Origin of the sequence: Nocardia sp. NPDC051756 (assembly GCF_040681495.1) — a bacterium.
Classification (GTDB): domain Bacteria; phylum Actinomycetota; class Actinomycetes; order Mycobacteriales; family Mycobacteriaceae; genus Nocardia.
On sequence record NZ_JBFAYV010000011.1, the window covers coordinates 115,344 to 230,686 of the forward strand.

Here is a 115,343-nt window from a genome sequence, read left to right on the forward strand (position 1 = left end):
GTCGTCGTGCTGCACCGCGTCGACCCCGAAGAACGTTCTACCGACCCAACCGGTGACAGGATCCGTCAGGGACATATCCCACGGACTGACGTATCTGCGGATCCAACGGCCGAGGATGCCCAGCAGCGTGAACGGGATATAGGTGAGGAGCAGGCACCAGAGGCCGAGATAGACAAAGCAGAATCGGAACGCGCTCTGCGCCGATGGATTCCAGACAGTAGGCGTGGTGGCGGTTTCTGCGGCGGGCGTATCCGTGATCACTGCTGCATCCTCGGGTCCTGGGTCGGGTCGGCATACCGGGGCGGGCAACCGCGATCGTTGGCCTCGGGACGTAGTTCGTAGTGCCAGGGTTCGTTGGCATAGATCTGGCACAACCCGTATTCGGCACCGTGCCTGGATAACCAAGCCGCCGCCTCGGTGGGCCCGATATCGACCGCCTCCCCCGACACGTGCGCGGAGGTGTTCGGCGTGGCCACCCATCGCGCGGCCTCCCGCTCCGAGCCGTACTTCGAGACCGCCGCGCGCAGTAGTTGCTGCTGGTACTCCGGCGAACGCCACCCACTGTTGACGACGAACTCGAGCCCGTCGTCCGCGGCATCGGTCGCCGCTCGACGCAGGGCACCGAGCAGATCGGGATCGAGATTGGCCACGGACGGCACCCCGTCGTCGAAGACCGTCACGCCGGCCGGGACCGCGCCGTCATCGACCAGTGGGCCGAGTTCGTCCCCGAACCGCGCGACCCAGGACGACAGGGACGGCGAGGACTGGTAGACAAAGACACCGACGAGCGCCGAGCTGACAACAACGACGGCAACCAGGACACTCGACCGGAAACGGCGAGTCGCGTTTTCGCTGTGATTCATGCATTCAGTGAAGGCAGCGCGGCGTTGCCAGCCTGTATGCGATTTTCGATACGCCGACGATATGCCCCGACTGGGAGAATCGAGGCCCTATGCGCGTGCTGATCGTCGAGGACGAACCCTATCTGGCCGAGGCCATCCGCGATGGCCTGCGTTTGGACGCGATCGCGGCCGACATCGCCGGTGACGGCGACACCGCTCTGGAACTGCTGAGCGTCAACGCCTACGACATCGCCGTGCTCGACCGGGACATCCCCGGGCCGTCCGGCGACGAGATCGCCGAACACATCGTCGCCTCCGGCAGCGGCATACCGATCCTGATGCTCACCGCCGCTGACCGGTTCGACGACAAGGCGACCGGGTTCGGGCTCGGCGCCGACGACTACCTCACGAAACCGTTCGACCTCCGTGAACTGGTGCTCCGGCTCAGAGCACTCGACAGAAGGCGCGCCAACAATCGGCCACCGGTACGGGAGATCGCCGGCGTGCGGCTGGATCCGTTCCGCCGCGAGGTCTATCGCGACGGCCGTTACGTCGCGCTCACCCGGAAGCAGTTCGCCGTGCTCGAAGTCCTCGTCGCGGCCGAGGGCGGGGTGATCAGCGCCGAAGATCTGCTGGAGCGAGCGTGGGACGAGAACGCGGATCCGTTCACCAACGCGGTGCGCATCACCGTCTCGGCGCTGCGCAAACGACTCGGCGAACCCTGGATCATCGCGACCGTGCCCGGCGCCGGGTACCGCATCGATACCGGACGTGCGGGAGGAGACGATGAATAGACTGCCCGGGTTGAGCGTTCGGCTCAAACTCACCCTCAGCTACGCCGGCTTCATCACGCTCGTCGGTGGCATGTTGTCGATCGCCGTGTGCGTCTTCTATCTGTGGTATCTGCCCGAGGGCTGGATCAACACCGACGGCAACTTCTGGATCGACCGCTCCGTCCTGCTCCGTGCCTTCGGACCGTTCGTGGCCACCGTGCTGGCCTTTCTGCTGGTGATCGGCCTGGTCGGCGGGTGGCTGCTGGCCGGCTGGATGCTCGCCCCGCTGACCCGCATCACGGCCGCTACCCGCATGGCGGCGAATGGCTCACTCTCCCACCGGATCCGGCTCCCTGGCCGCAGCGACGAGTTCCGCGAACTCGCCGACGCCTTCGACACCATGCTCACCCGGCTCGAGGCACACGTCACCGAGCAGCAGCGATTCGCCGCCAACGCCTCGCACGAGCTGCGCACTCCGCTGGCGATCACGCAGACGCTGCTCGACGTGGCCCGCAACGATCCGACCCACGATCCCGAGGAACTCGCCGCCCGCCTGCACGCGGTCAACACCAGGGCGATCGACCTCACCGAAGCGTTGCTGCTGCTCAGCCGCGCCGACCGACGGGCGTTCACGCCAGAACCTGTCGACCTGTCCCTCATCGCCGAAGAAGCCACCGAAACCCTGCTCCCCCTTGCGGAACGGCACGGCGTCACGCTCGAGACCTCCGGCGACATCGCTCGCGCTCTCGGCTCCCACGCCCTGCTGTTGCAGCTGACGATGAACCTGGTGCACAACGCGATCGTCCACAACCTGCCGGAGCGGGGCATCGCGTGGATCATGACCAGCGCTTCCCCCGAGGCGGCGGTGCTGACCGTCGAGAACACCGGCGATTACCTTGCCCCGCAGTTGGTTTCCACGCTGATCGAGCCGTTTCAGCGCGGCACCGAACGCATCCGCACCCACCACTCGGGTGTTGGGTTGGGCCTGGCCATCGTCGACAGCATCACCCGAGCCCACGGCGGCACCCTCACCCTCACGGCCCGCCCCACCGGCGGGCTCCGGGTCACGGTCTGGCTACCAGCGCGATGATCGCCACCGTGGCCGAAACCGAACGGCTGCGGGTGTTTTCGTGCGGCGCTAGGCGACTTTCCAAGCGGCCTCGATCATTTCGAAGATCTCGTCCACCGCGGTGTCGGGGTTGGGAGACTCGCGGGCCAGTGCGTAGGCGTCGATGACGAATCTTGCGATTGCCCGGCAGGCCGTGGCGGGTGCGGGTTGGTTGCGGTCGGCGGCGATGGCCGTTGCCAGTGAGTCTGCGTAGCGCTGTCGCATCGACTGCTCGTACTGGCGAAGGGCGGGGGAATTGTTGATCATGCGCCAGAGGGGGGCGGCTTCGGCGGATGCGCAGTGGCGCACGATCGAGTGGATTTCGCGGCGCAGGGCGGGGATGAGTGGCTCGTCGGGTGAGCGGTCGGTGACCGCTTGGGTCAGACGCCGGTCGAAGTTCTCCTCTTGCTCGAAGACCAACGCCTCTTTCGAGGCGAAGTGGGAGAAGAGCGTGGTGACTGCCACGTCGGCTTCGGCGGCCACGTCACGGATGCCCACCTCGTCGTAGCCGCGTTCCAGGAACAGCCGCAGGGCGGTATCGGCGATCTTCTGGCGGGTCGCGGCCTTCTTTCGCTCGCGACGTCCGACGGTCGGCGCTGTCATGAGGTGATGCTATCAGGTAGGAATCAGTATCAGGTCCAAAGAGCTAACCGTTGCAAAACACTAACCGTTAGGTTTATGTTCGTGGCATGAAAGCAGTGCGCTTCGCCGAGTACGGCGGCCCGGAGGTCCTGGAACTGGTAGACGTGGCCGAGCCCCATCCGGGCCCTGGCAAGATACGAATCGCCGTGCGCGCGGCGGGAGTGAATCCACACGATTGGCGGGTACGCGAGGGGCAGTTCCAGCGGATCAACCCGATCCAGCTGCCCGCCGGCGTCGGACAGGACGCGGCCGGAGTGGTGGACGAGGTCGGCATCGGGGTCAGCGGCATCGCGGTCGGCGAGTACGTGCTCGGCCGCGGCTCTAGCACGTACGCCGAGTTCGCCGTCCTCTCCTCTTGGACCCGCCTGCCCGACGGATTGACCTTCGCCGAGGCGGCCGGGTACCCGTCGGTGGTCGAGACCGCGCTGCGGATCATCCGCCTCGTCGGCGTCCATCCCGGACAGACGCTGCTGGTCAGCGGCGCGGCCGGCGGGGTCGGGTCCGCGGTGTTGCAGATCGCTCGCGACCGCGGAATCCCGGTGATCGGCACCGCCGGACCGGCGAGCCAGGACTACGTGCGCAGCCTCGGCGCCCGCGCCACCACCTACGGTCCGGGCTGGGTCGAGCGGGTCCGCGCGCTCGGCCGGGTCGACGCCGCGCTAGACCTGAACGGCGCGGGCGTGCTCCGCGGCCTCCTCGACCTGACCGGGGACCCGGACAAGGTGATCACCATCGCCGACCTCGAGGCCCCGATGCTCGGCATCCGCTTCGCCGGCGTCGGCGGCAACATGCCCGCGGCACTCGCCGAAGCCGTCGACCTCATCGCCCGCGAGAAGCTCCATATCCCAGTCGCCCAGTCCTATTCGCTCGCCGAGGCAGCCGCGGCACACGCGGACAGCCAGGCCGGACACACCCGCGGCCGCCGAGTTCTGCTCGTCTGATCCGAATCATGCTGTAGCGCAGCTGGATTCGACAACACAAGGGATAACTCCGGTTCACGATCGACTTCCCAGGAGATCCACCATGTACCAACCTCGCATAGACGCCGCGGTCCAGATGACCACCCGCGACGGCATCACCCTTACCGGCGACCTCTACCGCCCGGCCGACGACGGCCGATGGCCGGTCCTGTTGCACCGAACTCCCTACGACCGCAAGGACTCCTACCGAGTTTCCGGGATCGTCGCCGACCCCCTGTGGCTCGCCCGCCAGGGCTTCGCGGTTCTCGTCCAAGACACCCGCGGCCGGTTCGATTCCGGCGGCGAGTTCGACTTCATCACCCAGGAAGCCAACGACTCCGCCGACGCGATCGACTGGGCCGCAACGCAATCCTGGAGCGACGGCAACGTCGGCATCTACGGCTCCTCCTACCTCGGCATGGCCGCCCTCCAGGCCGTCGCAGCCCGCAGTCCACACCTCAAAGCCGCGGTCGCCATGGTCGCCACCGCCGACATGCGCCACACCGCTCGACCCGGTGGCGTGTTCGACCTCGGCTTCCTCACCACCTACGGCCTCGCCCTGTGCCGCGAAGGCCTCGACCACACGTCCCTGAATCCGGTTGAGCAGGAACATGTTCGAAAGCTGCTCGGCGAGGCCTTCGCCGACCCGCGCGCCACCGTGAGCCGGCTGCCGCTGACCGAGATCAGCCCGCTGGACGACGAGCGGGTCGCGCCGTTCTGGACCGACTGGCTGCGCTCGCCCCACGATCCGCTCTGGGACCGGCCCACCCTGCTCACCGAACCCGAACGGATAGACATTCCGTTCTTGCAGGTCGCCGGCTACCTGGACTTCACCAGCCCCACGCAGTTCCGGCTGGCCACCCGCCTCGCCGACAACGACAACGCCCGCCTCATCGCCGGCCCGTGGAACCACTTCGGCGCGTACTCTCCGGCCGGCCAGATCGGCGCCCGCGTGCTCCCCGACGCCACCGCCGGCGTGCCCACCTGGAATCCGGTGCTCGCCGCCTTTTTCGACCGCCACCTGCGCGGCGGCGACGGCTCGGCCTACCCCACCGCCGACCGATATCTGTCCGGACCCGGCCGCGTCACCTACTTCGTCGGCGGCTCGGACACCTGGGCGCACGCACCCGCCTGGCCACCCGCGACGGCAGTCGAAGAATGGATCCTCGGCTCCGGCGGCGACGCACGCACCGCCACCGGCGACGGCAGACTCAATTCACCGGGCGCGGAACATGATTCAGGTATCGCCAGCTCCGACATGTTCACCGCCGACCCGCACGACCCGTTCCCCACCCACGGCGGAGCGATCACGGTCGAAGGCGACCCCGCGACGGCACCGCAAGGCATCCAGGACCAGCGGGCCGTCGACGGACGCGCCGACCTGCTCGTCTACACCAGCGATCCGCTGACCGAGGACCTGACCATCGCCGGTCAACCCGAACTGGTCACCTTCCTCACCAGCAGCGCTCCGGACGCCGACGTGTGCGTCACCCTGGTCGACGTCGAACCCGACGGCTTCGCCCGCAACGTCGCCGAAGGCGCTCAGCGGGCCCGGTACCGCAACGGCGGGGACACCGATTGGCTCGACGCCGAGGAACCCAGCCGGGTGACCGTCACCCTCAACGATGTCGCCCATCGATTCCGCTCCGGCCACCGGATCCGCGTCCAGATCGCCGGGTTCAGTTTCCCGCGCTTCAGCCGAAATCTGCACACCCGCACCATTCCCGAGTTCGGCACTCTCGACGAGGCCGTCACCGCACAGCACACCGTGCACTACAACCCAACGACCCGGTCCGTCCTGCGCCTGCCGGTGCTCGGCGGATGACAGTCGACCACCAGCAGAAGGAGCCCACCTTGTCCGAAATCGTCGTCATCGCCAGTCTCCAGGCCAAACCGGAGCGCGGCGCCGACCTTCTCGCGCTGCTCGCCGAACTGATTCCCCCGGTGTTGCACAGCGAACCCGGCCTACAGCGTTACGCCTTCTACGTCGAACCCGGCACAGATCCGCTGCGCGTCACCGTGATCGAGAAATACGCTGCCGACACCGATTTGGAAGCACACAACAGTGGCGTGCTGGTCGACTATCTGCCTCGGCTGCTCGATCTGGTCGACCCCGCTCCGCACATTGTCGAACTACGCCCGGCACCGCTGGCGGTCACGGTCGGCGAGACCGACGCCGCGCGGCTGACCATTTAGGCACCGCACCGCGCACTCCGACTGCGTAGCCGGTGACATCGCCTGCGTAACCGACCCGCCGGTCGGCGGTACTGCACCCGCCGACCGGCGGGACTGTGCCGCGCGCGCGAGGTTTTCGCGACTCACGATGGGACTGTGGTGAGCGTTGATGCGGCTCGACGCCGCATAGCGTTGCGTGGATCTCCCACCGGCTTATGCCCGGCCGGGACAGACAGGAGAGAAACTATGTCCGGTACGAACCCGAGCGGCGACTTTCGTTCAACCATTGTGGATCGACGGCGGCTGCTCCTCGGTGTCGTCCCGGCCGCCGTCTTGCTGGCCGCCGGCTGTGGCGAGTCGAATGCCGACAAGCAGAGCGCACCAAGGCGACTCGCGCTCGTCTACAACGGGCCGCAGGGTTGCCCTGGATGCGCGCCCGCGATCGCCGACGTGCTGCGGCAGGCCCCACACCCGTTCGAGGTGAAGTATGTCGGTCCCGGCACCGGGACACCCCTGACCGCAGCAGCCCTGGCCGACGCGCAGCTGTACGTCCAGCCCGGCGGCGGCGCCGATCTCGACGGAACCTGGCGTTCCCTACGCGACTCCGCCGAGCTGATCCGCGACTGGGTTCGCAACGGCGGCAGCTACCTCGGCTTGTGCTTCGGCGGCTACCTGGCCGGCCGGGACCCGGGCTTCGACCTGCTCCCCGGCGACACCAACGGCTACGCCGGCTCCCCCGGCGCCACCGTCCCCGATGACCGCGACACCGTGGTGGCCGTGAACTGGCAAGGCAAACCCCGGCACATGTACTTCCAAGACGGACCGGCCTTCTTCCTCGACGACGGCGCCGACGCGAAAATCCTGGCGACCTACACCAACGGAATGGCCGCCGTCGTCGTCGCGCCCTACGGCAAGGGCCGAGTCGGTGTCAGCGGCCCACACCCCGAGGCCGACGAATCCTGGTATGCGGACAAAGGATTGACCAATCCAGACGGCATCCACCTCGACCTGGCCTACGAATTGATCGAAGCAACCACCACGCGAACCTGAATCCGCTCGGGTCAGGGACCGTACTTTCTGGGGATTGGTGCGCGGGAATCCGCCGCATACGCTTAACCCACCACTCATTCGAATCCTTTCCTGCACAACAGGAGTCATGCGATGATCGAATTCCCCCGGACTTCCGAACACCGGTCCACCATGCCCAGAAATCGGATCGCCCAACTGGCTATCGCCGCGGCCGCAGCCTTCTCCGGCACCGCGATACTCGCGGGACCGGCGCTCGCCGACCCGCCGCCGCCGGTTCTCACCGTCGAAGACAACCAGCACCTCAACGCCGACGGCACGGTGGATGTCGTCGGCACCTATACCTGTAGCGGCGGTCCGAACAACATTCTGCTGGGCGACTCGGTCTTGGACCAGAAGAACAACAGCGTCACCTCACCGTCCACCACGATCCCGGGCACCTGCGACGGCGCCGCGCACCCCTACACCATCCACTTCCCGGCCGGAAGCTTCTTTTCCTTCCAGCCGGGTCCCGCCACCTTCACCAGCATCTGGCTCTTCTACGACGCGGACGGGAACCCCACCCAGGCCGAACTCGTCAATACGCCGATCACCTTGCGGCGCTGACCTTCCGCGGCACCTACCGCGTGGCCGCCTCGTTGATCGCCTCGGCGATCACCGGGGCGTGCGGTGGTCGCACGATCCCGTAATGTGTGGTGTCCAGCCGATGCCAGCGGGGTTCCGCACCCAGGTGCTCAGGCCAATCCTGCTGCTGTGCAGCCGAAGTCGGCCCATCGGCCCCTGACTGCTCGGCGAGCCAGAGTTCGCTCGGGGTGTGCGCCAGGCGCGGAAGCCGGTGCTCGACCATGCTGTTCAGGTTGGCGCGACAGCACCGAGCCAGTCGTTCGGCATAGGCGGTCGCCGCCGCAGCCCCCGCGTGGTCAAGCTCCTGGGCGAAGACGTCGTCGAGCCGAGCCTGGTCGTACGCGCGTACCAACGCACTCGCTCCAGGCGGTGGCGGGTCGATCAGGTGCAGCCCTTGCGCGGGCCCCCCGGCTGCCTCCGCTTCGGCGGCCATCCCGATCGCCACCCAGGCACCGAAGGACCAGCCGGCCAACTGCCACCGCCATTCCTCGGCCGGAAAACGGGTACGCAGCGCGTCGTAATAGTGGTGGGCACGCTCGCTCAGCGTCCAACTCGGCGCGGTGGCCTGCCGCAGCGCCGGATCGGCGATGAGGCACACGGTCAGCTGCGGGGCCAATGCCGAGACGAGCGCCCGATAGGCCTGGATGTCGCCGCCGACCGGATGCACCAGACACACCACGTCCGATCCGGTGCCCTCCTGCCAGACGTCCAGCACGACGTCCTCCGGCCCGGCCGTTCCCGCCGCTTCGATGAGCCGGGACAGGACCTCGTCGAGACTCACCCGATGGCTGAGCCGGGCCAGGTCCAGCTCGACGTGGAAATGCTGTTTGATCGTGTCCAGCAGATCGAGCATGGTGAGCGAGTCGGCGCCCAGGTCGTAGAGCGATGCGTGCAGGTCGAGATCGTCCAGGCCCAGGGCGTCACACAGCTCCGCGCGGAGCAGCCGTTCCGCCGATTCGACCGCCACACCACTCCCCGCCGGTGTTGTGTCGGACGCCGGAGCGGCATAGAAGGAGCGGGCGTCGTCCAGATCGGTGGTGCAGACCAGCAGTTGCGGCAGCTGCACGCCGACGGCGCGCGCGAACACCCGCTGCCCCTCCTGATCGGTGAGGCCGACGGCCAGATGCGCGCGATGCCGGGCGTCAGTCGGCAAGGCGCGCACCGCCATTCCCGTCTCCCGCCACACATCCCAGCCGATGCTCACCCGCTGCGTGGTGTCGTCGGCTCCGACCCGATAGCTGGCGAAACCGTCCAGCAGCGCGTTCGCGGCGGCGTAGTCGAGCTGGCCGATTCCGCCGAACCGTGCCGCCATCGACGAGCAGTACACCGCGAGGGCGGGTCGATGCTGCTGAATCAGGCGCTCCATCAGCAGAACTCCCCGCAGCTTGGCCGCGCTCCCCTGCCGCGCCGCGGCGGGGTCTCGGCGCGCGATCAGCCCGCCCGCCGCGACACCGGCCGCATGAATGATGCCGTCGAGCCGGTCCACTCGTTCGCCGATGCGCCGCATCAGCACGTCGAGGTCGCTCTCGGCCAGATCCGCATCGATCGTCTCGACCCGATCTGCCCAGCGCGCCAACACTTCTGGAATGCGTGCGTGCCGCGCCAGCAAGAGGACTCGGCCCGCGCCGTTGTCCAGCAGCCAGTCCGCCACACTCGCGCCGATGCCGCCGGTCCCGCCGAGAATCAGATATGTGCCTTCCGTGACAGATACGGTATCTGTCGCGTCCACGGCGACGGGCGACACCAACTGCTGCCACCAGTACCCTTGCCGCAGAGCGAGATTCTTCGGCGCCTCGGCGCCACTGTCGAATCCGCTCGTCAATTCAGCCAGCGCTGCGGCCCATTCGCTCGGAGCCGTCCTGGGCAGGTCGATCCAGGACCCGGGCACACCCGTCTCCTGCGTCCCCACCTCGCACACCCCGGCCAAGAGATTCAGCTCCGGCCGCCGCACCGCACCATCCACCGAGCGAGCCTCCACCGACAACCACCACACTCGAACACGTTGTGCTACAGCGTGGTCCGACACTGCCCGGAGCAACGCGGCCGAGGTATCGACACACGCCCAACTCGCTCGTTCGACGCTGTCCGGCCCGACTGGCCCGGCGACGCTCAAGGGCAGCGCGTGCACCCAGTCGATGCCGTCGCACTCGGTCTCGGCAAGCACGTCGAGCACCTGCCGAAGCGAGCCCGAATCCGCGGGGTCGACCTCGAAAAGGTCATCTCCCGCATGCCGATACGCGTCTTCGGCGACGACTTGCACTACGCGGAGATGTGCTTGCTCGAGGGCCGCAACCAACGTGGGGTCTGCTGGACCCTCTGTCATCAGGACCAGCAGTCGATTCCGTGGCGACACCGGCGGACGACCTGCGCGACGCAGCCGCACCCAGTGCGGCTGATGCAGCCAGTCAGCCTCAGGCAGTCGACGCGGCCCGGTCTCGTCTACCGACTCCGGCTGTTGCACAACCTGCTTCGCGCGCGGGAAATCGAAGTCGGCGAGATCGAAGGCCGGCGGCGGGAAGTTCCACGGCGACTGCGCCGGCCCACTCGGCCACGCGACGTACCGGCCCGACAACCAAGCCGCGACCAGTTCGGCCGACGGCAACGACGCCGACACCGACTCAGCGACCGGGTCCGCAGCGACGACCTCTCCGGCCCGCAACCACCGCACCGCATCGGCCGCATCCACACAGACCGCGGCCATTCGCCAACGCCGATCGGGTCGACCCGCTTGCAAGTGCCGCAGCACCTGTTCATAGGCCTGCGGGTACTCCGCCAGATACTCGGCGACCCGCGCCGCATCGGTCCGCAGTGCCACTTCGCTGCTGCTCGAAAGCATCAGGCAGGCAAGCGGCTTGGGTGCGGCTGCGGCATCCGGACCGGCCTCGAGCACGACGTGCGCGTTGACACCACCGATACCGAAACTACTGACCGCCGCCACCCGCGGCCGGTTGGCCGGCCATGGTCGCGGTTCCGTGGGAACGTAGAACGGCGCGAGGTCGGCGACGAGCTGCGGGTTGGGCGCCCGGAAATCCACTGTCGGCGGGATCACTTCATGATGGAGCGCGAGGGTGGCGCGGATCAGTCCGATCACGCCCGCCGCCGCACCGAAATGGCCGAGCTGGCTCTTCACCGACGACAGCGCACAACCGCCCGCCTCGTTCGACTCCAGGGCCTGACGCAGCGCCCCGACCTCCACCGGATCACCGAGCCGGGTGCCCGTTCCGTGCGCCTCGACGTAGGCGACCTCGTCACCACGACGGCCGCTGCGGCGCAACGCGGTACGAATCACCGCACGCTGCCCGGCCAGCCCCGGAGCGCTGTATCCGAGTTTGGCCGAGCCGTCGTTGTTGACGGCGGAGCCGGTGATCACCCCGTAGACGGTGTGGCCGTTGCGCCGCGCCGCCGACAGCCGCTCGAGCACCACCACACCCACGCCGCTGCCCCCGATCGTGCCGCCGGCATCGTCGCTGAACGGTCGGCAATGCCCGTCGGGCGAGAAGATGTGCTGCGGCCGGTATCGATACCCGTCGGCGAGCGTCGGATCGACGAGCACCCCACCGGCGAGCATCACCTCCGCTTCGCCGTTGCGCAGCATGCCCGCCGCAAGGTGCACGGCGACAAGCGAACTCGCGCACGCGGCCTGCGCGGTGAACACCGGACCGGTCAGCCCCAAATGGTAGGCGACCTTGGTGGTGAGGAAGTCCTTGTCGTGGTGCTGCGCGAGCTGGAATTCGTCGGGCAGCAGCGCCGGATCGGCCTCACGCAGCATCGTTTGAAAATAGGTGTTCTCCCCACACCCGGCGATCAGACCCACGAGCCCGTCGGACGGATCGGCGATGCCCGCATGCGCAAGCGCCTGTACGCAATTCATCAGCAGGTGACGCTGCTGCGGATCCATCAGCGCCGCATCGCGCCGATTGATGCCGAAATGGGCGGGATCGAAGGCCAGCAGACCGGCCAGCTGACTGCGCGCACCCACCACACCGGTTGGGGCGTCGAAGAATTCGATCCCCCGCCCGGCGGTTTGCACCATGCTCCAGAACGCGGCCACATCGTCCGCACCGGGCAGCCGGACCGCCATGCCGATGACCGCTATCGGTTCATCGACCGCCGCCACCTCGCGCGGAATCTGCGCCGCAGGCACATTCGATCCATCCACGAACCGTGCCAGCGCGCCGATGGTGACGTGCTCGAACAGGTCGGCGACCGTGAACCGGAGTCCCAGCTCGGCACTGCAATGCAGATGGAATCGCATCAACGCCAAACTCGTTGCGCCCGCGCCGAAGAAGGTCTGATCGGGACCGATCGGCACCCCGGTCGACGCCTCGAACGCCGCCGCCAGTTCTGCTTCGCGGGTCGACCACGCCGTTGTCGCGACGGTCCGGATCAAGTCCTCGCCCGGCGTGCCCGCGGCGGCCCGCCGATCCAGCTTGCCGCTCGGGGTCCGCGGCAGCTCCGCCACCACCCGGAACCGATCGATGCTGACCGGACCGGGCAGCAACCGCGCCAGATGCGCCGTCAACTCGGACACTTCCGGGACCGTGCCCCGACACTGTAGGCAGGCCACCAGCGCGCCGCCATCGCGCACCACCACGGCCTGCACGACTCCCGGATAACGCAACAGCGCCACCTCGAGCTGCCCCAACTCGACCCGATGCCCGCTCACCTTGATCTGCTCGTCATCCCGACCGACGAAGTGCACCAGGCCTTCTCGATCGACGAATGCTCGATCACCACTCCGATAGCACAGCCCTACCCCAGGCACCTCCACGAACCGGTCGGCGCCCGAATCACCCAGATAACATCGCGTCGCCATCGGACCACCGATCAGCAACTCCCCCACCGCCCCCGGTGGCACCACCAGACCGGCTTCGTCCACCACCCGCAGCACCGCATTGTCGATCGGCCGCCCGACCGACGGCCGCTCCGGCCACCGCATCGGATCCGCATCCAGGCACAGGGTGCTCACCACGTGGGTTTCCGTCGGCCCGTAATGATTGAACAGCCGCGCCGCAGGCAGCCCCGCGAACCACCGCCGAATCGCGTCGGTGGACACCAATTGCTCCCCGGCCGTGATCACCTCACGCAGCCGCGCCGGATATCGCCCCGACTGGACGCCGTGCTCGGCCAACAGCTGTAATGCCACGTAAGGCAAGAAGATTCGCTCGGCTCCGGCCGACTCCAGCTGATCCAACAGCGCAGGCATGTCGTGTCGCCACTGCGGCTGCGCCAGATGCAGGCAGCCCCCACCGCACAGCGTGGAAAAGATCTCTTGAAACGACACGTCGAACGACAGCGCGGAGAACTGCTGAGTCACCGCCGCGGCGCCCAGCTGACCCGAATCTGTCTGCCACCGAAGCAAATTGCACAGTGTGCGATCGGGCACCTGCACGCCCTTCGGCGTCCCGGTGGAGCCGGAGGTGAACAGTATGTACAGCGGCTGCGTGCCGCTCGCCGCGTTTTCGGTTACACCGCCGGGCAATTCGTGCTGTGGCTTGGTATCCGGAGACAGTGTGACGGGGTGGCGGGCGATGACGCCGTCGATCGCATCCCACGCCGCGACCGAGTTCGGCGACAGCAGCACGAATAGCGGTTGAGCCTGCTCGAGCATCTGATGCAGGAGCGCGGGCGGGTACGCCGGGTCCAGCGGTAGCGCGGTCAGGTGCAGGCGAGCCAAGGCCAGCAGGGACACCACATGTTCGATCGACGGCTCGAAGAACAGCGCGACACAGCGAAGCCCGTCACCATCTGCCGAAAGCGCTTGGCGTACAGAGATTTCTCCTGCCAACACAGCGGCGAACGCGTCGAGTTCGGCATAGCTCACCGTGCGCCCGCCGAAGCACAGGGCAGGCGCGTCCGGCGTCAGCGCGACCTGCCGGGCGAATCCCCCGGCCACCGTCGTGAACGACAACGGCACCGACGCGCCGCGCCCGTTCTCCGGCAATGCATTGCGGTAGGCGGCCGCGAGGTCGGACGGCTTTTCGGTGCCGTGGTCGAGCAGCACATCCAGGCCACGCTCGAACACCTCGGCCAGCGCCTTCGCCTCGGCCTCGTCGAAATGATCCTCGGCGTACTCCCACAGCAGGTCCATCCCGTCGCCGCGGTCGACCACCGACAGCGTCAGCGGGCATTTGGCCTCGGGTGCGGCGACCCACTGCGGACGCGTCGTGCAGCCAGGCAGGATCAGCGCACCGAAATCGGTGTTCTCCAAGACGAAGAGCGTGTCGAACGGCGCACTGCCGCTCGCGAATTCGGTATCGGCGAGGACATCGGCCAACGCCACGTCCTGCCGGTCCAGCACCTCCCTGATGCACTCGCCCAGCCGCCGCAGCTCATCGCTCGCCTCGGCGCTCGGCCGGACCGTCAACGGCAGCAGCACCGTGTTGGCGAACATGCCTACGCTGGTTTCGAATTCCGACAGTGCCCGATTGGCGACGGGCGCGGCGATCCGCAACCTGGTCCGCCCGGTCACCGCGTACAAGCTCCACGCGAAGACACCGAGCAACACCTGAAAACGCGTGAGCCCCAAATCGGCGCACAACCGGTCCACCCGGCCGTGGCGATCGGCTTCGAGCGAGGTATGCCTCAACCGCGCGGCCGAGCCGGATCGTTCCCGCACCGGCCGCAATGGATCGTTCGCCGGCTCCACATTCGCGTAGTAGCGGGCCAATTCGCTCCGTTGCGCTTGGTATGCCTTGGCGGCGAACCATTCTTGCTGCCAGACGGCGAAGTCGAGCGGAGTCGGTGCGGTGCCACGGGTTTCGGGCAACTCGCCCGCATAGCCCGCTGACAGGTCGGCGAACAGCACACCGAGCGACCAGCCGTCGACCGCGATGTGATGCAACCGCAGCAGCAGGGTGCCGCCACCGTCGTGCGCGAGCCAGCACGCGGCCAGCATGCGCGGCTGCGCGAGATCGAAAGCGACACCGAAGAATCGATCGACGAAGTCGCGTCGCGTACGTTCGTCGCGAGCGGCCCCGGCATCCGGTTCCACCCACGGGTCGTACGGGTCACCCACCACCTGCCGCAGCCCCTCGGGCGCGGCCGTGAACCCGGTCCGCATGGCCGGATGCCGGACCACCAGTGCGCGCAGGGATCTACGCAGCGCCTCGGCATCCACCGCACCGTCCACCTGGAACACCAACGGCACATGGTAGGCCCGCGATCGCGGTGATCGCTGCTGCAACAACCACATTCGCTGCTGTTCGCTGGTAGCCGGTGCGGTACCCGCCTCGGCGGGGCTCGGCAGCGCCGCATACGACGAACTACCGCGTGCGGCATCGACGGCGGCGGCCAACTCCGCGAAATCCGCCTGCAACACCAGCCCCTGCGGGATATCGCACCCCCAGCGCCGCTGCACGAGGTGTCGAAACCGCAACGCCGCCAGCGAATCACCGCCACACGCGATCCACCGATCACCGGGACGCGGATCCGGCAGCCCCAACACCTGCCCGATCACGTCCAGCACCGCCCGCTGCCAGGGCGCGACCTCCGCTGCCGCGGTGTCCGCCCGCCACGGTTGATCGGCGCGGCTCAGCAACGCGGCCTGATCGACCTTGCCGTTAGCCGTCAACGGCAGAGCGTCGACCCGGTAGAGGCGATGCGGTCGCATGTAGGTCGGCACAGTTGTCGCCAGGTGCCGATCCACCCCCGAGAACGTCAGTTCCGGCTCGGTTACCAAGTAGGCGAGCAACTCCATGGGCCCGTGCTCGCCGGTGCGCCGGGTGCACGCGTACGCCTGCCGGATTCCCGGGTGCGCCATGAGCTGCCGCTCCACCTCCCCGGGCTCGATCCGGAAACCACGCACCTTGACCTGCCGGTCGACGCGGCCGACGTATTCGATGTCCCCCTCCGCGTTACGGGACACCAGATCGCCGGTGCGATAGAACCGTTCCCGACCGCCGTCGTGCCACGGCAATCGCACGAAACGCCGGTCGGTCTCCTCGGGCAGATTGCGGTATCCCACCGCGACTCCCGCACCGGACAGATACAGCTCGCCGACCTCGCCCGCGACGGCGGCCCGTTCGGTATCGGGCACGACCACCAGCGCTCCGGTGTCCGGCAGCGGTCGCCCGATCGGCACCCGATCCGCCGAATACTCCCGCGGAATCGGGTAGCACAGCGCGAAAGTCGTTGTCTCCGTCGGCCCGTACACGTTGTGCAGCTGAGTGCTCGCATCGGCGTTGTCCCGATACCACCGGCGCATCAGGGTGACGTTGAGTTGCTCGCCACCGACCAGCACCTGGTCGACCGTGGCGAAGCACTCGGGGACGGCGTCGACCACCGCGTTGAACAGGGCCGTCGTCGTGAATACGGTGTCGACGCGTTCGCGGCGCAAGGTGGCGGCCAGCCGGTCCGGCGTCTGCGCGGTCGCGTCATCGATGATCACGCAGCACCCACCGGTCACCAGGGGCACCCAGACCTCGAAGCTCAGCGCGTCGAACGCCGGATTGGACAGGCACGCATAGCGTCTGCCCGGCGCGATCGGAATGTAGCCGGGCCGCGCCAGCCGCAGGATTCCCGCGTCGCGCACCACGACGCCCTTGGGCAGCCCGGTCGTGCCCGACGTGTAGAAGAGAAACGACGCCGCGGCCGGTTCGCCCGGCACTCCGGCCACGACTCGATCGCCGGTCAGCAGCGTCGAGACCGGCAGCGACAGCAGCGATTCCGACAGCTCGGCCCCGTCGTCGTGCACGACCGCCACCGCACCCGAGTCACGGAGAATGTGACCTCGTCGATCCGGCGGACTCTGCCGATCCAGCGGCACCACCTGGGCACCCAACCGCAGCAGGCCGAGCATGACGCAGACCAGCTGCCATCCGCGCGGCAGCGCCACCGCGACGGCATCACCGGGCCGAATACCGTTGTCGGCCAACGCCTGCGCGGCCGTCGCGCCGAGCGCGTCGAGAGTCGAGTAATCCAGGGTTCGGTCCCCGTCGCGCAGAGCTACCGCGTCCGGCGCGCGCCGGGCCTGATCGTGCACTGCGACAGCCACACCAGCAGCAGACGGATCAGCACCCATCACGACTCCATCACGGAAGCTGAAAGCTCAACCAGTTCAGCGACAATCAGCTCGGCCACCCGAGGCAGCTGATCACCTTCCAGCATCTCCCAGTGCCCACACTCCACCGGCACCACGGACAACCCGCCCTCGGCCCGCTCACGCCAGAACTCTGCCGCCGCCGCATATTCCGGCGTATCGGCCGATCCGGTCACGGCTTGCATGAAGACCACTCGCGCCGCCGACACCGGCGGCCGATAGCTGCACCCGGTCATCCGGTTGTGGTTGTAGATCCGCAGATACCGCTCGATCTGCGCATCATCGATGCCCGGGTACATGCCGTTGAACCGGACCAGCTTTTCCCGAAACTCTTCGGCCCCAACGGGTTCGATCGCCGCCGGATCTTCGGTGCCGTTCGTGTCGAGCAGAACCACGCTCACCTTGGCATGCCCCTGCGCCGTCAGCTGACGGCCCATCTCGTAGGCCACCAACCCGCCGTAGGACAGCCCGCACAGCACCACCGACTCCGCCGGATCCGGATCGATCAGCTTCAGATACCGCTCAGCCATCGCTTCCACGCTGGGCAGCGGCGTCTGTCCAGGATCGATCCCAGGCGACTGCATCCCCTGCACGGTCGTCGTCTCCGGCAGTGCCGCGGCAAGCGGCAGATAGCAGAAGGCGGTGCCGCCGGCCGGATGCACGCACACCACCCGCTGCCGTCCGGTGCCCAGGCGCAGATCGATGGCGGTGCTGTCCGGCGTGACGTCGACGTCCGCGCGCAGATGTGCCGCGAACGCCTCGATCGTCGGATACCGCAGGAGATCCGGCACCGGCACGGGCCGGCCGAACTCCGCGGCGATGGCGTCGGCCACCCGGATCGCCGAGATGGAGGTGCCGCCGACGTCGAAGAAGTTGTCGGTGATCCCGATGGTGGGATGCACCAGCACGCGCCGCCAGATCCGATACAGCGCCATCTCCACGTGTTCGCGCGGGCTGCTGGTATTCACCCGCGCCGCGTGCTCGGCACGGATCCGCTCCAGCAGCGCGGGCCGGTCCAGCTTTCCACTGCGGTTCAACGGAAACGGGTCGATCTCGGCGACGACGGCGGGAATCATGTAGTCCGGCAACAGCTCCGACAGCGCGGTTCGCCAGTCGTGCGCGGATCGCCCCGCGCCGCCCCCGGCGACGGCGGCGACCAGGCGCGGTTCCCCGTTCGGCGCGCGGTCGAGCAGCATCATCGCCTCGCGTCCGCCCGACACCGCGAGCAGCGCCGTCTCCACCTCCCGCGGCTCGATCCGGAACCCGCGAACCTTGACCTGATCGTCACTGCGACCGACGAATTCGCCGGTGCCGTCGTGCCGCCAGCGGGCCAGGTCGCCGGTGCGGTACATGCGCTCGCCGACCACCGTCGGATCGGCGACGAATCGTTCGGCGGTCAGATCGGGACGGTTCAGGTATCCGCGGGTCACGCCGGCCCCGGCGACGTAGACCTCGCCCACCACCCCGGCGGGCACCGGCCGCAGCCGCTGATCGAACACATACATGCGGGTGCCGGGCAGCGGGCGACCGATCGGACACGGTCGTTGCCGCGGTTCCGGATCGATGTGGGCCGAGCTGTAGACCGTGGTCTCGGTCGCCCCGTAGCCGTAGAGCACGCGCAGTCCGGGCAGCACCTCCCGCAGCCGCGCCAACGCGATCTCCGAGAGCGCCTCGACCCCGGACTTCACCTGCCGCAACGCCGATCCGGCCAACCGCTGATGCGGATCCTCATCGATCCATCGAACGAAGGCAGGGGGCAGAAAGGCCTGTTCGACCCGGTGCACCCGCAGCCAATCCAGCAGCTCCGCCGGATCACCCCGCAACTGCTCGGGCACCACGTGCAGAATCGCGCCGGTGGTCAACGGCAGCAACATCTCCTGCAGCGAGGCGTCGAAGCCGATGCTCGACCAGGCCGACGCCGGTGCGCCGGGCAGCGCACCGAAGCGCTGCAACCACTGGTCGAGCAGGTTGACCAGGCCGCGATGCGGCACCGCGATGCCTTTCGGCCTGCCCGTGGACCCCGAGGTGTACACGACATAGGCCAGGTTCGCCGCCGCGACCTCGACGCCGGGGAAGTCGTCGCGATCGGACTCCTGCTCGACCGCGGTCAGTTCAAGCCACCACGGCGGCCGGGTCTCGACGTCACTGAGCACCAGGGCCGGACCGGCGTCGGCGACCATGGCGGACAGCCGATCGGTCGGCTGGGCGGGGTCCAGCGGCAGATACGCCGCGCCCGCCTCGAAGATGGCGAGCATGCCGACCACGAGCGCCGACGACCGGCGCACATGCAGGCCGACCACCTGCTCGCGGCCGACGCCGCGGGCGATCAGGGCGTGCGCGAGCCGGTGCACCCGCCGCTGCAACGTGGCGTAGTCGAGCTGCTCCGTGCCGCACACGAGCGCGAGCTGATCCGGCCGTTCCCGCGCCTGTTCCTCGAATCTGCGGATGACGCCACCAGGAGCGAAGGGGATCGTCGGCTCACCGATGCTCCACTGCCCCAATACAGTTCGCCGCTCTTCGGGATCGAGCAGGGCCAGGTCCGCAACCGCGCGGCCCGGGTCCTCGACCATCTGTTCCAGTGCACGCAGCAGATAGCGGCCGTAGCGTTCGATGGTCGCCCGTTCGAACAGTGCTGTGGCGTATTCCAGCTCGACGACGAGACTGTCGTCCTCGTCTACCAATCCGAGCGCCAGATCGAATTTGACTGGCGCGTCGTCGATGTCGAGCGATTCGACCTCGACGCCGGACAGCTGCAGCCTCCCGCGCAGCGGGGGAAACTGCGCACACGCGGTCTGAAACACCGGCGTGTGCGCCGGGCTGCGGGGCGGATTGATCAGCTCCACCACCTGCTCGAACGGCAGGTCGACATGCTTGAGCGCACCCCGCAGCGCGCGATGCACCTGGCCGAGAAGCGTTGTCGTATTAGGTGATTCGGTCAAGGTGACCCGCACCGCGACAGTGTTGACGAAGAATCCGATCGCCTCGGACAGCTGCCCGCGCCCGCGGTTGGCCGTCGGCACCCCGACGACCAGGTCTGCCTGGCCACTCAGCCGGGACAGCAACACCGACCAAGCGGTCAGCACGGTGGCGTACAGGGTGGTGCCGTGGGCGTGGGCGAGCGCGCGCAGGCCGGTGGCGAGACGCTCGTCGAGCGCGCACCGGACCCGATCACCGCGATGGTCCTGTTCGGGCGGACGCGGTCGATCGGTCGGCAGCTCGAGCAGCGGCGGGGCGCCGGCCAGGGTACGCGCCCAGTAGGCGGCTTGGGCGGCGGGCTCGTCGCCGTCCAGCCATTGCCGCTGCCACCGGGCATGATCCGCGTATTGCTGGGGCAACGGCGGCAGGTCGGCTTCGACGCCGCGCAGCATCGCCGCGTACAACGTGCCGAGGTCGCGCAGCAGGATCGTCCTGGACGTGCCGTCGTAGACGATGTGGTGCACCGTGATCAGCAGTACCCGCCGATCCGGGGCCAGGACCGCCAGGTGGGCCCGGCCCAGCGGACCGCGCACCGGATCGAACGGTGCGCCGGCGTTGTGCAGGCGGAGTTCGGCCAGACGCGCTGCGGCGTCGGAAGATTCGGTCAGATCCACGATCTCCAGCGCGAAGCCGGTCTCGGGCGGATCGATCACCTGATGGATCGTGGCGTCGATCGGAACCAGGCGGGTGCGCAATGCGGCATGGCGGGCGGCCAGCGCGTCGAAGGCGCGGCGGAGGGCCTCGTGATCGACCGCGCCGCGTAGCTCGAACGCCACCGCCTCGTTGTAGGCCACGCTGGCCTGACCGTTCTCGGTGCGGATCCACAGTCGCTGCTGTCCGAAGGAAAGGGGGGCCTGCTCCAGGTTCATACGATCTACCAAACTCTTTCCAGCCGAGCCCAATTCGGGCCTGATCGACCGCCCACCAGCATCCGGCGGTGACCGTGTCCTGGATGCTCTCACGCCGAAAATCATTCGGGCATCACATAAAAATCAGTGACGATGTAAGACAGGGTTATTGCCTTGTTTTAGAGCAGTTTCCAATTATCAACTAGTGCACGGAGTTCGGATTCGATGGCTAGCATGGCCGTCCAGCACCACGTTCGACGACGGCGAGGCTTCGATGACCGAAACAACCGGGATGACCGCGGGCGCGCGAGTCGTGAATCCCTATCAGTCGCTGCCGGTGCGCGCATTCTGGCGTCCCGCCGTCGCCGAGCCCGACATATCCGCCATCACGGCGGTGTGGTCACCGAAATTCCCGCTCGGCCAGGATGATCCGATCATCACCGCGGGCTCCTGCTTCGCGGCCCAGCTCGGCCGGGCCCTGATCGACCACGGAATGCATTGGTTCGACGCCGAACCCGCCCCCGCGGGACTGACCCCCGACCAGCGCCGGCGCGCCCACTACGGCGAATTCTCCTTCCGCACCGGCACCATCTATACCGCTGCCGTGCTGCGGCAATGGCTGTCCTGGGCGTTCGGGTACTCGGTGCCGCCCGGGGATGCCTGGCAGGCGGACGGCCGGTTCTACGATCCGTACCGGCCCGCCGTCCAACCCGACGGATACGCCTCGGCGCAGGAAATGCTCGACGCCAGGGCGGTCACGCTCGCCGCGATCCGCGACGCGGTCACGTCAGCCAGTTGCTTCATCATCACCCTGGGACTGACCGAGACCTGGCGCGACAGTGTCCACGACACCACCTACCCGGCCTGTCCGGGGACCGTGCGCGGCACCTTCGATCCCCAGCGACATATATTCCGCAACAACACCTTTGCCGAGGTCTATACCGACCTGACCGAGGCGATCGCGCTGGCCCGCACGGCCAATCCGGGGCTGCGGATACTGCTCACCGTGTCCCCGCAGCCGATCACCGCCACCGCGACCGGCCAGCACGTGCTCGTCGCCAACGCGGACACCAAATCCCTGCTGCGCGCGGTCGCCGGGCAGGCCGCACGGGAATGCGACTACATCGACTATTTCCCGTCCTACGAACTGATCACCAGCCCGCCCTTCCGCAGCGTGTTCTACGCCCCGAACCTGCGCGCGGTGACACCGGAGGGTGTCGACTTCGTCATGGGCCATCTGCTGTCCGCCCTCGCAGGCCAAACCGTGAAACCGCAGCTCACCCGCACCGGCGCGCAGCTGACGGGAGGAGATGTCTGTGACGACGCCGTCCTCGACTACTACGCCCCCCGCTAGGTTTCTGCTGCTCGGGGATTCCCATGCCGGACCGATCGGCAAGGCCGCCGAGGCAGCCCGAATTCCGTTCCGGGGCGGGCCGATCGGTGCCGGGCGCGAATTCACGGACGACTTCTTCGAGCCCCGTGCCGACGATGTCGTCTTCGGCAAGCCGGAGGCCGAGCAGTACTACCGAAAGTTCGTCGGCGAGTTGGGCATTGCCGCGCTAGGCGAGCTGACCGTGCCGCTGGTGACGACGTTCGGCTTCGCCGCGCATTTCGTCGCCACCACCGAGAACTGGACGCTGTATCGGTTGCGCGACAATGCGTTCGAGCCGGGGTTCCTGGGCAGTGCGCTGTTCGACGCCATCGTCATGACCGTGGTACGCGACGCACTCGCCTTCTACCGGCACACTCGCGCCCTCGGCTTGCGGGTGCTGGCGGTGCTGCCGCCGCAGCGCGTGCCGCCGTTGTCGGATCCGGAGGTGTTCCTGGCCGCGCAGGAAAGCATCCGCCGCGCGGTCGACGCCCTCGACATCGAGGTGATCGATCTCCGCGCCCGCATCACCGACGCGAGCGGCTTCCAGCGCCGCGAACTGTGCCAGGCCGACGACGAAGTCCACGGCAATACCGCCTGGGGCCGGATCGTGCTGCGCGAGTTGCTCGACCGCGGGCTCTAGACCCAACCATCGCAATCAGGAGGATTTGTGCAGCGCTATGAACTAGAGGCCATCGAACGCATCACCACCCGAGCGCCGCGGACCTACCGCACCATCGAGGTCGAAACGCTGACCCCGATCATCGGCGCGCAGATCTCCGGCGTGGATCTGTCCCAGGAGTTGTCGGAAGAACAGCTCGGGGAGGTCAAGACCGCGTTCCTGGATCATCACGTGCTGGTTTTTCGCGATCAGGTCATCTCGGCCACGGATCACAAGCGCTTCGCGGGATACTTCGGCGAGCTGCGCCCGGTGAATCCGCCTCCGCCCGAGGGCGATCCGTACATCCTGGAGATCGCCACCTCGGCCGAGGCGGCGAATGTGGCGGGCAACGGCTGGCATGCCGACGGCACCGACAATCCCGAGCCCGCGCTCGGCTCGATGCTCTATCTGACGCAGGTCCCGGAGACGGTCAGCGGCGGCGACACGATGTTCGCGAACATGCATCTGGCCTACGAGATGCTCTCGCCGGCCATGCGGGAGTTCCTCGATGGACTCACGGCGATTCACGACGGCCACGTCGCGTTGAAGGATTTCGTCGCACCGCCGGGATATGTCATTCCGCGCAACGAACATCCGCTGGTGGTGCGCCATCCGGAGACCGACCGCAAGCTCCTCTACGTGAACCAGGGCTACACCGAATCCATCCCGCAACTCTCCGCCGACGAGAGCCGGGCGGTGCTCGACATGCTGTTCCGGATGGTGCCGGACCGGGCCCTGCTGAGTTGCCGTGTCCGCTGGTACCCGAACACCCTGGTGTTCTGGGACAACCGGTGCGTCCAGCACCACGCGACGTATGACTACTACCCGCATACCCGTTACGGCCAGCGGGTGGCGATCAATGGTGGTCCGTTGAAGGGGTGAGCGGCTCGGTACCCAGCCGGTCCCAGATCGACTGCAACCGTGCCGCATCGCCGCCGGCGCAGGCCAGTACCGCGGCGCGAAGACGGGCGGACGGGTAGGTCGCGGCGTAGGCGTGCAGGTCTCCGGTCGCGAAGGCGGCCGCCGTTGCCGCGGCATTGGCGACCGCGTTCGCCTCGGCGTGCACGCGGGCATTGGCGTCGGTGTTCATCTCGGCATAGCTGTCGCCGAATTGCCTGGCCTCCGTTGCGGAGTAGCCGTGCGCCGAGGCGTAGGCACTCGCGTCTGCCGACGCGGCGGCGTACGCCTGGGCATACGGGTAGGCATGCCGATAGATCTGCCGCAACGCAGGCTCCAGTGCCGCAGCCCAGTCTGTTTCGGCGATCGGTGCACCGGACGCAGCGCGAGTGTGCAACGCGCGCAGCGCTTCCTGGGCCTGTGCGGGCTCTCCCCATCGCGCACACGCCTCGATCAACAGCGGACCGAGTGTCTCGGCGTACAGCTTGTGCACCTCGAAAAGCGTTATCGTCCTGATGGACTCGCCAGTTGTCATGACCGACCTCCTCTGTACGAGCCGATGATCATAGTTCTCGATACCGATTCTCGACGTCGTCGCCGGAACCGACACCGGCGGCGCTCCAAGTTCGGCTGCCCCGGCAATCACAAGAACATCACATACACATCACTTTTATTGGCGGACATAACATTTGCCCAGCGTAGAGCCACCGGTGCAGGATTCGGATCCAGCAGCCGAATCCCGCGTGGTCACATAGCATGGGCCGACCAGCTGATCATCCAGGCGTAGCCGCAACCGGACGGCGCCACACTCCTCGAATTCACCGACCTGACCACCGAATTCGTCTACCGAGTCGGCAAGGAATCCTCGGTCCGTTCAGCCAGGAGCCAGCGCCGCGCTGACCTCCGCACCACTGCAAGGAGATACGTAATGGACGACACGTTGCCAGCGGCCCTGACCGGGCTGGCGGTAAACCATGTCGAATTCTATGTGGACGATCTCACCGCGCATACCGCGGAACTGGTTGACGGCTATGGCTTTACCGTCGCGGGCGTGACCGATCCGGCCCGCACGAGCGTGGACAGCGGTTCGGTGGCGCTGCGGCAGCGCGATATCACCGTCGTGCTGACCGAGGGCTACACCGGTGATCATCCGGCCACCGAGTACGTCGCCGTGCACGGGGCCGGTGTCGCCGATATCGCGCTGGTCACCGCCGACGCCCGAGCCGCCTTCGATGCCGCCGTCGCGCGCGGTGCTCGCCCGGTGCAGGAGCCGGTCGTGCGACCGGACACCGGCGCGGTGACCGCGACCATCGGCGCGTTCGGCGATGTGGTGCACACCTTCGTGCAGCACGGCCCGGACTCCGAACATCGCCTGCCCCCGGGCCTTCGAACCGTTCCGCCCCTCGAGCACTTCGACGCGGACTCCAGGCTGTCGACCCTGGACCATGTCGCCGTCTGCGTGGAAGCCGGTCGACTCGACTCGACCGTCGAGTTCTACCGGCAGGTGCTGGGCTTCCGCGCGATCTACGAGGAGCGCGTCGTCATCGGAGAGCAAGCGATGCTGTCGACGGTGGTGCAAAACGACTCCGGCACCGTCACTCTGGTGTTCGTCGCACCCGAGGGCGCGGACGCACCGGGGCAGGTCAACACCTTCCTGAGCGACCACGGCGGACCCGGCGTCCAGCATCTCGCCTTCAGCACCGACAACATCCTGACTTCCGTTGCCGCACTGCGCGATCGTGGCGTCGCCTGCCTCGAAACACCGGCCACGTACTACACGCTCTTGGTCGACCGTCTGGAGCCGGACGCCTACACCGTGCCCGAATTGCAAGCCTTGGACATCCTCGTCGACGAGGATCACGACGGGCAGCTCTTCCAGATCTTCACCCGTTCCACCCACCCGCGCGGCACCTACTTCGCCGAGATCATCCAGCGCCGGGGCGCACGAACCTTCGGTAGCGGCAACATCAAAGCGTTGTACACCGCCGTCGAACTCGACCACGCGAACCACCGCGCATCGACCCGATGACCGACGTAGCCTCGGCACACTCGATCGCCGGCCTCCGGCGCCTCGCCGAACAGCAACTGCCGACCCCGGTGTGGGACTTCATCGACGGCGGCAGCGGCGACGAGGTGACCCTCGCGGCCAACCGGACCGCCTTCGACGCAGTGCGGCTGGTCCCCCGCGTCCTGGTCGACGTGACCCAACCGGACTGTCGCACAACACTGTTCGAGCGCGATGTGTCCATGCCGGTCGCCGTGGCGCCGATGGCCTACCAGCGACTGCTGCATCCCGACGGCGAGCTGGCCGCCGCGCGGGCCGCCGCGACGGCCGGAATCCCGTTCACCGCAACCATGCTCAGCACCGTCGCGGTCGAGGAGATCGCCGAGACCGGCGCCGACACCTGGTTCCAGCTCTATTGGCTGCGCGATCGCGGTCTGATGCTCGACCTGCTGCATCGCGCCGAATACGCCGGATGTTCGGCGCTGATCCTCACGGTCGACGTCCCCGAGATGGGCCGCCGGCTCCGGGACATCCGCAACGGCTTCGCACTGCCCGACGACATCCGAGCGGTCCAGCTGCCCGAGGCGAGCACCCGGCTGGCGCACGCCGGATCGGCTGACAACTCCGCGGTGGCGGCGCACACCAGTGAACTCTTCGATCCCGGCCTGGACTGGGCGGGCCTGGAATGGCTGCGCTCGAACACCCGGTTGCCGATCATGCTCAAAGGGGTGCTCGACCCGCGCGATGCCGCGTTGGCGGTGGAGCACGGCGTCGATTCGATCGTCGTGTCCAATCACGGCGGCCGCCAGCTCGACGGCGCGATCCCGAGCATCGACGCGCTGCCCGACATCTGCGCGGCGGTCGGTGACCGGTGCAATGTGCTGCTGGACAGCGGGATTCGCAGCGGCACGGATGTACTCCGGGCGCTGGCGCTCGGCGCCCGCGCGGTCCTGATCGGCCGGCCGGTGCTGTGGGGGCTGGCCGTCGCCGGGGAGATCGGGGTCAGCGCGACGTTGTCGATACTGCGGGCGGAGTTGCACACCGCGCTGCGGCTCACCGGATGTCCCGATCTCGCCGCGGCGGCCGGGCTGCGTCATACCAAACCCGAGGTGTTGCCCCGATGACCGAACTCCGTCTCGACGACCTGCACCCGGTGTTGACCGACCCCGCGCTGGAAACGATGAACTTCCTCAACGAGGTGGTCAACCGGTTCCCCGATGCCGTGTCGTTCGCGCCCGGGCGGCCCTTCGAGGGGTTGTTCGAGATCGACGCGGTGCCACGCTATCTCGACACCTACTGCCGATATCTGCGAGAGCGGCGCGGCTTTTCCGAGGAACAGATCCGGCGAACGTTGTTCCAGTACGGGCGCACCAAAGGCATTGTGCACGAACTGATTACCGAACAGCTGCGGATCGACGAGAGTATCGACATCGATCCGGAGTCGATCGTCGTCACGGTCGGCTGTCAGGAAGCCATGGTTCTGGTGCTGCGCGCGCTGCGCGGCGACGAGCGGGATGTGGCGCTGGCGGTCGCGCCCACCTATGTCGGATTCACCGGGGCGGCCCGGCTGGTCGATATGCCGGTGCTGCCGGTGGCCAGTGGTGAGCACGGAGTCGATCTCGCCGATCTGCGCGCCCAGGTGCAGGCGGCAAAGTCGGCCGGGCAGCGACCGAGGGCGCTGTACCTGGTTCCCGATTTCTCCAATCCGACCGGGATCAGCCTCGATCTGGAGACCCGCCAGGAGCTGCTGAATGTAGCCGAGCAGCTTGATCTGCTTGTGCTGGAAGATAATCCGTACGGGCTGTTCCACGCGACCGACGCTGCGCACGTGCCCACGCTGAAGGCGCTGGATACGCGGAACCAGGTGGTCTATCTCGGATCGTTTGCCAAGACCGGTCTGCCCGGCGCTCGAGTGGGGTTCGTTGTCGCCGACCAACCGGTCACCGTGGGTGGGCAAGCTGCGGGGTTGTTCGCCGATCAGCTCGCCAAGATCAAGAGCATGCTGACGGTGAACACCTCGCCGATCGCGCAGGCGATCATCGGCGGCAAGCTGCTCGAAAACGACGGCAGCATGATTCGAGCGAATGCGGCGGAGATCCAGTTGTACCGCCGCAACCTGCACCACCTGCTGGACGGATTGACCGCGCGGTTCGCCGATTCCCCAGTGCGCTGGAATATCCCGCAGGGCGGCTTCTTCGTGGTCGTCGACGTCGGTTTTCCGGTCGACGACGAACTACTCGAACGGTCCGCCGAGCACTACGGGGTGCTGTGGACGCCCATGTGCCACTTCTACGCGCGCGACGTGGCGCTGAACCAGTTGCGGTTGTCCTGTAGCTCGCTCACCACCCAGCAGATCGATATCGGCCTGGACCGGCTCGCCGCCATGGTGCACGACCAGACCTCGAACATCGCTGTCTCCGATCGAAAGGATCCCCCTATGTCTTCGCCGAATGATCTGGCTGCGGAAAGCCGCGTGCGGAAGATATTTTCCGAGGTCCTGGAGATTGCCGATACGCAGATCGACGAGGGTGCGGACCTGTACGACGATCTGGCCGCGAATTCGCTCGACAAGGCGGAGATCCTGGCTCGGCTGGAGAAGGAGTTCGACATCCAGCTCGATCCCGAGCAGTCGGCCGCGATCATGAGCCTCGGTGCGGCGACCCGCGTGGTGCGTTCGTTCGAGGGGAATCGGTCGTGATGTCGGGGTCGGAGACAGTAGATCTGGTCGAATCCTTCGTCGGTAAGCATGTGGTCGCCGGCCACGGGGATCGAATTTCCTACCTCGACCCGGATCTCGGGAAGGTGACGTACCAGCAGCTCTATCACGCGGCCGGGCTGTTCGCCGGTCGGCTGACGGCGCGGGGAATCCGTTCCGGGTCGCGGTGTCTCGTGGTCGCCGATGATTCCGCGACCGCGGTCACCGCGATCATCGGATTGTGGTGGTACGGCTGCATTCCCGTGCCGGTCAGCCCGTATCTGACCGAGAAGGAAATCGGGTTCATCGCCGAGGACAGTGCCGCGGCGTTTGTCTACCTGGATGTGCCGTCGGGAAAGCGAGCGGGTCTCGCGGCCTTGCTGTCCGGGCTCGAACAGTTCGACAGCGCGCTGGTGGTGGATGACCTCGCGAAAGCGGCCGAGGGTCAGGTCGGTGAACTGCCGGCCTGTGCGCGGTCGTCGTTCAGCCAAGAAGCGTTGGTCCAATACACCTCGGGGAGCACTGGTCTCGCGAAGGGCGTTCTGCATTCCGCGGCGGCGCTGTTGGAGGTGTCGGCCGGGTTCGGGCAGATTCTCGCCCTCGGTCCGGCGGATACTGTTTTGTCCACGGCCAAGCTGTCATTCGGGTACGGCTTCGGAAATTCCATACTGCTGCCGTTGACCGCGGGTGCGTGCACGGTCCTTTTGCGCGGCGGTATCGACGCCTACGTCGTCGCGAGCGCCATCCGCACCCACCAGCCCACCGTCCTGTGTTCGGTGCCGCGAATCTATGCGGCGCTCCCCCGCATCTTCGGCAATGGCGAGACGAGCAATCACGCTCTGCGGCTTGCTATTACGGCCGGCGAACGCTGTCCTGCGGAGCTGATCGAATCCACCGAACGACTGCTCGGAGTCCCCGTGCTCAATGGGCTCGGCGCGACCGAAGCCCTGCACATCGTGGTCGCCACCTCCGAACACTCCGAACCCGGAGCAACGGGCTGCGCGGTTCCGGGTGCGATCGCCACGGTCCGTGGCGATGACGGACAGGTCCTCGCGCACGGCACCGAGGGCAGACTGCACATCGCAGGCCCCACCGTCGCCATCGGCTACCTGAATCGACCGGACGCCGAACAACGAACCTTCGCCGACGGCGGCATCTACACCGGCGACATCGCCCAGATATCCAGCACAGGCTCGGTCCACTACCTCGCCCGCACCGACGACATGCTGAACCTCGGCGGCCACAAGGTAGCCCCCGGCGAAATAGAAACCGTCATCCAAACCATCCCCGGCGTAGCCGACTGCGCCGTAGTCGCCGGCCGCAACGCAGACGGACTAGACGAAGCAATCGCCTACATAGTCCCCGCCGACCCCGACTCCACCGACCTACGCAGCGCCATAACAACCGCCCTACGCACCAACCTGGCCCCCTTCAAGCGCCCCAACCGAATAGAAATAGTAGACGCCTTCCCTACCACCTCCACCGGCAAACTAGCCCGCTTCCAACTCCGAACAAATGCCGCCCTCTGATTTCCCCATGCTCGACCGAGCGGGAATCAACTACCCGGGACAACAATGAGCAGAGAAAGGACTCGCTCAGGGTCGCTGAGATATACATAACCTTCACGGTGACCGAACATCGCCATCAACTCGGCCAAGCTGTCCCGCTCGGCCGGGCTGATCGCGATCTGCCGCTTAACCAAGTTCGCACACAGACCGTCGACCAGTTCCCCCATTCCCCGACATCACTGTATGTCCGGTACTGGGCAAGCGTCTCCGGCTCAAGCCGATCCGCCAACTGGTCCTCGACTCGTCGCAGAATCCAAGGCAGCTCGTAGCGCCTCGGACAACTCATAGACGTACTTGCCGACGTCCCTTACCTTCTCCGGCACCACCGACAGGTTCAGGCCGGAGACCGGTGTCCCCCACTCATGTCGCCGGACGCTACCGGACCGGCAGACGGCTGTCGAACCTGATCACGTAGTCGGTGGTAGCGATCCGGCTACGACGGTCGTCGCTCGGATCAACTCGGTGCACAGCTCGCCCTGTGTTCGGTCGTCGCTCAACGAGGCCTCGAATGTGAGAGTTTGGCCGCCTTTGTCGGGAAGATTGGCTTCGCGGGGTATCTCGAAAACCAGCACGCACCAGACCGCGGAGTCCTCCCAGTGCACCTGGACCGCATGGCGAGCACCGATGGTTACCGGTTTCGGACGCACGTATGTGGAGCTCTCATAGACCGACCATTCGAACGGTGCAGCGGTCTGGAACACCCGCAGTCGATACCATCCACCGCGCCACACGCACATCGCGATCCTTGGATTATTGTCGCCGCGAATTTGCGATTTCGGATCGAGTCCGGCGGCGGACAGGCGGTCGTCAGGGATCCGGCATGGGTCCCAAACGACACTGGGAGTCTCCGCGGTCGTCGACGTGCGGGCGCTTCTGGTCAACGACGGTTGGGTAAGCATCGCCTGTGGAAGCGCCGACGGAACCTGCTGCGCAACAGCTCTTGCGATCGCTTCGGTTCCGGTGCGCAAATCTGCGCGCAGTTCCGGAGAGTCGATGACGGGAAAAGTCTCGGGAATTCCGGACCAGTCCTTGCCCCACGTCTCGACCGTCACGATCAGGTTGTTGATGCTGAACTTCACGCTGATCCGTGGCGGATCACCCTTGGCGGTTTTCTCCCAGGTGATTGCGTTCTCACCGATACCAGCGATGGGTGTGATTCGCGGGCTGTTCGGCAGGGTCGACCCTGACACATAGTCCGCGAGGTTCGGGCGGGTGTCGTTCACCCCGATGGGATTCAGGGACAGGAAGTACGAGACCGAAGCGTGTCGCCACATCGGCGTCCGGTACGGCTTGACCGGTTCGCGCTGAATCGAAGCACCGAACTTCATCGCACAGGTCAAACTCTGACTGGTGCCCCCGATTTCACGATCGGCGTCCGGCGACTCCGCGACGGCACTGTACGCCTCGCCGGCAAACGCCTTGATCGCCTGGTCGGCAGGTTTCAATGCGTCGGAGCAGCGTGCAGGTAGCTCCGAGAACCCCGCTTTGTACCGTTCCCCGGTCCCCTGCGAACAGCCGGTCGCCCCGGCAACCAAGAGCAGCGCAAGCAATACAGACACCGAGCGATGACGATGAACAACCATGAGCAAAGCCCTCCCCGAGCGCGGCCGCCCCCTGTGCGACCCGACGTCCGAGTGTGTCGGTGAGGCCCCGAACCTGTCAAACCGATACTGAACGAACTATTCCAGGCCGGCCATGTCGGCGATGGTGGAGATGCCGACGCCGCCCTAGCCCGGTTCCGGCACGAGCCTGCTCGGTATCGCCAAGATCTGCACTCCCTTTCGGGATCCGCACCGGGAATAGGGCCCTAAAGTCGGTGCGGATCCCGAGAGGGAGTGCAGATTCTGGTGTCGGCGACAGGCTCGTGTGTCACATTTTCTTATCGTGTTCTCGGAGCAGGGTGTTCAGGGTGGGGGCGATTTGGGCGGCGGCTTCTGGGTTCATCATGCCGGTGTGCCATTCGTTGATCGGGAATTCTTGGATGGTTCCGGTGATGTGGCCTTGCCAGGTTGCGGCTAGTTGGTTTCGGTAGGGCTCGCGGGTGGCTACGAAGAGGGCTGTGTCGCCGTTGAAGTGGGGTGGGGTGTGGGGGACGGGGGTTGTGAAGCTTTCGGTTACTCGTTCTACTTGTTGGGGGGTGAGGATGCCTTCGCTGCTGAGGCGTTCGGCGAGGAGTGGGAACAGTTCTGCGGGGTCGTCGATTTGGTGGTCGTCGGTCATCCCGAGGAAATCGCGCCAGCCGCGGAGGAATTCGGTCAGTGCTCGGCGGTTTTGTGCGTCGTCGGGCTCGGTTTCGGGGGTCTGGTCGAGGTTCTCCGCGATGCCGGTGTCGACCAGGGCGAGGAGTCCGACCGGGTGGCCGAGCTGTTGGAGTCGGGCGGCCATGGCGTGGGCGATCTTGCCGCCCAGGGACCAGCCGAGGAGGTGATAGGTGGTGTCGGGGAAGGCTTTCAGTATTTCCTCGACGTAGCGCTCGGCGTAGGCGTCCACCGACTCCAACCGGGGACCGGCTTCGACGATGTAGGGATCCTGCAAGCCGTATACGGGCCGCTCGGGGTCCAGGTGGCCCGCGAGTGCGCCGTAGACCCACGCGAGGCCACCGCCTGGATGGACGCAGAACAGCGGAGTTTTGTCGCCCGCCGAACGCAGGGGCGACAGCACGCCGAGGGATACGCCCATCTCCGACTGCGGTTGTTCCAGAAATCGCGCGAGGGAGGCCGGTGTCGAGTCGGCGAAAAGCAGTCGATAAGGAACTGCTGTCCCGGTGCGGGTGCGGAGGTGGGATACCAACTTCATGGCGACCACCGAGGTTCCGCCCAAGGTGAAGAAGTCGTCGTCGACACCTACCCGCTCGACTTCGAGCACCTCCGTGAATACCGAGACCACGATTTCCTCGAGCGGCGTCGAGGGCGCTCGGTATGTCGTGACCGCCCACTCGGGGGCAGGCAGCGCACGGCGATCGACTTTTCCGCTGACGGTCAGCGGCAACGCATCGAGCACGGTGATGGTGTCGGGGACCATGTACGACGGCAACCGTTGCACGACCGTCTGCCGGATCGCTGCCGAATCGAGGACGCACGACGGCACACCGATGACATAGGCGGCCAATCGCGCACCGCCGACGGCGGAACCGGGGTCGTGGACGGTGACCACTGCCTGCTGCACCTCGGCCAAACCGACCAGCGCCATTTCGATTTCGCCGAGTTCCAGGCGTTGACCGCGAATCTTGACCTGGAAATCAGTGCGGCCCAAGAACATCAAGACCGCGTCGTCGCCGTCGGCCATCCACCGCACCAGATCTCCGGTGCGGTACATCCGCGACCCCGGCGACCCGAAAGGATCGGCCACGAACGTCGCCGCGGACAACCCCATCCGATTGAGATATCCGCGCGCCACGCCGGGTCCGGCCGCATACAACTCGCCGACCGTCCCAGCCGGAACCGGCCGCAACGACGAATCCAGCACTACCAAACGAACTCCGGGAATCGGACCGCCCACCGAGACCGGATCACCGACCTCCAGCGGCGTGCCGGTCATCCAGATCGTGCACTCACTCGGCCCGTACAGGTTGTACAGCCGGCGGACACCAGCGGCGTCCGTGCCTGCCCACCGCCGCACCAACTCCGGCGGACAGGCCTCGGCACCACTCAGGACCACTCGCAGGTCATCGAGCCCGTCGGGATCGATCGAGAGACCGACTGCCGGCGACAGGAAGGCGTGCGTGATGCGCTCACCACGCATCAACTCCGCCAACGGTTCTCCGGCGAAGACGTCGTCCGGAGCGACGATCAAGGCCGCACCGACCGGCAGCGCCAGCAGCAGCTCCAACATCGCCGCATCGAAAGTGCGTGCAGCAACAGCCAATACGCGAGAGTCGGGGCTCAGCTCAAAGCGCGAACGCTGGACCGCGGCCACGGCTGCCAATCCCGCATGGGTGACGGCCACGCCCTTCGGCGTACCGGTCGACCCCGAGGTATAGACGACATAGGCGGTATTGCGGGGCCGAACCGTCCCACCCCGGTCGCTATCGTGCACGGGCACAGCGCTGTACGAGGCAAGGTCGAGTGCATCCAGATCGATCACTTGAACTCCAGCACTGCCCAGCCCCTCGGTTACTCGCGAGGTGGTTTCACCGCAGGTGAGCACGATGGCAGTAGCACAATCGTCGAGTATGAACCGATTACGCTCGACCGGCTGCGCGGGATCGATGGACACGAACGCGGCACCGGTCTTGGCGACGGCCCACACTGCGCGCACCCACTCCTCTGACCGTGGAATCGCCATCGCGACAACGGATTCCGGTCCGGCCCCCGACTCGATCAGCATCCGCGCACACCGATTCGACCACTCATCCAGTTCCCGATAGGTCCACACGCTCCCGGATCCGACGACCGCCGGCCGGTCCTCGTGTTCGGCGGCCACTCGACCCAGCATCTCGGTCAGGGTGATCCGCTCCGGGCCGTCGCCGCCATTTCCCCACTCCGACAACGACAGTCGCTCACTCGAATCGAGCATCTCGATATCCCGCAATCCCATCGCGGGATCGGCGACCACCGCGCCGATGATTCGCTGCAACCGCCGAGTCATCCCCTCGATCGTCTCCTGATCGAAGAGATCCAGCGCATAGCTCACCCCGACCACCAGACCACCGCCTGCGTCCGGGTTATCGGACACGGTGACAGTGAGATCGAATCGCTCGACCCCACTACTGAGATCCATTGGCGTGCAACGAATCCCCGGCAGCTGCGCGGCCGACGGATCGAGGTCGAGGTTCTGGAACGCCAGCATCACCTGGAACAGCGGATGATGCGCCTGGGTCCGCGGCGGATCGACCACTTCCACCACCCGTTCGAACGGAATATCGGCGTGCGCGAACGCCTCCAGATCGACGCGGCGACACTCGTCCAGCAGATCACCGAACGAGGCGGCGTCATCGACCCGGGTCCGCAACACCAAGGTATTGACGAACATGCCGACCAGCCCGTCCAACGCCGCGGCCCCACGCCCCGCGATCGGCGTACCGACCGCGATATCGCCACTGCCGGACAACCGCGACAGCACTACCGCCAACGCCGCGTGCATCACCATGAATACGGTCGCGTGCTGCGCACGCGCGATTCGATGCAGTCCCGCCGTCGTATCCGCGTCCACCGCAAACGAATACGTGCCACCGCGATGCGAGGCAACCGCGGGCCGCGTCCGATCGGCGGGCAACTCCAGCCGATCCGGCAAGCCCGCCAACTGCCCGGACCAATACCCCGCCTGCCGCGCCGACACGCTTTCCAGGTCGGACTCCGACCCCAACACCTCACGCTGCCACAGCGTGTAATCAGCGTACTGCACCGGCAGCGCAACCCATTCGGGCGAACGCCCCGCCCGCCGCGCCGAATACGCGAGCGCCAAGTCCTGCGCCAACGGTGCCAAGGACCAACCGTCCGCCGCGATGTGATGCAGGACCAGCACGAGGATGTACTCGCCGGAACCGTTGTCCAGCAACGCACCCCGCAACGGCGGCGCGGTCGACAGATCGAACCCACGCCGCATCAGCGGCAGCACCGCGTGCTCGATCCCGGCGGCATCGACGCTCCGCACCTCGACAGTGGTGGCGGCCTCGGCCGCCGGCACGATCCGCTGGTACGGAGTCCCCTCCCGATCCGGGAAGACCGTGCGCAGGGTTTCGTGACGCACCACCAGATCACCGATGGCAGCCGTCATCGCCTCGATGTCCAGCTCGCCGGTCAACCGCAGCACGAGGGGGATGTTGTAGGCCGGTGAGTCCGGTTCGAGCCGGTTGATGAACCACATCCGCCACTGCGCGAACGACAGCGGCAGATATTCGGGTCGCTCGCGTACGACCAACCTCGACCGAACCGGGTCATCGACCGAGCGCTCGATGAGCACCAGCGCCAGCTGAGTCGCGGTCGGCGCGTCGAACACATCCCGCACGCCTACCTCGGCACCCGCCACCGCGGACACCCTGGACGCCACCCGCGTCGCCGACAACGAATGCCCGCCCAGCGCGAAGAAGTCATCGTCGACCCCGACCCGGTCCACGCCGAGCACCTCGGCGAACACCGAGACCACGATCTCCTCGAACGGCGTCGAGGCGGCCCGATACGGCACCACCAGCCACTCCGGGGCCGGCAGTGCGCGCCGATCAACCTTTCCACTCGAGGTCAGCGGCAGCTCCGTCAGCACGGTGACGGTGTCGGGGACCATGAACGACGGCAGCCGTTGCGCGATGGCTTGCCGAACGGTCACAGGGTCGGGCAGGTGTCCGACAGCCGCAGTCACGTAGGCAGCCAATCGCACTGTGCCGCTGAACTCTTGGCCGTAGTGCGTGACGACCACTGCGTCCCGCACCTCATCCAGCTGTGCCAACGCGGATTCGATCTCGCCGAGTTCGAGGCGCTGGGCCCGGATCTTGACCTGACGGTCGGCGCGGCCGGCGAACATCAATGCCGGACGCTCACCCTTGGTCCACCGCACCAGATCGCCCGTGCGATACATCCTCGACCCGGCCGGCCCGAACGGATCGGCGACAAACGATCCGGCCGTCAACGCCGCCCGGTCGAGATATCCGCGCGCTACACCAGGGCCGGCGGTATACAGCTCCCCCACCACGCCCGCGGGTACCGGACGCAGCCATGTGTCCAACACCGCCACCCGGACTCCGGGAATCGGTCGACCCAGCGAAACTGGTTCGTCCGCAAGCAGTTCGGCCGCGGTGACCCAGATCGTGGCCTCGCTCGGCCCATACAGGTTGTGCAACCGACGAACTCCGGCGGCGTCGGTACCGGCCCATTGCCGCACCAGTGCGGACGGACACGCTTCACCGGCGACCATCAACACGCGCAGATCGTTCAGCCGCTCGGCATCCAACGTGGCCGCCACGGCCGGAGTCAGACACGCATGCGTGACGCCGTCAGCCCGCATCAATTCCGTCAATGGAGCACCGGCGAAAGCGTCATTGTCAGCGACAACCAACGCCGCACCGACCGAAACGACCGACAGCAACTCGAACACGGCCGCATCGAAAGTTCGTGCGGCAACGGCCAATACGCGGGACTCGACATCGAGACCGAACTGCTGACACTGCGCGGTCGTGACCGCGGCGAGCCCTTCGTTGGTGACGGCGACACCCTTCGGCTTACCGGTCGTCCCCGAGGTGTAAACGACGTAAGCGTTATTGCTCGACCGCACGGCACCGTGTCGATCACCAGCGGTCACCGGTGCGTCGCTGTACTCGAGCAGATCGAGTCGATCCAGATCGATCAGCGGAATTCCGGCCTCGTTCAACGCTGCCGGATCCAACCCGGCTGTGCCCGTGTCGGTTCCACCATCGGCAATCACCACCGTTGCGGCGACATCGGTAAGAACGAATCGGTTCCGCTCCCACAGATGCGTCGGATCGACGGACACGAAGGCGGCACCGGTCTTCGCGACCGCCCAAACCGCCCGCACCCACGTCGCTGAACGCGGAAGCGCAATCGCTACAACCGTTTCCGGACCCGCACCCTGCTCGATCAGCATCCGCGCGCATCGATTCGACCAACGATCCAGTTCCCGATAGGTCAGGCGATGGCGCGCATCGACGACCGCCAGCCGGTCCGGGAACTCCGCAGCCACCCGGGAGAGCATCGAATCCAGTGTGATCGGTGCCGGTGCAGCACCCCCATCACCCCACTCCCGCAACGACTTCCGCTCGCCCGAATCGAGCACATCCAGCTCACGCAATCCCACCGCGGGATCGGCCACTGCCGCGACCAGGATTCGCTCGAGCCGGTGCGCCATCTCCGCGACCGTCGACCGATCGAAAAGTTCCGTGGCGTAACCGATGGTGACCGGTATATCGCCATTGAAATCCGGAATATCGGCAACGGTGATGGACAGATCGAAGCGCTCGACGCTGGCACCGAGGTTCATCGGCGTGACCCGAATCCCCGGCAGCTGCGCGGAGTCCGGATCCAGGTCGAGATTCTGGAAGGCCAGCATCACCTGGAACAGCGGATGATGCGCCTGGGTCCGGGGCAGATCGATGGCCTCCACCACACGCTCGAACGGAATGTCCGCGTTGGCAAAAGCATCGAGATCCACCTGCCGAACCTGGCCGAGCAGATCGGCGAACGAACCGGCCTCATCGATCCGCGTCCGCAATACCAACGTGTTGACGAACATGCCGACCAAGTCGTCCAAGGCCGCCGCGCCGCGCCCGGCGATCGGCGTGCCGACCGCGATGTCCCTGGCACCGGACAACCGCGACAGCAACAGTGCCACTGCCGAGTGGACGACCATGAACACCGTCGCCCCAGCGGCATTCGCCAGCTCACCGAGCTTGGCGAACAATCCGGCGTCCAGCACGAACGAATAGCTGTCGCCGGCCTGCGAGGCGATCATCGGCCGCGGACGATCGGCAGGCAACTCCAGCCGATCCGGCAGGCCCGCCAAATGCGTTGTCCAATAGTCGAGCTGACGCATCAACGTCGACTCCGGATCGGACTCCCCGCCCAGCACCGCACGCTGCCACAGCGTGTAGTCCGCGTACTGCACCGGCAACGGAACCCATTCCGGGGACCGTCCCGACCTGCGCGCCGCGTACGCGACCGACAGGTCCCGCGCGAGCGGAGCGATCGACCATCCATCCGCGGCGATGTGATGAATCACGAGCGCCAGCACGAACTCACCGGAACCGCTGTCCAGCAAGATGACTCGCAGCGGAAGGTCGGTCGCCAGGTCGAAATCCTGGCGCGTCGACTCGGCAACGACTGTGTCGAGCTGCGCCGGATCCACCGACCGCACCTCGACCGCTACCGCGGCCCGATCGGCAGGCAGCACCTGCTGGAACGGCGTCCCCTCCTCATCAGGGAATACCGTGCGCAGGCTCTCGTGCCGATCCACCACATCGCCGATCGCGGCGACCAACGCCTCGGTGTCCAACTCACCGGTCAACCGCAACACCAGTGGAATCGTGTATGCCGATGCCGCACCATGGAATTGGTTGATGAACCACATACGCAGCTGCGCGAAGGACAACGGCACCCGCTCGGGCCGCTCCCGCACGACCAACGCCGGCTGCGTCGAACCCTCGTTACCGGCATCCAGCACCCGCGCCAACCGCGCGGGAGTCGGCGCCTCGAACACATCGCGCACCCCGATCCGAACACCCACCACCCCGGACACCCGCGACGTCACGCGCATCGCCGACAGCGAATGCCCGCCCAGCGCAAAGAAATCGTCCTCCGCACCGACCTGGTCGACTCCGAGCAGCTCGGCGAACACGTCCGCCACCACCTGCTCGGTCGGCGTCGACGGCGCGCGGTAAACGCGGGTGAGCTGTTCCGGCTCCGGAAGTGCCGCACGATCCAATTTGCCGCTCACGGTGAGCGGCAGCTCGGGCAGGACCGCACACGCATCGGGCACCATATGCGCGGGCAACCGATGCCGGGCGGCGGCAAGCACCTGCTGCGGGTCGAGATCGGCGCCGACGAGATAGCCGATGAGCCGATCCGATGTCGGGTGATGCACCACGACGGCGCGGGTCACCCCGGCCTGTTCGCCGAGCACCGCCTCGATCTCACCCAGCTCGACCCGTTGCCCACGAACCTTCACCTGGAAGTCGTTGCGTCCCAAAAACTCCAAATCGCCACGCTCGTTCCAGCAGACCAGGTCGCCGGTCCGATAGAGGCGGGAACCGCTGCGCCCGAACGGATTCGCGACGAAGGATCCGGCCGTCAGCTCTGGCCGGTTCGAGTAGCCGCGCGCCTGCTGGATGCCACCGAGATACAACTCACCCCGCACGCCGACCGGCACCGGCCGCAACAACGCGTCCAGGACGACGGCCTCGATGCCGCGGATCGGCCCGCCGAGCGTCACCGGCGCGGCGGGATCCATCGCCTCGCTGATGGTGGTGACGATGACCGTCTCGGTCGGTCCGTACGCGACGTACAGTTCGCGATTCGGCGCCCAAGCCGCCACCAGCTCCGCGGGCACCCGCTCGCCACCGGTGACGAGCACCCGCAGCGACGCCAGCCCTGCGGGCGACATGGTCGCCAACACGCTTGTCGTCACGAAAGCATGCGAAACCTGCTGCTGCCGAATAATTTCCGACAGCGACCCGCCGCCGAAGATATCCGGAGGCGAGACGACCAGCGCGGCCCCGTTCGGATGTGCCATCAGCAGTTCCATCATCACCGCGTCGAAGCCCGGCGCCGAGACCGCCAATATCCGGGAGCCCGTGTCCACCCGGTACCGCTCACGCTGCTCGGCAGTGAAGTTCGCCAAGCCGGCATGGGAGACCACGACCCCCTTCGGGGTGCCGGTCGACCCGGAGGTGTAGATCACGTAAGCGGCATGGTCCGGCCGGAGCGGGCGGGCGCGGTCCACGTCGGTCACCGCGGTCGCGGAGAACTCCGCAAGGCGCGCAGGCAGATCCGGTCCGTCGAGCATCAATCGATCGATCGTGTCCGGCACCGTGCCCACCGTGGCTTCTACCGACAGGGCCAGGCGCACAGCGGAATCGGCGGTCATCGCGACGACCCGGTCCAGCGGATGGCGCGGATCGATCGGCACGAACGCCGCACCGGCCTTGGTCACCGCCCACAATCCGAGCAGGAACTCGATACCTCGGGGCATCGCCAGCGCGACCGCGTCGCCCGGCCCGGTACCGCGGCCGATCAGCAACCGCGCCAAACGGTTCGAATGGCTGTCCAGCTCACCGAAACTCAGCGTCACCGCACCCGACACCACCGCGGGTGCCGCTGGATCGATGGCGGCCCCGGCGACGAGCAGGTCCGCCAGCGGTCGCGGCGGCTCGGCCGGGCGGCCCCGCACCGGGACCAGTCGGGCCCGCTCGGCCGGCGACAACAGGTCGATCGACTCGGCGGGGACCGACGGGTCGGTGGTCATCACATCCAGCACGCGCGCGAGCCGATCGGCACAGTCCTGAACCCAGTCGTGCGCGAATACGCCTGGCTGGTACTGCAACTGAGCGCGGAACGGCTCGCCCTTGACGACCACCAATGCGAGCGGATAGTGCGCGGAATCGTTCGACCGCAGATCCTCCACGCTCATGCCATCGATAGCGGCGGCCTGGGCCGCGAGCGCCGCCTCGTCGACGGGATAGGACTCGAACACCAGAACCGTGTCGAACATGGCCGAAACATCCAGCGCGGCATGGATATCGGACAGGCCGATGTGGTGATGTCCCAGCAAGTCCGACTGTTCTGCCTGCACTCGGTTCAGCACGGCGGAGATCGGCTCACCGGAGTGGTGTCGGATCCGCACCGGGATGGTGTTGATGAACAGGCCGACGGCGGATTCGATCCCGGGCAGTTCCGCAGGTCGCCCGGACACCGTCGCGCCGAATACGACGTCGTCGCGCCCCGTGAGGTATCCCGCGACGATTCCCCACGCCACCTGGAACAGAGTGTTCACCGTGACACCGCTGGACGATGCCGCGGCGACCAGGCGGCCGGAGAGTCCTTGGCCGAAATCTATTGCGACGGAACTCATTCGCTCAGTCGAACCCTTGGCCGCCGCGTGTGGCGCCAACAGCGTCGCCTCGGCACCGTCGAGCGCGTGCCGCCAGACCCGCAGCGAGTCCTCCGGATCCTGGCGGCTCAGCCAGTCGAGGTAGGACCGATACGACCCCACCGGCTCCGCGATAGCCGCGTTCGGCGTCGCATATACCGCCAGCAGCGTTTGCAGCAGCGACGGCATCGACCAGCCGTCGAACAGCACATGGTGGTACGAGAGCAACAGCATGTACCGACCCTCGGACACCGTGATCAGGGTGAAACGCATCAGCGGAGCCGTTTCGATGTCGAACGGCTCAGCCTTGTCCCGCTCCAGCACCTCCGTCAGTGCGGATTCGGGCTCCGCACGCAGGTCGACGTCGCGCCACGGCAGCGTCACGTCATCGGCGACGATCTGCACACCTTCGCCCCCGGCGTTGGTACTGAACGCCACCCGCAGATTCGGATACCGCTCGAGCAGGAACGCGGCCGCGTGACGCAGGCGTCCGGCATCCACCGCGCCGGACAACGTGATGGCGAGTTGCACCGCGTACACGTCGACCAGGGACTCGGCCAGCTGGGCGTGGAACAGGAGCCCGGACTGCAACGGCGACAACGGCCAAACGTCGACCAGGCTCGGGTAGCGCGCCTCCCAGGTGGTGATGTCGGATTGCTTTGCTCGCACCAACGGGAAGTCGGAGGGCGTGTGCCCACCGGAGTGCGGGTGCCGAAGCCGGGCGACGACGGCGTGCAGTGCGTCGACCCAGAACTGGGCCAACTCATCGACTTCCGCCTCGTCGAGCACGTCTTCGCGGTAGCCGAAGGTGGCCGACAAGCGCCCGTCGGTGACGGCGGCCGTGAGGTCGACGACCGCGGTCGCCATGGCATGCAGGTCCTTATCGGCCATCGGAGCGCCGAGTTCATCGGTGACGCTGAACTCGGATGTGGCTGTCCCGCTAATTGATCGGTTCGGCGTCAGTTGGCCGAGGTAGTTGAAGGCGATCTGGGCGGGGAGCCCGGCAGGCAAGGCCTGCGCCGTTTCCGGGTTGAGGTAGCGCAGCAGCCCGTAGCCGATGCCGTGGTCGGGGATCGCGCGCAGGTGCTCCTTCGTGCTCTTGACCACCGTCTCGATTGCCGGACCGCCGGCGTAGGCGTCATCGAGATCGATTCCGGCCAACGGGATTCGAACCGGATACGCCGTCGTGAACCAACCAACCGTCGAGGTCAGATCCGCACCCGCGAGGACCTGCTCTTCGCGTCCGTGCCCTTCCAACCGCAACAGCGTGGAGGACTCCGGCACTCCCCTACCGGCCCGCCAGCGCATGACGGCCAAGGCCAGCGCGGCAACCATCGCGTCTTGTACGTCACCATGGAATGCCGCGGGCACCCGAGTCAGCAAGGCCTCGGTGACTTCCGGCGAAACCTGCACGCGCCGTGCGCGTATCGCACCCGCAGCGTCTCGAGCAGGCGCCCGCGCGCCGAGCAACGGGTCCGGCCCGTCGACGATCCCCTGCCACAACGGCAATTCCGCAACTCGCTGCGGCGAGCGCGCCGCCTCGACCATGCCGTGCGCCCACCGCCGCATCGAAGTCCCCACCGGCGGCATCGACACCACGCCACGCGCGCGGTACTGCTGCCATGTCGACATCAGGTCAGGCAGCATGATGCGCCACGAAACACCATCCACAACAAGGTGATGCGCGATGAAGATCAGCTGGCCTGCTTGCGCAGCATCCGCGGGCACGAACCAGAGCACCTGCAAGACAATGCCGTTGGCCGGATCGAGTCGATTCAGCGCCGCATCGACCTCCGCTGTCACGCGGCGATGACGGTGCTCCGGCTCGACATCCGAGTCGAGCACGATCGGATGCACCAGCGACTCGACGTCTACCAGCTCGCTCGGCCGCGTCTCCAACTGCCAGTCTCGGCCGTCGTGCCACAGCCGAGCCCGCAGCATGTCGTGCCGGTCGATCAACGCGGTCATGATCGCGGTCAGGCCGGCCCGATCCAACCCGACCGGTGCAGTGAGCACCAGGGTCTGATTGAACCGCTCGAACTCTCCCCGCTCGACCATCCACCGGGCGATCGGGGTCAGCGGCAACGCACCTACGCCGCCGCCGGGCAGCTCCGCCAGAACCGGTGCGGGCTCGACGGATTCGGCAACCCGCGCGAGCGCGGCGACCGTCCGGGCTTCGAATACCTGCCGCGGCGTGAACACCACACCGCGGTCCTTCGCGCGGGCGACCAACTGGATCGAGACGATGCTGTCGCCGCCCAGGGCAAAGAAGTCGTCGTCGGCCCCCACCCGGTCGAGCCCGAGGACCTGCGCGAATACCTCGGCCACGGCTTCCTCGGTGCCGGTGCCGGGCGCACGGTACGTCGTGGTCGTCCATTCAGGGTCCGGCAGCGCTCGCCGGTCCACCTTCCCGCTCGTGGTCAGCGGCAACTCGTCCAGGACGGTGATGATGTCGGGAACCATGTACGACGGCAGTCGCAGCGCCGCGACCGCGCGGATCGCAACCGGATCAAGGCGATGGTCCGGTGCCGGGGTGAGGTAAGCGGCCAGCCGCACGGTGTCGCCGTCGGACACCTGGGTGACGACGGCGCGGCGTACTTCGTCGAGTTCGGTCAGAACGGCTTCGATTTCGCCCAATTCCAGGCGTTGGCCGCGAATCTTGATCTGGGAATCAGCGCGGCCGACGACGATCAATGCCCCGCCGTCGACACCCTCCGACTGCCAGCGCACCAGGTCTCCGGTGCGGTACATGCGGGATCCGGCCGGTCCGAACGGATCGGCCACGAACGCCGCCGAGGTCGTGCCGACTCGGTTGAGGTATCCGCGGGCCAGGCCGAGACCGGCTACGTACAGCTCGCCGACCACGCCCGGTGGCACCACATTCAGCCAAGCATCCAAGACCATCGAACGGATACCAGGGATCGGACTACCGATCGACACCGTCTCTTCGGCAACCAATTTCGCGCCGGCTACCCAGATCGTGGCCTCGCTCGGCCCGTAGAGGTTGTGGACATTCCGGATCCCAGCGGCGTCGCTTCCCGACCATTGCTGCACCAGCGCAGGCGGACACGCTTCGCCGACCGCCATCAGTACGCGCAGACCATCGAGTTGGCGGGTATCGAGCGAGGCCGCAACAGCAGGCGTCAGAACCGCGTGCGTCACGCCCTCGGCGCGCATCAACTCGGTCAACGGGGACCCGGCGAAAACATCGTCGGGAGCGATGATCAGTGCGGCGCCGACCGGGACCGCCAGCAGTAGTTCGAAGAGTGCCGCATCGAAAGTGCGTGCGGCGACGGCCAATACGCGCGACTCGGAATCCGTCCGAAGGTCTCGGTGTTGCGCCGTGGTGACCGCGGAGAGCCCGGCATGGGCAACCGCCACGCCCTTCGGCGTACCGGTCGACCCTGAGGTGTAGACGATGTAGGCGGTGTTGTCCGGCCGTGTCGAGGCGAGCCGATCGGCGTCCTCGATCGGCGCAGCGTTCCAGGTGGACGGGTCGAACGCGTCCAGATCGAACACGACTGTTCCGGGTACCTCCCACTCCTCGTCTTCATCGACGGTGAGCAGTACGGCGGCCGCACAGTCGGCGAGGATGCCGCGATTGCGCTCCCGGGGCTGGGCGGGATCGATGGAGACGAACGCGGCGCCGGTCTTCGCGATCGCCCACACCGCTCGCATCCAGGAAATCGACCGGGGAATGGCGATCGCCACAACGGTTTCCGGGCCGGCGCCTTGCCCGATCAGCGCCCGCGCACAACCATTCGACCACTCGTCGAGGTCGCGATATGTCCACACTTGTCCCGCATCCACGACCGCGGGCCGCGCCCCGAATTCCGCTGCGGCGTCGGCGAATATCTCGGCCAGCCCATGCGGCTTCGGACCGAGGCCACCGTCGCTCCACTGACGCAACACCATTCGCTCGTCCGGTGCGAGCAGATCCAGACCGCGCAGGGCGATCTGCGGATCGGCCACCACGGCTTGCACGGTGCGCTGCAGACGGTGAGCGAACGCGACGATCGTCGACTGATCGAACAGGTCGAGCGCGAAGCTGATGGTGATCGGCACACCACCCGCACCGACTGCGCTGTCCGGGATGTCGGCGACGGTGATGGTGAGATCGAAGCGTTCGACTCCGATATCGAGACTCTTCAGCGGCTCGACCTCGAGCCCGGGCAGCTGTGCCAGCGCCGGGTCCAGGTCGAGGTTCTGGAAGGCCAGCAGCACCTGGAACAGCGGGTGATGCGCCTGGCTGCGGGGTGGATCGATGGCTTCGACGACTCGTTCGAACGGAATGTCGGCGTGCGCGAACGCGGCCAGGTCCACCTGGCGGCAGTGGTCGAGCAGGTCGGCGAACGAGCCGGCCTCGTCGACCCGGGTCCGCAGGACGAGCGTGTTGACGAACATGCCGATCACGCCGTCCAACGCCGACGCGCCGCGGCCCGCGATCGGTGTACCCACCGCGACATCGGCGCTGCCGGACAAGCGCGACAGCACCATCGCCAACGCGGCGTGCACCACCATGAACACGGTCACGCGATGGGTGCGCGCCACCGCACCCAGCCCGGCCACCGTCGCTTCGTCCAGGGTGAACGAATGGGTGCCGCCACGCTGCGATGCCACCACCGGTCGCGGGCGATCGGCAGGCAACTCCAAACGATTCGGCAGCCCGGCCAAATGGGCTGTCCAGTAGGCGAGTTGGCGTGCGGCCACGCTCTGCGGATCGAACTCCGCGCCGAGCACCTCGCGCTGCCACAGCGTGTAGTCGGCGTATTGCACCGGCAACGGCGACCACTGTGGCGCGCGCCCGGCCCGACGGGCGGTGTAGGCCAGCGACAGATCACGGACCAGCGGCGCGATCGACCACCCGTCGGCGACAATATGATGGAGCACCACGACCAGCTGGTGTTCGTCGGATCCACTGCTCAGCAACGCGACTCGCCACGGCGGCCGCGCGGACACATCGAAGCCCTGCCGCACGATGCTCGTCACCCGGTGCGTGAGCTCAGCCGACTCGACAGTCTCTGTTGCGACCGCCGCGGCACCCTCGATGGGCAGAATCCGTTGGCACGGTACGCCCTTCTCGTCCGGGAATATCGTGCGCAAGCTCTCGTGCCGGGCCGCGACGTCGCCGACCGCGGCGGACAACGCCGCCGAATCCAGTTGCCCGCGCAGTCGCAGCACCATGGCGATGTTGTACGCGGGCGAGTCCGGCTCGAATCGGTTGATGAACCACATCCGAGATTGCGCGAACGACAACGGGATTCGAGCAGGACGGTCCCAGGGCGCCAACACCGCGCTCGGTCGTTCGGCGGTGTTGGTGGACCGCACGGCCAGCACTCCCGCCAATCGGGCGGCCGTCGGTGCGTCGAACACGTCGCGCACTTCGACGGTGATTCCGGTGGCTGTCGCTACGCGGGATGCCACCCGGGTCGCCGACAGTGAATGGCCGCCCAGCTCGAAGAAGTTGTCGTCGGCGCCGACCCGGTCGGTGCCGAGTACCTCAGCGAATACCGAGACGACGGTCTCTTCCAACGGTGTCGACGGGGCCCGATAGGTCGAGGTGATCAACTGCGGGGCGGGCAAGGCGCGGCGGTCCACCTTGCCGTTGGGCATCAGCGGCAGCTCGTCGAGGATGACAATGGCAGCGGGAATCATGAACTCCGGCAGTCGATCTGCCGCGAACTCGCGGATCTCGGCGACCAGGTCGGCGATGCCGGGGTCGTTCACATAGGCGGCCAGCGAATCCAGCGGCCCAGCGCTCAGATAGATGTCGTCGAACACCGTGTTCTCGTCGGTACCGCGGACGAGGACTGCGTCCATCCGGCCGGCCACCGGTGACCAGGTGACCGCGACGTCGAAGCCTAGTTCCGCGCCGAGCGAACGGATCTCGTACGGGAGCACCGCCGCGGCCGGGTCGGCCAGGTCGAGATCGGTCACGCGCGTGTGCTCTGCACCGGCGTCGATGATTCGGGTGGCTGTTACGTCCAAAACCGTTCCGGCCTGTGGTATTCCGGTGATGCGCAGGCTGTCTGGTTGTTCGGCGACCAGCTGAGCGCGCAGTCCCCGCAGGTCACCGAATTCGGCCCAGGCTCGCTGCGGCAGTCCGGCGAGCGAGTGAACCGGTGCCGGGGCTTTACGCAGGACCACGTCGTAGCGGTATCGCGTCAATTCATTGTCGACCGGGGCGTACTTCAACTCGATATCCACCGCGGCCACATCGGCGACTTTGTCCCGCAATGCGAGGAAGAACTCGGGGGCGACCAGCAATTCCTGTTCGGCGATCAGCGCACGCCGCGCGCGTTCGCGCACCGCCGCCACTGTGTCCTCGTCCCCACCGCCGGCCAACTGTGTGCCGGTGGCGAACTCCCGCAGCAACGTCAGGTTGCGGATATCACCGACGAAGAACGCGCCGCCGGGCAGCAACAAGCTCATGACCTTGTCGATCACGTCGATCAGGTAGGCAGCGTTCGGGAAGTACTGCGCGACCGAGTTCACCACCACCACATCGAATCGGTCCAGCGGCAGGCCCGAGACATCGTCGGCGGACTGCACGCGTAACTGGACCCGATCCGCCCAGTCGACCGCTGATTCGATCAGCCGGGATCGGAGATTCCCGATGGTCGCCGCGGAGAAGTCGGTGCACCAGTATTCGACGCACTGCGGCGCCAGTCGCGACATCAGCAGGCCCGATCCGACACCGATTTCCAGCACCCGGGCCGGCCGCAGCTCGAGAATCCGGTCCACGACCGCGTCCCGCCACTCCCGCATCTGTTCGACGGGAATCGGCTCGCCGGTATAGCTGCTGTTCCAGCCGCCGAAATCGGCGTCCAATGCCAGGGGCTCGGCGAATTCACGGCCGTCGCCGCGGTAGCTCTCCTTGCCCGCGTACAGATTGTCGTAGACCTGTCGCCAATGGTCGACCAGGTCGGCCGCGCGGTCGCTGTCGTCGACGACGGTCGTTTCGCGATCGCGGACAACATAGGCGACCAACTGCTTGTCGACCACGGCATCCGCGATCGCGCGGGCGACGACGACCGCGCGCGAGACGGCCGGATGCGCCACCAAGGCCGCCTCGACCTCGCCCGGCTCGATCCGATAGCCGCGCACCTTGACCTGGTCGTCGGCCCGGCCCGCGAATTCGAGCACGCCGCCGCGGGTCCACCGCACCACGTCTCCGGTCCGGTACATCCGTTCGGCGACGCCGAACGGGCACGCCACGAATCGTTGCGCGGTCAGCTCGAGTCGCCCCGCGTAGCCGCGCGCCAATTGCATTCCGGCCACATACAATTCGCCCGCAACGCCCACCGGCACCGGCCGCAATCGCGAATCCAGAATGAATACCCGCACATTCGCCACCGGAGCGCCGATCGGTACTCGCTGATCGGTTGCCCACGGGTGCGAACTGAGAATCTGCTGGGTCGAAACACATACCGTGTTCTCGGTCGGCCCGTAGGCATTCGCTATATCGACACCCGGCCAGCGATCCCGGAATCGGGCTACCGCGGCCGAACTCAAGGCGTCGCCGCCCGTGACGACCTGACGTACGGGATCAGCGTCGAGTTCGGGTTCTGCGGTCGCGAGCAGTTCGAAGAGCGCGGTGGCGACGAAAATTGTGGTGATGCGATGGCGGGATATCGTGCGCATCAGTGCGGAAAGGTCGAGGCGTTCCGGGGGTGCGATGACGATCGTCGATCCGCCCAGCAAGGCCGGCCACAACTCGTACGCCGACGCGTCGAACGCCATCGAAGAATGCAACAACACCCGTTTGCCCGGACCACCGGGCCAGCCGTACACCGCCATATTCACCACACCCCGGTGTTCGACGACAACGCCCTTCGGACGCCCGGTCGAACCCGATGTATAGATCACATACGCCGCATCGGCCGGCGACAACTCCGGCAAACCGAATGACGCACCGTTGCCGAAGTCCGCGACATCCACGCATATCGACGCTCGGTCACCCAACGGCAGCCCGGCTCCGACAGACACGGTCGTCAAGACGAGCAACGGATCCGCGTCACCGAGAATGAACTCGATACGCCCGCTCGGGTACTCGGGGTCGATCGGCAAGTACGCGGCGCCGGCGACCACCACTGCCAATACCGCAGTCACCAAATCCGCTGACCGCGGCATCGCCACGGCGACGATCGAACCCCTACCAACGCCACGGCCCACCACAGCCTGCGCCAAAACATCAACGCGCACAGCCAGTTCCGCGTAGGTGATGTCGCCGTCTGCATGCGCGACCGCCACCGCATCCGGGGTGGCCGTTACCTGTCGAGCGAACAGGCGCGCCAGCGAAGTCTCGCCCGGCAGTGGCGCTGCGGTGTCGTTCCAGATCCGGAGCACCCGGTCGCGTTCCTCGGGCCCGAGTACATCCATCCGGCCGATGGGCATTCCCGGGTCCGTGGTGACGGTTTCCAGCAGCCGCAGATACCGTTCGGCGAGGTCGACCACGGTGGCGCGGTCGAACAGATCGGTGGCGTACTCGATTCGGCCCGACAGCGCGGGGGCGGCAGGGTGGTCGGCCGGATTCATCCGCTCGACCACGTCGACGTGCAGGTCGAATTTGGCGGTGCCGGTGATCGCCGGAACGATCTCGACCTCCAGCTCCGGCAGGTGCAGATCGGGTAACAGGTTGTTCTGCAACGCGAATGACACCTGGAACAGGGAGTGGTACGCCGGTGAACGGGTCGGTTGCAGCAATTCGACCAGTCGCTCGAAGGGCGCGTCCTGATTCTCGTAGGCGGTCAGGGCCTTTCGGCGGACCTGGTCGAGGACCTCCTCGAAACGGGGATTGCCGGACAGATCGACCCGCAGCACCCAGGTGTTGACGAAGAAGCCGATCAAATCGTGGGTCGCCTCTTGCGTACGTCCGGCGACCGGACCGCCGATCGAGATGTCCTCGCCCGCTCCGACCTGGGACAACAGCACGGCGAGCGTCGACTGCAACAGCATCGACACGGTCACCTGACGGTCGTGCGCAACTCGATACAGCGCCTCGCACAGCGCGGGTTCGAAGGCGAACTCGATCACGTCGCCGCGATTGCTGGCCGTCGCTGGGCGGGGGCGATCCGTCGGCAGCGTTATCGGCTGCGGGGCGTCCGCGAGTTCGTGTTCCCAATAACGGAATTGAGTTGCCAGGATGCTGTCCGGATCGGACTCGGCACCCAATGTCGCACGCTGCCACAGCGTGAAGTCCGCGTACTGCACCGGCAATGGGGCCCACTGCGGTGCCTGACCCTGTCGTCGTGCGGCATAGGCGGCCGAGAGGTCCCGCACGAACGGCGCGATCGACCAGCCGTCCGCGGCGATGTGGTGCAGTACCAACACCACGGTGTGATCGTTGAACCCGTTGTGCACCAGCGTTACTCGCAGTGGCGTCTCGGTCGAGACATCGAATCCGCGGCGCACGAGACCGGTCAGCTCATCGGGATCGGCCGTCTCGATTGTTGTCCTCGCCAGGTCGACCGGCAGGATCTGCTGGAAGGGCACCCCGTCCGCGTCCGGGAACACGGTGCGCAGGCTCTCGTGCCGCGCCACCACATCGGTCGATGCCGCGGCCAACGCCTGCTGATCCAGCGGTCCGCGCAAGCGCAGCACCATCGGGATGTTGTAGGCCGGTGAGTCCAGTTCGAATCGGTTGATGAACCACAGCCGAGACTGGGCGAACGACAGCGGCATCCGCTCGGGGCGCGCTCGAACCGTCAGTTCCGGCCGAGCCGGCCCGCGGTCTCCTCTGCGTTCGGCCAGCACCTGCGCCAGCCGGGCGGGAGTGGGGGCCTCGAACACATCCCGTACGCCCACCTCGATGCCCAGCACCGCGGTCATCCGCGAGGCCACCCGCATCGCCGACAGCGAATGTCCGCCCAGCGCAAAGAAATCGGCGTCTACGCCGACCCGATCCACCCCGAGCACCTCGGCGAACACGGTGACGACGATCTCCTCGGCCGGCGTCGACGCGGCGCGAGAGTCCGCGACGGCGAAGGTCGGCGCGGGCAGTGCGCGTCGATCCACCTTTCCGTTGGGGGTCAACGGCAGGCGGGCGAGCACGACGATCGCCGACGGAACCATATACTCCGGCAGCCGATCTGCGACGAAACGTCGGATCTCGTCGGCGAGAGCCATCTCCTCCCGCACCGCATCGGCGCGATCGAGCACGACGTAGCCGATCAGCCGCTTGTCCACCGCGGCACCAGACTCCGCTGTCGCGGCACCGATCTCACGCGCGATCACCACCGACTGCGAAACCAGCGGGTGCGCGGTCACCACGGTCTCGACCTCGCCGGGCTCGATCCGGTACCCGCGGACCTTGACCTGTTCATCGGCGCGCGTGACGAATTCCAGGACGCCGGCACGGGTCCACCGCACCACGTCACCGGTCCGGTACATGCGCTCGCCGGCGCCGAACGGACTGGCCGAGAACCGTTCCGCGGTCAGGCCCGGTCGATTCCGATAGCCGCGCGCCAGTTGCACTCCGGCGACATACAATTCGCCCGCCACACCTACCGGCACCGGGCGCAGCCGCGAATCCAGCACGTATACGCGCATATTCCCGACCGGCGCGCCGATCGGCACGCTGCCCCCACCCGTCCACTCCGGGGAATCGGGGATCTCGTAGGTGGATACGCACACGGTGTTCTCGGTCGGCCCGTAGGCGTTGACCACGCCGATGCCCGGCCACCGGGCGTGGAAGCGGTCGACCGCGACGGTCCGCAATGCGTCACCGGCCGTGACGACTCGATGTACCGAATCGAGTTGCAGCTCCGGGCCTGCGCTCGCCAATATCTCGAACAGCGGGGTCGTCACGTACAACGCCGTCACTCGATGCCGGGATATGGCCCGGCCCAGTTCCGCGATGTCCGTTCGGCCCGGCGGTGCGATGGCGATCATCGACCCGGCCAACAGTGCGGGCCACAACTCATAGGCCGACGCATCGAACGCCATGGACGAATGCAACAACACCCGTTCACCCGGACCACCGGGCCAGCCATAGGCCGCCATATTCACCACGCCGCGGTGTTCGACGACAACGCCCTTCGGACGCCCGGTCGAACCCGATGTATAGATCACATACGCCGGGTCGGCCGGCGACAACACCGGCAAGTCACCGAGCGAATCATTCTCGAGATCCGCAACATCCAGACACAACAATGCCCGCTCACCCAACGGCAGTCCCGCGCCGACCGACGCCGTCGTCAATACCAACAGTGGATCGGCATCGCCGAGGATGAACTCGATGCGACTGCTCGGGTAGTCCGGATCGATCGGCAAGTACGCACCGCCGGCGACCACCACCGCCAACACCGCGGTCACCAATTCCACGGAACGTGGCAATGCCACCGCCACCACAGAACCGCGAACGACTCCGCGCCCCACCAACCCGCGCGCCAGGACATCGACCCGCACAGCCAATTCCGCGTAGGTCAGCTGCTCGTCATCGAACTGCACCGCGACCGCGGTCGGTGCCGAAGCGACGCGCGCGCGGAATACGGCCACGATCGTGGTCTCCTGCGCGGCGGTGTCGGACCGCGAGTTCCATTGCGTCAGCAGCTGTTCGCGCTCCGCGTCGGTCAGGAGACCGATGTCGGCAATCGCCTCCGCCGGGTCAGTGCTCACGGCACGCAGAACACGGAGGTAGCGGTCGGCGATGCCGGTCACCGTGGTTCGGTCGAACAGATCGGTGGCGTATTCGATCCGGCCGATCAGCGTTGCGGGAGTTTCTGTGCTGCCCGGTATTTCGAGCACGTCGAAGTGCAGATCGGTCTTGGCACTGCCGGTGGAGCAGGCGACGAATTCGGCAGCCAGGCTGGGCAGTTCGAGTGCGGGCAGGCCGTCGTTCTGCAACTCGAGCGACACCTGGAACAACGGGTTGTAGGCCGTCGATCTGGTCGGGTTGATCAGCTCGACCAGCCGCTCGAAGGGTGCGTCCTGATTCTCGTAGGCGGTCAAGGCCTTTCGGCGGACCTGGTCGAGGACCTCCTCGAAACGCGGGTTGCCGGACAGATCCACCCGCAAGACCCAGGTATTGACGAAGAACCCGACCAGCTCCCGCAGCGCCTCGTCGGTGCGACCGGCGACCGGACCCCCGATCGAGACATCAGGGCCAGCGCCCAGCCGCGACAGCAGTACCGCGAGCGCCGCCTGCAAGACCATCGACGCGCTGACCCGGCGCTCCCGAGCGAGCCGGTACAACGCCTCGCGCAGCGGTGCGTCGACGACGAATTCGACGACGTCGCCGCGGTTGCTCACCAGCGGTGGACGCGGACGATCGGTCGGCAGCGCTATCGGTTGCGGCGCGTCGGCCAATTCGTGTTCCCAGTACCGGCATTGCGCCGCGAGCGCATTCGCGGCATCGGATTCCGCACCCAACAGTTCACGCTGCCAGAGTGCGAAATCCGGGTACTGCACCGGCAGCGGACCCCAATTCGGCTCCTGTCCCGCCAGCCGGGCCGCATAGGCCGTCGACAGATCTCGCAGCAACGGTGCCATCGACATGCCGTCCGCGGCAATGTGATGCACGACCAACACCAGGACATGCTCGGACGGGCCGGACCGGAACACGGTGGCCCGCAGCGGCATATCCACCCGCAGGTCGAACCCGCGACGGACCCGCTCTGCCACCGCATCGTTCAGTCGCGCCGGGTCGACGGCGGTCAACTCGAGCACCGGAGCGCTGTGCACCACCTCCTGATGCGGCACGCCGTCCAGCTCGGGATAGCGGGTCCGCAGCGCTTCATGGCGCGCGACGACCGCGCCGAGTGCCGCGGTCAACGCCTCGGCGTCCAGCGATCCGGCCAGACGGAAGACCAGCGGGATGTTGTAGGTCGGCGAATCAGGCTCGAAGCGGTTGATGAACCACATGCGTAATTGCGCGAACGACAACGGGATTCGCTCGGGTCGCTGGCGAACGACCAGCTTCGACCGCGCCGGACCGGTCTCGCGTGCGGTCAGCACCCGGGCGACTCCGGCGGCGGTGGGGGCGTCGAAGATGTCGCGCACGCCGACCGCACGGCCGGTCACCTCGGTCAGTCGCGTGGCCACCCGCGTCGCCGAGATCGAATGTCCGCCACGCGTGAAGAAGTCGTCGTCTACGCCGACGCGATCCACCCCGAGCACCTCGGCGAAAGCAACGGCGACAATCTCTTCGAACGGTGACGACGCGGCTCGGTACGGTGCGACCGGTCGCTGCGGTGTCGGCAGCGCACGGCGATCCACCTTCCCGCTGGAGGTCATCGGCAATTCGTCGAGCACCGTGATGGTTTCGGGGACCATGTACGACGGCAGTCGATGCGCTACAGCCTGTTTGACCGTGCTCGCGTCGATGGCGCGTCCCGGTGTGGCGGTGAGATACGCGGCCACCCAGGCCTCGCCGGTCTGGCCACCCATGGTGGTGACGATCGCCTGCTGCACCTCGGCCAGGCCGGTCAGGGCGGCTTCGATCTCGCCGAGTTCGAGGCGCTGGCCGCGGATCTTGATCTGGGAATCGGTGCGCCCGACGAAAAGCAGTGTCGCTCCGTCGGTTCCACGAGGCTCCCAGCGCACGACGTCGCCGGTGCGGTACATCCGCGCGCCCGCCGGACCGTGCGGATCGGCGACGAAGGATGCCGCGCTCAACCCGACTCGGCCGAGGTAGCCGCGGGCCACGCCGGGGCCGGATACGTACAACTCCCCCGCCACGCCGAGTGGCGTCGGCCGCAGCCACGAATCCAGAACCGCCAGGCGGACTCCCGGTATCGGCGCGCCCAGCGACACCGCGTCACCTGGTCGCAATGCCGCGCTGGTGACCCAGATCGTGGTCTCGCTCGGGCCGTACAGGTTGTACAGCCGGCGAACACCAGCCGCGTCGCTACCCGACCATTGATCTACCAGCGCAGGCGGACACGCCTCGCCGGCCACCATGAGCACGCGCAGGTCATCGAGCTGCTGAGCATCGAGTGTGGCCGCAACAGCAGGAGTCAAACACGTATGCGTCACACCCTGGGCACGCATCAACGCCGTCAACGAGTCACCGGCGAAAGCATCACGGGGAGCAGGAATCAGGGCCGCACCGACCGGTACGGCTGCCAGCAGCTCGAATACCGCAGCATCGAAGGTTCTTGCGGCAACGGCCAGCACACGAGAGTTACGGTCGAGGCGATACTGCCGGGTGAGAGTGTCCGAGACTCCGGACAGTCCGGCGTGGGTGACGGCAACACCTTTCGGTGTGCCCGTCGAACCCGAGGTGTACACGATGTAGGCGGTATTGCCGGTCCTTACCGCACCGCGTCGATCCGGATCGGTGAGCGGGGTGGCGTTGCGCTGTTCGAGGTGATCGATTTCGACCACTCGCACGTCGCCCAACTCGTTTGTGTCGGTGTCAGTTTCACTACTGGTCAGCACAATGGTGGCGCGGCAATCGGCGAGAATGAACCGATTCCGGTCGGCCGGATGGGTTGGATCGATGGTCACGAAGGCGGCACCGGTCTTGGCGACCGCCCAGACCGCCCGGATCCACGCCGCCGAGCGCGGAATCGCCACCGCGACGGTGGTTTCCGGTCCGGCACCGCGTTCGATCAACGTGCGCGCGCACCCGTTCGACCAATCATCCAACTCCCGGTACGTCCAGGTGTGTGCGACGTCGTGTACCGCGAGCCGATCGGGGTGTGCGGCCGCGGCCCGAGACAACAAGTCGGGCAACGTGACCTGCGCGGGCCCCGAACCACCGGCGGCAGCCTCCAGCAACATCCGGCGCTCGCCGGGCTCGAGCAATTCCACGGAGCGCGCCCGGATGTCGGAGTCGGTGAGCACGCTGCGCAGGAAGCTGTCCAGGAACTGCGCGAACCGCCGGTGGTGGTACGCGACCTGTTCGGAGGTGTAAACGCTTGGGTTGGCGAAGAAATCGACCCGGGTGCTTTCGCCGCCGACCGCTGGATAGACGTTCACCGAGAGGTCTGGGACCAATCCCGGGGTCAATACCTGCAACTGGCCGGTGATGTCGCCGAGGACGATCTTCGTATCGAGGATCATCAGGTCGACCATCGGCCCGGCGGCTCGCGGGAGATGCTGGGCAGCAACCGATTCCGCGTCTTCGAGCATGTCCTCGTGCCGGTAACGCTGGCCGCGCAGGACCGCCATCAGGGTGCGCTGCGTCTCCTCCAGCAGTGACCCGACGGTGCGGTCGGGTGGCACGGAAATCCGGAACGGCACGATGTTGGCGGTCATGCCGCCGGAGCGACTCATGGATGCCGTGACCCGCGCGGACACCGGCAAGCTGAGCACCACGTCGTCGGAGCCGGTCATGCGGGCCAGGTACAGGCCGAACGCGGCGAGCAGGAAGACCGACGGGCCGACCGAGCGTGTCGCGACAGCCGTGCGCAGCGCATTGTCGGTTTCTGCGGACAGCAGCGCGCTCACCGAGAGGGGGTGTTCTTCGGCGATCGCGACCCGATCGGCCAGGATGACCGGCTCGGGGAGTTCGGCCACGTACTTCGACCAGAACACCCGATCGTCGTCGAAGCGTTGCGAGGCGCGATACTGCTCGTCCGCGGCGACTATCTCGCCCAGCGATCGAATCGACTGTGCAACAGCCTCTTTACCCGCCAGCGCGGCGGTGTAGAGCTGGGCGCTGCGGGTGAGGATGTTCAGCGCTGCGATTCCGTCCAGCACGATGTGATGAGCGCGCAGGTACCAGAACCACCGTCGTTCGGCGACCTGAATGATCGCGCCCTGCACCACCGGGCCGTGCCGCAGGTCGATGGGTGCACGGTAGTCCCCGCGCATCCAATCCTGGGCCGCGGCAACCGGATCGGGCGCCGACGTGCAATCCAGTTGCCGCACGGAGCTATTGGCGGTTTCGTCCACCACCTGCCGCAGTTGTCCGTCCACCTCGAACACCCGCATGCGGCTGACCTCGAACTCGTCGAGCGCCTGCTCGAACGATCCGATCAGCCGCGCGGTGTCGAGGTCGCCGGCGAGTTCCACATACAGCGCGTTCGATACCGGTATGGCACCGGCCAACTGCTGTAACAACTGAATCGCACGCTGCGCCGCGGTCAGCGGATAGGTTGCTGGATGACCCTCACGGGCATGCAGGGGTGAACGATGGTCGGGCATCCCGCCTCCTGAAGATCCGAAGCTCAAAGAGAACGTGCTTTGTTCGCGAGGGTGGCCAGCGATTCGAGGCCGTCGAGCACGGTCGACTCGGCGACGCCGAAGTCGATGAGGCAGGCGATCTCGTCGGCGCCCGCCCGATGCAGGCTTTCGACCATCGGCAGCGCCGAATCCGGGGTGCCGAACAGCCCGTTGGTCCGGTAGTACCGTTCGAAAGCGAAGTCCAGCACCTTGTTTCGCGACCGGTCGGCCAACCCGTCGAGGGCCTCCGCGCCACGGCGCCACAGATCGACGGAATCGGCGAGGTAGCGCTTGAACGGTCCCTGCACTGTCTGCCGCACGGCGGCGTCGTCGTCGCCGACGAAGGTGTGCAGCATGACCGTGACCTTTCCGCCGTCGGCGTCGTGGCCGTGCCGGGCGCGGGCCTTGCGATAGGCGGTGATCTTGTCCGCCAGTTCGTCGACACTCTGAAAGAGCAAGGCGGTCAGCACATTAACGCCGAGCTCTCCGGCCATCTCGAAGCGCTCCACGCCGCCGCTGCACGTCACCCAGGCGGCCAGGTCCGGCTGGATCGGGGTGGGGAAAATGCGCACCGATCGCGATTCACCGACACCGTTCGGCAGCGCGACCGACTCACCCCGCCACAGCTGCTGAACCGTGCTCATACCGGCGCGCATGACCTCGACCCGAGTGCGGTAATTCTGTTGTGCCAGCACGAAATCGTCGGGGTTCCAGCCCGTGGCGAAGGCGACATCGACCCGGCCGTCGGACAGATTGTCGACCACCGACCAGTCCTCGGCGACCCGGACCGGGTTGTGCAGCGGCAGTACGACACTGCCCGCCCGGATCCGCACCCGCTGGGTGATGGCCGCCAGCGCCGCGCCGAGGACGGCGGGATTCGGGTACAGCCCGCCGAACTTGTGGAAATGCCGCTCCGGCAACCAGATCGAGGTGAAGTCGTGCGTGTCGGCGAAGCGGGCGCTGTCGAACAGCAGGCGATAACGCTGGGCGCCGGTTTGCTGTGCGTCGCTGGCGAAGAAGAACAGGCTGAACTCGAGGCCCGCGCCGACCGGGCAGGACTGCGCCGGCGAGCCGACGACCTGGGCACCGGGTGCGCGGTGTTTGGCGACCTCGTCGGCCAGATCGGCGACGCACATGCCGCCGTAGATGTCCTCGGCGGACACCTCGAGGCCGAATCGATCCTCGAGGATCGTCAGCAGTTCGGCGGCTTTGACCGAGTCGAGGCCGAGCGCGGTGAGTGGTGTTCGGGGGTCGACGGATTCGAGCCCTAGGCGCTGTCGCGCCCATTCCAGGAAGAATGCCGTGGTGTCGGCGTCGCCCTGCGGCTCGGTCATATGGCCCTCGATTCGGACTCGTTGGCGTACAAGTGGCGTAGGTGCGATCGGCGGATCTTGCCGCTGGTCGTTTTCAGCACCTTGCCCTTGTCCACGAAGATCACTCGATGCAGTGCTACGGCGTGATCCCGGCTGACCGCGGATCTGATCGACGCCTCCAGGGCGGCGACGCTGTCGTCCGCGATTTCGTCGTCGAGTTCTTGCACGACGATCAACCGCTCTTCGCCGTTTATCTCGGCCGACAATGCGGCGCAGCCGCCGCGGCGAAGACTCGGGTGCGTGGATTCGATACTCCACTCGATGTCCTGCGGGAACAGGTTTCGCCCGTTGATGATCATGACTTCTTTGAGCCGTCCGCAGACGAACAGATGCTCGTCGACCATGAATCCGAGATCGCCGGTACGCAGATAGGGTGTTCCTTCCTCATCGGCGATCTCTGCCGCGAATGTCCCCCTGCTCTCCTCGGGTTTGTTCCAGTAACCCGAAGTGACGCTCGGTCCGGACAGCCAGATTTCGCCGACCCGGCCCGGATCCGCGCGTCGAAGTGTCTCGGGATCGATCAGCGCCGCGGTTCCCGCGCCGACCCGCCCCAGGTCGACCAATTCCCGGCCGTTCGGCTGTTCCACGACAAGACCCTTTTCCAGGTCGCCGCTCGCAAACGAACTCGTGCGCAGGCCCGAGCCGACCGGTCCCCCACTCACATACAGCGTCGCCTCGGCGAGGCCGTAGCCGGGAAAGAAACTCTCCCGGCGGAATCCGCTCACGTCGAACTTGTCGGCGAATTTTCGCAAGACGATCGGGTTCACCGGTTCGGCGCCGACGAACGCGACGTCCCATTGCGACAGATCCAGCTGCTCGGCATCCGCGCGCGACACTCGCTCGGCGCAGATTCCGTAGGCCAGATTCGGGCCGCCCGCAGTGGTATTCGTGTGCTCCGAAATCGCGCGCAACCAGATGAGCGGATCACGCAGGAAGGTCAGTGGGGACATGAGCGTCACCGGGTAGCCGGCGAATAGTGGCGAAAGAATTCCCAGGATCATGCCCATGTCGTGCGACGGCGGCAGCCAATGCACGGCCGAGCTGTGCTCGGTGTGTCCGAAGGCGCGACGTTGGCATTCGAGGTTGTGCATGAGGTTGCGGTGGCGCACCACAACGCCTTTCGGGCTTCCGGTGGAGCCCGAGGTGTATTGCAGGTGGGCTACGTCGTCGGCCGAGGGCAGCGGCGTGTCGAGCGGCCGCCGGGAACTACCGCAGTCGGTGGCCGCGCTGTCGATGATCTTCTCGTCGGGCCAACCGAGCAGGTCACGCGCCACCGCCGCGGCCGACTGCGGCGCGATGACGGCCACTGCACCGCTGTCGTGCGCGATCGCCGCCACGGTCTCGGAATGTCGTTGCGAGGTCGGCACATACAGGGGTACGGCGACGCGGCGGCTCAGCAGGCAGGCGAAGAATGCGTGCACCATGTCGGGGCCCGGTGGGCAGAGCAGCAGGATTCGATCGCCCGGCGCGCTGATTTCCTGCAACCGGCTCGCCAAGCCGACCACGCGGCCCAGCAGGACCGCATAATCCTCGACCTCGCGGTTGCCGCGGCCGTCGAGAAACGTGTAGCCGACGCGCGTGGGTTGCTCGGCGGCGCGACTCACCAAGATGTCCGCCAGAGTCGACGGGCGCCCCGATAATTGTTCGTAACTCATCGACCTTCGACCTCCCAATTCAGCTATAGCTACACTGGACGAACGACTTTCAGGCCTGCATAAGACGCCCGGTAGCGAGTACTGACCGCTCCGCGCGCTGCACATCCTTGCACAGATCCGAGCGACCGAGCTGCGGCCGAACTCCGGTCTGTCGAAAGGCCTCTCCGCGCAGAAGTTCGGCGGATCGGTGCGCGTCCGCATCACCAAGCGATTGCTTCTGGCAATGCCCGGTTGCCCATTCGGCAATTGGACTGTTGACCATATCCGCCGGACCGCAACACCGAGCCGAGCCGACCGGCAGTCGAATGTCGCTGCCTCCGACGTCGAAAGCCATTACACCACTGGGGATTACCTGCTCCTCGCGCACTCGATTCCGATCGGTCGAAAATCTCGGAAAACGTCTCGTCAGCGGCACGATAGGACAGTCGGACGGATCGAACTGAGACGTGTCACTGTTCTCCTTTCAGCGTGCGGCGCGACGGCAGTGGTCGAGTGTTCCTCCTAGTTCGTCGCCGCGAGTGTCGCGGATGGGTCGAGGTTTATGTCGAATCCACAAAGGTGGGAGGAGGGCGCCGACCCGGCCGGTATGCACATATCGGTGACATTGACCCGCCTGGTCCATGCGTGTCGTCGTTGCTGTTATCCGATTGTTGCCGAGGAGTCGGCGGTGATTCCGCCATTTCTATTTCCACCTCGAACCGCTGAACTCGAATGTCCATGAACCGATACACGACAACTGGGGAGCCGCTCGGCCCGCCTCCAGGCCGCGCGGTCTCCCCAGTTTTCTTATGGCACAAAGGATATCGCCTTGCAATTTGCTGGCGTGTCTCGAATCGACTCGGGGCCAGGCGATCTCGTCAGACGATCCGGACGTTCAGCGTGTAGGAGGCGTCGTGTTCCGGCGAGGTGAGCGTCACGTGGTACTTGCCCGTCTGCGGGAGGCGGATCTGGCTCGAGGTGTTGTCGCGGCAGATCACCTGGCCGTCGGGGGCCGCGATGTCGAAGCGGGCGGTGCCGGACGCGGAGGTGTAGTGCGAGATCAGGTCGGTGGTCATCTGCTGGCCGGCGCGTGCGTCGATCACCCAGATATCGGTGTAACCACGGTTGAGGTAGCCGGTCACGGTGCCATGGTCGGCGCCGGGCGCGAACTTGACCTCGGCGTAGACCCCGCTGGCGTTCGCGACGCCCGCACCCGCCGAGACGGCGAAGAACGCCGCCGCGATCGCGACCATGGCGAAGGCCACTTTCCGGAAGGTGGTGAGACAGACAGTCATGATGTTCCCGTTTCTCGCTGCATTGAAAGGCGTTACGCCACAAAGCTTGCGACCCGGCACTCAGCAAGATCTATCGGTCCACCAACGACCCGAGTGGGCGACTCCTGCCAGGCCGAAAGACGCACCCAGCCCGCCCGCTGGAGCGCCCGATCGACACAGGTGCACGTTCTGCGTATCAGGCGGGTTCCGCCGCGGAAGTTCTCAGCGCGTGGTCACCCCGTTATGGAGTAAATCTTCGGCGGACTGCCCATTGGACGGCCGTTCGTTGTCGAGCTTCCGATACTCGATGCCTACCTGCCCGTATTTCCAGATAGGACAACGACATTGAGCAAGCAGGATGGTGTGACGGTGGTTGAGGGGTTTGTTCCGGTGATCGATCTTTCGTGTGCGGACAGCGATGCGGGGCGGCGGGCTGTTGCCGAGGCGATCGGGGTTGCCTGTGCCGGTTCGGGGTTCTTCACTGTCGTCGGGCATGGGGTTCCGACGGGACTCATCGATCGGATGCGTGGGACGAATCGGGAGTTCTTTTCGCTGCCGGATGCGGCGAAAGATACTGTGGCGCATCGGCCCGGGGTGTCGGGGTTTCGGCGGATGGCGGGGTCCACGGCGCACAGTCTGGACAAGCAGACGCCGCCTGATCTGTGCGAGGTCTTTTCGGCACATGTGACCGGGGAGCTGAGCGACCAGGAGCGTGCGGGGCTCGGAAATCATTGGGCCTCATGGAAGTTGGCCAATGTTTGGCCGACCACGCCGGCGGACTTCGCGGACACCTGGCATGAATACATGGCGGCACTGACGCGGTTGGCCGGCGGCCTCATGCGACTGTTCGCGCTGGCGTTGGAGCTCGACGAGACCTTCTTCGACGGGATCTTCGACCGCCATGTCTCATCGGTGGCCGTCAACTACTACTTCCCGCAACGCGAAGCGCCGCTGCCCGGTCAGCTGCGCCGCGGCGAACACACCGATTGGGGCAGCCTGACCATCCTCTATCAGGACACCGATATCGGCGGGCTCCAGGTTCGGCACGGTGCCGGTGAATGGCGGGATGTCCCAAGCATTCCCGGCGGATTCATCGTCAATATCGGCGACCTGATGTCGCTGTGGACGGGAGGTCGGTGGGTCTCGACCATGCATCGAGTGATCAACCCCGAACGCGGCAGCAGCTCTTCGCGCCTGTCGATCCCGTTCTTCTACCTCCCCAACCACGACGCGGCCATCGACCCGATCGGCTCCTTCGCCGGCGGGGACGCGCAACAGCACTTCGGCGCGACCACCGCGGGCGAATGGATCTCGCGAAAGATGCAGAAGACCTTCGCGGCCGACCCGCGGGACTACCCCTAACTTACTCTTAAATTATGGCACGTCAGACGGCGGTATGTACCGTCAAATGACGGCATATCAAGTGCCTCCCGAGACCAGGTCGGGTGCTGTCCACCCAGGTGGCACCGGCTTTTCGCGATGGAGTGCGTGATGACAACATTCAGTCGGCAGGAACTGGTGGAGGTGATCCGCCGGACCGTCGCGCCCGGTCACGAGCAGGTGGAGCTCTCGACCGTGATCTCCGCTCGCTGGCGCGGGCGCGGCACGCCCCCGCCGCGGGCACCGTCGAGGTGGATACTGGTCGCGCTGTGCCTCGGCTTCTCCCTGGTCACCTTCGGCAACACCATCGTCACGGTGGGTTTGTCGCAGATGCAGTTGCAGCTCGGTATCGGTCCCGGTCTGGCGTCGTGGATCGTCGACTCCTACCTCCTGGCTTGCACGGCATTGCTGCTCACCGGCGGCGCACTCGCCGACCGGTGGGGCGCCCGGCGGGTGTATCAGATCGGGGCCGGGCTGGTTGCCATGGGATCGGTGCTGTGCGCGGTCGCAGACTCGGGGGGACTGCTCATCGCCGGCCGGGTGTTGCAGGGCGTCGGCGCGGCGGCGATCGTGCCCGGGTCGCTGTCGTTGCTCAAAGCCAATTGCCAGGACGGCCGCCGCCGGGCTCGCGCGATCGTCATCTGGGCGACGGCCGGGAGCACCGCAGCCGTGGCGGGGATGGTGTTCAGCGGGGTGCTCGTCGCTGCCTTCGGCTGGCGCAGTCTGTTCTGGGCAAACCTGGTCTCGGCCCTCGGCACGCTGATCCTCGCCGGACGATTCCTGCGCGAGACCCTGACCGTGCACAACCGCCTGAATCTGTTGAGCCAGACCGTGTTCCTGGCGGCGCTGACGGCCTTCGTGGCGGGAGTGATCCAAGCGGGCGCGGTACCGCACTCGGCAGCGGGGCCGGTGCTCATCGCGGTCGGCGTGTTGCTCGCCGCGGCATTCATCGCGGTCGAACGTCGCTACCCCAACCCCGCGCTGCAACTGTCCCTGCTGCGTCATCCGGAGGCGCGCGCCACCGCGGTGGTGGCGTTCGTGGTCAACTTCGGTTTCTACGGGCAGCTCTTTCTGCTGGCCGGATATCTCCAACGGATCGAGGGGTTCTCGCCCTGGCAAACCAGCGTGATGATCACGGTGGAGGCCGCCGGGGCGGTGTTCGGTTCGCGGTGCGGCGGTTGGATCGCCCGGCGATCGTCGAATAGCACCGCCATGCTGACCGGCCTGCTGATGATCGCGGGCGCATTGCTCACCATGGCGGCCGGCGTGTGGTCGCATGCGCTGTGGCTGGTCGCAGGGGCCTCGTTCTTCGTCGGTCTAGGCCTCGACGCCGCGATCGCGTCGGCGACCGCGGACCTGCTCCGCGTCGCCGCCGCCGGCCACGCCGGGGCGGCAGCGGCGCTGCTGACCATGGCCCGGCAGATCGGCAGCGTGCTCGGCGTGGCCGTGCTGGGCGCGGCCGCGGCGGGCCCGTCGGCGAGCGGATTCTTCCGCGCGCTGATCATTGCCGCGCTGGGTTGCGCGGGGGCCGCATACCTCGTCCGGCAGGCGCGAAAACCGGATCCCGTCGCCGGCTCGGCAACCCGCACACAACCTCCGGAAAGCACAGGTGCGCAATGAAGACATCGATTCGCCTCGACAACGACCTGTCCTACGCGGAACTCCTGCGGCTGGCCACGGCCGCCGAAGCGGCAGGCGTGGACCAACTCTGGATATCGCACGACCTGCTGCTGCGCTCCGCTCCGGTGCTGATCGGAGCGCTCGCCGCGCGCACCGACCGCATCCAGCTCGGTATCGGCATCATGAACCCGTACACGGTGCACACCACCGAGATCGCGATGGCGGCGGCCACCGCCCAGGAGATCTCCGGCGGCCGGTTCGCCCTCGGCGTCGGCGCCGGGGCGACCGACTTCCTCGGCTGGGCCGGTTTGCCACGACGCCGGCCGATGACGACGGTGCGGCAATCGGTGACCGCCCTGCGCGCCCTGCTCGGGCACTCCGACATCGCCGAAGACGAGCTACCGGACTGGTGGGACGAGTCGAGCCGGCTGCGCTTCCCGCTGACCAGCCCGGTGCCGGTGTACGTCGGCGCGACGGGACCGCAGATGCGGCGGCTGGCCGGTCAGGTCGCCGACGGCGTGCTCCCCCTGCTGCCTCGTCCGGAGCTGTTCGGCCAGATCAGTGACGACGTCCGCGCGGGTCTGCACGAGGCAGGCCGCGCGGACGTGGAATTCGATCTGCCGGCGTGCATCTGGGTATCCGTCTCCCCGGATCACCCGGCCGCGGCGGGTCTGCAACCCTCCGACTTCGAGGCAGCCGAAAGATACGCTCGCGCAGGGGATCTCGGACGAGCCGCGCAGTTTGTAGATGACCGCATGCGGGGTTTGGCCGTCGTCGGGTCGGCCGAAGAGGTGATCGAGGGTTGCCTCCAGCTGCACCGGCTCGGCGCCCGGCACATTTCCTTCGGTCCGCCGCTCGGCCCCAATCCCCTTCGGGCCCTTGCCGAACTCGGGCGTTCGGTCATCCCCGCACTGCGTTCGGCCACCCCGGCACTGCGTTTGGTGTGATCGGTCAGCGCCTCAGGCGAGGAACTTGCCGAGGTCGTCGAGGACGCGCATCGCGCCGATCGGGCCGAGGCCGAGGAACCAGACCTCGTCGTCGACCGCGATGGCGTGGCCGGCCTTGACCGCGCTGGAGTTGCGCCAGATCGGGCCGGCGGTCACGGCTTTCTGGTCCGGGGAGACCTCGGCGCCGTAGCTGGAGTAGAAGATCCAGTCGGCGGCGGCCTGGTCGATGTTCTCCTTCGAGACCTCTACCGCGAGTTCGTTGACGTTCTGATTCGCCGGGCGCGGCAGGCCGACGTCGGTGAGGATGACGCCGATGAAGGACTTGTTGCCGTACAGGCGGATGTTGCCGCTCATGAAGCGGACGAGCGAAATCGTCGGTGCGCCAGGCAGTTTGGCCTTCACCTGATTGGCCTTGGTCTGATAGTCGTTGAGCAGCTTGGTGGCTTGCTCTTCCGCGCCGAGCGCGGCGCCGACCAGCAGGAAGTTCTCTTTCCACGGGAAGCCGGGGCGGATGGAGAACACGGTCGGCGCGATGGCGGACAGCTGCGGGTACAGGTCGTCGACGCGTAACTTGCTGCCCAGGATCAGGTCTGGATTCAGGGCGGCGATCTTCTCGAGGTCGAGGGTGTTGGTCGGACCGACCGTCGCGATGTTCTGCACCCGATCGGCCAGATAGGAGGGCACACCCTGCTGGCCGGCGGTGGTGGCCATGCCGACCGGCGTAAACCCCAGTGCGAGAACGTCGTCCAGCTCGCCGGAGTCGAGAACGACTACCCGCGTGGGCTTTTTCTCGATCCGGGTCTGTCCCATGGCCTGGGTGATCGTGCGCGGGAACACCCCTGGCCCGACGTCGGCCTTGAGTTTGGCGGTCTCGGTATCGGCGGTGGCGAACATCGCGCCACCGGTAGCGACATTCTTGTCGCCGTGACCGGTGTCGCCCGCGCTCGTGGGGGTGGTGGCGGGATCGGACCCGCATGCGGCGAGCAGTGCGGCGGCGGCAACGGCGACCACCGCTTTCGTCCATCGGACCATTGTGTGATTCCTTTCCTAGGACCGGGTGGCGGGCACGGCGGCCCGGCCGGTGCGATGTCGTCCGATCGGAACGACCATCGGAGTGCCGGACACGGGGTCCGGGATGATCTGGGACGGCAGGCCGAAGACGTCCTCGACCAATTCCGCGGTGAGGATGTCCGACGGTGTGCCCTCGCGGGCGATGTCGCCGCCCTTCATGGCGATGAGGTGATCGCCGTAGCGGGCAGCGAGATTGAGGTCGTGCATCACGATCACCACCGTGGTGCCGTCCACCTTGTTGAGGTCCGCGAGCAGGTCGAGCACCTCTACCTGGTGGGCGATGTCGAGGAAGGTGGTCGGCTCGTCGAGCAGCATGATCGGGGTCCGCTGGGCGAGCGCCATGGCGATCCACACCCGCTGGCGCTGGCCGCCGGAGAGTTCGTCGACCGAGCGCGACGCCAATTCGACGGTGTCGGTGACTTGCAATGCGCGCGCCACGGCGGCGTCGTCCTCGGGTGTCCAGCGGCGGAACATGCCCTGATGCGGGTAACGGCCGCGACCGACCAGATCCGCGACCGTGATGCCCTCGGGCGCGACCGGGGACTGCGGCAGCAGGCCGAGCACCCGCGCGACGTCCTTGCTGCGCAACGCGGAGATCTGCTCGTCGCCCAGATAGACCGAGCCGTGGGTGGGTGCGAGCAGCCGGGCCAATCCGCGCAGCAGGGTCGATTTCCCGCACGCGTTGGTGCCGACGATCATCGTCACTTCGCCCTCGGGGATGCGCACGGTGAGGTCGTTCACGATCGTCACCGGTCCATAGCCGAGCCGCAGGTTCTCGGTGCGCAAAGTTGTTGTCACGCTTTTCCTTTCAGACACGCACAGCCCCTGTCAGACTCGTCCGGCGCGGTTGGCCGCGGCGAGCAGCCACAGCAGATACGGTGCGCCGACCGCGCCGGTCACCACGCCGACCGGCAGTGCGGTGCCGAGCAGATGCTGGGCGACGAAATCGGCGGTGAGCGTGACCAGCGCGCCGGTGAGCGCGGCCGGCACCAAGGCGGTGCGGCCGCCGCCGGTCAGCCGGGTGGCGATCGGGTTCGCGACGAAGGCGACGAACGCGATGGGACCGGCCACCGCCGTCGCGAAAGCCACACTGGCGGTGGCGATCAGCAGCAACAGCAGCCGCGAGTACTCCACCCGCAGGCCGAGGCCGGCCGCGACGTCGTCGCCGAGCTGCAATCCGTTGAGCGCGGGGGCGAGCAGGGCGGCCGCGGGGATCAGCACCGCGAGTGCGATCGCCAGCGGCACCACGTGGTGCCAGCTCCGGCCGTTGAGGTTGCCGATCATCCAGACCAGCGCCTGCTGGGCGAGCGCGACGTCGGCCCAGGTCATGAGGTACGAGACGACGCTGGTCAGTACCGCGCCGACACCGACGCCGACCAGGACGAGGCGAAAACCGTTCACCCCGCCGCGGTGCGCGAGGCCGTAGATCACCGCGCCCGTGCCGACCGCGCCGGCGAACGCGGCCAGCGACAACGCCGTGCCGGATATTCCGAAGACGACCAGTGCGGCGACCGCGGCCGCGCTCGCGCCCTGGGACACCCCGATCACATCCGGACTGGCCAGCGGATTTCGGAGCAATCGCTGAAACAGCGTGCCGCCGAGGCCGAATGCGATGCCGACCAGCATGGCCGCGACGGCGCGCGGCAACCGCAGCTGCCTGATCACGAACGCGTCCTGGCCGGTGCCGCCGCCGAAGAGAATGCCCGGAATCTCGTTCAGCGGAACCGAATACGAGCCGACGGTGAGTGTCAGCGCGAACACCACCAGCAGCGTCAGGAACAAGGCGAGCGTCACCAGCCGGGCACGAGTGCTACCGCTGCGTCGGGCGTGCGCGACGGCGGCCAGCGCGGCCGCGTCGACGGCGGTCATGCCTCCACCAGCTTGCGGCGGCGCACGAGCACGACGAGCAGCGGGCCGCCGATGACGGCGGTCACGACACCGACCTGCACCTCGGCGGGCCGGGCGATCACCCGGCCGACCACGTCCGCGACCAGCAGCAGGATCGAGGCGAGCACCGCCGCGTACGGCAGCAGCCAACGGTGATCGGGGCCGGTGATCAGCCGGGCCGCGTGCGGGATCATCAGGCCGACGAAGGCGATGGGTCCGGCGATGGCCGTGGCCGCGCCGCACAGGATGACCACCGCGAGCGCGGCGACCCCGCGGGCCAGCGGCACGTTCTGGCCCAGCGCGCGAGCCACGTCCGGGCCGAGGGCCAGTGCGTTCAACATGCGCGCCGACATCATCGCGAGCAGGACGCCGACCGCGAGGAACGGCAGCGCCTGACCAACGGTCGGCAGGTCACGCTCGGCGAGCGAACCCACCTGCCAGAAGCGGTACTGATCGAAAGTAGTGGTGTCGGTGAGCAACAACCCGCTGGTCACGGACTGCAACGCAGCGGTCACCGCGGCTCCGGCCAGCGCGAGCTTCATCGGGGTGGCGCCGTCACGGCCGAGCGAGCTGACCAGGTACACGACGCCGCCCGCGACCGCGGCACCGGCGAAGCCGAACCACACATAACTGGTCACCGAGCTCAGGCCGAGCACACTGATCCCGAGCACGACGAACAAGGCCGCGCCCGCGTTGACGCCGAGCAGGCCGGGATCGGCGAGCGGGTTTCGCGTCGCGCCCTGGATGATCGAGCCGGCCAAGCCCAGCGCGACGCCGACCAGCACGCCGATTATCGTGCGCGGCAATCGCAGATCGCGCACGACGGCGTGGTCGACGTCTGCGGGGTTGTAGTGGAGCAGCGCGTCGACCACGGTCGGGAAGGCCAATGCGCGCGAGCCGACGGCGATGCTCAGCATCATCGCGAATGCGAGCACTGCGAGTAGCAGCACCAGCCCCATGGCGAGCGGGAGCGTCCTGGTGCGGGCGCGGTCCATCTGTGTCGGTCACCTTCGATAGCAGACTATACGGTTTGCCTACCCTAATTCATGGGTGGTTTGCCGTTCGCCGCCGGTGGGCGGTGCTATCGACGCCGTCGCCGTGGAGAGGCGAACCTGTCAGTTCGGGTCCACTATCTTCCAGATGGCCGACTCGGTGGAGGATTTGCCGTCCCAGGGGTGGTCTTGGAAGTTTTCGTCGGTCAGCAGCGTCCGGTACTTCGGCTTCGCCGCGCCCTGGTTGGTGATGTCCAGCACCGCTGTTCGTGATCCGATCTCGGTGTTCTTGAGTAGATGGGCGACATCGGTGGCGGCCGGGCGTAAGTCGTTCGGACTCGTCGATGCCGCTGCATCGAGATCAATGGTCACCGAGATCATTCCCGGCTGGTCGCGCATATCGACGGTGTCCACCATGAAGAAGCAGGTTCCTGCCGGAAATTGCAACTTCGCGATTTTCGCCGTCAGGTATTTCTCGTCCGCGTTCTGTGCAGGAGACGATGGGCCGTTCGTGCACGCTCCGGCGGTGGTGGTTGTTGTTACAGCCGCTTGGGAGCTAGGCGCCGCCGTTGGTGTTACGAATTCGCCTGACCCACAGGCGGATACGGCGAGCACGGCGGAGATAGCGACCACACTCTTCGAAGCCGAGCGGCGGCGGACAGTCACTCGCGATGCAGGCAGCATCGAGATACCCAGAATCACATCAACCCCCAAGTCAGTCGCCGTTCAGGCGGACGCGACCACCCTCTCTGGTGCTGTTCGGTCTGTCAACTTCCATGGCGCGAAGACGCAGGCTCCGCTCCGGGTAGTTGAGGAACTGACGCCACGAGCCGGCGGGTGTAGTCGTGTTGGGGGGTGGTGAATATTGTGTCTACGTCGCCGGATTCGACTATGTGGCCGCCGCGCATGACTACTACTCGGTCTGCGGCGTGGTGGACTACGCCGAGGTCGTGGGAGATGAGTAGGAGGGCGGTGCCGGAGTGGGCTTGGAGGACGGCTAGTAGGTCGAGGATTTGGGCTTGGACCGAGACGTCCAGGGCGGATACCGGTTCGTCGGCGACGATCAGGGCGGGGCGGGGGGCGATGGCGCGGGCGATGGCTACGCGCTGGCGTTGGCCGCCGGAGAGGGTTCGGGGGTGGCGGTCGAGGAAGGTGCGGCTCAGTTGGACGGCGTCGAGGACTTCGCGTACGCGGGTTGCTCGGGCGCGGCCTCGGATGCCAACTGTGTCAAGGCTTTCGCCGATGATGCGTTCGACGGTGTAGCGGGGGTCGAAGGAGCTGAGTGGGTCTTGAGCGATCAGTTGGGCGGTGCCGCGGTGGCGGCGTAGTTCTTTTTCGGAGTATTCGCTCCATGGTTCGCCGTCGACGACTACGCGGCCGGCGGTCGGCGCGATGAGGCGTAATGCGAGGCGTGCGGTCGTTGTTTTGCCGGAACCCGATTCGCCGACGATGCCGAGGGTTTCGCCGGCGAACAGGTCGAAGTTGACGTTGTCGACCACGGTGCGGGCGGCCGGTCCGGTGCCGTAGGTTTTGCGAAGATCCTGCACGGACAACACGATTCGGGTTTCGTCCACGGTGCGCGGCGGCAGTGGCTTGCGGTCGTGGACGTCGAGGTCGGCGGACGGATCGTCGGGGATGGACAGGGTGGTGCCGCGGGAGTCGGCGGAGGGGACGGCGGCGAGCAAGCGTTTCGTGTAGAGGTGCGTCGGACGGGTCAGGACGTCGCGCGTACTCCCCTGCTCGACGACTGTTCCGTCCTTCATGACCAGCACTCGATCGGCCAGTTCCGCGACCACCGCAAGATCGTGGCTGATCAGCAGGAGCGCGTTGCCCGCGGCTTTGCGCTGCCGCAGCAACTCCAGAATCTGTTGCTGCACAGTGACATCGAGGGCGGTGGTCGGTTCGTCGGCGATGATCAAGCGCGGGTCGCCCGCGATCGCCGTCGCGATCAGCACCCGCTGGCGCAGTCCGCCGGAGAGTTCATGGGGGTACTGGCGCAACCGCCGTTCGGGTTCGGGGACACCGACATCGGTGAGCAGCCGCACGCTGCGCGCGGTGAGCGCCGCCCCCCGCAGGTCGGTCAATGCGCGTTGGGCTTCCGCCAGAGTCGCGCCGATCGTGCACAGCGGATCGAGCGACACGAGCGCGTCTTGGAGGACGAACCCGATGTCGGAGCCGCGTATCCGCCGCCACTGCCGCTCGCGATACGCCCGCGCGTTCTGCCCGAACAGCTCGAGACTGTCCGCGCGGACTACGGCACCGGGTCCGGACAGACCGAGCAGAGCGCGCGCGGTCACCGACTTTCCGGAACCGGATTCGCCGACGAGCGCGACGACTTCGCCCGGCTCGATCCGCAGATCGATGCCGTGCACCACCTCGTGGCTGCCCGCTTTCGCCGGAAACCCGATGCGCAGGTTGGTGATCGAGACCAGGCTCATGATGGCCTCCCGTCATAGTGCCGTTGCCAATGCCGTCCGAGCGAACTCACGGCGATGACGGTGGCGGTGACCGCTACACCGGGCAGTACCGCGATCCACCAGGCGTTGCGCAGATAGTTGCGCCCTTCGGCGAGCATGGCGCCCCATTCTGGTTCGGGCGGTTGGGGTCCCATCCCCAGGAAGCTCAGCCCGGCCGCGCCGAGGATGGCGGTGCCGAGGCCGATGGTCGCGAGGATCGGCACTTGGGCGACCGCGTGCGGCAAGACATGCCGACGGACCAGCGTGGCCCGGGTGAGGCCGAAGGTGCGGGCCTGTTCGACGTACCCGGATTCCTGTACGACGAGGGTCTGCGCGCGCACCACCCGGGCGAACCGGGGAATGGAGGCGATGCCGAGGGCGAAGATCAGGTTCGTGGTTCCGGGCCCGGTGAACGAGATCAGCACCAGCGCGAGCAGCAGATCGGGGAAGGCGGAGACCACGTCGAGAAAGCGCGTGATCAGCTCGTCGAGCAGCCCGCGGGCCAATCCGGACAGCAGGCCGAGCGCGGTGCCGACCACCACCGCGATCGCGACGGCCGTGACCCCGATGAGCAGCGAGTAACGCGCCCCGTGGACCACCCGGGTGAAGACATCGCGACCGAGATGATCGGTGCCGAACCAGTGTTGCGCGCTCGGCGAGAGCTGTGCGGCAAGGGGATCCGCGGCCAGCGGATCGTCGCCGGCCAGCACGGCGGGTGCGATCACCGCAATGGCAACCAGGATCACCGTCAACCCTGCTATGGCGACACCGGGCGGCACTCCGAAATTCCTTGCCCGCGTGGTGATTCGATCGACGGCCGCGCGCGGCACACCGACAGTCGTCATCGTCCCTCTCCCCCTCTGGAATCCCGGCGCAGTCGCGGATCGAGCCACAGATACAGCAGATCGACCAGGGTGCTGATCACCACGTAGACCAACGCGGACAGGATCGCGACCGCGAGCACCACCGGAAGATCCTGTGCCAGTACGGCATCGACGGTCACCCGGCCGAGACCCGGCCTGCCGAACACCTCTTCGATGATCACCGCCCCGCCCAGCAACCCGCCGACCAGCCAGCCGGTCAGGGTCACCGCGGGCAGCGCGGCGTGGCGCAGTCCGTGCCGCAGGCGCAGCTCGGTCTCGCTCACCGACCACGAGCGCACGGTCACCGCGAACGGCTCGTCGAGCGCCCGCTCCAGCCCGTCGCGCAGCACCTGGGAGATGACCGCGCCGAGCGACAGGCCGAGCGCGAACGCGGGCAGCACCAGAGCCGACAGGCCCTTGTTCGCGGCCACCGGAAATATCTTCAACTGAAAGCTGAACACCGACAGCAGCACGATGCCGAGCCAGAACGCGGGCGTCGAGATCAACGCCAGCTCAACCGCATTCGCGACGGCGCGGGCTCGGCGCCGCCGCGCGGTGGTGGTCGCGACGACCACCGCGAACACCACCGCCACCAGCAGCGCGGCCCCGGTGAGCGCCAGCGTCGGCCCGGCCTGCGAGCCGATCACCTCCGACACCGGCCGTTGCAGAACGTAGGAGCGCCCGAAGTCGCCGTGCGCCACGTTCCACAGATACCTGGCGTATTGCACGATCGCGGGACTGTCGAGCCCCCATTCGGCGCGGATGGCCGCCTCGATCTCCGGCGTGCGCGGTTGTTCGCCGAGCAGCACGTCGACCGTGTCGCCCGGCGCGAGCCGCACGCCGATGAAGGACAGGGTGGCCGCGCCCCACAGCACGCCGACACCCGAAACCAACCGCAGCAGTACTCGTTTCGCGATCCGAACCCGCGCATCGGGCGTGCTGTCGTCGGCGACTTCCACCGCCGGCGCGGCGGTGATCTCGAGGGTCATCGACAGCACACCGGTTCGCCGCGCACCGCGTCACCCACGATCGATCCAGATGTCGTAGGAGTTCTCCGGAAGTTGCTTGTAGGGGCGGAAACCCGCGCCGTGCACGTGCGCGGCGGCCGCGATCTGATTCTCCGGAATGTAGAGCGGCAGCCCATAGGCCTTGTCCACCAGCGCGAATCGCTGCAACTGCGCGTACTGCTTGGCGCGCTCACCGGTGTCGATCGTCGCGGCGGCGGCCTGGAGCCAGCCGGACAGTTCGGGATCACCGGCCCGGCTGTAGTTGAGCGTGCCCTTCGACGCCGATGGGTACCAATGGTTTTCGATATCGATGCCGCCGGTGAGGGTGTCGGAGTTGGCGATCGAACCGAAGGTGTTGTTCTTGCGCAGTTCGGCGTAGGTGCCGAGATCGACGTAGGAGACCTTCAGATCGATGCCCGCGTTCTGCTTGGCCTGCGCCTGGACCGCCTGCAACAGCACCTCGCGCTGATCGCGGACGGTGGACTGGGCCTGGACCAGTTCGATGGTCAGGCGCTGGCCGCCCTTGGTCCGGAATCCGTCGGAATCCTTTGCCGTCCAGCCCGCTTCGTCGAGCAGCCGGTTGGCGGCATCCTTGTTCGGGCCGTAGGCGCCCTCGATGCTCTTGTCGTAGAACAGCGCGTCGACACTGGAGGCGATGCCCCAGCCGCGCGTGCGCTGCCCGCGATAGATCGACTTCAGCACCGCGTCGACGTCGACCGAATTGTTCAGTGCCTTACGGACTTTCTCGTCCGCGGCGGGACCGAAGGTGGCGTTCCAGTAGAGCGTGTACGGGCTGCCGTTGTTCAGCGAACGCTGGTAGGTGTAGTCGGAATCGCCCTCGAACAGCGACGCGTCGTTACCGGACACGCCCTCGATGAGGTCGACCTGACCGGAGGTGAGTGCACCGGTGCGCACCGAGGACTCGGGCAGGAACCGGTAGGTCAGCTCGTCGAGGTAGGCCGGTCCCTGATGGGCGGCGTTCTGCGGCGCCCAGTTGTAGTCCGGGTTCTTCTTGAAGTGCAGTTCCTGACCCTTGACGTAGCGGTCGAGGATGAACGGACCGGTGCCCGCGATCTCGGGACCGCCGGCTTTGAGCTGCGGCTTGTCGAACGCGGCCGGCGAGATGATGTCGAAGCCGGAGGCGAAGTCGAGGAACGGCGCGTACGGGTTCTTCAAGGTGAAGACCACTGTTCGGTCGTCACGCGCGCTCACCCCGCCGAGGTTGGACAGCGGCCCGGAGGAGAACCCGCCGGAATAGGCCACGTCCTGCATGGTGGTGAAGTTGCGGGCGACCGCGGCCGCGGTCAGCGGGTTGCCGTCGGTGAACTTCACCCCGTCGCGCAGCGTGAAGGTGTAGGTCAGACCGTCGGGCGACACCTCGTGGCCGGTGGCCAGCCAGGGGACGTAGCCGCCGTCCTGGGTGCGGGCCAGCAGCGTTTCGTAGGTGTTGCGCAACATCATCCGGGTGTTGCTCTGCCCGTTGAGGTGCGGGTTGAGCGTGGTCGGCTCGGTCTCCACACCCCAGGTCAGTGAGCCGCCGCTCTTCGGTTGCGCCGAGGTGCCCGCCGTGGTGTCGGAGCCACCGCACGCGGTCGCCAGCAGGGCCGTGGCCAGCAGGAGAGCTGTGGCCAGTCGTCGAGTCCGCATCACAGTGCGGCGCTCCTATCTTCGATGAGAAACAGTGGTTGATCGGTGGTGACGACCGCGCCTTCCGCCGCGGTCACGGTGACGATTCCGGGATGGGTCGCGGTCAGCTCGTGCTCCATCTTCATGGCCTCGACCACGCCGAGCAGCTGGCCCTTCTCGACCTGCACGCCGGATTCGACGTGCAGCCGGACGACGGTGCCCGGCATCGGCGAACGGATCTCGGGGTCGGCCGCGGTGGCGCCGAACGAGCGGTACTCGGCGTAGCGGACTTCGCGCGACACGCCTGCGACCTGGATGGCCCACGCCTCTCCGGCACGCCGGACCACACACGGGGCCGAGCCGACCGAAATCGTTTCGCCGCTGGTTCGCACGCACACGACACCGTGGTCGGCGGTGTCCGCGCGCACCCGCACCGCATCGCCGTCGTAGCCGTTGACCCGGACGGTGAACGGCCGCCCGTCGACCGTCAGGTCGATGCTGCCGAGATCATGATCGGCGGGATCCAGCAACGCGCGGTCGCCGGTCGGTGCGCCGACCGACCACGGTGTCGCGCGATCGGGTGCGGTCAATGCGGCGGCAACGGCGAAGGCGCCCAACAGATCTGGATCCCCGAACTCGGCGGTCGGGTCGATGCGGTCCAGGTAGGCGGTGTCGTGGTCGACAGCAGCCAGGATCGGCGAACCGAGCACGTGGGCGACGAATCCCAGGTTCGTGGAGATGCCGATCCAGCGCAGATCCGTGCAAGCCTGCCGGGCGGCGGCGAGCGCCTCGTCGCGGGTGGCGGCGGTGGCGATGAGCTTGGCGATCATCGGGTCGAATCCGCCGGTGACGGTCAGGTGCCGATCGAAGGCGCGCTCGACCCGAACGTCCGGCCAGTGCGTCACCTCGAGCGGGCCCGGGCACGGTAGGAAGGCCCGGAACGGGTCCTCGGCATACATCCGGACCTGAACCGAGGCGCCCGAGTAGGCGATCTCCTCCTGGGTAGCGGGCAGCGGCTCGCCCGAGGCGACGCGCAACTGCCAGTCCACCAGGTCGATGCCGGTGATCTCCTCGGTGACCGTGTGCTCGACCTGTAGGCGCGTGTTCATCTCGATGAAGAAGAACTCCTCGCCGACCAGCAGGAACTCGAAGGTGCCTGCGCCGACGTAGTTCAGCGCCTGGGCACCGCGCACCGTGGCATCGAATATCTCGGCGCGGATGGCGTCCGGGATCCGCGGCGCGGGCGCTTCTTCGATCACCTTCTGGTGCCGTCGCTGCAATGAGCAGTCCCGGTCGAAAAGGTGTACGACACTGCCGAATTCGTCGCCGAAGACCTGTACTTCGATGTGTCGCGCGTGCTCGACGTACCGTTCCAGGTGCAGGCGGCCGTCGGCGAAGGCCGCCGTCGCGGTGCGGGTGGCCGAGGCGAGCGACTCGCGCAGCTCGGCCCGGGAACGCACCACCGACATGCCCTTGCCACCGCCACCACCGGCCGGTTTGACGATGAGCGGGTAGCCGATGTCCTCGGCCGCGCGGGCCAGGGCGTCGAGGTCGCCGCTCGCCTGCCGGGTGCCGGGCAGCACCGGGACGCCCGCATCGGCCATCACGGTGAGCGCGGAGGCCTTGTCCGCCATGGTCTCGATCACCCGGGAACTCGGTCCGACGAACACCAGTCCGGCGGATCTGACGGCGCGGGCGAAGTCGGCGTTCTCGGAGAGGAACCCGTAACCGGGATGTACTGCGTCACAGCCTGTTTCGATGGCGACGCGGACCAAAGCGGCGGCGTCGAGGTGGCTGCCGGTGGCGGGTAGTCGCACGGTGGTGACCGCGCCGTCGTGATAGGTCAGGTCGCGATCCTCGTCGACACTCACGGTGACGTAGTCGATGCCGAGGCGGCGGCAGGTACGCGCGATGCGGGCCGCGACCTCACCCCGGTTCGCGATGAGCAGCGTGGTGATCACAGCCGGAACACCCCGAAGGTGCCGGCGGCCGGCTGCGGCCGATCCCAGCGTTCATGCGCGAGGGACAGGCACTGGGCGAGCCAGTCGCGCGTGTCCTCGGGCTCGACGACCGCGTCGACCCACATCCGTGCGGCGATGTACGCCGGGTGCGACTGGCGTTCGAAACTGTCGATGATCGGCTGTTTGATCGCCGCTTCCGCCTCCGCGCTCAGCTCCTTGCCCTCGCGACGGAGCTTGTCGCGCTTGAGAATTGCCATCACCGCGGCCGCCTGCTCGCCGCCGACGCCGGTGGAGCGAGCGTTCGGCCACATGGCCATGAACTGCCCGCCCATCGAGCGACCGGACATCGCGAAGTTGGCCGCACCGAAGCTGCCGCCGATCACCAGCGAGATCTTGGGCACCGTCGCGCAGGAGACGGCGTTGACCATCTTCGCGCCGTGCTTGGTGATGCCCGCGCGCTCATACTGCTCGCCGACCATGAAGCCACTCACGTTGTGCACGAACAGCAATGGGATGCGGCGTTGATTGCAGATCTGGATGAAGTTGGTCGCCTTGAGCGCGCTGTCAGGGAAGATCACGCCCTGATTCGCGACGATCCCCACCTCGTATCCGGCGATCCGCGCGGTCGCGCACACCATGGTGATGCCGTAGTCCTTGCGGTATTCCGTCCACGAGGTGGCGTCGACGACGCAGCGCAGGATCGCGCGGACGTTCATCTCCTTCTTCGTGGTGGCCGGAATCAGTTCCGGCAGCCGCGCCGGATCGTCGGCCGGCTCTAGCGCCGCGAAGGCCGGTGGCCGGACCTGATCGCCCGGCGTGCGCGCGACGATATCGCGCACCATGGCCAGCGCTTCGACCTCGTTCATGGCCAGGTGGTCCGCGACGGCGGTCTCGCGCACGTGCAGGTCGGTGCCGCCGAGCGTTTGCGCGTCGACCTTGATGCCGGTGGCGGCCTCCACCAATTGCGGGCCGCCGAGGAAGACCGTGCTGAGGTCCTTCACCATGACGGTCTCGTCGCTCATCGCGGGGATGTAAGCGCCTCCCGCAGTACAGATTCCGAGCACGGCGGAAATCTGCGGCAGGCCGAGCGCGGACATCTCCGCGATGTTGCGGAACATCTTTCCCAGATGTTCTTCATCGGGGAAGATCTCTTCCTGCAAGGGGAGATAGATGCCGCCCGAGTCGGCGAGGTACACGCACGGCAGGCGGTACTCGCGGGCCAATTTCTGCCCGCGCAACTGCTTCTTGATGGTGAGCGGATAGTAGGTTCCGCCTTTGACGTGCGGGTCGTTGGCGAACACCATGCAGGGGCGGCCGTGGATGCTGCCGATCCCGACGATGAGCGCGGCGGCGGGCAGGTCGGTGTCGTAGACCTCGTGCGCGGCCAGCCTGCCGATCTCCAGGAACGGGGTTCCCGGGTCGAGAATGCGGTTGACCCGTTCGCGGACAGGGAGTTTGGCGTCGCCCGGCCGGCGGCGCGGCGCGACGATGCCGGCGTTGTGGTCGCGCAAGAGCTTGCGTTGCGCTTCGAATCCGACGTTACGTTCGACGGTGACGGTCATGCGGGTAGCTCCGCTCGATCCTGATGTGCGGCAAGACTCGCGTTCAGGGTGTCGGCGAATCGGCGAATCGTGTCGGGCTCCAGGTCGGCGCGCAGCATCAGGCGCAAGCCCGCGCTGCCGCGGCGAATGATCGGGAAGAAGACGGGCGAGGTGTAGAAGCCCGCGCCGAGCATGTCCCTGGCCACGGCGATGGTGGTGTCCTCCTGGCCGATGCTGACGAATCGGATGGGCAGGCCGTCGCCGGCCAGTTCGGTGTCGACCAGCGAGTCGAAGAGCCGAATCCGTTCCTGCAACGCCTGTTGGCGTTCGTCGACCGTGCCGTCGTCGTGCAGATCGCAGGCCGCGACGATGGCGCCGAGTCCGGCCGTGTTGATTCGCTGCGACCACATCAGCGGGCCGCTGGTGCGCAACAGGGTGTTCTTCAGGGCGTCGTCGCCGAGCGCGCCGAAGAAGATGACGCCGCCGCTGGCGCCGAAACCCTTGTTGAGCGAGGCGATTACGAGCGTCCGCTCGCGCCAGCCTTCGTACGCGCCGAGGACGTATCCGCGGCCCCGGGTGCCGAGGGTCGAGATGCCGTGCGCCTCATCGAAATAGAGGAACAGTCCGTACTCGTCCTGAAGGCGGAACAGCTCCTCCAGGGGCGCTCCCCCGCCCGTGCTGTAGACGCCGTCGGCGATATAGGCGACGTGCGAATGGTTGCGGCAGAGTTCTTCCAACGCGGCGATGTCGTTGTGCGCGATGGTGATCAATTCGGTTTCGTCCGCGACGAGCGGTTTCATCGCGTTCAGACAGAAGTGCGCGTTCTTGTCGAAGACGACCAGCGGCGGGTGGCCGTCGGTCAGCTCGCCGGAGGCCAGCAGCGGCAGCGTCGCCCACGCCGCGGCGGCGCAGGAGGAGACCGTGACGGCCTGTGCGCCGAAGGTCTGCGACAGGCGTTGTTCGGCCTCTTCCAGCAGTGCGAGCCGAATTCGCATGCGCGAGATGGAGGAATTGATCGTCGCGGTCTCGTCGAGTCCCCGGTGCGCACCCGCGACGATGCGCGGGTCGCTGTCCAGGCCGAGATAGGAGTAGGACGAGAAGTTGATGATCGTGCGGCCGTCACGGTCGTGCACGTGCCCGTCCCGCATGTCCGTTGCGACAATATCGACCAGGCCGTGAGCTGCGCTGTCGTCCCAGAAGGAGTTGCTCAATTGCAACTGCCGACGGACATTGGCGAATTGATGGGTAACCATTCCCCTTGTTCCTTTGTTGGCGTGCGCGTCTATCGGTGGATCAGGAAGTAGTGCCGGACCTTTCCGGCGCCGCCACGACGAGAACGTTCACCGCGGCGAGCAGCGTGATGACGAGGGACCAGGCGATCAGCCCGGTCAGGGATGGACCGACCAGCGAGGCGACACCCGCCAGGCCCTGCTGGATCAGCGCGCACCAGGTGACCGCGATCGCGGCGCCGGAGACGAGGTGGCTGACCGCGTGCGCGGCACTGTTGGGGAACAAGGTCGCCTGGCCGAACGTGGTCGCGATGTAACCGGCGAGAAAGACCGGCAGTGCGATCGCCCGCGGAGAATCGAAGAGCCAGACGACGGCGATGAGCGCGCATCCGGCGAGCATGATCCACGCGCCCTGCCGCATCATGGCGCGCGCGCCGAGGCGTCGGACGGTGCGCCGCACGTAGGTCGCGCCGGCCAGGTAGGCCGCACCGTACAGGACGCCGAAGAGGCCGAATACCCACGGCTGCAACGAGAATCGGTCGGTGAAGATGAACGCCGACTTCTGCTGGATCATCACGATGATGGCGAATCCGATGCCGCCGGCGACCGCGCTCGCGGCGAAGACCCGATCGCCGAGCAGCCTGCGCACCGTGCCCTTGGCCGGGGCCTTCGGCTCCGGCTTCGGCAGCGAGATCCGCAGGGCGAGCGCGACCGGTACCGCGGCGAGCACGGCCAGCACGACGAATCCGTACCGCCAGCCGACCGTCGAGGTGAGGACGCCGCCGACCACCTGCCCGCCGCCGAGCGCGACGACGAAGGCCATCGACAACAGCGAAAGTTGGCGCGCGAGTTCGGCGCCCGAGAACAGGTCCTTGATCATCATGCGCGCGACGACGGCGATGCCGCCGGCACCGATCGCCTGCACGACGCGCAGGCCGAGCAGCTCCGGCGCGTTCGTGATCAGCGCGAGGCCGGCGCTGGCGAGGACGAAGCACAGGCCGGCCGCCACGAACGCGGGCACCCGGCCGAACCGTTCCGCCGCCCGTCCCCAGGCGACCACCGGCAGCGCGGCGAACACCACGAAGACCGCCACCGACAACTGGAGCGTGGCGTCGCTGGCCCCGATGTCAGCGCCCAGCGCCGGCATGCCGGGGAGATAGATGGTGGTCGCCATTTGCGCCGCCGCGACCGCGCTACACGCGGTCAACACGATGGATCGGCTTCCTACCGGCGGGGATACAACGCTCCCGGATTCCTGCCGCACAGCCAATTCAGTCCCCCCTACCCAATAGAGTTGCGCCGCAGGTCAGTCGAAGCCCGGCAGACAACATCGATCGTCCGATTTTCGGATCTGAAGATATGGATACCCTGCCCGGACGCGGCGGCGCGAGGGTTAAAATCCGCTTGATTCTGCCGGAAGGCTTTGCCGCCCTGTGGGTTTCACGCAAACCGCGCGGGCGCCCGTAGTTGCTGCCGGATGGATCTACGTCAAGCCCATGGATCCTGGGGCGGCACGAGCACCGGTCGGTTTTCTATACCGTATAGACTCCCGCGGCATTCCCCAGTTAAATCCCCAGTCAGCCTGCTTCATCTGCACCGTGCACTCTGCACATAATCATTGCACCAATCAGAAGCATCCAAATTTCGGATGGCTGGTTAGTTATTTCACTGCTCGCCGCCACGTCCGGCACATTGCGGTCGTCCGTGCGCCCGAAATATTCACGAGGAATGGCAATGAAAACACATTCGGCAAAATCTGTTCGCATATCCGCAATTGCGGGACTTGCCGCACTGGCACTGGCGCCCACCGTCTTGGCGGGGCCCGCCTCGGCAGATCCGGTGACCGTCAATTTCCAGTGTCAGGCGAAGCCGCCGATCGGATCTCCGCAAGAATCAACGATGGCCATGCAGGTCAACGGCACGGCTCCGGCTACCGCGTCGCCCGGTTCCGCGGTGGCCATCAACCTGGTCGCGGGCCAGGGGCAGATTCCGGCCAATCAGGGCGGATACAAGATCAATTATGTTCGTGATCTGAAACTGGTCGCGCCCTTCCCCACCAACTCCACCTACGTGTCCTCGTCGCTGTCCGGCGGCACCGTTCGCGCGACGATCGACACCAGCGGCGGCAACGCCGCAATCAAGGTGACCGACCGGCTGCCCGGGGGTTCGACGTTCACGTTGCCCGCGCTCGCCGTGAATGTGAAGGCCGGCAATTCCGGCTCGATCACCACGACGCTGGCCGGCACCAGCTACGCCAATCCGGGCTTGACCATGGTCGTCAACGCGCAGGCCGGCCCATTCGCGGTCAACGTCCCGGTGTCGTGCTATCCGTCCCCGGCACCGATCTTCACCACGACCGTCATCGGATCCGGGAAGGCGACGCAGGAACCCCAGCCCGCCGCACCGAGCGCGCCCGGGACCTTCACGCTGCTTCCTGAACTCGGCCTGGGGCAGGCGAAGTAGCAATCGCGATCAGCTGACGTGCGGTATCGGCGGCAACTCGATACCGCACCCCGGCATAGAAATAGGGCTGTCGCGGATCTCGACGCTTCCGAGGTCGATCCGTGAAATTCTGCTGCCCATATGATTTTTGCCGGAGGGTGGAATCTTCTGGTTTCGGTTTCCGTTGCGCAACAATGCAATTCGATTCGGCCGTCGACGTAGCGGTCGGTCCGGTTAGCAAGCTAATCTCCCCGCACCAGAATGATCTAACGGGAATGCGGCACAGGCCTTCCCGTGTTTCTCCGAGGGGAGATCCCCGTCATGCGAGTCGCCATCCGAGCAATTGTCGCGTCAACGGTTCTGCTTTTCACACCCGCTGTGGCGCACGCCGAGCCATCCGTTCCACCGGGCGGCTGCTCGGCAATTTCCTTCCCGCAGCCGCTATTGGGAAACCTGGCCGCGACGCTCTGCATGCCGAGCACTGCGACGAACACGGTCATGGTGTTGCTGCCCGGCTCGAACTACAACCACACCTATTGGGATTTCCCGTACCATCCGGAAACCTATAGTTTTCGGCGGGCGATGAACAATGCGGGATATGCGACGCTGGTCGTGGATCGGTTCGGCACGGGCGCCAGCAGCAGGCCACCGAGCGCGCTACTGACCGCGACCACCTCGGTGGTCGCCCTGCACGGCCTCGTCGGCGCCTTGCGTCAAGGGCAGTTGGGCGGGCAGACTTTCGGCAAGGTCATCACCGGCGGGCACTCGCTCAGTTCCGGGATCGCCGTCAATGAGGCGAGCGCCCATCACGATGTGGATGGCATTCTGCTCACCGGCTTTTCGCACAGCCTGGATGTGGTCGGCGTGACCGCGGTCGTCGCCACCTATCAGCCGGCCACGTCGGATCCGAAGTTCGCGGGGCAGGGCTACGACCCGGGCTATCTGACGACGCAGCCGGGAACCCGCGCCGCCGATTTCCACGGCGCAGGCGACGATCCCCAGGTGATCGCCACCGACGAGGCGACCAAGGACGTCTTCGCGATCACCGAGTATCCCGACGGACTGACCTCCACGGTGCCGCCGATCACCAACACCATCAACGTCCCGGTGCTGGTCGTGAACGGAAGCTCGGATCGGTTGTGCCTCAACGCCTGTGCGAACACGGCGACCCTGGCCGCCGAGGAAGCGCCGTACTTCAACTCCGCCGCCCGCTTACGCGCATTCGTCCTTCCGAACAGCGGGCATTCGGTCAATCTGGCTCCGAATACCGCGGAATATCAAGCCGCCGTGCGCGATTGGATCAGCTCGACCGTATTGCCCTGATCCAGCCGAATCCCGCTGTCCGACAATATAGTTCCGGATCCCGCGTCGACCTGCCCGTCGGCATCGACGCGGGGCCTGGAGGATCTCGACACCTTCGACACCGCAGCGCGGATCGCACTCGCGTACGGGCAACGTTCCCACCTGTGCAAATAGCGGACACTCTCTGACCGCTACTGGTGACATCGTGGATTTCGTCGCCGGAAGTCGCCGGCGACAAAACCACTCGCGAAGGACTGGAACACCATGTCGCTCAACGCTGTTGCTCATCTGAACTTCCACGGACAGGCTCGCGAAGCCCTCGAGTTCTATCAGTCGGTGTTCGGTGGGCAGCTCACTATTGCCACGTATGCCGATTTCGGGATGCCTGCCGAGTTGCCTGGCGCGACGAACGTCGTGTTCGGTCAGGTCGTAGCGGACAACGGCTTTCGGGTGATGGCCTATGACGTGCCCGGGCAAGACACACCCATCGGGCCGGCCGCTCCGAGCACGCGCCGCGAGAACTGGACCACGATTACCGAAGAGCGGTTCTTCCTCTCCGTTCGCGGCGACAGCGTCGACGAGGTCACCCCGGTGTGGGCGGGCCTGGCCGAGGACGCGACCGTGATCGAGCCGTTCGGGCCCGCCCAGTGGGCGCCTGCCTTCGGCATGCTGGCCGACCGTTTCGGCGTCACCTGGATCGTCGACGTCGCGGTCGAGTACACCCCGGCCTGATCTCGGATATGGGGGTGCGGTCGCGCTGGCCGCCCCCGACCGTATCGACGAAATCTTGCCGCCGAGAACCGATCTCGGCTCGTCAACAGTCTTCCGGCAGAACATCTTTGACCGGAACCCGGCCGTGGAGCCCCCGGAATCGGGGGCAGATGTCGATCTCGATGGGCGATACCATCTGCGTCTACGCACTACACCACTCATTGATGGTGCGCCCGGGGAGATTTCGGTGTCAGAAGAAAAGATGCAGGCCAGCTCGTCGATGATCATCGCCACCGGGCTCAGGGATAGCGGTCGCGGGCGATGAGCGGGTTCGAGGTCGAGATCAGTCAGCTGCGGGATGCGGCCAAGGCGGCGGGATCCGCCGAGAGCCAGGCCAAGGTGGTGGACCCGGGTACCGGCTTGGACGCGATCGCGACCGCATTGCCGGGTGGGGACGCGGCGAAGAACGCGCCCACGCTGGCGTCGACGTTCAACGAGCGGGCGAAGGGGTGGGCGGAGGAGATCGGCAAGTGGAGCGGCACGGTCGCGTCGGCCGCCCAGTTGTACGCCGACAATGAAAAAGAAGCCGAAAGTGCGTTCGGGCCATGACCATCAGCTATGAAGACGTCCGCAAGTGGGACGACGGGGCCCTCGATACGTCGGCCACCAACCTGCGTGGGCGGCGGGACAAGCTCATCGGGTTGCAGGACGAGCTCGACGACGCCCGGCGGCTGCCCGAATGGCACGGTCCTGCGAGCGACAAAGCACGCGGTTCGCTGGGCACTACGCGGAACAACGCCGAGATCCTGATCGCGGAGCTGTCCGCCGTCGAGCGGGCGCTGCAAGATGTTTCGGACGACGTGTCGGCCCTGAAGACCCGGGTCGCCAACAACGACGCCCTCGCCGACACCTATCAGTTCGGCATCGCCGCCGACGGCTCGATCGTGGACAACAAGCCTGCCGATCCCCCGCCGAAGTCGCGGACCGAGGCCGAAGACCGCGCCGAGACCCGGCGCCACCGCGAAACCATCCGGCAACAGCTGATCACCGAAACCAAGGCGATACTCACCACCGCGCACAACATCGACGCCGGCCTCGCCGCGGTGATGAAACTCGCGCAGGATCGCAAGATCAGCGACCACGGCGCGACCACCCTGGACGGTGCCAGGAAAGGCGGTGAGATCGACGCCCAAGTAGCCGAGCTGGAGCAGGCGCTGCGCGACGCCGGGTTGCTGACCGGGCCGCCGGTGTCCGGCTACTACCGGCAGTGGCTCGAAAACGCGGTGCGCCGGGGTGTTTCGCTCGACACGATGAAGCAGATCATCGCCGAACACCACATCACGCCGGAAGATTTCAAGATCCTCGAGGGAATGGAGGAGATTCGCGAGGACGCCGACGGCGACGGGATCTTCAAGTCGTTCTTCCTGATGCCGACCAACATCAGCGGGGACGACGCCGCCAAGGCGGTGCGGATGACCTACATCTTGAACGCGGGCACCGACTACGGCAAAGGCGAATCGACCGACTTCGCACCGACCCCGTACAGCTCCGCGGAACTGCGGCGCATCACCGAACGGCAACAGAAGAACGACTGGAGCTACAACGAGGATGTCGGATTCGTGCACGGCAACGGTGGGCGGCTGGTGACCACCCCGAACGGCATGATGATGGGCTTGGGCGGCAACCTCATCCAGGACCAGTTCAGCAAAAACGGCGGAACGACCTGGGGCGACACGTTCATGCTGAACGTCGATGACACAAAAGATCCGGCGCAGCAGATTCGCGAGGTGGCGAGGTCGGGCCACGCGTGGTACGAAAATGACAAAGGCCCGTACCAGGGCAAACTCGACCTGGACCGATATCTGCACCACGAGGAGCGCCATTCCCAGCAATGGGCCGAGGAAGGCTACACGAAGTTCCTCGCCTCCTACGTGTGGGAGCAGGTCACCGGCGGCAACGAGACCGAGGAAGACGCGGGGCTTTCCGATGGCGGGTATTAAGTGGCCGCAAGTCGCTTGCGCTGCCTTGCTTGTGGCGGCGGTGACCGCGGCGTGTGACACCAAGGCGCAGTTCGCGCCGTCGCTGCCGCCGGCGGCCGGGTTCCGCGTCGATGACGGCGTGCTGAAACTGTGGACGGGCACGCCGTGTGCCGGGGTCACCGGCGTGACGTTGATCTTCGATTCCGGCACCAAGGAGAGCACGCAGCAGCGGTGGACCGCGCCGCTGCCGGGGGTGCCGGTGGAGCGGATGGACCTGCTGCGGACCGCGGGCGGATCCGCGCCCGATGGGCCTTTCCAGCTCCAGACACCGTTGCCCGCCGGCTACGACTGGACCAAGGCCGAGTCGCTCAACTTCTCCGTCGACGGCCCGGAGGCCTACGGAGCGAGGGCCGACGTCGGCCAGATCCTGCGCGAGTCGGCCCAGCACCCGGCCGGGAGTTACCTGTTCGCACCGCGCGGCTGGATGGATGCGGCGGAAGTCCAACGGGAGAACCAGAAGTCGTTTCTGACCGTCTGCACCGCCGACCCGAAGTGATGCCGCCCGCGGAGCCGAACAGCGCTGGTCGCCGCCCGGGCACCTTGCGGACGGTGCTCCGGCAGGTCGTGCTCGGCGCGTTCGCGGTGACCGTCGCGTTGATCGTGCTGCTCGTCGGCGAGGCCCTGCTCAGCATCACCGGATTGGCCTTCGATCCGCACGGCTACGGAATGTTCGCCGGAATCCTGATCACCGCGGTCCTCACGCCGGTCGCGCTGGCACTGTGGCTGCTGTACCGATTGATGCGGTAGTTCTCAGATGCTGCGCAACCCGCCGAAGAATCCGACGATCCGGCGGATTCGCCCCTCCGCTGAGATCTCCACGAAATCCACGCCATCCGGCAATGCCGTGCCATCCGCCTGCACCAGCCGCCATCCGAACCTGGCCATCTCGTGATGCGCGTCGACATTGCTGACCCGTAGTATCCGCATCCCGGGTTGCTGCACGAACACACTATCGATATGCGCAGCCAACTCATCGATCCCGACGGTGTGGACGGTCGGATCGGTGTACGTCGCGTCCTCCGCCAACACCTCGCCGAGAAACTTCCGCCGCCGCAACGGATCTGGATCGCTCCAGCCCGCGCAATACGTATCGATCAGTGCGTCGAGCGCACCATCCACCGCAGCCATTCCACCATCCTCGACCGATCCGACAACACCACCCAGTCTGCCTCAACGGGTCGCGGGTCAGGTGCGGTCGTGGAGGGTGATCTGGTAGCCGTCGGGGTCGGCGAAGGTGAAGGTGCGGCCGAAGGGGCCGTCGATGGGGGCGGCGACGATGGGGTGGCCGTCGGCTTCGAGGGCGTCGTGGATGGCTTGGACATCGGTGGCGTGCAGCCAGATCGCGGCGCCGATGCCGGGGTGCGCGGCGGAGCTGAGGTCGGTGCCGGTGACGAGGTCGCGGAGGGCGAATGCGATCGGCTTCGTCTCGAAGACGACGGCGTGCGGGGGGCCGGCGGGTGAGCGGACGAGACCGAGGTATCGCTCGTAGAACGCCTGTGAAGTTTCGAGGTCGCGTGCTTGCAGCGAGATGAAGTCGGGGCCGGTAACGGGCATGATGTGCTCCTTCTTTGCGTGTCAGTCTTCTGACACGGATCAATCTATGTCAGAATACTGACATGAGTCAAGACGGTGTCGGCGTCGAACTGGAGACGTCACTGGGATACCTGCTGAAAGAGGCGTCGAGCGCGCTGCGCGTGGCCATGGAGGAGGTGCTGCGGCCGCTCGACATGAGCGTGACGCACTACTCCTGCCTCGAACTGCTGGCGCAACGACCGGGCTTGTCGAACTCCGAACTCGCGCGCGGCGCGTTCGTGACCCGGCAGACGATGAACGTGTTGCTCCAGGCCCTGGAACGCCAGGGCCACGTAACCAGACCCGCGGCGGCACCCGTCGGGAAGGTTCTACCCACCCGGCTCACCCCCCTGGGCCGGCGCAAACTCGAGCAGGCGAGCGCAGCGGTCCGCGCCGTCGAGATCAGAATGCTGGCCGGCTTGACCGAGACCGAACAGTCAGGCGCGCACCGGATCTTGCAGAACATGATCCATTCCCTGCGCGACGGTACCCGCGATTAGCTCCGAATTCGGCTGCCAGTGCGCCGAGTGGAACGCTCTAGCGCATATAGGGATACTATGAAATTGCCACGGGCGGTGTCGGTTTGGCCAGTTCTACCGACGGTCATGCAACGGTTTCAATTCCTAGCGTAGCGGGTCGAATTCGGCGTTGATTCGTTGTCGGACAGTGTGTTTATTGTGACCTCGGTACGATCTGGGATTCGATAATTCGAGGTTCGGGCCCAGGTGGGTTGAATTCGGCGTGCGGCTGGTTTTGCCTTGATATCCTTATCGGCATCGCGACGTTCTGTGCTCGGCAGAGGTCCAATCTCTCTGTGCTGCAACGGATGTGGGCGACAGCGGTGCATATTCGCCGAAGCGGAGCCGACCTACCGGCGGGACGGGAGACCTGATGAGAAAGAGCCTCTCCTCCCTGCCTTGGCTGGTTATCTATGTCGCCCTCTGCGGGGTCGCGCTATGGCTGTTGAAGATCGGCTGGATGCACGTCTATCCATAGGTGCCGCAGCCGATGGATCCGAATTCGGTTGCGGGTCAGGCGATGGCACGCAGTTCTTCGGCGGTGATCTCCTCCAGCGGGCGGCGGCGGGTCTCGACCAGGAAGGCGATGCCCGCTGCGGCGGCGATGGTCATCGGGATGGCGCTGATCAGGGCGGTCATCGAAATCGACGGCGCCGCAACGGCGAACACCACGAGGGCGATCACGATGATGCCGCCCGCCTTGCTCATGCCTGCCGCCAAACCGGTGCCGCGGGAACGTATTCGGGTCGGATACGCCTCGGCGCCGTAGGCGACGAGCACCGCCACCACCGAGCTCGCGCCCCAGATCGGCGGGATGAGCAGCGCGTACAGCAGGACCTTGCTGTCCGCGACCCGGTCACCGAGCACGACGAAACCGAACAGCGAAACCGCAAGCAGCGCACTGAGTATCACCATCGTCCACTTCGACGAGCGGTGATAGCAGTAGGCGACCAGGAAATTGAGCGGGAAGCCGATCAGCGCGGAGTCACGCAGGATCTGATCGGCCGAGACGCCGCTGTACCCGAGCTGGCGCAGGTTGGTCGGCAGCCAGAGCTGGAAGCCGTACACGACCAGCCCGACACCGAGACCGACCAACACGAGCACGGTGGTGATCCCGCCGAACGGCGGCTGCACCAGGCGGCGGAATCCGCCCTTGACCCCGGATTCGACTGCGAGTTCGGAGTTTTCGACCTCGATGATGGACGCGTTGTAGACGCGCAGGACCTCCTCGGCCTCCCGGCGGCGCCCGAGCGCGAGCAGGAAGCGCGGCGACTCCGGGATCCACCGGGTGAGCAGAATGGTCAGCAGCCCGGTCGGGAACCCGATCAGCCACATCACCCGCCAGCCGTAGCTGTCGCCGATGGTGGCCGACAGCCAGCTGGTGATGATGTAGGCGCCCGCGATGTCACCGCCGATCAACACCATCAACCAACCGCGATGCCGAGCCGGAATCGTCTCGGCGAGCAGGGTGAACGCGATCGGCAGCATGCCGCCCGCACTCATGCCCATGATCAGGCACATCAGCAGATTCAGCTCGAAACTCGGCATCGCACCACACACCGAGGTCGCCACGAAAAACACCCCGGCCAGCAGAATCGCCGCCTTACGGCCGATCCGATCACCGAGCCAACCCCACAGGAACGAGCCGATCACCGTCCCGGAGATGCCGACCAGCGGCAACAGAGCCGCGGGCAGCCCGCCGCCGGGATTGGTCGCGGTCTTCAGACCGTATTCCTTGGCGACGCCGGGCACGACGAAGGCCAGCGTGGTCGGCTTCATCACGTCGATGGTGATCGCCGCGGCCATCACCAGCAACAGGATCACGTGCACGCGATTGATCGGAGCGTCGTCGAGCGCGCGCACCCGCAGGTTCGCCACCTGATCCCGTTGTGCCCCAACCGGAACGAGGCCGTAGGCGGTGACAACGAGACCGACGACGATCAGCGCCATGCCTGCGATCATCGATGCGTCCATGGGCATGTCGGCCATGTGATACCCCATGTGCCTGGACTCCCAGTACATCGGGAAGTGCAGCGCGGTACCGAGAGTGGTTGCGGCGAGCCCGAACCAGAAGGCGCGGGTGCGCCGGCGAATAGGCGCCGGGCGAGGTCCACCGTCGGGTTGCTCGATCGATGAGTCCACATGTTTTTGGCTGGACACAGATATCTCCGTTCTTTACCGCACGGACAGCGGACGAGATGACAGCGGCACCCGCGGACCAGCGCGGCAGTTGCACGACCAGCGACGGCTGCGGCGTCGCGCCGCAGCCACCCGACTCGACGCTGAGCCCTGTTCTCTCCCTTGCTGTTTCAGAATCCCATCTCTCGGATGACGCCGTGGCGATTCCGCGAACACCTGTCCCGGAGCCGCACGAGGTCGCGCGTCGCGGGGCCGGATGTGGCGCGGCTCAGGGCTGCGGCAGCGCCAGCAAGAAGGGTGCGGTACGAATCGTCCGTTCCCGCAGGGTGATACCGATTTCGAGTCGATCGTTTTCCCGGAGCCGGAACTCACAGATGCCGACGCGGACATCTCGGGTAACCCGGTGATTTCCGTCGTCGCGCACGGTCGAGACCGCGATCGCCCGCGCAATCCATTTCCCGGGCGGTAAACAGCTGATACTGAATGCCCCTTGATCGGTGACAATGAGCAACGCGGCAGCCGACGTCATCGGGTTGGCCGCGGAGAATATACTCATGTACCGGCGGCCGACTACGGCTCCCCCTGGGTCGGATAATTTGCCGCGTAATAACGGAGTACTGGATTCCCTGCCACAGTTGGCGTGTTGTTCGGACCATCTCAGCGGGACCCGCTCGCCGCGGACGTAGCGGCGATACTGGGACGGGCTCAGTCCGACCGCTTCGGTGAACCGCGACGTAAATGTCCCGTAACTGAGGTACCCGACAGCATAGGAGATCTCGGAGACCCGCATCGAGGTCGATGCCAATAATTTCTTGCTGCGGGCCAGGCGGATTGCCGCGAGAAACCGAGCCGGGGACCAGCCGGTTTCCGCACGAAACCGTCTGACGAAGTGAAACTTGCTGCATTTTGCGACATCGGCGAGATCGTCCAAGGTAACCTGCTGCCCACAGTTTTCCCACATGTACTTGATGCTGTCATCGATATGATCCGACACGAACTCTCCAAACTCAAAACAATCCAGAATGCCTGAGCCGGCCGCAGAAAGTAAGACCTTCCGCGCCTGTGCTTTCGGCAACGAAACATGGCCGCTGCCGAGGATGTGGAACTGACCGGCCGCCGATGGCCCTTCGGCTGCGGGATGAATGCTTGGTAAGTGAAGCCGTCGATTTCCGCAGGGGGTTGCACTCCTGCTCAGCACCCCCTTGCCCGGTATCCCCGACGCAAGCCCCGTAGCCCCGATGCGGCGTGGCAGGCGAGCGGAGTGCCCGACGGCGGCTCAGTTCGCCACCGTGATTGATTGATTCAACTGGACGGTAGAATACTTCCATTTCGTAGATTGAGCAACGAGGGAGAAGCCCCAGACGCGGCCGGATGTCAATCTGGAGTACACGTTTCTGCGAAGGAGGACTCCAGATGGTCTCCGCATTGGGTGGGCTTCGCCGGAAGATCTTGACGCCGGACGTCCGGCAGGCAACGTTGAAGGTTCGCGGCTTTCCCGCCCGAAATCCCCATGCCGCAGCATGTTTGGAGATGGCAGGCGCAACATTCCTCGAAGGATTCGGGGTCGGCGCCGAGCGCGGCACGGCAGCGGAGACAGCGGCATTGTTGTCGGAAATCGATAGTGAGCGAAGGGGTTTCGCGTTCGAGGGAGCCGCGATGGCGCTGGCGATCCGGGACGGGCTGCCGATCGGTCACAACCACCACGTAACCGACTTCATCACCGCAGCAGGCGAACACCTTTACATGATCTACGTGGGCGTCGGCTGGGCGCTGGCCAGGCTCCCCCGGCGACTGCACCGAGCGGCGCTGACCGGGTCGACCGATCCGGTCCTGATGTGGCTCGCCTTGGACGGCTATGGATTCCACCAGGCTTATTTCGACACCGATCGCTACGTAAAACGACAGTATGTTGACCCGACTCCGCCCGTCGTGTCGACCCGGCACCCCCGCTATGTGCCGCGCGCGATCGATCAGGGGATCGGGCGCGCGCTGTGGTTCGTCTCGGGCGCCGACCCGGCGGCCGCGTGCACGCTGATCGACGGGTTCGCGGCCGAACGGCGGCCGGACCTGTTCGCCGGACTCGGCCTGGCGGCGACCTACGCCGGCGGCGCCACCGCCGGCGAGCTCGCCACGTTGCGCGACCGGGCGTCGGCCTATCACCAGGACATCGGCCAAGGCGCGACGTTCGCCGCCGAAGCCCGCTCCCGTGCCCGCATCGTGCAGCCGAATACCGAAGCCGCCGTGGCGATCCTCACCGGCAGGCACGTCGACGACGCGGCCGCGATCGCGATCGAGACCCGGCCGGGCGACCTGACGATCAACGGCCGGCCTGGATTCGAGGTCTGGCGCGAGCGGATCCGACAACGCTGCCTGACCGCAGAGCCACCCGACCCGTCCGCTTCCGTAGCCCCGGAACCAACCGCGAAGGCCGAATCATGAAGATCCGAATGCGAGCCTTGGCGCCGGCGATCGGCGCGGTGGCGCTGTTGGCGTCCACCTTTCTGATCGCGCAAGCGCAGGTCGCCACCGAAGATCCGGCCACCGTGGCCGAGGACTACAAGTTCGAGTCCATGCCGATCGCCATGCCGCCCGGATACGACCAGCTGTCGGCGAAATCGGTGCGCGAGGTGAATCCGGCGTATCAGAACATTCGCTCCTGGATCTCCTCGGTGGGCGCGTCGATCGCCATCAACGATCTGGTCGGGCACGGGCGATCCGATGGCATGTGCATCGTCGACACCCGCACCGACTCGGTGGTCGTGACCTATACGCCGACCGCGGCCGCGGCCGACCGGTTCACGCCGTTCGTGCTCCGGCCGGACCCGATCGCGATGGATTCGACGATGGCGCCGATGGGTTGTGCCCCTGGCGATTTCAACGGTGACGGCGGAATGGATCTGCTCGTCTACTACTGGGGCCGAACGCCGATCATGTTCCTCCACCAGCCGGGTGGCACCGATCCGGCGCCGAAATACGTTCCGACCGAGGTGATCCCGTCGGGGACCACGGAAGGTCAGTACCAAGGCGAACGCTGGAACACCAACGCCGTGTCGATCTCCGACTTCGACGGTGACGGCCGTCCGGACATCGTCTTCGGGAACTATTTCCCGAACTCCGGGGTCCTCGACCCGAACGGGCGTCCCGACGTCGTCATGAACGATTCGATGTCGAGTGCGAAGAACGCCGCGGGCGAGCGCGTATTCCGCTGGACCGGCAACGACCCCACCGGCAGGCCGAAATACATCGAGCAGAAGGACGCGATCCCGATCGATGTCAGCACCGGCTGGACCCTTGCCCTCGGCGCGGGCGACCTGACCGGTGATCTGATTCCCGAGCTTTATGTCGGCAACGACTTCGGCCATGATCATCTGCTGCTCAACCAGTCGAAGCCGGGCACTATCCGATTCACCACCGCGACCGGCAACCGAACCTGGACCGACCCCAAATCGTTCGTCCTCGGCAATGACTCGTTCAAAGGTATGGGCGTCGATTTCGCCGATATGTACAAGCGCGGGAAATTCGACATGGTGGTCAGCAATATCACCACCGCGTGGGGTATCCAGGAAAGCAATTTCGTCTGGCGCAACGACACGACCACGCCGGAAGAAATGCGTCGAGAACTCACCGCCGGGCACGCGCCGTTCTCGCAGCAGGCCCAGCAACTCGGACTCGCCTGGACGGGTTGGGGCTGGGACATGAAAGCCGCCGATCTGCGCAACTCCGGCACCCTCGACGTGCTCCAGACCACCGGGTTCGTCCAGGGCAGCGGCAGCAGCAATCGCTGGCCCTGGCTGCAAGAACTCGCGACGACCAACGACGTCGTGTTGCACGACCCGGGCATGTGGCCACGGGTGACCCCGGGCGACGACATCGCGGGCAGGCACCCGATGGCGTTGTACGCCAAGGGGAACGACGGCAAGTACGTCGACATCACCGAGCAGGTCGGCACCAACGCGCCGATACCGACGCGCGGGGTCGCCATCGGCGACACCACCGGCACCGGCAAACTCGACTTCGCCGTCGCCCGCCAGTGGGGCCCACCCGCGTTCTTCGCGAATCGTTCGCCGCACCTGGGTAACTCACTGGCCTTGCGGCTGTGCCGACCGGCGCAGCCGGCCACCGGGACGGCCGCGAGCGGCGCCGCGCAGCCGGCCTACAACGCGGTCGTCACGGTACGCACCGCGGACGGCCAGGTCATGCGCAGCCAACTCGACGGCGGCAGCGGGCACAGCGGCAAACGCAGCTTCGACGTTCACTTCGGACTCGGCACCGCCACCACCCCGGTCTCCGCCGACCTCGAATGGCTCGACACCGCCGGCGTCCCGCACCACCAGACACTCCAGCTGGCACCCGGCACACACACGCTGATGCTCACCGACACGGCCACCGAGATCGCCGAGGGGATCACGAAACCATGACTCTGCTCAACCGGAAACAAAGCCTTCGCGATCAGAAATCCGCGACCGCGCCCGCAGTCGTACCGCCTACTACCAACGGCACGACACCGAGCGACCGCAAGCCCGACACCCCACCGGTGAAGAAGGATGTGCGCTATCTGGCCCTCCGGAATTTCGCCATCTCGCTCAGCGTGCTCAACATCATCGGCTATACCTTGCTCGGCTTCGAACAACCACCGCTGTGGCCCATTCTGGCGCTCCTGGTGTCCTATGCGATCGACCTGGTTTTCGAATGGATCACCGCGTGGTCGCGTAGCACCGCACCGCGATTCCTCGGTCACGGAGCCCGCGGTGTGTACGAGTTCCTGCTACCGGCCCATATCACCGCCCTGGCCGTGAACATGCTGCTCTATGCCAACAATCAATTCTGGCCGGTCCTTTTCGCGGTGGCGGCCGCGATCACCAGCAAGTATGTGTTCCAGGCCCCGTTCGCCGGGCGCATGCGCCATTTCATGAACCCGTCCAACTTCGGGATCACGATGGCGCTGCTGTTCTTCAGCACCTGGGTCAGCATCGCGCCGCCCTACGAATTCGGCGAGAACATCAACACGATGTTCCGGATCGCGGTCCCGCTCGTGCTGCTCGTCGCGGGCTCGGTGATCAACGCCACGCTCGTCGGCCGGATACCGCTGATCGTCGGCTGGCTGGGCGGATTCGTCATCCAGGCCCTGGTCCGGCACGCGGTGTTCGACGTCGCCTTGGTCGCCGCGCTCGGCACGATGACCGGTACCGCCTTCATCCTGTTCACCAACTACATGATCACCGACCCAGGGACGACACCGTTCCCGGCGCGCGTCCAATTCATGTTCGGCGCGTCGGTCGCGACCGTGTACGGGCTGATGATGGCCGTCGACATCGTCTACACCCTGTTCTTCGCGCTCACGCTCGTCTGCGCGATCCGGGGCAGCTATGCCTGGATCTCCTCGTGGACGAAGGCCGCCAGAACCCGGGCAGCCGAACGCCGGGACACCGACCGGGCGCCGGAGTTGTCTCCCGGCCCCACTCCCCAGCGGGCTTGACCGATGGTTCGGCTAGCGATCGTAGGAATGGCGTGCCGTTTTCCGGACGCCGCGACTCCGGCTCAGTTGTGGGACAACGTCCTTGCCCGCCGGCGCGCCTTCCGGCCGATCCCGCCGGCCAGGTTGAACCCGGCCGACTACTACGCGAGTGATCCGGCCGCGGCGGACCGCCACTACGCGACGCATTCAGCGGTGATCGAAGGCTGGACCTTCGATCGGTCCCGGCATCGCATCGCCGCCGGCACCTTTCGGTCCACCGACATCGTGCACTGGCTCGCGTTGGACACCGCCGCGGCGGCACTCGACGACGCGGGCTTCCCCGCGGGCGAAGGCTTGGACCGCAAGCGCACCGGCGTCATCCTCGGCAACACGCTCACCGGCGATATGACCCGCGCCTCGGGGATGCGGCTGCGCTGGCCCTATGTGCGGCGCACCCTGGCCGGCGCGCTGCACCGCGAAGGCAGGCCCGCGGCGGAGATCGCCGCCTTCCTCGACGCGTACGAGGCGGACTACAAGGCGCCGTTCCCGGCGATCACCGAGGACAGCCTGGCCGGCGGCCTGGCGAACACGATCGCCGGGCGCATCTGCAACCACTTCGATTTCGGCGGTGGCGGTTTCATCGTCGACGGCGCCTGCTCATCGTCGCTGTTGTCGATCACCCAGGCCGGTGACGCCATGCTGGCCGGTCACATCGACGCCGCGGTGGTCGGCGGCGTCGACCTGTCCATCGACCCGTTCGAACTGGTCGGCTTCGCGAAAACCGGCGCGCTGTCCACGTCGGAGATGCGCGTGTACGACGAGCGATCGAACGGCTTCTGGCCGGGTGAGGGCTGCGGGATCCTCGTGTTGCAGCGCGAGGAGGACGCGATCGCCCGGGGCGCACGGATTTACGCGACGATCGCCGGCTGGGGTATCTCCTCGGACGGCCGTGGCGGCATCACCCGGCCCGAACCCAACGGCCACCTGCGGGCCATCGAACGCGCGTACCGGATGGCGGGATTCGGCGTGGACACCGTCGACTATCTCGAAGGCCACGGCGCAGGCACCGTGGTCGGCGACCGGACCGAACTCGAGGTGTTCAATACGGCCGTCGCCGCGCGGGATGCGGACCGGCCACCGGTGGCGATCGGATCGATCAAGGGCAATATCGGTCATACGAAGGCGGCGGCCGGTATCGCGGCGCTGATCAAGACCACACTCGCCGTACACCACGGCACCATTCCGCCGATCACCGGAACCGACCGGGCGCATCCGGCCCTCGCCGATGTCGCGAATCGACTCCGGCTCCCCGACCGAGCGCTGGAATGGCCGGGTCCCGGCGAGGCACATCGGTCCGTGAACACCGCGCATCCGCGGCGGGCCGGCGTCTCGTCGCTGGGTTTCGGCGGCATCAATGCCCATGTCGTGCTGGAGAGCAGGCAGCCACCGCGAGCGTTGTCGCGCACGGCCGGTACTCGCCTGGCGCGCAGCGCGCAGGATGCGGAACTGTTCGTCTTGTCCGCGGCGACTCCGGTCGAGCTGGAGGCGAAGCTGCGCACGGTCGCCGCGCTCGCCGCGCGATGTTCGTTCGCCGAACTCGGCGATCTCGCCACCGAGCTGATCCGGGTCGACTCCCGGCTGACGATCAAGGCGGCGGTGGTCGCCGCCGACCAGCGCCAGGCCGCCGACCGGTTGACCGAACTGGCCGACGTCCTCGCCGCCGGTGAACGGCACTGGTTCGCGCCGGGCACCGGCCAATTCCTCGGCGCGGGAATCGGTTCCGCGCCGCGCATCGGACTGATGTTCCCCGGTCAGGGTGCCCCCGGACAGGGCGATGGCGGGGCGCCCGCTCGCCGCTTCGCCGTGGTCGCCGACCTGTACCGGCAGGTGGGCGTGCGCGCCGAAGGCCAGGCCACCGAGGAGGCTCAGCCGCGCATCGTCACGGCCTCGCTCGCCGGATTGCGCGTGCTCGAATCCGCCGGCGTGGACGTCGTCGGCTGCGTCGGGCACAGCCTGGGCGAATTGACCGCGCTCTACTGGGCGGGCGTGTTCGACGAAACCGAACTCGTGCGCACCGCGGCGTTCCGCGGCGAGGCCATGCACTCCGCCGCCGTGGCCGAACCAGGCACCATGGCAACGATCTTCGCGCCCGCCGATCAGGTCGCGACGCTGCTGAACGGCAGCCCGGTGGTGATCGCCGGATACAACGGTCCGAAACACACGGTGGTCGCGGGTCCGACGAACGCCGTCGACGTGGTGCTGGTGAGCGCCCGCGCAGCCGGAATGCAGTGCCGGACACTGCTGGTCTCGCATGCGTTCCACTCACCGTTGGTCGCGCCGGCCGCCCATGCCTTCCGTCGCTATCTCGAGGAGATCGATCTCGGCCGGGTCAAACAGGCCGGGGTGTTCTCGACCGTCACCGCGGGCCCGTTGGAACCGGGCTGCGCCGTCGCCGATCTGCTCGAGCGTCAGGTGCACGCGCCGGTCCGATTCGCCGATGCGTTGTCGCAGCTGGCCGAGACCTGCGATCTGCTCGTCGAGGTCGGTCCCGGTGCGACGCTGTCGGCCCTCGCCGCCGACGTCTGTCCGGGCGTTCCCGCGGTCGCGATGGACACCGACGGCAGCTCCGTCGCCGGGATCCTGCGCACCCTCGCCGCCTGCTACGTCCTCGGCGCCCGGCCGGACCTGGACGGCTTCGCCGCCGAGCGGTTCACCCGGACGATCCCGCTCGACAAGCAGTTCGTTTTTCTCGAAAGTCCTTGCGAGCAAGCACCGAACGACTCGTTCCTCCCCCGGACCCAGTCCACGGCGCAGCCGGCCGTCGCCGATCAACCCGACTCGGGATGGGCGGATGACACCTCGTCCTTGTCGACATTGCAGCGACTGATCGCCGAGCGCGTCGAACTCCCCCTCGAGGAGATCACCCCTGAGACTCGCCCGCTCGACGATCTGCATTTGAGCAGCATCACCATCACCCAGTTGGTCGCGGACGCGATCCAGCTGCTGGGTACGGAGACCCCGGAACCGACCACCAACGTCGCCACCGCGACGATCGCGCAGCTCGCCGAGGCGATCGATGAGATCGCACATACCGCTCGCGGTGCCTCGGCGAAACCGGCGGACGATCTGACCGGTGTAGATATCTGGGTGCGCCCGTTCACGGTCGACCTGGTCACCGCCGCGGTACCGCCGGTCACCGACCGTGGCGACGACGCGCCGGGACGATGGCAGGTGTTCGCCCCGGAAGACGATCCGTTCATCGCCGCCATCCGGCACCGGCTCGACACCGCCCGCCTCGGCGACGGCGTGCTCCTGCGGCTCGGTGCGGCGACCGGCGAACCGGCCGACATCGCCATCGACCGGATGCTCTCCGCAGCCCGCTCGGCGATCGAAACCGGTTCTCGCCTGGTCGTTTTCGACGGCGGCCGAGACCCGGCCGCGCTGGCCAAGACGGTGCACCTGGAGTCGCCGGCCGTCCGGACGACAGTCGTCCACTTCGCCGCCGGCCTGCCGCCCGAGCACGTCGCGCGGCTGGCCTGCGCCGACATCGCCGCGACCACCACCTTCCGGGAGGTCCACTACGACCGGGAGGGCAAACGGACCGAACCGGTACTGCGCGAGCTGGCGCTCGGCGGCGCCGGATTGCCGCTCGGCGCGCGCGACGTGGTCGCGGTCACCGGCGGGGTTCGTGGCATCACCGCCGAATGCGCTGTGGCACTTGCCAAGCAGACCGGATGCGTGCTCGCGGTGATCGCGCGCAGCCCCGCCGACGATCCCGAGATCGCCACGAACATGACGCGGCTACGCGAATCCGGTGTCACCGCACACTATTACGCCGCCGACGTGACCGACCGGAACCAGATCGCCGACACGATCGCCACGATTCGCCGCGAGCTCGGCGCGGTCACCGGCATCCTGCACGGGGCAGGCATCAACACCCCCGCGGCAATCGGATCGTTGACCGGCGAGCACGTGGCGCGAACGATCGCGCCCAAGGTCGACGGCCTGCACAACCTGCTCGAATCGCTCCAGCCGGCCGAACTCCGGCTGGTCGTCGGCTTCGGCAGCATCATCGGCCGGGCCGGGCTGCGCGGCGAGGGGCATTACGCGATCGCCAACGACTGGCTGCGCGCCACCATCGATGACCTGGCCGGCGAACTGCCGGACTGCCGGTGCCTCACCGTCGAATGGTCGGTCTGGGCAGGCACCGGGATGGGCGAACGGCTCGGCGTGCTGGATTCCCTTGTCCGCGAAGGGATCGAGCCGATCCCGACCGACCTGGGCGTCGACCTCCTGCTGGATCTGCTGCGTACCCCGGCCTGCCCGACCAGCGTGGTCGTGATCGGCCGGACCGGCGGCCTGCCGACGATCCGATTCGACGAGGTCGAGCTGCCGCTGCTGCGGTTCCTGGAACGTCCGCGCCTGCATGTCCCCTGGATCGAGTTGCTCGCCGACGCCGACGTCTCGATGGCGACCGATCCCTATCTCGCCGATCATCGGTTCGCCCGTGACGCGCTGTTCCCCGCGGTGATGGGCATGGAGGCGATGGCGCAGGCCGCCACCGCGCTGTTCGGCGAACAGCACCCGGTGCAGTTGCACGATCTCGAATTCCTCCGGCCGATCATCGCGGCGCCGGATCGGGTCACCACGATCCGGGTCGCTGCCCTGCGCTCGGGCGATACCGTCCGGGTGGCGATCCGGTCGGACACCACGGGATTTCAGGTCGACCATTTCCGCGGCGTCTGCCGGCACGCGCGGCCACACAACGATGTGACCGCCGTCAGCGCGGTACCGACGTTGGCGACCGAACCGTTGCAGCGACTTGCCGAATTCGCGCACACCGCCGCCACCGCGACCTCCGGCCTCGGCATGGCGATCGACACCGACTTCTACGACCGGATCATGTTCCACGGACCGATGTTTCGGTCGGTCGAGGATTATCGGCATCTGTCCGCCCGGCAATGCGTGGCCCGGATTCGGGTCCGCGATCAGCGCTGGTTCTCCCCCATGTTGCCGAAGGCGCTGGTTCTGGACGACCCGGCGGCGCGGGACGCGTTCATGCACGCGATACAGGTCTGTGTTCCGGACGCGACGCTGCTGCCGGCGAAAGTGGCACGCGTGCTGTCGCTGCCGATAGCGCCCGACGTCCAGACCGTCGTGCTGGCCGCGCGCGAACGGTCGCACGAACAATCGACCTACATCTACGACGTCATCGTGCGCGACGAGCGCGGCGCGGTCGTCGCGATCTGGGAGGCGCTCGAACTCACCGCGGTCGCACCGATCGCGGCGCAGTCCGGGTGGATACCCGAGTTGCTCGGTCCGCACGTGCAACGGCGTCTCGATTCCCTGCTGACGTCGCCGGTTCAGTTGGCCATCGTGCGCGACCGGCCACAGCCCGGCGTCACTGAAAACGACACCGGCCCAAGCGTTTCCGACCGCCGCGAGGCGACCCGGCGCGCGCTGGCCGCCGCGCTCGGCCGCGCGGTGGTCATCCGGTACCGGCCCGACGGGCGACCGGAGATACCGGACGGACACGCGAGCTTCTCGCACGGCGCAGGCCTCACCGTCGCCGTGGTCGCCGCCTGCCCGGTCGGCTGTGACCTCGAACCGGTCCGGGAGCGCACGCCGGCGCAATGGACCGGCCTGCTGGGCGATTCGGGTGTCGCGCTCGCGCAGCTGTGCGCGCGGGCGGCGGGCGAGTCGTTCGACACCGCCGCGACCCGGGTCTGGAGCGCGCGCGAAGCCGTGACGAAGCTCGGCGTCACCGTCACCCGACCGCGACTGACCCTGGACCACCGGGCCGCGGCCGACGGATGGCTGGCGCTGCGGCACGGCACCGACGTCGTCTGGTCCTTCAGCACCACCCTGGCGTTACCGGCACCGCAGCAGCCGGTGGTGTTCTCGGTGACCGAGAAAGGTTGATACGTGCGCTCTTACGAGATCACCCACATCGTCGGCTTCCAGGAAACCAACCTGGTCGGCAACGTCTACTTCGTGCACTACTTCAGCTGGCAGGGCCGGTGCCGGGAGATGTTCCTGATGGAGCACGCGCCGGATGTGCTCGCCGAGATCCACCGGGACCTCAAGCTTTTCACGATCAAGTGCGAGTGCGAGTACTTCGCCGAACTGACCGCGTTCCAGCGCCTCACCATCCGGATGACCCTGGTGGACCTCACCCAGACGCAGCTCGAATTCGCCTTCGCCTACCTCGACATCGACGACCAGACCGGGGCCGAACACCTGGTGGCCCGCGGCCGTCAGCGGGTTGCCTGTATGCGCGGCACCGGAACTCGGGTCGAGCCGACGCGGGTACCCGAAAGTCTGCGGCGCGCGCTCGAGCCGTACGCCGAGCCGCACCAGTCGGGAAATGACCTGCGCACGCTGGCCGGCCGCCGGGCCGACTGACTCATGGTCGAGCAGCCGGGCAGGTCAGGAGACGTCGGCGTGGGCCTCGCGAGCGGCCTGCGCCGTCGAGGTGAGCTCGAGGCCGAGCAGGCGCAGGCAGCGGGTCAACGAGGTCGTATCGCCGCTGACCGTCAGGCTGCCGGAGAGCATCGCGTCGAGGATGCCGATCTGCTCGGTGCCGATCCGGATGAACGTCTCCGGGTCGGCGGTGACCACGAGCGCCGGCTCGTCCGGCGGGGATCCGTCGACGACGCGCGCGAGGCCGTCTTCGCAGCAAACATGGAACACCTCGTCGCCGATCCGGAATTCGTAGGACTCCTCGACCTCGGGCTTGGGCCCGACGCTGATCATCGCCTCCAACGCCAATCGGCCCCACTCGGAACGGACGAGTCCGTCCTGCTCGTACGAGGAGATATGCGACAGACCCCACGACGCCAACCCGATGATCACCGGTCGGAGCGCCTCACCGCTGGCGGTCAACCGGTACTGGACGCCACGGCCGTCGCCGGGCACGGGCTCACGCTGAATCACCCCGTGTTCGGTGAGCATCTGCAACCGCGCCGCGAGTAGGTTCGGCCCGATTCCGACCAGCGTCTCTTCGAGCAGCTGGTTGTACCGCTTCGGACCGGTGCTGAGATCGCGGATGATCAGCAGGGTCCAGCGCTCGCCGACGAGGTCGAGCGCGGCCGCGACCGCGCACATCTGCGCGTAGCGCTTCGTTCCCATGTGAGTACCTCGAGTGTCGGATCACTACAACTTCCTAGTGATACAGATACTACGTTAAATGTTCCCCTTCGGTAGCTGCGGACACCTACCCGCCGGTCAGTAGCTTCTGAGCTACCGGTGTTTCAATGATGACCTGCGACCGGTCGCGGGCGGCTCCGTGCAACTGATGCCATCCGGAAATAACACTTCGGCGCTGGGGCTGAGGGCGAACGGCCGACGCGATCGGAGTCCGTACGGACCCCAGCGCCGGCCGTAGAAACGCCCGCCGACCGTCGCCCGACAGTCCGCAGCACATCTTCGCCGTAATAATATCTTAATATATAGTAATATTCGCGACGAACGACTGCGGACCGGTCGAGCCGGACCTCACGTCCCGACGGTCACGCTCAGCTGTTTTTTCGCCGCCTCGAGGTGCGCGGGCGTGGTGCCGCAGCATCCGCCGATGATGTCGAGCCCGTAGTCGGTGCGCCACCGCGCGACCAGTTCGGCGAATTCGTCCGGGGCCAACCCCGGCGGTACGGCGTGATCGACATGTTCGTAGAGCGCCAAGCCGGTCCGGTCCTCGATATTCGGATAGGCGCCGATCAGCCCGGCCCGGCCACGGCACAGCACCCGTAGCGCCACCTCCGTGCCGTGCGGCGACGTGCAGTTGATCAGCACGGCCTCGGCGCCGTCGCGTTGCACCGCGTGGACCGCGCCGGTCAGCGGCTCGCCGGACAACAGCGTCGCGTCATCCGTGCAGACGAACGACACCCAAGCTCGGCCGCCCGCGGCGAGCACCTGCGCCAGCGCGATCCGGGCTTCTCGAATGGTGTTCATCGTCTCGATCAGGAACAGGTCCACCCCGGCCCGCGAGAGTTCGCGCACCAGCCAGCCGTGCTCGGCGCGCAGTTCCTCGTTGGTGGGCACCAGATCCGGTCGATAGCAGTCCTCGACCGGTCCGATCGAGCCGGCGATCCGCACCCCGGGAAGGCCGGCTTGTTTCCGCGCGGCCTCGGCCACACCCACGGCCGCGTGCACCATCCAGGCCCAGCCCGCCTCGTCGAGCTTGGTCTGCCGCAAGGCGCGCAGGTTTGCCCGGAAGGTGTTCGCCGTGATCACCTGTGCGCCGGCGGCGAGGTATGCCTCGTGCACCGATTGCAGCACCCCGCGTTTCGCGTCGGTGAGCACGACCCCCGACGTCCACCACGGCGGGCGCACCGGCAGACCGGCGCGTTGTAGCTCGGTCGCGATCCCGCCGTCGAGCAGCTGGACACCTTGGGTAGCAAGGGAATTCGTCATCAGTCACCTTCCAGCGCAGTGGTCAGATCCGCGACCAGATCGGCCGGATCCTCGATCCCGACGGAGAGTCGAATCAGGTCGTCGGTGATTCCGGCCGCGTGCCGGACCGCACGCGGTATCGGTCGGTGCGTCATCAATGCCGGGCACTCGATCAGCGATCGCACGCCGCCGAGGCTCACCGCGCAGGCGAACAGCTGCGTTCTCGCCATCAGCTTCTCCGGATCGCCGCGGTAGCGGAAACTGATGATCGAGCCCGGCCCCGACATCTGCCGGGCGGCCAGGTCATGCTGGGGATGCGACGGCAGACCGGGATAACACACCTCGAGCACGGCCGGCTGATCGCACAGCTGCTCGGCGATCGAGCGTGCGGTGGCGGTCTGGCGAGTCACGCGCAGGGACAACGTCTTTACGCCGCGATGCACGAGATAGCAGTCCAGGCCGCCGGATACGCCGCCGGTCACCGTCCGATGTTCGACGAAACCGGCGTGCAACTCCTCGTTGTCGCACACCAGCGCGCCGCCGAGTACGTCGGCGTGGCCCGCGATGAATTTGGTTGTGCTGTAGAGACTTACGTCCGCGCCCAGATCCAGCGGGCGTTGCAGGGCCGGACTGGCGAAGGTGTTGTCGACCACCACCACCGCACCGCGCGCGTGGGCCAACCGGCTGATCTCGGCGATATCCGCGATCTTCAGCAGCGGGTTGCTCGGCGTCTCCACCCACACCATCGCGGCGTCGGTCGCCAGTGCGCGCCGCGCTTCGGCCGGATCGGCCAGATCTGCGTAGTCGACCTGAATCCCGAAGCGGCCCAGCGTCGCGAACAACGCGTAGGTGCCGCCGTACACGTCATCGGAGGACACCACGCGCTGCCCGGTCGTCAGGATGGACAACATCGTGGTCGCGGCGGCCTGCCCCGAGGAGAAGACCGCGCAGAATCGCGCGTCCTCCAGCGCGGCCAGGCATTCCTCCAGTGCTTCCCTGGTCGGGTTCTCGCCACGAGAGTAGAAGCGGCGCAACGGATCCTGGGCGAAGCGATCGTAGGTGGTGGCGACGTGGATCGGCGGCACGATGTCACCGGTGCCGGGCGAGGACTGCTGCCCACTGTGCACGAGGCGGGTGTCGAAGCGCATGCGGATCAGCCGATCGGTGCGACGGCCCGCAGGAGCAGGGCCTTGCTCGGCAGGGCGACCGCGCCCTCGGACGTGCGGTAGGGCTCGACGGCCGCACCCACTGCCGCCCAGGTCTCCGGATCGTCGGCGCTGCCGAACCGCTCCCGCAGCATGGTCTTCAGTCCGGGCGGAATGACCACCTTGTTGAATTCGATGAAGCGCTGCGGGGATTCGAGCACGAACGGCACCTGGAACGCGGTCACCTCGACCTCGCCGAAACCCGCCTTCGCCAATTCGGCGGCGACCGCCTCCGGGTCGCCCATGCTGAACGGCCCCGGCGCGCCGGGTGGGGCGGGCGGTAGTTCGAGCCGCTCGGCGATCGTCTGGAAGCCGAGGGACATCATGGGCGCGGCCGACCCGGGAACCGCCCACACGGCGGCGGCGAGCAGGCCGCCGGGCACCAGCACGCGCGCCAGCGTCCGGAACGTCTCGACGCGGTCGACGGCGAACATCAAGCCCCAGCGGCTGAGCACGACGTCGAACGACGCGGCGGGGAAGTCCAGCGATTCGACATCGCCGACCGCGAATTCGATGTTGCCCATGCCGCGTCCGCGGTCTCGGGCCCGGTCGATCATGTCTGGGGCGAGGTCGATGCCGGTGACGGCTCCGGTCGCGCCGACGACGGCCGCGGCGGAGAGCGCGGGTTCGCCGGTTCCGGTGCCGACGTCGAGAACCCGATGTCCCCGCCGCACGCCGGCGAGTTCGAGCAACCTGGCGGTCACGGGCGCGCCGCCGGATTCGAAGTCGGCCGAACAGGACAGCCAGCCTTCGCTGATGGCGTTCCAGTTGGCTCGTTGCGTCTGTTTGAAGCTCACCGGATCGAATTCGGCAGTCGTCATGACAGCGGTCCCGTCAGTGCTGGTTCTCGGCGGACGGATCGGTCGCCAGAAAACGTTCGGTGGGATGCTCTTCGGTCCAGAAACCGGGCCGCACGGTCGTGAGCGCGTGCCGGACCACCTCGATTTCGGCCTCGGTGTTGTACACCGCGAACGACAGGCGCACCGTGCCGACTACGCCGAAGGTGTCGATGAAGACGTTGGCGCAGTGCACCCCGCTGCGCACCGCCACACCGTGGCGATCCAGGTGGCCGCCGACGTCGTAGGGGTGGATGCCGTCGACGACGAACGAGACGATGCCACTCGGTTGGGCCGCCGGGTCACCGATGATACGAACGCGCGGAATGCCTTGCAGGGCTTCGACAGCGGCGTTCACCAGGACGTCGTCGTGGCGCTGGATGTCGTCCCAGCCGAGGTCGTGGACATAGGCGAAGGCCGCGGCCAGGCCGATCGCGCCCGCGATGTGCGGGGTGCCCGCTTCGAGCCGGGCCGGCACCGGGACATAGGCGACCGGCTCGTCGAGGGTCACGCCTTTCACCGTCCCGCCGCCCACTTGATACGGCTCCAGCCGGGACAGCAGTTCTCGCTTGCCGTACAGCACGCCGATGCCCATCGGGCCGTAGATCTTGTGCCCGGAGAAGCAGTAGAAGTCGGCGTCGAGATCGCGAACGTCCACCGGCTGGTGCGGCACCGCCTGCGCGCCGTCGACCAATACCGGAATTCCGTGCCGATGCGCCGCGCCGATCATTTCCCGGACCGGGTTGACCGTGCCGAGCACATTGGACACGTGCGCGACGGCGGCGAGCTTGACCCGAGGTCCGAGCGCTTCGGCGAACTTGTCCAGCGCGACTCGTCCCCCGGCGCCGACCGGAACGACGACGAGCTCGGCGCCGGTGCTCTCGCACAGCCTTCGCCACGGCAGCATGTTGGAGTTGTGCTCCATGCCGGTGACGACGACCTGGTCATCGGCGGTCACCACGGACCGGCCGAAGGTATCGGCGAGCAAATTGATTGCCGCGGTCGTGCCGGGGGTGAAAACCACCTCGTCGGCGTTTTCCGCGTTGATCGCGCGCCGAATGGCCTCGCGGGCCGCCTCATAGGCGTCGGTCGCGGCCATGCTGAGCTGGTAGTAGCCCCGGCCGATATTGCTGTTCACGCCGGAGTAGTAGTTCACCAGCGCGTCGAGCACGGCGCGCGGCTTCTGCGCGGTCGCCGCATTGTCCAGATACACCAATGGATTCGGGCCGAAGCGCCGCTCCAGGATGGGAAAGTCGCGGCGAACCGACTCCCCCAGAATCGACGGGCTGATCTTCCCATTACTCACCAGATCAGTCATCAGATAACCATATCTAAATGAAGTTAGTTTGCCTAGGGTTGAACAGGGTCCGGAACTCGGTCAGATAGCGGCCGGGGAACTCGAACACCTTCTGCGGCGGGTACCGGCGCTCGCCCGCGTGCGGGCCGAAGAAGAACCAGCAGATCTGCGCGATCTGCTCGGTGAACAACACCGGATGCACGTCCGCGGAGTACATCCCCATATGACAGAAGGCCGCCCCGAACTCGCCGCGGGCCGAGAATCCGCGCCCGGACATCACATGCCCGAAGACGTCGTGCACGGCCCGGAACACGTCGTTGTGGCTGAGCTGGATGCCGTCGACCACGATGCCGGACGGTTCCAGCATCGGGTGGAGGTCATCGGCGGGCTCCGAGCCGTGCCCGGCGCTGGTCAGGTATACGTACAGCTCACCGGTCGTCCGGACGGACGCGCGCAGCTCGGCCGAACTGCGGTAGGGCTGTCCCGCGGACAGCCACGGCCGCACCGCGATCCCCGCGTCGACCACCACCCGGTATTGCTGAAGGTTCTCCCGCTTGAACCGGTCGTAGCGCCGAGCCAGGGATACGTCGTAGGCCAGACGCGGAGCCTGCTCGAAGTACGCGGCCACCCGGCGGCAGTAGTCCTCGTCCCAGTCGAGGGTGAAACTGGCCGGCGAGGCGATCCGGGACCGGTTCGACGGCCAGTGGCGATCGACGTATGCCTGCGCAAGATCGGCCAGCTCGGCTTCCATCAACATCACCTCTAGTTCACAATATATTCGTGAAGCGAGATTGTCGCCAGGCTAGGGGAGATCGAGATGACCTACTGTGAACCCGCGTCCATCGCCAGGACGCTGCCCGCTCCCACCGCCTATCTGTGCGGCCTCACCTGGGACGGTTCGATGCTGTGGCATTCCGACCAGGACGCGCGGACGATCTTCGCCATCGACCCGTCCGACGGAACCGTCACTCGCTCCTGGTCCTGTGCCCGCGTCCGCGCCGACCTCGCCTACGACGGCACCCGGCTGCTCCAGGTCGGCGGGCACCCCAAACGACTCCTGCTCATCGACCCGGAAACCGGGGAATCCGTTGGGGAGAAGGAAGTCCTACCGCGCAGTGGCCGGCTGACCGGGATCGAGTTCGGCCCGGAGGGGCTGTGGATGTGCCTGCGCGCGCCGACCGTCATCCAGCTGCGGAACTACGCGACCATGGACATCGAACGCGAATACCCGGTGGGCGGCGAATCCCCGTCCGGCCTCACCTATGCCGAGGGCATGGTGCTGCACGGCGACTACGGCGATTCGATGGTGCGGGCGTTGAGCGTGCGCACCGGCGCGGAGGTCGGCTCGGTCCGCGTCCCCGGCCGCCCGACCGGAATGACTTGGGACGGAACGCATCTCTGGTATTGCGACTTCCCCGCCCGCGCGCTGCGCGCCATCGAACTCGACACCGTGGTGGTCAACCGAGGGTAGAACGGCCGCCGTCGGTGCCGAACAGGCCGCGCATCAGCTGCGGCTTGGCCGCCTCTTGAAAATCCATGTCCGGATCGAGTTCCCGGATGGTCCCCTCGATCACCAGCAGGGACAGCAGCGGGAAGATCAGCTCGGGCGCGGCATTGATGCCGAAGCGGCGTTGCAGGTCGAACATCTCCATGGCGAAGGCGATCAGGCTGAATTCCCTGGCGGGCTGGCCGTGGCTGCGCTCGACCAGATCGGCCATCCGCGCGGTGAACCCCGCGAGGTCGGCATCCTCGGCGATCTCGGCCGCACTCTGGATCACGATCTCGGCGGCATGCAGCCCGCGCCCGATCGCCATGTTCATGAAGAACTCGGCGAACAGGCGCCGGAGCCGGTCGGTGAGCTGCACGCTGAAGCCCGCGTCGAGCACCACGACCTGCGCGCTGCGGGTGAAGTAGAGATTGCCGGGATGCATGTCGCAGTGCACGAATCCGTCGACGAAGAGCATCTGATACATCGCGGCCATGCCGGACGTCGCGAAGCGCCGGCGGGCGGCCGGCGAACAGTGATCGGCCGTGTCCACCGCCAGGTCCGGGATGAACTCCATGACGATGCACCGCGGACGGCAGGCCTCGGGGTAGACCTTCGGCACCCAGACCCGCGGCACCTCGGAGAGGTTCTTGCGCAACCGCAGCAGATTGTCGGCCTCCCGTTCGAAGTCGAGCTGCCCGAGGATCGCGCCCGCCATGTTCGCGACGACCTCCTCGACCGGAACGCCGCGAAAAATCGGCAGCCGCGCGACGAAGGCCGCGCCGCCTCGAATCAGCGCGAGATCCTCGGACATGACCTGCTCGATCCCCGGCCTGCGCAGCTTGATCGCGACCTCCTGGCCGGTGCGCAACCGCGCCCGGTACACCGACGCGACACTGCCGGACGCGACCGGTTCCGCGTCGAGCACGGCGAAGACGTCGTCCACCTCGGCGCCGTATGCCTCGGCCAACGCGATCGCGGTGTGTGCCGCGTCCAGCGGCGTGACGGAATCCTGCAAGAGCGACAGTTCGTCACACAGCGCCGGCGGCAGCAGATCGCGGCGGGTACCGAGGACCTGTCCCGCCTTGACGAAGGTCGGTCCGAGCAGCATCAACAGCACGACCAGCCGCTGATAGAGATGCTGGCGACCGGCCGAGGGACCGTAGCGCAACCGGCGGATCACACCACCCGGCACCGCCGGAACGCCCACCGCGACAACGATGCCCGCGACGCGCACCGCCCGCAGCAGGAGCGCGAATCGTGTTCGCATGGCCTCATCTCCCTATTCTCTGCTGTCGATCGAACCGAAGAACCGCGTCCGCGAGGTCGCGGCGGATTTCCCTGGCCACGGACGCCGGGCAGAAGGCCGCATCGATCCCCGCCGCCACGGTGTCCACGAGCGCGGCGACCGAGAGGCCGAGCCGGTCGTGGCACAGCTGGAATTCGCGATTCAGCGTGGTGCCGAACATGCCGGGATCGTCGCTGCCGAGGGTGACCGGGACACCGGCGGCGAGCAATGCGGGCAGCGGATGCTGGTCGAACGCGCGCACCGCACCGGTGCGGACATTCGACGACGGACAGACCTCGAGGGTGATGTTGCGTTCGGCCAGGTAGGCGAGCAGCCCGCGGTCGGTCACCGCGCGAATCCCGTGCCCGATCCGCTCCGCGCCCAGATCACGTGCGGCCGACCAGATTTCGCCGGCGTCGGAGGTCTCCCCCGCATGCGGAACGGCGTGCAGTCCACTGGCCCTTGCCTTCTCGAACGCGCCGCGGAACAGCCGGCGCGGCGCACCGCGTTCCGGGCCGCCCAGCCCGAACCCGACCGTTCCATCGGGCCGGTGGCGCAGGATCCAGTCCAGCGTGGCGAAGGCGCCGGCGACGCCGTCGTCGGCCGACGCGTCGAATATCCAATTCAGCTGGATGCCATGGCATTCGGCAACGAGACGCCGACCGGCCGACAACGCCTCGGCGAGCTCGGCGGCGGCGATACCCCGGCGCAGATGCGACAGCGGCGTGACGGTCACCTCGGCATAGCGCACGTTGTCCGCCGCCAGCTGGTCGCCGAGGCCGGTCACCAGCCGCACCAGCGCCGGGCCGCTGGTCACCAACCGGTTGACCGCGGTGTACACCTCGATGAAATGCGCGAAATCGGTGAATCGGTAATACCGGCGCAATTCGGCCGGGTCGGCGGGCACCCCGGCGTCCGGACGAGCTCCGGCCAATGCGGCCACCGTGTCCACCGACGCCGAACCCAGCAGGTGCACATGCAATTCCACCTTCGGCAGCGCCGCGAGGAAGGCCGCCACCGCCCGCCCGTTGCCGCTCATGACTCCACCTCGCTGACGCTCGGCTCCCGCGTGCACGGACTCGGCCGGCCGAAACCCCTTGGATACCAGTGGCATACGAGATCCGGCGGTGCGCCGTGCGGCCGACTCGGGCCGCCCGCACGCCCGCCACGATATCCACCATAGCTTTTTGAAGCCACTCGGGCGAGAGGAACGCTCAGCCGCACCCCGAAAACGTACAGAGCCTCAAAAGCGTCGAAAACTTATGTAATATATAGCTAGTCGAACGTCGAGGAAGCGCGGAGGCGATATCCGGCCGATGGCAGGACGCCCGGGCCGACCGGCGACCGAGGTGCGCGGCCCACACCGGCCGAGCCTCATCGTGGAAGGGGTTCCCATGACCGGCGTTGTCGATCCCGTCCCGCCGCATCCGGCGGCGACCATAACCGCCGGGCCCCCACCGAGCCTGCGCACCGCGGACTGGTCCGAGATCCACGGGTTGTTCGCCCTGGATCCCGGCGCCATCCATCTCAACTCCGGCACCGTCGGCGCGATGCCGCACGCCGTGCTCGACGCCGTGGACCGGGTGACCAGGCAGTGGGCCGGCGGTCTCGGCGATGTCTATCCGCCGGGGATGTACCCGGACCATCGCGCCGCCATCGCCAAGGCCTACGGGGTCGATCAGGACGAGATGGTGATCACCCACAATGCGACCGAGGGCGTCGCGCGGGTCATCCACGGCCTGGATCTGCACGCCGGCGACGAGGTCGTCACCACCACGCACGAGTGCTATTCCGTGCTGTCCAATTTCAACCTGCTGCGCAACCGATTCGGCATCAAGCTCACCACGATCACCCTCCCCACCGGGTACGACGTGCGCGCCGAGCAGATCATCGAACTGTTCGAGGCGGCGATCACCCCGCGCACGAAAGTGCTTGCCTTCGCGGGGATCACGCTGTTCACCGGCACCAAGCTGCCGATGCGGGCACTGTGTGAACTCGCGCAGCGGCACGGCCTGACCACGGTGATCGACGGCGCGCTGCTGCCCGGCATGCTCGATCTCGACATGCGGGCCATCGGCGCGGATTTCATCTCCTGCTCCGGATCCAAGTTCCAGTGCGGCCCGTTGGGCACCGGATTGCTGTACGTGCGCAACAAGATTCATCCGGAATACAACCCGCTGCCGCTGCCCCGGTTCTGGCCGATCATCTCCACCTGGTATCCCATGAAGGGCAGCCCGCCGCCCCGGACCAGAACCTCGCTGGAGAGCGACAACATGGGCGACTACCTGCAGAGCGCGGGCAGTGCCAGCATCGCCCGCGGGGCCGGACTCGCCACCGCCTGCGCGCTGTGGGACGAGATCGGCCGGGATCGGATCGAGCGCCGGATCATGCTGCTCGCGGAGTACGCGCGCTACCGCGTCGCCGAGCGGTTCGGCCGGGACGCGATGTACTCGCCCGGCGCGGATCGCGTGCTGAAGTCGCCGTTGATCGCCTTCCATCCGTTCCGCCGGCCCGAAGACGCGTGGAATGTGAAGAAGATCCACGAGTTCACCATGCGGCTGCAACGCGAACACCGGCTCTTCACCAGGTGGACCGAGTTCGACGTGCCCGGATCGCCGCATCAGCACTACGCGTCACGCATCACGACGCACATCTTCAACGACTTCGACGAGATCGACAAGGCCGTCGACATCATGGCCGGGCTGGCCGCGGAGATGTCATGACCGAACCGACGATCCTGCGCCTGTACGGTCCCGGCCCGCTCGATCAGCTGGATCCGGTGTGCTGCCCGAGATTTCCGATCGACCGGGTAGTCCGGCTGTTCACCCGGCAGCTGTTCACCTATCGAACGCAGGGCGATCCGCGCGATTGGCAGGCCGGCGCACCGGTGCCCGATCTGGCGACCGAGGTCCCGTCCATCTACAACGCCGGAATGGGCGCGAGCTACACCAGCTATGTGGTCCATCTGCGGCCCGGCGTGCATTGGGACGGCCACCCCGCGCGCCCGGTCACCACCCACGACGTGGTGCGCGGTTTCAAGCGGATGGGTAATCCGTTGCGCCGCAGCACGTTGCTGCCCTACTTCACCGACACCGTCCGGGGCATGGCGAAGTTCTGCGCCGAGTACGCCGCCGCGTTCGCCGGCACCGTGCCGACCGGACCCGAATTGGCCGAATACCAGAATTCCCATGACATTCCGGGTTTGCTGGTGCTCGACGACCAGACGATCGTCTTCGAATTACGCAGGCCCGCCGCGGATTTCATCGACATGCTGACCCTGCCCTGCGCCTCGCCGGCACCGCTCGACTACGACCGCTACGTGCCGGGCAGCATCGAGCTGTGCGACAACATCAGGTCCATCGGGCCGTACCGGCCCACCGATTTCACCCCCGGCCGGGCCCTGCGCCTGAGCCGGAACCCGGTGTGGCGCGCGGAGACCGACCCCGTTCGGCGGCAGCATTTCGAAGCGGTCGAGGTCAGCTCCGAACCGGTCGGCGCGGGCGCGGTGGCGTACCGAATCCGCACGGACCGTGCGGATCTGGCCTGGGGCATCCGAATCGCCGATGCCGCAACGACCGTCGAGCACGACCTCGGTTTCGCGCTGGACCCCTATCTGGTGTTCAACACCCGCAGCCCCAACGCCGGGGGCGCGTTGCGGAAGGTGGCGGTGCGCCAGGCGATCGCGCAGGCGATCGATAAAGCCGCCATCGCGGCGGACGTCGCCACGCTGGGCGGCGAGACCATCATCCGGGTCGCGGGCTCGATCGTCGCGCCGAACAACGACGGCCACCAGGACCTCGGCCCCTACTCGACGCCGGACCAGCGCGGCACCCCGGCCAACTGCGCGGCGATGCTCGCCGCCGCGGGGCATCCGGGCGAGCTGCGGATCACCGCGATCCACCCGGCCACCGAGCGCGCCCGCCGGGTCGCCCACCGCTATGCCGCCGACCT

The 115,343-nt window shown here is 66.9% G+C and carries 71 protein-coding genes (2 of these 71 cut by a window edge); 33 read left to right on the plus strand and 38 right to left on the minus strand.

The window, feature by feature from the left end:
• Nucleotides 1–258, minus strand: the beginning of a protein-coding gene (locus AB0M22_RS38190; protein WP_364737504.1) for a DoxX family protein. The gene continues 1,074 nt to the left of window position 1, outside the view; only the first 258 of its 1,332 coding nucleotides appear in the window; the start codon lies at nucleotides 256–258; its stop codon lies off the left edge, out of view.
• Nucleotides 258–863, minus strand: coding sequence for a M15 family metallopeptidase (locus tag AB0M22_RS38195; RefSeq protein ID WP_364737316.1), 606 nt, complete (start codon nucleotides 861–863; stop codon nucleotides 258–260). The genes AB0M22_RS38190 and AB0M22_RS38195 overlap by 1 nt, the downstream gene beginning before the upstream one ends.
• A gap of 89 nt (nucleotides 864–952) precedes the next feature.
• Between AB0M22_RS38195 and AB0M22_RS38200 the strand changes: the two genes are divergently transcribed.
• Both AB0M22_RS38200 and AB0M22_RS38205 read left to right on the plus strand, forming a co-directional pair.
• Nucleotides 953–1,636, plus strand: coding sequence for a response regulator transcription factor (locus AB0M22_RS38200; RefSeq protein WP_364737318.1), 684 nt, complete (start codon nucleotides 953–955; stop codon nucleotides 1,634–1,636).
• The gene (locus tag AB0M22_RS38205) at nucleotides 1,629–2,705 is read left to right on the plus strand and encodes a HAMP domain-containing sensor histidine kinase (RefSeq protein WP_364737320.1); all 1,077 of its coding nucleotides are present in this window, start codon (nucleotides 1,629–1,631) and stop codon (nucleotides 2,703–2,705) included. Before AB0M22_RS38200 ends, AB0M22_RS38205 begins: the two co-directional genes overlap by 8 nt.
• A 48-nt stretch (nucleotides 2,706–2,753) precedes the next feature.
• Here AB0M22_RS38205 and AB0M22_RS38210 read toward each other — a convergent pair whose 3' ends face one another.
• Nucleotides 2,754–3,326 carry a helix-turn-helix domain-containing protein gene (locus AB0M22_RS38210; protein ID WP_364737322.1) on the minus strand — a complete coding sequence of 191 codons (573 nt, stop codon included), beginning with the start codon at nucleotides 3,324–3,326 and terminating at the stop codon, nucleotides 2,754–2,756.
• An 86-nt stretch (nucleotides 3,327–3,412) separates the two neighbouring features.
• Between AB0M22_RS38210 and AB0M22_RS38215 the strand changes: the two genes are divergently transcribed.
• The 5 genes from AB0M22_RS38215 (at nucleotide 3,413) to AB0M22_RS38235 (ending at nucleotide 8,131) form a co-directional block, all read left to right on the plus strand.
• Nucleotides 3,413–4,306, plus strand: a complete 894-nt coding sequence (locus AB0M22_RS38215; protein WP_364737324.1) for an NADP-dependent oxidoreductase — start codon at nucleotides 3,413–3,415, stop codon at nucleotides 4,304–4,306.
• 82 nt (nucleotides 4,307–4,388) lie between these two features.
• Nucleotides 4,389–6,149, plus strand: coding sequence for a CocE/NonD family hydrolase (locus AB0M22_RS38220; RefSeq protein WP_364737326.1), 1,761 nt, complete (start codon nucleotides 4,389–4,391; stop codon nucleotides 6,147–6,149).
• A 29-nt stretch (nucleotides 6,150–6,178) separates the two neighbouring features.
• Nucleotides 6,179–6,520 (plus strand): antibiotic biosynthesis monooxygenase, encoded by a 342-nt coding sequence (locus AB0M22_RS38225; RefSeq protein WP_364737328.1) that lies wholly within the window; start codon nucleotides 6,179–6,181, stop codon nucleotides 6,518–6,520.
• 225 nt (nucleotides 6,521–6,745) lie between these two features.
• On the plus strand, nucleotides 6,746–7,549 hold the full coding sequence (locus AB0M22_RS38230) for a BPL-N domain-containing protein (protein ID WP_364737329.1): 804 nt from the start codon (nucleotides 6,746–6,748) through the stop codon (nucleotides 7,547–7,549).
• Nucleotides 7,550–7,660: 111 nt separating this feature from the next.
• On the plus strand, nucleotides 7,661–8,131 hold the full coding sequence (locus AB0M22_RS38235; RefSeq protein ID WP_364737331.1) for a DUF6299 family protein: 471 nt from the start codon (nucleotides 7,661–7,663) through the stop codon (nucleotides 8,129–8,131).
• Nucleotides 8,132–8,144: 13 nt separating this feature from the next.
• On the opposite strand, the gene AB0M22_RS38240 is transcribed toward AB0M22_RS38235, so the two are convergent.
• Both AB0M22_RS38240 and AB0M22_RS38245 read right to left on the minus strand, forming a co-directional pair.
• Nucleotides 8,145–17,144: an amino acid adenylation domain-containing protein gene (locus AB0M22_RS38240; RefSeq protein WP_364737333.1), complete on the minus strand. Its 9,000-nt coding sequence runs from the start codon at nucleotides 17,142–17,144 to the stop codon at nucleotides 8,145–8,147.
• 26 nt (nucleotides 17,145–17,170) lie between these two features.
• The gene (locus AB0M22_RS38245; RefSeq protein WP_364737335.1) at nucleotides 17,171–21,034 is read right to left on the minus strand and encodes an amino acid adenylation domain-containing protein; all 3,864 of its coding nucleotides are present in this window, start codon (nucleotides 21,032–21,034) and stop codon (nucleotides 17,171–17,173) included.
• Between the two features lie 253 nt (nucleotides 21,035–21,287).
• Here AB0M22_RS38245 and AB0M22_RS38250 point away from each other — a divergent pair, with 253 nt between their 5' ends.
• From AB0M22_RS38250 to AB0M22_RS38260, 3 genes are read left to right on the plus strand one after another with little or no spacing between them, the layout of a single operon-like run.
• Complete coding sequence (locus AB0M22_RS38250) at nucleotides 21,288–22,367, plus strand: GSCFA domain-containing protein (RefSeq protein WP_364737337.1); 1,080 nt, start codon at nucleotides 21,288–21,290, stop codon at nucleotides 22,365–22,367.
• Entirely contained in the window at nucleotides 22,330–23,025 is a 696-nt protein-coding gene (locus AB0M22_RS38255) for a hypothetical protein (RefSeq protein WP_364737339.1), read from the plus strand. The genes AB0M22_RS38250 and AB0M22_RS38255 overlap by 38 nt, the downstream gene beginning before the upstream one ends.
• 27 nt (nucleotides 23,026–23,052) lie before the next feature.
• On the plus strand, nucleotides 23,053–23,925 hold the full coding sequence (locus tag AB0M22_RS38260; RefSeq protein ID WP_364737341.1) for a TauD/TfdA family dioxygenase: 873 nt from the start codon (nucleotides 23,053–23,055) through the stop codon (nucleotides 23,923–23,925).
• Here AB0M22_RS38260 and AB0M22_RS38265 read toward each other — a convergent pair.
• On the minus strand, nucleotides 23,900–24,475 hold the full coding sequence (locus AB0M22_RS38265) for a hypothetical protein (protein WP_364737343.1): 576 nt from the start codon (nucleotides 24,473–24,475) through the stop codon (nucleotides 23,900–23,902). The genes AB0M22_RS38260 and AB0M22_RS38265 overlap by 26 nt on opposite strands.
• A 393-nt stretch (nucleotides 24,476–24,868) precedes the next feature.
• Here AB0M22_RS38265 and hppD point away from each other — a divergent pair, with 393 nt between their 5' ends.
• Genes hppD through AB0M22_RS38285 form a run of 4 tightly spaced genes read left to right on the plus strand, consistent with a single transcriptional unit; the run spans nucleotide 24,869 to nucleotide 30,169 of the window.
• Entirely contained in the window at nucleotides 24,869–25,969 is a 1,101-nt protein-coding gene (hppD, locus tag AB0M22_RS38270; protein WP_364737345.1) for a 4-hydroxyphenylpyruvate dioxygenase, read from the plus strand.
• Entirely contained in the window at nucleotides 25,966–27,069 is a 1,104-nt protein-coding gene (locus tag AB0M22_RS38275; RefSeq protein ID WP_364737347.1) for an alpha-hydroxy acid oxidase, read from the plus strand. The genes hppD and AB0M22_RS38275 overlap by 4 nt, the downstream gene beginning before the upstream one ends.
• Nucleotides 27,066–28,643: an aminotransferase class I/II-fold pyridoxal phosphate-dependent enzyme gene (locus tag AB0M22_RS38280; RefSeq protein ID WP_364737349.1), complete on the plus strand. Its 1,578-nt coding sequence runs from the start codon at nucleotides 27,066–27,068 to the stop codon at nucleotides 28,641–28,643. Before AB0M22_RS38275 ends, AB0M22_RS38280 begins: the two co-directional genes overlap by 4 nt.
• Nucleotides 28,643–30,169, plus strand: a complete 1,527-nt coding sequence (locus AB0M22_RS38285; RefSeq protein ID WP_364737505.1) for an AMP-binding protein — start codon at nucleotides 28,643–28,645, stop codon at nucleotides 30,167–30,169. The genes AB0M22_RS38280 and AB0M22_RS38285 overlap by 1 nt, the downstream gene beginning before the upstream one ends.
• Before the next feature lie 446 nt (nucleotides 30,170–30,615).
• Here the strand turns inward: AB0M22_RS38285 and AB0M22_RS38290 are convergent, their stop codons facing one another.
• From AB0M22_RS38290 to AB0M22_RS38315, 6 genes are all read right to left on the minus strand, one after another.
• On the minus strand, nucleotides 30,616–31,791 hold the full coding sequence (locus AB0M22_RS38290) for a DUF3558 family protein (RefSeq protein ID WP_364737351.1): 1,176 nt from the start codon (nucleotides 31,789–31,791) through the stop codon (nucleotides 30,616–30,618).
• Between the two features lie 286 nt (nucleotides 31,792–32,077).
• Nucleotides 32,078–57,832 carry a non-ribosomal peptide synthase/polyketide synthase gene (locus AB0M22_RS38295; RefSeq protein ID WP_364737353.1) on the minus strand — a complete coding sequence of 8,585 codons (25,755 nt, stop codon included), beginning with the start codon at nucleotides 57,830–57,832 and terminating at the stop codon, nucleotides 32,078–32,080.
• 23 nt (nucleotides 57,833–57,855) lie between these two features.
• Nucleotides 57,856–59,184: a MupA/Atu3671 family FMN-dependent luciferase-like monooxygenase gene (locus AB0M22_RS38300; protein WP_364737356.1), complete on the minus strand. Its 1,329-nt coding sequence runs from the start codon at nucleotides 59,182–59,184 to the stop codon at nucleotides 57,856–57,858.
• Complete coding sequence (locus AB0M22_RS38305) at nucleotides 59,181–60,878, minus strand: fatty acyl-AMP ligase (RefSeq protein WP_364737358.1); 1,698 nt, start codon at nucleotides 60,876–60,878, stop codon at nucleotides 59,181–59,183. Before AB0M22_RS38305 ends, AB0M22_RS38300 begins: the two co-directional genes overlap by 4 nt.
• Before the next feature lie 857 nt (nucleotides 60,879–61,735).
• Complete coding sequence (locus AB0M22_RS38310; RefSeq protein WP_364737360.1) at nucleotides 61,736–62,152, minus strand: hypothetical protein; 417 nt, start codon at nucleotides 62,150–62,152, stop codon at nucleotides 61,736–61,738.
• Between the two features lie 201 nt (nucleotides 62,153–62,353).
• The gene (locus AB0M22_RS38315; RefSeq protein ID WP_364737512.1) at nucleotides 62,354–62,626 is read right to left on the minus strand and encodes a hypothetical protein; all 273 of its coding nucleotides are present in this window, start codon (nucleotides 62,624–62,626) and stop codon (nucleotides 62,354–62,356) included.
• Here AB0M22_RS38315 and AB0M22_RS38320 point away from each other — a divergent pair.
• The 3 genes from AB0M22_RS38320 (at nucleotide 62,522) to AB0M22_RS38330 (ending at nucleotide 66,078) form a co-directional block, all read left to right on the plus strand.
• Nucleotides 62,522–63,493 carry a 2OG-Fe(II) oxygenase family protein gene (locus AB0M22_RS38320; RefSeq protein WP_364737508.1) on the plus strand — a complete coding sequence of 324 codons (972 nt, stop codon included), beginning with the start codon at nucleotides 62,522–62,524 and terminating at the stop codon, nucleotides 63,491–63,493. The genes AB0M22_RS38315 and AB0M22_RS38320 overlap by 105 nt on opposite strands.
• A gap of 129 nt (nucleotides 63,494–63,622) precedes the next feature.
• Nucleotides 63,623–65,131, plus strand: a complete 1,509-nt coding sequence (locus AB0M22_RS38325) for an MFS transporter (RefSeq protein WP_364737362.1) — start codon at nucleotides 63,623–63,625, stop codon at nucleotides 65,129–65,131.
• Nucleotides 65,128–66,078 (plus strand): LLM class flavin-dependent oxidoreductase, encoded by a 951-nt coding sequence (locus AB0M22_RS38330; RefSeq protein WP_364737364.1) that lies wholly within the window; start codon nucleotides 65,128–65,130, stop codon nucleotides 66,076–66,078. The genes AB0M22_RS38325 and AB0M22_RS38330 overlap by 4 nt, the downstream gene beginning before the upstream one ends.
• 12 nt (nucleotides 66,079–66,090) lie before the next feature.
• Here AB0M22_RS38330 and AB0M22_RS38335 read toward each other — a convergent pair whose 3' ends face one another.
• The 14 genes from AB0M22_RS38335 to AB0M22_RS38400 form a co-directional block, all read right to left on the minus strand.
• The gene (locus AB0M22_RS38335) at nucleotides 66,091–67,110 is read right to left on the minus strand and encodes an iron-siderophore ABC transporter substrate-binding protein (protein WP_364737366.1); all 1,020 of its coding nucleotides are present in this window, start codon (nucleotides 67,108–67,110) and stop codon (nucleotides 66,091–66,093) included.
• Nucleotides 67,111–67,125: 15 nt separating this feature from the next.
• Entirely contained in the window at nucleotides 67,126–67,947 is an 822-nt protein-coding gene (locus tag AB0M22_RS38340) for an ABC transporter ATP-binding protein (protein WP_364737368.1), read from the minus strand.
• A gap of 30 nt (nucleotides 67,948–67,977) precedes the next feature.
• Nucleotides 67,978–69,018: an iron chelate uptake ABC transporter family permease subunit gene (locus AB0M22_RS38345; protein WP_364737370.1), complete on the minus strand. Its 1,041-nt coding sequence runs from the start codon at nucleotides 69,016–69,018 to the stop codon at nucleotides 67,978–67,980.
• Nucleotides 69,015–70,031, minus strand: a complete 1,017-nt coding sequence (locus AB0M22_RS38350) for an iron chelate uptake ABC transporter family permease subunit (protein ID WP_364737372.1) — start codon at nucleotides 70,029–70,031, stop codon at nucleotides 69,015–69,017. The genes AB0M22_RS38345 and AB0M22_RS38350 overlap by 4 nt, the downstream gene beginning before the upstream one ends.
• A 120-nt stretch (nucleotides 70,032–70,151) precedes the next feature.
• Nucleotides 70,152–70,730: a hypothetical protein gene (locus tag AB0M22_RS38355; RefSeq protein WP_364737374.1), complete on the minus strand. Its 579-nt coding sequence runs from the start codon at nucleotides 70,728–70,730 to the stop codon at nucleotides 70,152–70,154.
• A 65-nt stretch (nucleotides 70,731–70,795) separates the two neighbouring features.
• The gene (locus AB0M22_RS38360) at nucleotides 70,796–72,466 is read right to left on the minus strand and encodes an ABC transporter ATP-binding protein (RefSeq protein WP_364737376.1); all 1,671 of its coding nucleotides are present in this window, start codon (nucleotides 72,464–72,466) and stop codon (nucleotides 70,796–70,798) included.
• Nucleotides 72,463–73,329 carry an ABC transporter permease gene (locus tag AB0M22_RS38365; RefSeq protein ID WP_364737378.1) on the minus strand — a complete coding sequence of 289 codons (867 nt, stop codon included), beginning with the start codon at nucleotides 73,327–73,329 and terminating at the stop codon, nucleotides 72,463–72,465. The genes AB0M22_RS38360 and AB0M22_RS38365 overlap by 4 nt, the downstream gene beginning before the upstream one ends.
• Entirely contained in the window at nucleotides 73,326–74,336 is a 1,011-nt protein-coding gene (locus AB0M22_RS38370) for an ABC transporter permease (protein ID WP_364737380.1), read from the minus strand. The genes AB0M22_RS38365 and AB0M22_RS38370 overlap by 4 nt, the downstream gene beginning before the upstream one ends.
• A 30-nt stretch (nucleotides 74,337–74,366) precedes the next feature.
• Nucleotides 74,367–76,001, minus strand: coding sequence for an ABC transporter substrate-binding protein (locus AB0M22_RS38375; RefSeq protein WP_364737382.1), 1,635 nt, complete (start codon nucleotides 75,999–76,001; stop codon nucleotides 74,367–74,369).
• Nucleotides 76,001–77,941, minus strand: coding sequence for a biotin carboxylase N-terminal domain-containing protein (locus tag AB0M22_RS38380; protein ID WP_364737384.1), 1,941 nt, complete (start codon nucleotides 77,939–77,941; stop codon nucleotides 76,001–76,003). Before AB0M22_RS38380 ends, AB0M22_RS38375 begins: the two co-directional genes overlap by 1 nt.
• Nucleotides 77,938–79,503 (minus strand): carboxyl transferase domain-containing protein, encoded by a 1,566-nt coding sequence (locus AB0M22_RS38385; RefSeq protein WP_364737387.1) that lies wholly within the window; start codon nucleotides 79,501–79,503, stop codon nucleotides 77,938–77,940. The genes AB0M22_RS38380 and AB0M22_RS38385 overlap by 4 nt, the downstream gene beginning before the upstream one ends.
• The gene (locus tag AB0M22_RS38390; protein ID WP_364737389.1) at nucleotides 79,500–80,735 is read right to left on the minus strand and encodes an aminotransferase class I/II-fold pyridoxal phosphate-dependent enzyme; all 1,236 of its coding nucleotides are present in this window, start codon (nucleotides 80,733–80,735) and stop codon (nucleotides 79,500–79,502) included. The genes AB0M22_RS38385 and AB0M22_RS38390 overlap by 4 nt, the downstream gene beginning before the upstream one ends.
• Nucleotides 80,736–80,775: 40 nt before the next feature.
• Complete coding sequence (locus AB0M22_RS38395) at nucleotides 80,776–81,921, minus strand: MFS transporter (protein ID WP_364737391.1); 1,146 nt, start codon at nucleotides 81,919–81,921, stop codon at nucleotides 80,776–80,778.
• Nucleotides 81,922–82,288: 367 nt separating this feature from the next.
• Nucleotides 82,289–82,561 carry a hypothetical protein gene (locus tag AB0M22_RS38400; RefSeq protein ID WP_364737393.1) on the minus strand — a complete coding sequence of 91 codons (273 nt, stop codon included), beginning with the start codon at nucleotides 82,559–82,561 and terminating at the stop codon, nucleotides 82,289–82,291.
• Between the two features lie 49 nt (nucleotides 82,562–82,610).
• Between AB0M22_RS38400 and AB0M22_RS38405 the strand changes: the two genes are divergently transcribed.
• The 7 genes from AB0M22_RS38405 to AB0M22_RS38435 all read left to right on the plus strand — a co-directional run bounded on the left by AB0M22_RS38405 (nucleotide 82,611) and on the right by AB0M22_RS38435 (nucleotide 87,952).
• Nucleotides 82,611–83,174, plus strand: a complete 564-nt coding sequence (locus AB0M22_RS38405; RefSeq protein WP_364737395.1) for a hypothetical protein — start codon at nucleotides 82,611–82,613, stop codon at nucleotides 83,172–83,174.
• Between the two features lie 450 nt (nucleotides 83,175–83,624).
• Nucleotides 83,625–84,476: an alpha/beta hydrolase gene (locus tag AB0M22_RS38410; RefSeq protein ID WP_364737397.1), complete on the plus strand. Its 852-nt coding sequence runs from the start codon at nucleotides 83,625–83,627 to the stop codon at nucleotides 84,474–84,476.
• 243 nt (nucleotides 84,477–84,719) lie between these two features.
• The gene (locus tag AB0M22_RS38415; protein ID WP_364737399.1) at nucleotides 84,720–85,187 is read left to right on the plus strand and encodes a VOC family protein; all 468 of its coding nucleotides are present in this window, start codon (nucleotides 84,720–84,722) and stop codon (nucleotides 85,185–85,187) included.
• 300 nt (nucleotides 85,188–85,487) lie between these two features.
• On the plus strand, nucleotides 85,488–85,775 hold the full coding sequence (locus AB0M22_RS38420) for a hypothetical protein (protein WP_364737401.1): 288 nt from the start codon (nucleotides 85,488–85,490) through the stop codon (nucleotides 85,773–85,775).
• Nucleotides 85,772–87,166, plus strand: coding sequence for a hypothetical protein (locus tag AB0M22_RS38425; RefSeq protein ID WP_364737404.1), 1,395 nt, complete (start codon nucleotides 85,772–85,774; stop codon nucleotides 87,164–87,166). Before AB0M22_RS38420 ends, AB0M22_RS38425 begins: the two co-directional genes overlap by 4 nt.
• 40 nt (nucleotides 87,167–87,206) lie before the next feature.
• The gene (locus AB0M22_RS38430) at nucleotides 87,207–87,701 is read left to right on the plus strand and encodes a hypothetical protein (RefSeq protein ID WP_364737406.1); all 495 of its coding nucleotides are present in this window, start codon (nucleotides 87,207–87,209) and stop codon (nucleotides 87,699–87,701) included.
• Between the two features lie 53 nt (nucleotides 87,702–87,754).
• Nucleotides 87,755–87,952, plus strand: coding sequence for a hypothetical protein (locus AB0M22_RS38435; protein ID WP_364737408.1), 198 nt, complete (start codon nucleotides 87,755–87,757; stop codon nucleotides 87,950–87,952).
• A gap of 3 nt (nucleotides 87,953–87,955) precedes the next feature.
• On the opposite strand, the gene AB0M22_RS38440 is transcribed toward AB0M22_RS38435, so the two are convergent.
• Together AB0M22_RS38440 and AB0M22_RS38445 are read right to left on the minus strand one after the other, a co-directional pair.
• A complete protein-coding gene (locus AB0M22_RS38440) occupies nucleotides 87,956–88,333 on the minus strand; it encodes a nuclear transport factor 2 family protein (protein WP_364737410.1) in 378 nt (125 codons plus the stop codon).
• A 57-nt stretch (nucleotides 88,334–88,390) separates the two neighbouring features.
• Nucleotides 88,391–88,759, minus strand: coding sequence for a VOC family protein (locus tag AB0M22_RS38445; RefSeq protein WP_364737412.1), 369 nt, complete (start codon nucleotides 88,757–88,759; stop codon nucleotides 88,391–88,393).
• A gap of 62 nt (nucleotides 88,760–88,821) precedes the next feature.
• Here AB0M22_RS38445 and AB0M22_RS38450 point away from each other — a divergent pair, with 62 nt between their 5' ends.
• Nucleotides 88,822–89,277, plus strand: a complete 456-nt coding sequence (locus tag AB0M22_RS38450; protein ID WP_364737414.1) for a MarR family transcriptional regulator — start codon at nucleotides 88,822–88,824, stop codon at nucleotides 89,275–89,277.
• Between the two features lie 531 nt (nucleotides 89,278–89,808).
• Here the strand turns inward: AB0M22_RS38450 and AB0M22_RS38455 are convergent.
• Both AB0M22_RS38455 and AB0M22_RS38460 read right to left on the minus strand, forming a co-directional pair.
• Nucleotides 89,809–91,455 (minus strand): MFS transporter, encoded by a 1,647-nt coding sequence (locus AB0M22_RS38455; protein ID WP_364737416.1) that lies wholly within the window; start codon nucleotides 91,453–91,455, stop codon nucleotides 89,809–89,811.
• Nucleotides 91,456–91,702: 247 nt separating this feature from the next.
• The gene (locus tag AB0M22_RS38460) at nucleotides 91,703–92,428 is read right to left on the minus strand and encodes a helix-turn-helix transcriptional regulator (protein WP_364737418.1); all 726 of its coding nucleotides are present in this window, start codon (nucleotides 92,426–92,428) and stop codon (nucleotides 91,703–91,705) included.
• 419 nt (nucleotides 92,429–92,847) lie between these two features.
• On the opposite strand from AB0M22_RS38460, the gene AB0M22_RS38465 reads away from it, so the two are divergent.
• The 5 genes from AB0M22_RS38465 to AB0M22_RS38485 are packed head-to-tail and all read left to right on the plus strand — an operon-like array spanning nucleotide 92,848 to nucleotide 103,294.
• On the plus strand, nucleotides 92,848–93,873 hold the full coding sequence (locus AB0M22_RS38465) for a DUF1702 family protein (RefSeq protein ID WP_364737420.1): 1,026 nt from the start codon (nucleotides 92,848–92,850) through the stop codon (nucleotides 93,871–93,873).
• Nucleotides 93,870–95,852, plus strand: coding sequence for a CRTAC1 family protein (locus AB0M22_RS38470; protein ID WP_364737422.1), 1,983 nt, complete (start codon nucleotides 93,870–93,872; stop codon nucleotides 95,850–95,852). Before AB0M22_RS38465 ends, AB0M22_RS38470 begins: the two co-directional genes overlap by 4 nt.
• Nucleotides 95,849–96,910 (plus strand): enediyne biosynthesis protein, encoded by a 1,062-nt coding sequence (locus AB0M22_RS38475; RefSeq protein ID WP_364737424.1) that lies wholly within the window; start codon nucleotides 95,849–95,851, stop codon nucleotides 96,908–96,910. Before AB0M22_RS38470 ends, AB0M22_RS38475 begins: the two co-directional genes overlap by 4 nt.
• 3 nt (nucleotides 96,911–96,913) lie before the next feature.
• On the plus strand, nucleotides 96,914–102,811 hold the full coding sequence (locus AB0M22_RS38480) for an SDR family NAD(P)-dependent oxidoreductase (protein ID WP_364737426.1): 5,898 nt from the start codon (nucleotides 96,914–96,916) through the stop codon (nucleotides 102,809–102,811).
• Nucleotides 102,812–102,814: 3 nt separating this feature from the next.
• Nucleotides 102,815–103,294: an acyl-CoA thioesterase gene (locus AB0M22_RS38485; RefSeq protein WP_364737428.1), complete on the plus strand. Its 480-nt coding sequence runs from the start codon at nucleotides 102,815–102,817 to the stop codon at nucleotides 103,292–103,294.
• Between the two features lie 24 nt (nucleotides 103,295–103,318).
• On the opposite strand, the gene AB0M22_RS38490 is transcribed toward AB0M22_RS38485, so the two are convergent.
• The 6 genes from AB0M22_RS38490 to AB0M22_RS38515 form a co-directional block, all read right to left on the minus strand.
• Nucleotides 103,319–104,020, minus strand: coding sequence for a winged helix-turn-helix transcriptional regulator (locus AB0M22_RS38490; RefSeq protein ID WP_364737430.1), 702 nt, complete (start codon nucleotides 104,018–104,020; stop codon nucleotides 103,319–103,321).
• 366 nt (nucleotides 104,021–104,386) lie between these two features.
• Nucleotides 104,387–105,301 (minus strand): homocysteine S-methyltransferase family protein, encoded by a 915-nt coding sequence (locus AB0M22_RS38495; RefSeq protein ID WP_364737432.1) that lies wholly within the window; start codon nucleotides 105,299–105,301, stop codon nucleotides 104,387–104,389.
• Nucleotides 105,301–106,428, minus strand: coding sequence for a PLP-dependent aspartate aminotransferase family protein (locus AB0M22_RS38500; RefSeq protein ID WP_364737434.1), 1,128 nt, complete (start codon nucleotides 106,426–106,428; stop codon nucleotides 105,301–105,303). Before AB0M22_RS38500 ends, AB0M22_RS38495 begins: the two co-directional genes overlap by 1 nt.
• A gap of 5 nt (nucleotides 106,429–106,433) precedes the next feature.
• A complete protein-coding gene (locus tag AB0M22_RS38505; protein WP_364737436.1) occupies nucleotides 106,434–107,306 on the minus strand; it encodes a class I SAM-dependent methyltransferase in 873 nt (290 codons plus the stop codon).
• Between the two features lie 13 nt (nucleotides 107,307–107,319).
• Nucleotides 107,320–108,639 carry a cysteine desulfurase gene (locus AB0M22_RS38510; protein ID WP_364737438.1) on the minus strand — a complete coding sequence of 440 codons (1,320 nt, stop codon included), beginning with the start codon at nucleotides 108,637–108,639 and terminating at the stop codon, nucleotides 107,320–107,322.
• Nucleotides 108,640–108,652: 13 nt separating this feature from the next.
• Nucleotides 108,653–109,369 (minus strand): crotonobetainyl-CoA--carnitine CoA-transferase, encoded by a 717-nt coding sequence (locus tag AB0M22_RS38515; protein WP_364737440.1) that lies wholly within the window; start codon nucleotides 109,367–109,369, stop codon nucleotides 108,653–108,655.
• Nucleotides 109,370–109,435: 66 nt separating this feature from the next.
• Between AB0M22_RS38515 and AB0M22_RS38520 the strand changes: the two genes are divergently transcribed.
• Complete coding sequence (locus AB0M22_RS38520; RefSeq protein WP_364737442.1) at nucleotides 109,436–110,089, plus strand: hypothetical protein; 654 nt, start codon at nucleotides 109,436–109,438, stop codon at nucleotides 110,087–110,089.
• Here AB0M22_RS38520 and AB0M22_RS38525 read toward each other — a convergent pair.
• Together AB0M22_RS38525 and add are read right to left on the minus strand one after the other, a co-directional pair.
• A complete protein-coding gene (locus AB0M22_RS38525) occupies nucleotides 110,076–111,374 on the minus strand; it encodes an AarF/UbiB family protein (RefSeq protein WP_364737444.1) in 1,299 nt (432 codons plus the stop codon). The genes AB0M22_RS38520 and AB0M22_RS38525 overlap by 14 nt on opposite strands.
• Before the next feature lie 4 nt (nucleotides 111,375–111,378).
• On the minus strand, nucleotides 111,379–112,431 hold the full coding sequence (gene add / locus AB0M22_RS38530; RefSeq protein WP_364737446.1) for an adenosine deaminase: 1,053 nt from the start codon (nucleotides 112,429–112,431) through the stop codon (nucleotides 111,379–111,381).
• A 355-nt stretch (nucleotides 112,432–112,786) separates the two neighbouring features.
• Between add and AB0M22_RS38535 the strand changes: the two genes are divergently transcribed.
• Entirely contained in the window at nucleotides 112,787–114,115 is a 1,329-nt protein-coding gene (locus AB0M22_RS38535) for an aminotransferase class V-fold PLP-dependent enzyme (protein WP_364737448.1), read from the plus strand.
• A protein-coding gene (locus tag AB0M22_RS38540; protein ID WP_364737450.1) for an ABC transporter substrate-binding protein crosses the window boundary here: on the plus strand, nucleotides 114,112–115,343 show its 5' portion. The gene runs 472 nt beyond the window's last position; the window shows 1,232 of its 1,704 coding nt (coding positions 1–1,232); its start codon is at nucleotides 114,112–114,114; the stop codon falls past the right edge of the window. The genes AB0M22_RS38535 and AB0M22_RS38540 overlap by 4 nt, the downstream gene beginning before the upstream one ends.

Coding starts and splice junctions, on each gene's coding strand:
- AB0M22_RS38195 (WP_364737316.1), bottom strand. CDS start 863: ATGAATCACAGCGAAAACGCGACTCGCCGTTTCCGGTCGAGTGTCCTG.
- AB0M22_RS38200 (WP_364737318.1), top strand. CDS start 953: ATGCGCGTGCTGATCGTCGAGGACGAACCCTATCTGGCCGAGGCCATC.
- AB0M22_RS38205 (WP_364737320.1), top strand. CDS start 1,629: ATGAATAGACTGCCCGGGTTGAGCGTTCGGCTCAAACTCACCCTCAGC.
- AB0M22_RS38210 (WP_364737322.1), bottom strand. CDS start 3,326: ATGACAGCGCCGACCGTCGGACGTCGCGAGCGAAAGAAGGCCGCGACC.
- AB0M22_RS38215 (WP_364737324.1), top strand. CDS start 3,413: ATGAAAGCAGTGCGCTTCGCCGAGTACGGCGGCCCGGAGGTCCTGGAA.
- AB0M22_RS38220 (WP_364737326.1), top strand. CDS start 4,389: ATGTACCAACCTCGCATAGACGCCGCGGTCCAGATGACCACCCGCGAC.
- AB0M22_RS38230 (WP_364737329.1), top strand. CDS start 6,746: ATGTCCGGTACGAACCCGAGCGGCGACTTTCGTTCAACCATTGTGGAT.
- AB0M22_RS38235 (WP_364737331.1), top strand. CDS start 7,661: ATGATCGAATTCCCCCGGACTTCCGAACACCGGTCCACCATGCCCAGA.
- AB0M22_RS38245 (WP_364737335.1), bottom strand. CDS start 21,034: ATGAACCTGGAGCAGGCCCCCCTTTCCTTCGGACAGCAGCGACTGTGG.
- AB0M22_RS38250 (WP_364737337.1), top strand. CDS start 21,288: ATGACCGAAACAACCGGGATGACCGCGGGCGCGCGAGTCGTGAATCCC.
- AB0M22_RS38265 (WP_364737343.1), bottom strand. CDS start 24,475: ATGACAACTGGCGAGTCCATCAGGACGATAACGCTTTTCGAGGTGCAC.
- hppD (WP_364737345.1), top strand. CDS start 24,869: ATGGACGACACGTTGCCAGCGGCCCTGACCGGGCTGGCGGTAAACCAT.
- AB0M22_RS38275 (WP_364737347.1), top strand. CDS start 25,966: ATGACCGACGTAGCCTCGGCACACTCGATCGCCGGCCTCCGGCGCCTC.
- AB0M22_RS38280 (WP_364737349.1), top strand. CDS start 27,066: ATGACCGAACTCCGTCTCGACGACCTGCACCCGGTGTTGACCGACCCC.
- AB0M22_RS38285 (WP_364737505.1), top strand. CDS start 28,643: ATGTCGGGGTCGGAGACAGTAGATCTGGTCGAATCCTTCGTCGGTAAG.
- AB0M22_RS38290 (WP_364737351.1), bottom strand. CDS start 31,791: ATGGTTGTTCATCGTCATCGCTCGGTGTCTGTATTGCTTGCGCTGCTC.
- AB0M22_RS38295 (WP_364737353.1), bottom strand. CDS start 57,832: ATGCCCGACCATCGTTCACCCCTGCATGCCCGTGAGGGTCATCCAGCA.
- AB0M22_RS38300 (WP_364737356.1), bottom strand. CDS start 59,184: ATGACCGAGCCGCAGGGCGACGCCGACACCACGGCATTCTTCCTGGAA.
- AB0M22_RS38305 (WP_364737358.1), bottom strand. CDS start 60,878: ATGAGTTACGAACAATTATCGGGGCGCCCGTCGACTCTGGCGGACATC.
- AB0M22_RS38310 (WP_364737360.1), bottom strand. CDS start 62,152: ATGACTGTCTGTCTCACCACCTTCCGGAAAGTGGCCTTCGCCATGGTC.
- AB0M22_RS38315 (WP_364737512.1), bottom strand. CDS start 62,626: ATGCCCGACGACAGTGAAGAACCCCGAACCGGCACAGGCAACCCCGAT.
- AB0M22_RS38325 (WP_364737362.1), top strand. CDS start 63,623: ATGACAACATTCAGTCGGCAGGAACTGGTGGAGGTGATCCGCCGGACC.
- AB0M22_RS38330 (WP_364737364.1), top strand. CDS start 65,128: ATGAAGACATCGATTCGCCTCGACAACGACCTGTCCTACGCGGAACTC.
- AB0M22_RS38335 (WP_364737366.1), bottom strand. CDS start 67,110: ATGGTCCGATGGACGAAAGCGGTGGTCGCCGTTGCCGCCGCCGCACTG.
- AB0M22_RS38345 (WP_364737370.1), bottom strand. CDS start 69,018: ATGACCGCCGTCGACGCGGCCGCGCTGGCCGCCGTCGCGCACGCCCGA.
- AB0M22_RS38350 (WP_364737372.1), bottom strand. CDS start 70,031: ATGGACCGCGCCCGCACCAGGACGCTCCCGCTCGCCATGGGGCTGGTG.
- AB0M22_RS38360 (WP_364737376.1), bottom strand. CDS start 72,466: ATGAGCCTGGTCTCGATCACCAACCTGCGCATCGGGTTTCCGGCGAAA.
- AB0M22_RS38365 (WP_364737378.1), bottom strand. CDS start 73,329: ATGACGACTGTCGGTGTGCCGCGCGCGGCCGTCGATCGAATCACCACG.
- AB0M22_RS38370 (WP_364737380.1), bottom strand. CDS start 74,336: ATGACCCTCGAGATCACCGCCGCGCCGGCGGTGGAAGTCGCCGACGAC.
- AB0M22_RS38375 (WP_364737382.1), bottom strand. CDS start 76,001: ATGCGGACTCGACGACTGGCCACAGCTCTCCTGCTGGCCACGGCCCTG.
- AB0M22_RS38385 (WP_364737387.1), bottom strand. CDS start 79,503: ATGACCGTCACCGTCGAACGTAACGTCGGATTCGAAGCGCAACGCAAG.
- AB0M22_RS38390 (WP_364737389.1), bottom strand. CDS start 80,735: ATGGTTACCCATCAATTCGCCAATGTCCGTCGGCAGTTGCAATTGAGC.
- AB0M22_RS38405 (WP_364737395.1), top strand. CDS start 82,611: ATGGCCATGCAGGTCAACGGCACGGCTCCGGCTACCGCGTCGCCCGGT.
- AB0M22_RS38410 (WP_364737397.1), top strand. CDS start 83,625: ATGCCGAGCACTGCGACGAACACGGTCATGGTGTTGCTGCCCGGCTCG.
- AB0M22_RS38415 (WP_364737399.1), top strand. CDS start 84,720: ATGTCGCTCAACGCTGTTGCTCATCTGAACTTCCACGGACAGGCTCGC.
- AB0M22_RS38420 (WP_364737401.1), top strand. CDS start 85,488: ATGAGCGGGTTCGAGGTCGAGATCAGTCAGCTGCGGGATGCGGCCAAG.
- AB0M22_RS38425 (WP_364737404.1), top strand. CDS start 85,772: ATGACCATCAGCTATGAAGACGTCCGCAAGTGGGACGACGGGGCCCTC.
- AB0M22_RS38440 (WP_364737410.1), bottom strand. CDS start 88,333: ATGGCTGCGGTGGATGGTGCGCTCGACGCACTGATCGATACGTATTGC.
- AB0M22_RS38445 (WP_364737412.1), bottom strand. CDS start 88,759: ATGCCCGTTACCGGCCCCGACTTCATCTCGCTGCAAGCACGCGACCTC.
- AB0M22_RS38450 (WP_364737414.1), top strand. CDS start 88,822: ATGAGTCAAGACGGTGTCGGCGTCGAACTGGAGACGTCACTGGGATAC.
- AB0M22_RS38465 (WP_364737420.1), top strand. CDS start 92,848: ATGGTCTCCGCATTGGGTGGGCTTCGCCGGAAGATCTTGACGCCGGAC.
- AB0M22_RS38470 (WP_364737422.1), top strand. CDS start 93,870: ATGAAGATCCGAATGCGAGCCTTGGCGCCGGCGATCGGCGCGGTGGCG.
- AB0M22_RS38475 (WP_364737424.1), top strand. CDS start 95,849: ATGACTCTGCTCAACCGGAAACAAAGCCTTCGCGATCAGAAATCCGCG.
- AB0M22_RS38480 (WP_364737426.1), top strand. CDS start 96,914: ATGGTTCGGCTAGCGATCGTAGGAATGGCGTGCCGTTTTCCGGACGCC.
- AB0M22_RS38490 (WP_364737430.1), bottom strand. CDS start 104,020: ATGGGAACGAAGCGCTACGCGCAGATGTGCGCGGTCGCGGCCGCGCTC.
- AB0M22_RS38495 (WP_364737432.1), bottom strand. CDS start 105,301: ATGACGAATTCCCTTGCTACCCAAGGTGTCCAGCTGCTCGACGGCGGG.
- AB0M22_RS38500 (WP_364737434.1), bottom strand. CDS start 106,428: ATGCGCTTCGACACCCGCCTCGTGCACAGTGGGCAGCAGTCCTCGCCC.
- AB0M22_RS38505 (WP_364737436.1), bottom strand. CDS start 107,306: ATGACGACTGCCGAATTCGATCCGGTGAGCTTCAAACAGACGCAACGA.
- AB0M22_RS38510 (WP_364737438.1), bottom strand. CDS start 108,639: ATGACTGATCTGGTGAGTAATGGGAAGATCAGCCCGTCGATTCTGGGG.
- AB0M22_RS38515 (WP_364737440.1), bottom strand. CDS start 109,369: ATGGAAGCCGAGCTGGCCGATCTTGCGCAGGCATACGTCGATCGCCAC.
- AB0M22_RS38520 (WP_364737442.1), top strand. CDS start 109,436: ATGACCTACTGTGAACCCGCGTCCATCGCCAGGACGCTGCCCGCTCCC.
- AB0M22_RS38525 (WP_364737444.1), bottom strand. CDS start 111,374: ATGCGAACACGATTCGCGCTCCTGCTGCGGGCGGTGCGCGTCGCGGGC.
- add (WP_364737446.1), bottom strand. CDS start 112,431: ATGAGCGGCAACGGGCGGGCGGTGGCGGCCTTCCTCGCGGCGCTGCCG.
- AB0M22_RS38535 (WP_364737448.1), top strand. CDS start 112,787: ATGACCGGCGTTGTCGATCCCGTCCCGCCGCATCCGGCGGCGACCATA.